106 protein-coding genes and 4 pseudogenes (2 of these 110 only partly in view) are annotated in these 110,161 nt (G+C 73.0%); 54 read left to right on the top strand and 56 right to left on the bottom strand.

What is annotated here, in order from left to right; translation table 11 throughout:
• The 3 genes from BCL76_RS26505 to BCL76_RS26495 all read right to left on the bottom strand — a co-directional run.
• Window positions 1–278, bottom strand: the beginning of a protein-coding gene (locus BCL76_RS26505) for an MFS transporter (RefSeq protein ID WP_109781893.1). The gene continues 1,039 nt to the left of window position 1, outside the view; the window shows 278 of its 1,317 coding nt (coding positions 1–278); its start codon is at window positions 276–278; its stop codon lies beyond the left edge, outside the window.
• Window positions 275–1,558 carry a phenylacetate--CoA ligase family protein gene (locus BCL76_RS26500; protein ID WP_109781892.1) on the bottom strand — a complete coding sequence of 428 codons (1,284 nt, stop codon included), beginning with the start codon at window positions 1,556–1,558 and terminating at the stop codon, window positions 275–277. Before BCL76_RS26500 ends, BCL76_RS26505 begins: the two co-directional genes overlap by 4 nt.
• A 318-nt stretch (window positions 1,559–1,876) precedes the next feature.
• Window positions 1,877–2,302: a DUF3224 domain-containing protein gene (locus BCL76_RS26495; RefSeq protein WP_109781891.1), complete on the bottom strand. Its 426-nt coding sequence runs from the start codon at window positions 2,300–2,302 to the stop codon at window positions 1,877–1,879.
• Between the two features lie 101 nt (window positions 2,303–2,403).
• Here BCL76_RS26495 and BCL76_RS26490 point away from each other — a divergent pair, with 101 nt between their 5' ends.
• The gene (locus tag BCL76_RS26490) at window positions 2,404–3,366 is read left to right on the top strand and encodes a helix-turn-helix transcriptional regulator (protein WP_109781890.1); all 963 of its coding nucleotides are present in this window, start codon (window positions 2,404–2,406) and stop codon (window positions 3,364–3,366) included.
• 82 nt (window positions 3,367–3,448) lie between these two features.
• Here BCL76_RS26490 and BCL76_RS26485 read toward each other — a convergent pair whose 3' ends face one another.
• Complete coding sequence (locus BCL76_RS26485) at window positions 3,449–3,928, bottom strand: hypothetical protein (RefSeq protein WP_109781889.1); 480 nt, start codon at window positions 3,926–3,928, stop codon at window positions 3,449–3,451.
• A gap of 96 nt (window positions 3,929–4,024) precedes the next feature.
• Between BCL76_RS26485 and BCL76_RS26480 the strand changes: the two genes are divergently transcribed.
• Window positions 4,025–4,324, top strand: a complete 300-nt coding sequence (locus BCL76_RS26480) for a hypothetical protein (protein WP_109781888.1) — start codon at window positions 4,025–4,027, stop codon at window positions 4,322–4,324.
• 10 nt (window positions 4,325–4,334) lie between these two features.
• Here BCL76_RS26480 and BCL76_RS26475 read toward each other — a convergent pair whose 3' ends face one another.
• Window positions 4,335–5,177 carry a MerR family transcriptional regulator gene (locus BCL76_RS26475; RefSeq protein WP_109781887.1) on the bottom strand — a complete coding sequence of 281 codons (843 nt, stop codon included), beginning with the start codon at window positions 5,175–5,177 and terminating at the stop codon, window positions 4,335–4,337.
• Window positions 5,178–5,261: 84 nt separating this feature from the next.
• Window positions 5,262–5,705 (bottom strand): hypothetical protein, encoded by a 444-nt coding sequence (locus tag BCL76_RS26470; RefSeq protein WP_109781886.1) that lies wholly within the window; start codon window positions 5,703–5,705, stop codon window positions 5,262–5,264.
• A 526-nt stretch (window positions 5,706–6,231) separates the two neighbouring features.
• Between BCL76_RS26470 and BCL76_RS26465 the strand changes: the two genes are divergently transcribed.
• The 3 genes from BCL76_RS26465 to BCL76_RS39975 all read left to right on the top strand — a co-directional run bounded on the left by BCL76_RS26465 (window position 6,232) and on the right by BCL76_RS39975 (window position 8,823).
• On the top strand, window positions 6,232–7,443 hold the full coding sequence (locus BCL76_RS26465; protein ID WP_109781885.1) for an MFS transporter: 1,212 nt from the start codon (window positions 6,232–6,234) through the stop codon (window positions 7,441–7,443).
• Between the two features lie 281 nt (window positions 7,444–7,724).
• A complete protein-coding gene (locus BCL76_RS40400; RefSeq protein ID WP_109781884.1) occupies window positions 7,725–8,495 on the top strand; it encodes a peptidoglycan-binding domain-containing protein in 771 nt (256 codons plus the stop codon).
• Window positions 8,496–8,694: 199 nt separating this feature from the next.
• The gene (locus tag BCL76_RS39975; RefSeq protein WP_258309914.1) at window positions 8,695–8,823 is read left to right on the top strand and encodes a hypothetical protein; all 129 of its coding nucleotides are present in this window, start codon (window positions 8,695–8,697) and stop codon (window positions 8,821–8,823) included.
• Between the two features lie 27 nt (window positions 8,824–8,850).
• Here BCL76_RS39975 and BCL76_RS26455 read toward each other — a convergent pair whose 3' ends face one another.
• Window positions 8,851–9,594 (bottom strand): SDR family NAD(P)-dependent oxidoreductase, encoded by a 744-nt coding sequence (locus tag BCL76_RS26455; protein ID WP_109781883.1) that lies wholly within the window; start codon window positions 9,592–9,594, stop codon window positions 8,851–8,853.
• Window positions 9,595–9,771: 177 nt separating this feature from the next.
• Here BCL76_RS26455 and BCL76_RS26450 point away from each other — a divergent pair, with 177 nt between their 5' ends.
• Entirely contained in the window at window positions 9,772–10,848 is a 1,077-nt protein-coding gene (locus BCL76_RS26450) for an RNA ligase (ATP) (protein ID WP_109781882.1), read from the top strand.
• 159 nt (window positions 10,849–11,007) lie between these two features.
• Window positions 11,008–11,925 (top strand): NADP-dependent oxidoreductase, encoded by a 918-nt coding sequence (locus BCL76_RS26445; RefSeq protein ID WP_109781881.1) that lies wholly within the window; start codon window positions 11,008–11,010, stop codon window positions 11,923–11,925.
• Window positions 11,926–11,994: 69 nt separating this feature from the next.
• On the opposite strand, the gene BCL76_RS26440 is transcribed toward BCL76_RS26445, so the two are convergent.
• The 6 genes from BCL76_RS26440 to BCL76_RS26415 form a co-directional block, all read right to left on the bottom strand.
• A complete protein-coding gene (locus tag BCL76_RS26440) occupies window positions 11,995–14,889 on the bottom strand; it encodes a poly(A) polymerase (protein WP_109781880.1) in 2,895 nt (964 codons plus the stop codon).
• Entirely contained in the window at window positions 14,889–16,739 is a 1,851-nt protein-coding gene (locus BCL76_RS26435) for an RNA ligase family protein (protein ID WP_109781879.1), read from the bottom strand. Before BCL76_RS26435 ends, BCL76_RS26440 begins: the two co-directional genes overlap by 1 nt.
• A gap of 108 nt (window positions 16,740–16,847) precedes the next feature.
• Window positions 16,848–17,519 carry an NAD(P)-dependent oxidoreductase gene (locus BCL76_RS26430; RefSeq protein ID WP_109781878.1) on the bottom strand — a complete coding sequence of 224 codons (672 nt, stop codon included), beginning with the start codon at window positions 17,517–17,519 and terminating at the stop codon, window positions 16,848–16,850.
• A 156-nt stretch (window positions 17,520–17,675) separates the two neighbouring features.
• A complete protein-coding gene (locus BCL76_RS26425; RefSeq protein WP_109781877.1) occupies window positions 17,676–19,205 on the bottom strand; it encodes a hypothetical protein in 1,530 nt (509 codons plus the stop codon).
• 99 nt (window positions 19,206–19,304) lie between these two features.
• On the bottom strand, window positions 19,305–19,763 hold the full coding sequence (locus BCL76_RS39150; protein ID WP_181382737.1) for a hypothetical protein: 459 nt from the start codon (window positions 19,761–19,763) through the stop codon (window positions 19,305–19,307).
• Window positions 19,764–19,831: 68 nt separating this feature from the next.
• A complete protein-coding gene (locus BCL76_RS26415) occupies window positions 19,832–21,085 on the bottom strand; it encodes a DUF418 domain-containing protein (RefSeq protein ID WP_109781876.1) in 1,254 nt (417 codons plus the stop codon).
• Between the two features lie 238 nt (window positions 21,086–21,323).
• Between BCL76_RS26415 and BCL76_RS26410 the strand changes: the two genes are divergently transcribed.
• The 5 genes and pseudogenes from BCL76_RS26410 to BCL76_RS26390 all read left to right on the top strand — a co-directional run bounded on the left by BCL76_RS26410 (window position 21,324) and on the right by BCL76_RS26390 (window position 26,144).
• Window positions 21,324–22,352, top strand: a complete 1,029-nt coding sequence (locus BCL76_RS26410; RefSeq protein WP_109781875.1) for an NUDIX domain-containing protein — start codon at window positions 21,324–21,326, stop codon at window positions 22,350–22,352.
• 292 nt (window positions 22,353–22,644) lie between these two features.
• Window positions 22,645–23,148, top strand: a complete 504-nt coding sequence (locus BCL76_RS26405) for an SRPBCC domain-containing protein (protein WP_109781874.1) — start codon at window positions 22,645–22,647, stop codon at window positions 23,146–23,148.
• 152 nt (window positions 23,149–23,300) lie between these two features.
• Window positions 23,301–24,034: pseudogene (locus tag BCL76_RS26400) on the top strand (SDR family oxidoreductase).
• Between the two features lie 191 nt (window positions 24,035–24,225).
• Entirely contained in the window at window positions 24,226–24,765 is a 540-nt protein-coding gene (locus tag BCL76_RS26395; RefSeq protein ID WP_258309913.1) for a hypothetical protein, read from the top strand.
• Window positions 24,766–25,208: 443 nt separating this feature from the next.
• A complete protein-coding gene (locus tag BCL76_RS26390; RefSeq protein ID WP_109781873.1) occupies window positions 25,209–26,144 on the top strand; it encodes a class I SAM-dependent methyltransferase in 936 nt (311 codons plus the stop codon).
• 63 nt (window positions 26,145–26,207) lie between these two features.
• Here BCL76_RS26390 and BCL76_RS26385 read toward each other — a convergent pair whose 3' ends face one another.
• Window positions 26,208–27,686 carry a DEAD/DEAH box helicase gene (locus BCL76_RS26385; RefSeq protein WP_109781872.1) on the bottom strand — a complete coding sequence of 493 codons (1,479 nt, stop codon included), beginning with the start codon at window positions 27,684–27,686 and terminating at the stop codon, window positions 26,208–26,210.
• 73 nt (window positions 27,687–27,759) lie between these two features.
• A complete protein-coding gene (locus BCL76_RS26380; protein ID WP_030758504.1) occupies window positions 27,760–28,254 on the bottom strand; it encodes a MarR family winged helix-turn-helix transcriptional regulator in 495 nt (164 codons plus the stop codon).
• Between the two features lie 107 nt (window positions 28,255–28,361).
• On the opposite strand from BCL76_RS26380, the gene BCL76_RS26375 reads away from it, so the two are divergent.
• Together BCL76_RS26375 and BCL76_RS26370 are read left to right on the top strand one after the other, a co-directional pair.
• Window positions 28,362–28,730, top strand: a complete 369-nt coding sequence (locus tag BCL76_RS26375; protein ID WP_109781870.1) for an HGxxPAAW family protein — start codon at window positions 28,362–28,364, stop codon at window positions 28,728–28,730.
• A 205-nt stretch (window positions 28,731–28,935) separates the two neighbouring features.
• Window positions 28,936–29,142, top strand: a complete 207-nt coding sequence (locus tag BCL76_RS26370) for a cold-shock protein (protein ID WP_030758508.1) — start codon at window positions 28,936–28,938, stop codon at window positions 29,140–29,142.
• Window positions 29,143–29,220: 78 nt separating this feature from the next.
• On the opposite strand, the gene BCL76_RS26365 is transcribed toward BCL76_RS26370, so the two are convergent.
• Both BCL76_RS26365 and BCL76_RS26360 read right to left on the bottom strand, forming a co-directional pair.
• Window positions 29,221–29,868 carry a TetR/AcrR family transcriptional regulator gene (locus BCL76_RS26365; protein WP_109781869.1) on the bottom strand — a complete coding sequence of 216 codons (648 nt, stop codon included), beginning with the start codon at window positions 29,866–29,868 and terminating at the stop codon, window positions 29,221–29,223.
• Window positions 29,865–30,218, bottom strand: a complete 354-nt coding sequence (locus BCL76_RS26360) for a DUF1304 domain-containing protein (protein WP_109781868.1) — start codon at window positions 30,216–30,218, stop codon at window positions 29,865–29,867. The genes BCL76_RS26365 and BCL76_RS26360 overlap by 4 nt, the downstream gene beginning before the upstream one ends.
• A gap of 113 nt (window positions 30,219–30,331) precedes the next feature.
• Between BCL76_RS26360 and BCL76_RS26355 the strand changes: the two genes are divergently transcribed.
• The gene (locus BCL76_RS26355) at window positions 30,332–31,351 is read left to right on the top strand and encodes a BtrH N-terminal domain-containing protein (protein ID WP_109781867.1); all 1,020 of its coding nucleotides are present in this window, start codon (window positions 30,332–30,334) and stop codon (window positions 31,349–31,351) included.
• A gap of 18 nt (window positions 31,352–31,369) precedes the next feature.
• On the opposite strand, the gene BCL76_RS26350 is transcribed toward BCL76_RS26355, so the two are convergent.
• Window positions 31,370–31,708, bottom strand: a complete 339-nt coding sequence (locus BCL76_RS26350; protein ID WP_109781866.1) for a thioredoxin family protein — start codon at window positions 31,706–31,708, stop codon at window positions 31,370–31,372.
• A gap of 118 nt (window positions 31,709–31,826) precedes the next feature.
• Between BCL76_RS26350 and BCL76_RS26345 the strand changes: the two genes are divergently transcribed.
• A complete protein-coding gene (locus tag BCL76_RS26345; protein ID WP_109781865.1) occupies window positions 31,827–32,096 on the top strand; it encodes a hypothetical protein in 270 nt (89 codons plus the stop codon).
• Window positions 32,097–32,118: 22 nt separating this feature from the next.
• Here the strand turns inward: BCL76_RS26345 and BCL76_RS26340 are convergent, their stop codons facing one another.
• Window positions 32,119–32,484 carry a DoxX family protein gene (locus BCL76_RS26340; protein ID WP_109781864.1) on the bottom strand — a complete coding sequence of 122 codons (366 nt, stop codon included), beginning with the start codon at window positions 32,482–32,484 and terminating at the stop codon, window positions 32,119–32,121.
• Between the two features lie 290 nt (window positions 32,485–32,774).
• Between BCL76_RS26340 and BCL76_RS26335 the strand changes: the two genes are divergently transcribed.
• Window positions 32,775–33,134, top strand: coding sequence for a YciI family protein (locus BCL76_RS26335; RefSeq protein WP_109781863.1), 360 nt, complete (start codon window positions 32,775–32,777; stop codon window positions 33,132–33,134).
• Window positions 33,135–33,201: 67 nt separating this feature from the next.
• Window positions 33,202–34,422: an RNA polymerase sigma factor gene (locus tag BCL76_RS26330; RefSeq protein WP_109781862.1), complete on the top strand. Its 1,221-nt coding sequence runs from the start codon at window positions 33,202–33,204 to the stop codon at window positions 34,420–34,422.
• A gap of 77 nt (window positions 34,423–34,499) precedes the next feature.
• On the opposite strand, the gene BCL76_RS26325 is transcribed toward BCL76_RS26330, so the two are convergent.
• Window positions 34,500–35,978 (bottom strand): condensation domain-containing protein, encoded by a 1,479-nt coding sequence (locus BCL76_RS26325; protein WP_109781861.1) that lies wholly within the window; start codon window positions 35,976–35,978, stop codon window positions 34,500–34,502.
• A gap of 215 nt (window positions 35,979–36,193) precedes the next feature.
• On the opposite strand from BCL76_RS26325, the pseudogene BCL76_RS39970 reads away from it, so the two are divergent.
• Window positions 36,194–36,355, top strand: a pseudogene (locus BCL76_RS39970) (response regulator transcription factor); the annotation flags it as partial.
• Between the two features lie 65 nt (window positions 36,356–36,420).
• Here BCL76_RS39970 and BCL76_RS26315 read toward each other — a convergent pair.
• Both BCL76_RS26315 and BCL76_RS26310 read right to left on the bottom strand, forming a co-directional pair.
• The gene (locus BCL76_RS26315) at window positions 36,421–37,758 is read right to left on the bottom strand and encodes a hypothetical protein (protein ID WP_109781860.1); all 1,338 of its coding nucleotides are present in this window, start codon (window positions 37,756–37,758) and stop codon (window positions 36,421–36,423) included.
• Window positions 37,755–38,678 carry a LysR family transcriptional regulator gene (locus BCL76_RS26310; RefSeq protein ID WP_109781859.1) on the bottom strand — a complete coding sequence of 308 codons (924 nt, stop codon included), beginning with the start codon at window positions 38,676–38,678 and terminating at the stop codon, window positions 37,755–37,757. Before BCL76_RS26310 ends, BCL76_RS26315 begins: the two co-directional genes overlap by 4 nt.
• A gap of 71 nt (window positions 38,679–38,749) precedes the next feature.
• On the opposite strand from BCL76_RS26310, the gene BCL76_RS26305 reads away from it, so the two are divergent.
• Window positions 38,750–39,748: an NAD-dependent epimerase/dehydratase family protein gene (locus BCL76_RS26305; RefSeq protein ID WP_109781858.1), complete on the top strand. Its 999-nt coding sequence runs from the start codon at window positions 38,750–38,752 to the stop codon at window positions 39,746–39,748.
• A 5-nt stretch (window positions 39,749–39,753) separates the two neighbouring features.
• Here BCL76_RS26305 and BCL76_RS26300 read toward each other — a convergent pair whose 3' ends face one another.
• Window positions 39,754–40,512, bottom strand: coding sequence for a GntR family transcriptional regulator (locus tag BCL76_RS26300; protein ID WP_109782007.1), 759 nt, complete (start codon window positions 40,510–40,512; stop codon window positions 39,754–39,756).
• Window positions 40,513–40,715: 203 nt separating this feature from the next.
• Here BCL76_RS26300 and BCL76_RS26295 point away from each other — a divergent pair, with 203 nt between their 5' ends.
• The 5 genes from BCL76_RS26295 to BCL76_RS26275 are packed head-to-tail and all read left to right on the top strand — an operon-like array spanning window position 40,716 to window position 45,453.
• Window positions 40,716–41,879 (top strand): ABC transporter substrate-binding protein, encoded by a 1,164-nt coding sequence (locus tag BCL76_RS26295; RefSeq protein ID WP_109781857.1) that lies wholly within the window; start codon window positions 40,716–40,718, stop codon window positions 41,877–41,879.
• Window positions 41,879–42,769: an ABC transporter permease gene (locus BCL76_RS26290; protein ID WP_109781856.1), complete on the top strand. Its 891-nt coding sequence runs from the start codon at window positions 41,879–41,881 to the stop codon at window positions 42,767–42,769. Before BCL76_RS26295 ends, BCL76_RS26290 begins: the two co-directional genes overlap by 1 nt.
• Window positions 42,757–43,689 carry an ABC transporter permease gene (locus BCL76_RS26285; protein ID WP_258309912.1) on the top strand — a complete coding sequence of 311 codons (933 nt, stop codon included), beginning with the start codon at window positions 42,757–42,759 and terminating at the stop codon, window positions 43,687–43,689. Before BCL76_RS26290 ends, BCL76_RS26285 begins: the two co-directional genes overlap by 13 nt.
• Before the next feature lie 4 nt (window positions 43,690–43,693).
• Window positions 43,694–44,797, top strand: coding sequence for an ABC transporter ATP-binding protein (locus tag BCL76_RS26280; protein ID WP_258309911.1), 1,104 nt, complete (start codon window positions 43,694–43,696; stop codon window positions 44,795–44,797).
• Window positions 44,794–45,453, top strand: coding sequence for an HAD family hydrolase (locus tag BCL76_RS26275; RefSeq protein WP_258309910.1), 660 nt, complete (start codon window positions 44,794–44,796; stop codon window positions 45,451–45,453). The genes BCL76_RS26280 and BCL76_RS26275 overlap by 4 nt, the downstream gene beginning before the upstream one ends.
• A gap of 36 nt (window positions 45,454–45,489) precedes the next feature.
• On the opposite strand, the gene BCL76_RS26270 is transcribed toward BCL76_RS26275, so the two are convergent.
• On the bottom strand, window positions 45,490–45,999 hold the full coding sequence (locus BCL76_RS26270) for a hypothetical protein (RefSeq protein ID WP_109781855.1): 510 nt from the start codon (window positions 45,997–45,999) through the stop codon (window positions 45,490–45,492).
• Between the two features lie 86 nt (window positions 46,000–46,085).
• Here BCL76_RS26270 and BCL76_RS26265 point away from each other — a divergent pair, with 86 nt between their 5' ends.
• Together BCL76_RS26265 and BCL76_RS26260 are read left to right on the top strand one after the other, a co-directional pair.
• Complete coding sequence (locus BCL76_RS26265) at window positions 46,086–47,189, top strand: DUF2330 domain-containing protein (RefSeq protein ID WP_109781854.1); 1,104 nt, start codon at window positions 46,086–46,088, stop codon at window positions 47,187–47,189.
• 92 nt (window positions 47,190–47,281) lie between these two features.
• Window positions 47,282–48,727, top strand: coding sequence for an amidase (locus tag BCL76_RS26260; protein WP_258309909.1), 1,446 nt, complete (start codon window positions 47,282–47,284; stop codon window positions 48,725–48,727).
• A gap of 89 nt (window positions 48,728–48,816) precedes the next feature.
• On the opposite strand, the gene BCL76_RS26255 is transcribed toward BCL76_RS26260, so the two are convergent.
• Entirely contained in the window at window positions 48,817–49,188 is a 372-nt protein-coding gene (locus tag BCL76_RS26255; protein ID WP_109781852.1) for a VOC family protein, read from the bottom strand.
• Window positions 49,189–49,293: 105 nt separating this feature from the next.
• On the opposite strand from BCL76_RS26255, the gene BCL76_RS26250 reads away from it, so the two are divergent.
• On the top strand, window positions 49,294–49,812 hold the full coding sequence (locus BCL76_RS26250; RefSeq protein ID WP_109781851.1) for a proline dehydrogenase: 519 nt from the start codon (window positions 49,294–49,296) through the stop codon (window positions 49,810–49,812).
• Between the two features lie 37 nt (window positions 49,813–49,849).
• Here the strand turns inward: BCL76_RS26250 and BCL76_RS26245 are convergent, their stop codons facing one another.
• The 3 genes from BCL76_RS26245 to BCL76_RS26235 all read right to left on the bottom strand — a co-directional run bounded on the left by BCL76_RS26245 (window position 49,850) and on the right by BCL76_RS26235 (window position 53,852).
• Window positions 49,850–51,469: a carboxylesterase/lipase family protein gene (locus BCL76_RS26245; protein ID WP_109781850.1), complete on the bottom strand. Its 1,620-nt coding sequence runs from the start codon at window positions 51,467–51,469 to the stop codon at window positions 49,850–49,852.
• A gap of 108 nt (window positions 51,470–51,577) precedes the next feature.
• Entirely contained in the window at window positions 51,578–52,483 is a 906-nt protein-coding gene (gene surE, locus BCL76_RS26240) for a 5'/3'-nucleotidase SurE (protein WP_181382736.1), read from the bottom strand.
• A 115-nt stretch (window positions 52,484–52,598) separates the two neighbouring features.
• Complete coding sequence (locus BCL76_RS26235) at window positions 52,599–53,852, bottom strand: MFS transporter (protein ID WP_109781848.1); 1,254 nt, start codon at window positions 53,850–53,852, stop codon at window positions 52,599–52,601.
• A gap of 691 nt (window positions 53,853–54,543) precedes the next feature.
• Here BCL76_RS26235 and BCL76_RS39145 point away from each other — a divergent pair.
• The 3 genes from BCL76_RS39145 to BCL76_RS26220 all read left to right on the top strand — a co-directional run bounded on the left by BCL76_RS39145 (window position 54,544) and on the right by BCL76_RS26220 (window position 58,042).
• Window positions 54,544–55,296 (top strand): phosphatase PAP2 family protein, encoded by a 753-nt coding sequence (locus tag BCL76_RS39145; protein WP_181382735.1) that lies wholly within the window; start codon window positions 54,544–54,546, stop codon window positions 55,294–55,296.
• A 118-nt stretch (window positions 55,297–55,414) separates the two neighbouring features.
• Window positions 55,415–56,956 carry a carboxylesterase/lipase family protein gene (locus BCL76_RS26225; protein WP_109781846.1) on the top strand — a complete coding sequence of 514 codons (1,542 nt, stop codon included), beginning with the start codon at window positions 55,415–55,417 and terminating at the stop codon, window positions 56,954–56,956.
• A gap of 78 nt (window positions 56,957–57,034) precedes the next feature.
• Window positions 57,035–58,042, top strand: a complete 1,008-nt coding sequence (locus tag BCL76_RS26220; RefSeq protein WP_109781845.1) for a LacI family DNA-binding transcriptional regulator — start codon at window positions 57,035–57,037, stop codon at window positions 58,040–58,042.
• A gap of 168 nt (window positions 58,043–58,210) precedes the next feature.
• Here the strand turns inward: BCL76_RS26220 and BCL76_RS26215 are convergent, their stop codons facing one another.
• The 3 genes from BCL76_RS26215 to BCL76_RS26205 all read right to left on the bottom strand — a co-directional run bounded on the left by BCL76_RS26215 (window position 58,211) and on the right by BCL76_RS26205 (window position 61,418).
• Window positions 58,211–59,422 (bottom strand): SMI1/KNR4 family protein, encoded by a 1,212-nt coding sequence (locus BCL76_RS26215; RefSeq protein WP_109781844.1) that lies wholly within the window; start codon window positions 59,420–59,422, stop codon window positions 58,211–58,213.
• Window positions 59,423–59,562: 140 nt separating this feature from the next.
• Window positions 59,563–60,348 (bottom strand): phosphatase PAP2 family protein, encoded by a 786-nt coding sequence (locus tag BCL76_RS26210; RefSeq protein WP_109781843.1) that lies wholly within the window; start codon window positions 60,346–60,348, stop codon window positions 59,563–59,565.
• Window positions 60,349–60,467: 119 nt separating this feature from the next.
• On the bottom strand, window positions 60,468–61,418 hold the full coding sequence (locus tag BCL76_RS26205) for an alpha/beta hydrolase (protein ID WP_109781842.1): 951 nt from the start codon (window positions 61,416–61,418) through the stop codon (window positions 60,468–60,470).
• A gap of 283 nt (window positions 61,419–61,701) precedes the next feature.
• On the opposite strand from BCL76_RS26205, the gene BCL76_RS26200 reads away from it, so the two are divergent.
• The 8 genes and pseudogenes from BCL76_RS26200 to BCL76_RS26170 all read left to right on the top strand — a co-directional run bounded on the left by BCL76_RS26200 (window position 61,702) and on the right by BCL76_RS26170 (window position 70,950).
• Window positions 61,702–62,145 carry an ATP-binding protein gene (locus tag BCL76_RS26200; RefSeq protein ID WP_109781841.1) on the top strand — a complete coding sequence of 148 codons (444 nt, stop codon included), beginning with the start codon at window positions 61,702–61,704 and terminating at the stop codon, window positions 62,143–62,145.
• A gap of 325 nt (window positions 62,146–62,470) precedes the next feature.
• Window positions 62,471–64,087: pseudogene (locus BCL76_RS26195) on the top strand (AMP-binding protein); the annotation flags it as partial.
• A gap of 108 nt (window positions 64,088–64,195) precedes the next feature.
• Window positions 64,196–64,636, top strand: coding sequence for an acyl-CoA thioesterase (locus BCL76_RS39965; protein ID WP_258309927.1), 441 nt, complete (start codon window positions 64,196–64,198; stop codon window positions 64,634–64,636).
• On the top strand, window positions 64,618–66,921 hold the full coding sequence (locus BCL76_RS26190) for an oxidoreductase (protein WP_109781839.1): 2,304 nt from the start codon (window positions 64,618–64,620) through the stop codon (window positions 66,919–66,921). Before BCL76_RS39965 ends, BCL76_RS26190 begins: the two co-directional genes overlap by 19 nt.
• A gap of 20 nt (window positions 66,922–66,941) precedes the next feature.
• Complete coding sequence (locus tag BCL76_RS26185) at window positions 66,942–67,970, top strand: carbon-nitrogen hydrolase family protein (RefSeq protein WP_109781838.1); 1,029 nt, start codon at window positions 66,942–66,944, stop codon at window positions 67,968–67,970.
• Window positions 67,967–69,079, top strand: coding sequence for a cupin domain-containing protein (locus BCL76_RS26180; RefSeq protein WP_109781837.1), 1,113 nt, complete (start codon window positions 67,967–67,969; stop codon window positions 69,077–69,079). Before BCL76_RS26185 ends, BCL76_RS26180 begins: the two co-directional genes overlap by 4 nt.
• 176 nt (window positions 69,080–69,255) lie before the next feature.
• On the top strand, window positions 69,256–70,161 hold the full coding sequence (locus BCL76_RS26175; protein WP_109781836.1) for a fumarylacetoacetate hydrolase family protein: 906 nt from the start codon (window positions 69,256–69,258) through the stop codon (window positions 70,159–70,161).
• Between the two features lie 9 nt (window positions 70,162–70,170).
• Window positions 70,171–70,950 (top strand): maleate cis-trans isomerase family protein, encoded by a 780-nt coding sequence (locus BCL76_RS26170; protein ID WP_309136866.1) that lies wholly within the window; start codon window positions 70,171–70,173, stop codon window positions 70,948–70,950.
• 227 nt (window positions 70,951–71,177) lie between these two features.
• On the opposite strand, the gene BCL76_RS26165 is transcribed toward BCL76_RS26170, so the two are convergent.
• Together BCL76_RS26165 and BCL76_RS26160 are read right to left on the bottom strand one after the other, a co-directional pair.
• Window positions 71,178–72,233, bottom strand: a complete 1,056-nt coding sequence (locus BCL76_RS26165; RefSeq protein ID WP_109781835.1) for a zinc-dependent alcohol dehydrogenase family protein — start codon at window positions 72,231–72,233, stop codon at window positions 71,178–71,180.
• A 54-nt stretch (window positions 72,234–72,287) separates the two neighbouring features.
• The gene (locus tag BCL76_RS26160) at window positions 72,288–73,142 is read right to left on the bottom strand and encodes a DMT family transporter (RefSeq protein WP_109781834.1); all 855 of its coding nucleotides are present in this window, start codon (window positions 73,140–73,142) and stop codon (window positions 72,288–72,290) included.
• A 140-nt stretch (window positions 73,143–73,282) separates the two neighbouring features.
• Between BCL76_RS26160 and BCL76_RS26155 the strand changes: the two are divergent.
• A pseudogene (locus BCL76_RS26155) lies at window positions 73,283–73,378 on the top strand (transposase); the annotation flags it as partial.
• Between the two features lie 62 nt (window positions 73,379–73,440).
• Here the strand turns inward: BCL76_RS26155 and BCL76_RS39140 are convergent.
• From BCL76_RS39140 to BCL76_RS26140, 4 genes are all read right to left on the bottom strand, one after another.
• Entirely contained in the window at window positions 73,441–73,956 is a 516-nt protein-coding gene (locus tag BCL76_RS39140; RefSeq protein ID WP_181382753.1) for a hypothetical protein, read from the bottom strand.
• A gap of 223 nt (window positions 73,957–74,179) precedes the next feature.
• Window positions 74,180–74,698, bottom strand: a complete 519-nt coding sequence (locus BCL76_RS26150) for a hypothetical protein (protein WP_146228428.1) — start codon at window positions 74,696–74,698, stop codon at window positions 74,180–74,182.
• Window positions 74,699–74,908: 210 nt separating this feature from the next.
• Entirely contained in the window at window positions 74,909–75,733 is an 825-nt protein-coding gene (locus BCL76_RS26145; RefSeq protein WP_109781832.1) for an ATP-grasp domain-containing protein, read from the bottom strand.
• The gene (locus BCL76_RS26140; RefSeq protein ID WP_109781831.1) at window positions 75,730–76,638 is read right to left on the bottom strand and encodes an ATP-grasp domain-containing protein; all 909 of its coding nucleotides are present in this window, start codon (window positions 76,636–76,638) and stop codon (window positions 75,730–75,732) included. Before BCL76_RS26140 ends, BCL76_RS26145 begins: the two co-directional genes overlap by 4 nt.
• Window positions 76,639–76,791: 153 nt before the next feature.
• Between BCL76_RS26140 and BCL76_RS26135 the strand changes: the two genes are divergently transcribed.
• Together BCL76_RS26135 and BCL76_RS26130 are read left to right on the top strand one after the other, a co-directional pair.
• Complete coding sequence (locus tag BCL76_RS26135) at window positions 76,792–78,210, top strand: hypothetical protein (RefSeq protein WP_109781830.1); 1,419 nt, start codon at window positions 76,792–76,794, stop codon at window positions 78,208–78,210.
• Window positions 78,211–78,219: 9 nt separating this feature from the next.
• The gene (locus BCL76_RS26130) at window positions 78,220–78,951 is read left to right on the top strand and encodes a DUF7873 family protein (protein WP_109781829.1); all 732 of its coding nucleotides are present in this window, start codon (window positions 78,220–78,222) and stop codon (window positions 78,949–78,951) included.
• A gap of 417 nt (window positions 78,952–79,368) precedes the next feature.
• Here BCL76_RS26130 and BCL76_RS26125 read toward each other — a convergent pair whose 3' ends face one another.
• From BCL76_RS26125 to BCL76_RS26115, 3 genes are all read right to left on the bottom strand, one after another.
• Window positions 79,369–80,094 (bottom strand): zf-HC2 domain-containing protein, encoded by a 726-nt coding sequence (locus BCL76_RS26125; protein ID WP_109781828.1) that lies wholly within the window; start codon window positions 80,092–80,094, stop codon window positions 79,369–79,371.
• Window positions 80,091–80,702 (bottom strand): sigma-70 family RNA polymerase sigma factor, encoded by a 612-nt coding sequence (locus BCL76_RS26120; protein ID WP_030725819.1) that lies wholly within the window; start codon window positions 80,700–80,702, stop codon window positions 80,091–80,093. Before BCL76_RS26120 ends, BCL76_RS26125 begins: the two co-directional genes overlap by 4 nt.
• A 149-nt stretch (window positions 80,703–80,851) precedes the next feature.
• A complete protein-coding gene (locus BCL76_RS26115) occupies window positions 80,852–81,850 on the bottom strand; it encodes a DUF1996 domain-containing protein (RefSeq protein WP_109781827.1) in 999 nt (332 codons plus the stop codon).
• 82 nt (window positions 81,851–81,932) lie between these two features.
• Here BCL76_RS26115 and BCL76_RS26110 point away from each other — a divergent pair, with 82 nt between their 5' ends.
• Window positions 81,933–82,919, top strand: coding sequence for a phosphotransferase family protein (locus BCL76_RS26110; protein WP_109781826.1), 987 nt, complete (start codon window positions 81,933–81,935; stop codon window positions 82,917–82,919).
• A 43-nt stretch (window positions 82,920–82,962) separates the two neighbouring features.
• On the opposite strand, the gene BCL76_RS40395 is transcribed toward BCL76_RS26110, so the two are convergent.
• Window positions 82,963–83,601 carry a hypothetical protein gene (locus BCL76_RS40395; RefSeq protein ID WP_109782002.1) on the bottom strand — a complete coding sequence of 213 codons (639 nt, stop codon included), beginning with the start codon at window positions 83,599–83,601 and terminating at the stop codon, window positions 82,963–82,965.
• Here BCL76_RS40395 and BCL76_RS26100 point away from each other — a divergent pair.
• The 4 genes from BCL76_RS26100 to BCL76_RS26085 all read left to right on the top strand — a co-directional run bounded on the left by BCL76_RS26100 (window position 83,519) and on the right by BCL76_RS26085 (window position 90,086).
• Complete coding sequence (locus BCL76_RS26100) at window positions 83,519–84,064, top strand: GNAT family N-acetyltransferase (protein WP_109781825.1); 546 nt, start codon at window positions 83,519–83,521, stop codon at window positions 84,062–84,064. The two genes, BCL76_RS40395 and BCL76_RS26100, sit on opposite strands and share 83 nt — an antisense overlap.
• Before the next feature lie 75 nt (window positions 84,065–84,139).
• On the top strand, window positions 84,140–84,889 hold the full coding sequence (locus BCL76_RS26095; RefSeq protein ID WP_109781824.1) for a DUF1838 family protein: 750 nt from the start codon (window positions 84,140–84,142) through the stop codon (window positions 84,887–84,889).
• Between the two features lie 448 nt (window positions 84,890–85,337).
• Window positions 85,338–87,104, top strand: a complete 1,767-nt coding sequence (locus BCL76_RS26090; protein WP_109782001.1) for a S8 family peptidase — start codon at window positions 85,338–85,340, stop codon at window positions 87,102–87,104.
• A gap of 213 nt (window positions 87,105–87,317) precedes the next feature.
• Window positions 87,318–90,086, top strand: a complete 2,769-nt coding sequence (locus tag BCL76_RS26085) for a LuxR family transcriptional regulator (protein ID WP_309136865.1) — start codon at window positions 87,318–87,320, stop codon at window positions 90,084–90,086.
• Between the two features lie 19 nt (window positions 90,087–90,105).
• Here the strand turns inward: BCL76_RS26085 and BCL76_RS26080 are convergent, their stop codons facing one another.
• The 3 genes from BCL76_RS26080 to BCL76_RS26070 form a co-directional block, all read right to left on the bottom strand.
• Window positions 90,106–91,020, bottom strand: a complete 915-nt coding sequence (locus BCL76_RS26080) for a glycoside hydrolase family 19 protein (RefSeq protein WP_109781823.1) — start codon at window positions 91,018–91,020, stop codon at window positions 90,106–90,108.
• Between the two features lie 145 nt (window positions 91,021–91,165).
• Window positions 91,166–91,579, bottom strand: coding sequence for a rodlin (locus BCL76_RS26075; RefSeq protein ID WP_109781822.1), 414 nt, complete (start codon window positions 91,577–91,579; stop codon window positions 91,166–91,168).
• 168 nt (window positions 91,580–91,747) lie between these two features.
• Window positions 91,748–91,939, bottom strand: coding sequence for a DUF5302 domain-containing protein (locus BCL76_RS26070; RefSeq protein WP_109781821.1), 192 nt, complete (start codon window positions 91,937–91,939; stop codon window positions 91,748–91,750).
• Window positions 91,940–92,146: 207 nt separating this feature from the next.
• On the opposite strand from BCL76_RS26070, the gene BCL76_RS26065 reads away from it, so the two are divergent.
• Window positions 92,147–93,508, top strand: a complete 1,362-nt coding sequence (locus BCL76_RS26065; protein WP_109781820.1) for an FAD-dependent oxidoreductase — start codon at window positions 92,147–92,149, stop codon at window positions 93,506–93,508.
• 64 nt (window positions 93,509–93,572) lie between these two features.
• Here BCL76_RS26065 and BCL76_RS26060 read toward each other — a convergent pair whose 3' ends face one another.
• On the bottom strand, window positions 93,573–94,091 hold the full coding sequence (locus BCL76_RS26060) for a mycothiol transferase (RefSeq protein WP_109781819.1): 519 nt from the start codon (window positions 94,089–94,091) through the stop codon (window positions 93,573–93,575).
• Window positions 94,092–94,186: 95 nt separating this feature from the next.
• Window positions 94,187–95,728, bottom strand: coding sequence for an MFS transporter (locus BCL76_RS26055; protein ID WP_109781818.1), 1,542 nt, complete (start codon window positions 95,726–95,728; stop codon window positions 94,187–94,189).
• A gap of 154 nt (window positions 95,729–95,882) precedes the next feature.
• Here BCL76_RS26055 and BCL76_RS26050 point away from each other — a divergent pair, with 154 nt between their 5' ends.
• Both BCL76_RS26050 and BCL76_RS26045 read left to right on the top strand, forming a co-directional pair.
• Window positions 95,883–96,320 (top strand): MarR family winged helix-turn-helix transcriptional regulator, encoded by a 438-nt coding sequence (locus tag BCL76_RS26050; RefSeq protein ID WP_109781817.1) that lies wholly within the window; start codon window positions 95,883–95,885, stop codon window positions 96,318–96,320.
• A gap of 5 nt (window positions 96,321–96,325) precedes the next feature.
• Window positions 96,326–96,943, top strand: a complete 618-nt coding sequence (locus tag BCL76_RS26045; RefSeq protein WP_109781816.1) for a HutD/Ves family protein — start codon at window positions 96,326–96,328, stop codon at window positions 96,941–96,943.
• 63 nt (window positions 96,944–97,006) lie between these two features.
• On the opposite strand, the gene BCL76_RS26040 is transcribed toward BCL76_RS26045, so the two are convergent.
• Together BCL76_RS26040 and BCL76_RS26035 are read right to left on the bottom strand one after the other, a co-directional pair.
• Window positions 97,007–97,348, bottom strand: coding sequence for a hypothetical protein (locus tag BCL76_RS26040; protein WP_109781815.1), 342 nt, complete (start codon window positions 97,346–97,348; stop codon window positions 97,007–97,009).
• On the bottom strand, window positions 97,345–99,264 hold the full coding sequence (locus BCL76_RS26035; RefSeq protein WP_109781814.1) for a glyoxal oxidase: 1,920 nt from the start codon (window positions 99,262–99,264) through the stop codon (window positions 97,345–97,347). Before BCL76_RS26035 ends, BCL76_RS26040 begins: the two co-directional genes overlap by 4 nt.
• Window positions 99,265–99,545: 281 nt before the next feature.
• Between BCL76_RS26035 and BCL76_RS26030 the strand changes: the two genes are divergently transcribed.
• Window positions 99,546–100,208 carry a DUF4360 domain-containing protein gene (locus BCL76_RS26030; RefSeq protein ID WP_258309907.1) on the top strand — a complete coding sequence of 221 codons (663 nt, stop codon included), beginning with the start codon at window positions 99,546–99,548 and terminating at the stop codon, window positions 100,206–100,208.
• A gap of 69 nt (window positions 100,209–100,277) precedes the next feature.
• On the opposite strand, the gene BCL76_RS26025 is transcribed toward BCL76_RS26030, so the two are convergent.
• Window positions 100,278–101,333 (bottom strand): LacI family DNA-binding transcriptional regulator, encoded by a 1,056-nt coding sequence (locus tag BCL76_RS26025; protein ID WP_109781813.1) that lies wholly within the window; start codon window positions 101,331–101,333, stop codon window positions 100,278–100,280.
• A gap of 89 nt (window positions 101,334–101,422) precedes the next feature.
• Window positions 101,423–101,851: a MarR family winged helix-turn-helix transcriptional regulator gene (locus BCL76_RS26020; RefSeq protein ID WP_109781812.1), complete on the bottom strand. Its 429-nt coding sequence runs from the start codon at window positions 101,849–101,851 to the stop codon at window positions 101,423–101,425.
• A 128-nt stretch (window positions 101,852–101,979) separates the two neighbouring features.
• Here BCL76_RS26020 and BCL76_RS26015 point away from each other — a divergent pair, with 128 nt between their 5' ends.
• Window positions 101,980–102,864, top strand: coding sequence for an MBL fold metallo-hydrolase (locus BCL76_RS26015; RefSeq protein WP_109781811.1), 885 nt, complete (start codon window positions 101,980–101,982; stop codon window positions 102,862–102,864).
• A gap of 55 nt (window positions 102,865–102,919) precedes the next feature.
• On the opposite strand, the gene BCL76_RS26010 is transcribed toward BCL76_RS26015, so the two are convergent.
• From BCL76_RS26010 to BCL76_RS25990, 5 genes are all read right to left on the bottom strand, one after another.
• Window positions 102,920–103,930 carry a glutathione S-transferase family protein gene (locus BCL76_RS26010; RefSeq protein WP_181382734.1) on the bottom strand — a complete coding sequence of 337 codons (1,011 nt, stop codon included), beginning with the start codon at window positions 103,928–103,930 and terminating at the stop codon, window positions 102,920–102,922.
• Between the two features lie 133 nt (window positions 103,931–104,063).
• Window positions 104,064–104,900, bottom strand: a complete 837-nt coding sequence (locus tag BCL76_RS26005; protein ID WP_109781997.1) for a class II glutamine amidotransferase — start codon at window positions 104,898–104,900, stop codon at window positions 104,064–104,066.
• Window positions 104,901–105,015: 115 nt separating this feature from the next.
• The gene (locus BCL76_RS26000) at window positions 105,016–105,528 is read right to left on the bottom strand and encodes a pyridoxamine 5'-phosphate oxidase family protein (protein WP_109781810.1); all 513 of its coding nucleotides are present in this window, start codon (window positions 105,526–105,528) and stop codon (window positions 105,016–105,018) included.
• Between the two features lie 205 nt (window positions 105,529–105,733).
• Entirely contained in the window at window positions 105,734–107,176 is a 1,443-nt protein-coding gene (locus BCL76_RS25995) for a glycoside hydrolase family 16 protein (protein ID WP_109781809.1), read from the bottom strand.
• Window positions 107,177–107,459: 283 nt separating this feature from the next.
• On the bottom strand, window positions 107,460–107,681 hold the full coding sequence (locus BCL76_RS25990) for a hypothetical protein (protein ID WP_030758647.1): 222 nt from the start codon (window positions 107,679–107,681) through the stop codon (window positions 107,460–107,462).
• A gap of 218 nt (window positions 107,682–107,899) precedes the next feature.
• Between BCL76_RS25990 and BCL76_RS25985 the strand changes: the two genes are divergently transcribed.
• Window positions 107,900–108,106, top strand: coding sequence for an acyl-CoA carboxylase epsilon subunit (locus BCL76_RS25985; protein WP_146228427.1), 207 nt, complete (start codon window positions 107,900–107,902; stop codon window positions 108,104–108,106).
• Window positions 108,107–108,156: 50 nt separating this feature from the next.
• Here the strand turns inward: BCL76_RS25985 and BCL76_RS25980 are convergent, their stop codons facing one another.
• The gene (locus BCL76_RS25980) at window positions 108,157–109,788 is read right to left on the bottom strand and encodes an FAD-dependent oxidoreductase (protein ID WP_109781806.1); all 1,632 of its coding nucleotides are present in this window, start codon (window positions 109,786–109,788) and stop codon (window positions 108,157–108,159) included.
• Between the two features lie 275 nt (window positions 109,789–110,063).
• Between BCL76_RS25980 and BCL76_RS25975 the strand changes: the two genes are divergently transcribed.
• Window positions 110,064–110,161, top strand: the beginning of a protein-coding gene (locus BCL76_RS25975; protein ID WP_109781805.1) for a SchA/CurD-like domain-containing protein. It continues 1,000 nt past the right edge of the window; only the first 98 of its 1,098 coding nucleotides appear in the window; it begins with the start codon at window positions 110,064–110,066; its stop codon lies off the right edge, out of view.

The raw sequence follows: 110,161 nt of genomic DNA, 5'->3' as shown, positions 1-110,161 counted from the left end.
ACGGGCGCCAGCGCCACGGCGGGCAGCGTGCAGACGGCCATGAACAGCCCTGAGGCCAGCCCGCGGGCTTCGGGCACCGCGTAGGCGACGATCCACCAGGACACGCCGACCTGGAACATGCGCACGGCGGCCTGGGTGAGGACCTGGCCGAGCCACACGGCGCCGAAGGCGCGGTTGCGCAGCACCAGCGGAGCGCGCCGGCGGTCGGTCCCCTTCGGCGCGTCCGGCTGCGACTCGGCAGCTCCGGCCACAGGAGCGGGTGCGGGTGCGGTGCTCATGCGGTCGGCCTCTCGTCGAGGACGCGCACGAGCTTGCCCGTGCGCGGGTTGACGGCGAGGTCGCGGTGGCGCGCCCACTCCACGGACAGCGGGTGCACGAACCCGGCGCGCACACTGTCCGGATACAGCGGCCGTACGCTCTCCAGCTCCGTGACGACGGCCTCGGCCAGCGCCGTACGGTCGCCCGCGAGCCGGTCGCCGGCCTCGTCACCGGGGGTCGTCGCCAGTCGCAGGACGAGCCCGTCACGGCCCTCCCAGCGGCGGACGACGAGCTGCATGCCGACCACGTGGCCCGCGGTGTCCGCGGCTGCCACGGCGTCCTGGGCGTCCTGCGTGTAGAGGGAGACGGGACCCACCCGCACGCCCTCCTCGGCGCGCCCCAGGATCCTGAAGTGGCCCGGCCCGGTGCCGGTCCACTCGGCCCGGTCGCCCGCGGGGTAGCGGATGATCGGCATCAGGCGGCGGAAGAGGCTGGTGACGACGACCCGGCCGGGCCGCCCCGGTTCGGTGACGGGCTCGTCGGTGGCGTCGTCGAGGATCTCGACGACCGCGTACGGTGAGAAGGCCCGGTGCACCCGGGCGTCGGAGCCGGACACCGGGCGGCCGAGCAGACCCGCGTCGACGCTTGCGTAGCCGACGGAACGGACCTCGGCGCCGGGGAACGCGGCCGCCAACAGACGTCGTTGGTCGTCGAAGAGGGCCTCCCCGCCGAACAGGAGCAACTCCACCGCGTCGAGCCGGACACCGCTGGAGAGGACCTGCTCGGCGAGCCGGCACAGGGTGGTGGGCGTGCCGGTCAGCACCTGGGCGGCGAGATCGCGCAGCGTGGGGATCGTCGAATCCAGTGGCGCGCCGCCGCCGATGGGCAGACGGACGTTGTCCACGGGCGCGTGGGCGAGCGAGTCGAGCACGAAGAGGAAGCTGGCGTACAGCTCCCCGGCGTAGAAGAGGTCGGCGACGCGATGCCCCGGGCGCAGGCCGGTGTCCACGAGCCCCTGGCCGAAGGCGGTGACGAACGTGCGCCACTCGTCGCGGGTGTAGACCGAGAACTTGGGGGACCCGGTGGTGCCACCGGTCTTGTAGACCGTGGCCTCGCTGAGCGGTCCGGTCAACACACGACTGTCGTGCAGGGTGTTGGCCGCCCAGAACTCCCGCTGGTCGACCACCGGAAGGTCGGTGAGGCGGTCGACGTGCGGTGGCAGGGACGCGTAGAGGTCCCGGTAGTAGGGCGAGTTGTGGCGGGCGAAACGTATGAGGTCCGTGAGCTGCTGGGCGGACATGAGCCTTTGCCTGGGTGACGGGAACGGGGAGACGGGAGCCACGGCGGCCGCGGCGAGAGCTGTCGCTCGCCTGCGGCATCGATCCGGTGTGAACGGGGGACCCCCCGGCGCCCCCGCCTCCCGCTGACGCACGCCAAGAGCTGACGTGCAGTCATGATGATGAAACATCAGTCCGCTCATCGCCAAATTGGCCGAGTATTTCCGGACAGTGGGACCGTATTCAACAATTTCTTCGGTAGCTCAGGTTCCGCTACTGCCCTCCGGCGGGACCCGCGACCCGCCGGAACGGCCGCCCGGTCGACGGATCGTCCTCGCCCCTCAACGGGACGGGCGCTCGCCCAGGTCGTAGCTGAAGGCGTACGCGACGGAGGTGTCGCCGTGGCGGTAGGTGAAGCCTCCCGAGCCCGTCAGTCCCACGAGACCCCCGGTGCCGGAGCCGGGGACCACCTCGAAACGGCAGACCGTGCCGCCGGCGTCGAAGGTGCCGCGCTCCTCCAGCACGAAGCTGCCCTCGCGGCCGTCGAGACTGCCGGAGACCAGCTCCATCCCGCTGTAGGAACCGAGGTTCTCCCCGGTGTAGGCGATCGTGTAGTCGCAGGCCGTCCCGGCGGCCGCGATCCCGCCGGTGAAGGCGTTGGTGACATGGGCGTGGGCGAGCCGCGGGACGGCGTCCGCGGCGCCGACGGGGCTCTCCTGCCAGTCGGCGAAGGTGAAGCGGCCACCGGTCTCTACGGGCGTGGGCATGAGGGTCCTCTCGACCTGCCGGACGGTCCCTCCGCCCGGCGTGCACCCAGGCTGGCAGCCGTACCTGACACCTTCTGTCAGGTACGGGGGACAATGACGCCATGCGCGCCGACCGGCTCCTCTCCCTCCTCCTGCTGCTGCAGAACCGTGGCCGGATGACCGCCCCCGAACTCGCCGCCGAGCTGGAGGTGTCGGTGCGCACCATCCACCGCGACATCGACGCCCTCGGCGCCTCGGGCGTCCCCGTCCTCGCCGAACGCGGCCCGGCCGGGGGCTACCGGCTGGCCGACGGCTACCGCACCCGCCTCACCGGCCTCACCGACACCCAGGCCGGCTCCCTCTTCCTGGCCGGCGCCCCCGGACCCGCACAGGAGCTCGGCCTCGGCGCCGACCTGACCGCCGCCCAGCTCAAACTCCAGGCGGCGCTGCCGGCCGCCCTCGCCGAACGCGCCCGCCGGATCCAGGACCGCTTCCACCTCGACGCACCCGCCTGGTTCCGGGAGGCCGACCCCGTCCCGCACCTCGCGCAGATCGCCCAGGCCGTCTGGGACCAGCACGTCCTACGCACCCACTACCGCCGTTGGCGCGGCGAGGTACGGCGCGACCTGCGTCCGCTCGGCCTCGTACTCAAGGGCGGCATCTGGTACCTCGTCGCCGAAGTCGACAGCGCCGTACGGACCTACCGGGTCTCCCGCTTCCTGACCGTGGACACCGCGCCGGAGCGCTTCGAACGGCCCGCCGGATTCGCACTGGCCGCGTACTGGCAGGAGTCCACCGGCCGCCTGGACGCCGTACTCCGCCAACAGACCGCCGAGCTACGCCTGTCCCCGCGCGGGCAGCTGCTGCTGCCGATGCAGTTCGGGGCGGCGGGCACCCGGGCGCTCGCCGAAGCCGATCCGGCCGACGCGGACGGCTGGGTCCGGCTGCGCATCGCCGTGGAGTCCGAGGCCGTCGCCGTCGGCGACCTGCTGCGGCTGGGCACCGAGGCGGAGGTGCTCGGCCCGCCCGAACTGCGCCGCGCCCTCGCCGAGACGGTGACCGCACTGGCCGGACGCTACGCCTGACCCGGGCCGGGGCCGACCCGTACGCGCTCGATCCGGGTGCCGGAGCGCGGCGGGTCCACCGTCACCGGCCGCGCCCGCCGGGTCATCCGGCCCCGCCGGAAGGCCCCGGCCCGCCCGGGGGCTCCACCTCCAGGAAACGGCGCCGCCGCGGGCCCCGGTACAGCAGGCACACCCAGCCCAGCCCTTCCAGCACGGCGGCGCAGGCCGTCAGTCGCTCCTGCTCCGCGTCCGCGGCGCCGCCGCCCGGCGGGCCCAGCCAGGTCACCTGCGCCCGCCCCGGCTCCGCTCCGGCCGCCACCCGGTAGCCCGTCCGCGTACGGCGCCCCTCCCCGTCCACCGCCGACGGAGCGATCCCCGCCGCCTCCAGGGCGAGGGCCACCGCGCGCGGCAGCTGCCGTACCTCCCACGGCGCGGGAACGGCCGCGCCCGCCGGGCCGTTCACCAGCCGGCGGATCTGCAGCAGCCCCTCGTACGCGGTGCGCAGCTCCGCCTGACGCCCGCCGACCGGAGCCGCCGGGCCGTCACCGGTCGCGGGCTCGAAACCCTGCCCGGGTACCACCATCACCCACCCCCGTCCCGCCCGTCTGAGTACTTCGCGCCCAACGGCCTGAGTATCCACCCCGATTCCCCGGCGCCGCTCAGCCGCTGGAATGGGGACATGACTTCCAAGGCCCCGAGCGGCGCGACGACCGAGCGCCCGCGCATGCAGCACGTGACCACCGCCGGCTCGGCCCTGGCCGTGGCCCTGGTCCCGCTCGTGGTCGGCGTCCTGTTCGCCAAGGCGATGGCCACCGACCCGATGACCCCGGTCAACGCCCTGATCGCGGGCGGCGGCCAGCGGGCCGCGCTGCCCCGGGGCGAGTGGAAGCGGCGCGGCCACACCACCGTGCGCCGGCTGCGCACGGTGCGGCGCGACACGGCCCGGCGGTGCGCCCGCGCCTGCGGTCGCCGCCCCTGAGCGGTCGGGGTCAGACGGTGGTGGCCAGCGGCTCCTGGAGCTCGGTGACCCACTGATCCGGGTCGTCCGGGCAGGCCAGGGTCAGCTCGCGGGCGTAACCGGCCGAGCGATGCCCGTGCGCGTCGATCCAGCGTGCCAGGGCCTGCGACGTCGGCAGGACCCCGTCCATGGAGCCGCGGTGCACCACGGTCGCGGCCCGCTCGACCGCCGGCAGCGTGACGATCCGGACCTCGCCCCCGAGGTCCTCGGCGCGGACCGAGGCCGCCACCGGCAGCCCGGCGTGCACGAGGACGGCCGACGCGGATCCCGGGCCGGGCACGTCCTCGTAGTAGGCGGTCCCCGGCCCGGTCGGGACGACCCCGGCGGCCTCGATCCGGCGGCACAGCTCGTCGTAGAGCGGCCCGATGACCGGGCCGATGTCCTGCGGCTCGTAACTCCCGGCCGTACCGGTCAGCTCGGCGAGCCGGACGGGCGGAAGGCTCTTCACGACGATGTCGTCGGCAGGCATGGATCCCTCTTTCTCGATGGTCCGGAGCCTCGCCTCGACCTGGACCAGCCGGGCCGCCGCGGCGGCCATGGCGGTCTCCAGCTCGGCCTGCCGCAGTCGCAGCATGCCGCGCAGCTCCTCCGCGCCCACCCGCTCGCCGAGGATCGACCCCACCTGGTCCAGGGAGAAGCCGAGTTCCTTGAGCGCGATGATCCGGTTGAGGCGGGCGAGCTGCCCGGCCTCGTAGAAGCGGTAGCCGGTGAAGGGGTCGACACGCGCCGGGCGCAGCAGTCCGAGGGCGTCGTAGTGACGCAGCATCCGGACCGACACCCGGCCGTGCTTGGCGAAGTCTCCGATGGTGAACATGACGCTCTCCACTACAAGGTCTGACACAGGGGGAGGGTCAAGCCTCGCATCGGCGAAAGAACCGGTGGCCGGCGGTCGTACCCGTCAGCGGCCGTACTGCCGCAGGCACAGGTCGACGATGGACGGCGGTACCGTGCCGTCCGCCGCCGCGCACAGCTGGTCCATCCGCGGCGGCGGGGCCGGTCGCCGCCGCGGATGGGTCGGCGCCGCTCCGGGCACCCGCTTGCGCCGGGGTGGTGGAGCCGCCTTCGCGGGGGCCCGCTCGCGCGGGGGCTCGGGCTCCGGGGTCGCCTTCGGGGCCGGCCCGCGGTCCGCGTCCGGGCCCCGGGCAGCGTCCGGCGCCTGCGCGGCGGTCTCGGGCAGCGCCCCCAGCGGCAGCGCCAGGGGAGCAGGGACCTCGGGTGCCTCGGCGGGCGGTACGGATCCCCGTACGGGAGCCGGGGCCGCGTCCCGAGGTCCGACGGAGACACAGCCGGTGCTCGCGAGGAGCACGACGAGGGAGAGGGGCACGGCCCGGCGTAACTGCATCCGACCACCTTGCCGTACGGCCGGGCCGGACCGGTTCCCCTCTCACGCGTGCGGGTGACACCGGCCCGGTGGGAATGGCCGGGGCGTGTGGGAAATTGGAACGGCAGTGCGGGTGAAGGGGGAGGCGCGACCCCCGGCTCCCCGTGCCGTGTCCTGCCCGCCGATCGTCCCTACGGAGCACCGATCCATGACCTCAGCCGCCGCGCCCGGCAACCATCCCACCCCACCCCCCGAGCCCGCGCCTGCGTCGCCCCCCGAGTCCGCGCCTGCGTCGCCCCCCGAGTCCGCGCCTGCGCCCAGCCCCGACCCCGCGCCTGGGTCCAGCCCTGGGGTCGGTCCTGGGTCCAGCCCCGGGGTCGCTCCGGCGCCGGCCCCCGAGTCCGCTGCCGGGCCGCGCCCTGCGTCCGCTCCTGGGTCCAGCCCCCCGTCCGCTGCCGCGCCGGCCCCCGCGTCCGCTCCTGGGTCCAGCCCCGGGGGCGGTCCCGACTCAGGTCCCGACACCGGTCCCGAGTCCGGCTTCCCGCCGGTGGCCCGGCCCGCGCCGGGGAGCGGTGCCGCTCCGTGGCGGGGCTGGGCGGCCGTCTGCGCCGTCTCGCTCGGCATCTTCTGCCTGATCACCTCCGAGCTGCTGCCCGTCGGGCTGCTCACCCCCGTCGGGGCCGCCCTCGGCGTCTCCGACGGGACCGCCGGCCTGATGGTCACCGCGCCCGGGCTGGTGGCCGGATTCTGCGCGCCGCTGGTCACCGTCGGCGCCGGCCGGCTCGACCGGCGCCTCGTGCTGTGCGTGCTCATCGCCCTGATGGTCGCCGCCAACCTCGCCGCCGCCCTGGCCCCGAACTTCGCCGTCGTACTGGCCGCCCGCCTGCTCGTCGGCGTCAGCGTCGGCGGATTCTGGGCGATCGCCGGCGGACTCGCCGTACGCCTGGTCCCCGAGCGTCACGTGGGCCGCGCCACCGCGCTCGTCTTCGGCGGTGTCCCCACCGCCTCCGTGCTCGGCGTCCCCGCCGGAACCCTGCTCGGCGAACTCGGCGGCTGGCGTACCGCCTTCGCGGCGGTCGGCGGCCTCGGCCTCGTCACCCTGACCGCGCTGCTCGTGCTGCTGCCCCCGCTGCCGGCGACCCGGCACATCACCTTCCCCGAACTGCCCGCCCTGCTCCGGGAGAACCGCGCCGTGCGGGCCGGGGTCATCGTGACCTTCCTCGTCGTGACCGGGCAGTTCGCCGCCTACACCTTCGTGCGCCCGATCCTGCAGGAGGTCTCCGGAGTCGACGCCGACCACATCAGCACCCTGCTGCTCGGCTACGGAGTCGCCGGCGTCGCCGGGAACTTCCTGGCCGGGCCGCGCGACGCGTACCGGACCCTGCTCGTGGTCAGCTCCTGCCTCACCGTCGTCCTCACGCTGATCGCGACCCTGCCGGGACCGGCCGTCGGCACCGTGCTGCTGCTGGCGTGGGGCCTCGCGTACGGAGGGGTCTCGGTGAGCGTGCAGGGCTGGATGATCAAGGCGGCGCCGGAGGCGCCCGAAGCCGCGTCCTCGCTGATGGTGGCCATGTTCAACTTCGCCATAGCCGCCGGCGCACTGTGCGGCGGGCTCGCCGTGGACCACCTCTCCGAGCCCGCCGCCCCGCTCGGCGGGGCCGCCCTGATGCTCGCGGCCGCCACCACCGTGTGGGTCACCGCGATCCGCCGTACGCCCGACAGATCGGATGGACGGGGGCGGATCGGACACAGGGCTTGACCCGGGCCCCGCACGAGGGTGAGAGTGCGCCGATCAAGAATCACCGCGTGAGCCGCACCTCGGAGATACCTCAGATGTCCCTATCCGTTCGCCCGTCGATCGACCCGGCCGAGATCGGCGGTTCTCCGACACGCGGCACGCACGGCGCCCTCGGTCTGCCCGGGGCCCCCGTCGTCGGTGCGGCCCCGGCTCCCGCCGCCCGGCGGGGCGGAGTCTGACCGACCGGGTGGGGGCCGGCACCGCACCGCCGCGCCGGCCCCCGTCCCCGCCGGGAGACCACCATGCGCCAAGACCCTGATGACAGCGGGATCGCCCCCGACGACCACCTCCTCGTACGCCCCTACGTGGCCCCCTCCGGCGCACCACCCCGGTCGACCGGGCCCACCTGGCCGCAGGCCGGCCCCCTCGCCTTCCCGGGCCCGGCACGCGTTCGGGAGGCCGAGGACCCGCCGGCCGTTCCCCCGGCCGTCCCCGTCCCCGGGACCGCCCCCGCCCCCGGTACCGCCCCCCGCCCGGCTGCCCTCCACCGGCGGCGCGGCCGGCTTCCGTTCGCCGTCCTCACCCTGTCGGCGCTCGCCGCGGTGGCCGCCCTGGTGTTCCTGCTGAGCGGTCCCGACGCGCAACCGCCCCGGGCCGGCGCTCCGGCCGAGCTGTCCGTACCGATGCTGCGGGGACGCAGCTCCGACTCCGGCGCAGCGGCCGACGTGCCCGGTCCGACCGCGTCCGCATCGCCCCCCGCCGCCTCCGCCTCTCCCACGCCCTCCCGAGCGCCGGGTGCGTCCGCGAGTCCGAGCCCGAAAGCGCCGTCCTTGCCCAGCGCTTCGGCGTCGAGTTCGCAGAGTTCCTCCGGAACGCTGCGGATGGGGGACACCGGCCCCGAGGTGCGCGCCCTGCAGGAGCTGCTCCACGGGCAGGGGTTCACGTACGTCTCCGTCACCGGTGTCTACGACAGCCAGACCAAGCGCGGCGTCGGCCAGCTGCAGCGCGACCGCTCCATCAAGGGCGACGCCCCGGGCGTCTACGGCCCGGCCACCCAGGCGGCGCTGCGCTGACCGCCCGCGGGAACCGGCGATCCTGTGAGGGTTGAACGTGTTCAATTCTTCTGTCAGGCTACCGATGAAGCCGGAGCGGGCCCTGTCGCGCGGCTCGCTCCTGTGGAATTCAGGGGATTCGTGCTCATTGCCTTCGGGGGTTGCCTTGTCCGTCCCGGTTCCACCGCCCGGCCCGCCGCTGCCCCCGAACCCCCGACCGGTGCCTCCACCCCCGCCCCCGCCGGACGGGCACGGCGTCGCGAAGGCCTTCGCATGCTCCTGCCTCACCGCCGTCGCCGTCGCGGTGTTGTTCGTCATGTACGTGTTCAGCCAGGGGCAGTGGATCTGAGCCCTGGACCGGACGGCCCCGGCGGGGTCAGCGGCCGCCGGAGACCCGCAGTACCGTGCCCGTCGTGTACGAGGCGTCCGGGGAGAGCAGCCAGGCGATCGCCCCGGCGATCTCGGCGGGCCGGCCGGGCCGGCCGAGCGGGATTCCGGCCGCCGCCTTCGCCGGACGGTCGGGATCGCCCATCGCCGCGTGCATGTCGGTCTCGATGATGCCCGGTGCCACGGCGTTGACCCGGATCCCGTCCGGACCGAGCTCCTTGGCGAGCCCCACCGTGAGCGCGTCGGTGGCCGCCTTGGTCGCCGCGTAGTGCACGTACTCCCCGGGGCTGCCGAGGGTGGCGGCCGTGGAGGAGACGTTCACGATCGCCCCGCCGTCGGCCTCGGCCATGTCCCGGGCGGCCCGACGGCAGCACAGCAGGTAGCCGAGGAGGTTCACCTCCAGCACCCGCCGCAGGTCCTCGGTGCGGGCGTCGGTTAGCCGACCCAGCGGGCCGGTCACCCCGGCGTTGTTCACCAGCCCGGTCACCCTGCCGAGTTCGGCGCCGGCGATGTCGAAGAGCCGCTCGACGGCGCACTCCTCGGAGATGTCACCGCGCACGGTCACACAGCGGGCCCCGGCGGCCCGGACGCGCTCGGCGACGGCCTCGGCCGCCGCCGCGTCCTGGGTGTAACCGAGCGCCACATCATGCCCGTTCGCGGCCAGCCGCAGACAGGTCGCCGCACCGATACCTCTGCTGCCGCCGGTGACGACGGTGATCGGACGAGCTGACATGGGAGCCTCCTGCGGGACAGCGAACGTGGGACCTGGACACGGGGCGGGCGGGGGCGGGCAGGCTAACACCGTGATATTCGCTGGACCAGCGGAAATGGCGAGAACCAGAGTGGTCGTCACCGACGCGCCGCACCACCGGGCGTCGTCCGTGTCCCTGACCACCGTTGGAGCCGCACCATGTCGACCTTGCGCGTGACCGCCGAAGAACTGACCGTCCATGAGCACCCGAACGCCGACGCGCTGGAACTGGCCCAGGTGGGCCTCTACCGCGCCGTGATCGCCAAGGGTGCCTACCGCACGGGTGAGTTCGCGATCTACATCCCCGAACAGGCCGTGCTGCCGGCGGATCTGATCGAGGAGCTTGGCCTCACCGGACGGCTCGCCGGCGGCTCCGCCGACCGGGTCAAGGCGGTCCGGCTCCGCGGCGAACTCTCGCAAGGGCTGGTGTGCAGGCCGCGCGCCCTCGCCGATGTCGACCTGGCCCGGGCCGCCAAGGAGGAGACGGACTTCGCGGAGCTGCTCGGCATCACCAAATGGGCCCCGCCCATACCCACGACCATGAACGGCGACGTCGAGGCCGCCGCCGACCTGATGCCGTGGGTCGACATCGAGAACCTCCAGCGCTACCCGCACATCTTCGAGCCCGGCGAGCCCGTCGTCCTCACCGAGAAACTGCACGGCACCGCCTGCCTGTTCACGTACGTGGTCGAGGGCGAGCGGTCCTACGTCTCCTCCAAAGGGTTCGGCTCCAAGGGGCTGGCGCTCAAGGAGGACGAGCGCAACCTCTACTGGCGGGCCGTCCGCGGCCACGAGGTACCGGCCGTCGCGGCCGCCCTGGCCGACCGTCTCGGCGCGACCCGGATCGGGATCTTCGGCGAGGTGTACGGCAAGGGCGTCCAGGACCTCTCCTACGGGACCGACGTACGCACCGCCGACGCGCCGCCCGGATACGCCGTCTTCGACGTCTCCGCCGAGATCGACGGGCGGACCCGCTGGCTGGACCCGGTCGCCGTCCTGACGGACAGTGAGCTTCCGCTGGTGCCACGGCTGTACGAGGGCCCGTACGACCTCGACAAGGTGCTGGAGCTGGCGAGCGGCCGCGAGACCGTCTCCGGCAAGGCCGTGCACCTGCGCGAGGGCGTCGTCATCCGGCCGGCGGCGGAACGGTACAGCCCGGTCGTCGGGGGCCGGGCCATCGCCAAGGCCGTCAGCCCGGCGTACCTGACCCGCAAGGGCGGCACCGAGTACGAGTGACCCTGCCGCGACGTGCCCTACGACGCCGCGCCGCGCCGCGCCCGCTCCACCTCGTGGGGCGGGCGCTTCGTGCATGGTGGGATGGATCGGGGGCGGATTCCACCAGCACACGGAGAGGTCGGGAACATGTCCCAGTCGGGCCGGAGCAGCCAGGAAACCATGCGGGCGATGGCGTACGAGACGTACGGCGGGACGGAGGTGCTCTCCGAGACCCGGCTGCCGATGCCCAAGGTCGGACCCGGCGAGGTCCTCGTCCGGGTCAAGTGTGCCGGCGTCAACCCCGTGGACTGGAAGATCATGTCGGGCGGGCTGGACCCGCTGATGGACGTCGTCTACCCGGTGGTGCCCGGTTGGGACGTGTCCGGCACCGTCGAGCGGGTCGGCATCGACACCCCCGAATACGCCGAGGGCGACGAGGTCATCGCGTACGCCCGCAAGGACTACGTGCACGGCGGGACCTTCGCCGAGTTCGTCACCGTGCCCGTACGCGCCCTCGCGCACAAGCCCACCTCGCTCGACTGGGCCGAGGCCGCGGGGCTCCCGCTCGCCGGGCTCACCGCCTACCAGCTGCTGACCCGCCTCGGCACCGGAAAGGACGACACCGTCCTCATCCACGGCGCCGCGGGCGGTGTCGGCTCCTTCGGCGTGCAGATCGCCCGCGCCTTGGGCGCGCGGGTCATCGGCACCGCCTCTCCGCGCAACCACGACCGGGTACGGGAGCTCGGAGCCGAACCAGTCGAGTACGGAGAGGGACTCGCCGCGCGCGTACGGGCCCTCGTGCCCGACGGCCCCACGGTCGTCGCCGACTTCGTCGGTGGCGTCGGTGGCGTCACCCGGGAGGTCCTGCACGACGACGGACGACACGCCTCCATCGCCGACCCCAGTGTGCTCGGGTCCGGCGGCGAGTGGATGTGGGTCCGCCCGGTCGGCAGCGATCTGGCCGCACTGGGCCGGCTCGCCGACGGCGGGCAGCTGAAGGTGCCCGTCGCCAAGACCTTCCCGCTGGGCGAGCTGGCGGCCGCCTTCGAGCTGAGCCAGGGCGGGCACACCCCAGGGAAGATCATCATCGAGATCTGACCCACCTGCCGGTCGCCGGTCGCCGGTCGCCGCCCGCCGCCCGTCGCCCGGGGCCCGCGACCTGACGTCTCACGCCAGGTCCGGCACCTCGCCGCCGGCCGCCCAGGTGACCTCGACCCCCGGCAGTCCGCTCCGCCAGGGGCCGGCCAGGGCGGCCAGGCGCGCCGCGTCCGGGGGAGTGGCGCCGAGGCCGATCGCGTAGCGGGCCAGGGCCGGGCCCGACGCGAAGGGACGGGGCCAGGCGTGCGCGTCCGTGACACCGGCCTCCTCCAGCGCACCGAGGAGGGAGCGCAGCCGTCCGCGCACCCGGCCCAGGGTCGCCTCGAACTGCTCCTCGGAGGGCGTCCGTACGGTCACCACCGCCCAGGCGGCGTGCCGACGGTGCAGCGGCGGCGGCCCCGGGACCCACTCGCCGTCCACGGGGCCGGACTCCAGCGACTCCCAGGCCGTGTACAACTCCTGGACCAGCAGGTCGCGCAGGCCGGGCCCGACCTGGGTCGTACAACTGCGCACCGGCTCCGAGGGGGTGAGGACCGTGACCGCGGCAGGCCCACCCGCAGCCGCGTCCGGACCACCCGCCTGCGCGCCCGGGCCCGCCGCCGACAGGGATACGGGCTCGCGCCAGTCCCAGGCGGCCCACCTGCCGAAGAACTCCCGCAGCAGGGCTTCGGGCGGCAGCGCCTCGACCTCCTCGACCTCCGCCACCGTGCGCGCCGCGAGAACCGCCCAGGCCAGCCCGGGCAGCCCACCGAACGGAGCGGAGTCCAGTCCCCGGGCCCGGGCCCACGCCTTCACCCGCCGCGCCAGCCCGGCGAACGCGGCGTGCCGCTGCGCGCCCACCAGGTCCCGTACCGCGTCGGCGTCGCTGACCGCGCTCAGGGCGAGCGCGGCCGCCTCGCCCAGCTCCGCCCGCCGGGCCACCGCGTGCGCCGGATCCAGCCCACCGGTGGACACCGTCACCAGATCCACCGACAGCCCGCCGGCGCGGAACCGCAGGCCCGGCACCCGCGCCCCCGTCACCTCGCGCAGCGGCCCCGCCCCGGGCAGCGCCGCCGCCACCCGGTCCCGTACGCGCGCCACATCGGCCGGTCCCGGCAGCGCCGCCACCAGGTCCAGATCGGCCTCCGGCAGCGCGCAGCCCATCCGACGCGACCCGGCCAGATGGACCCGCGCGTCGCCGAGGGCGGCCCGGACGCGTGCGGTGAGCGATTCGGCGGTCCCGTCCCGGGGTGCGGGCGCGGGCGACTTCACGATCTCCGACTCCCCACGCACCTCGCCCGTGCCCAGCGTCACCGTCGCCCGGACCAGCATCGGCCCGTCCCCCCGGCGTGCGAGCACGGCCAACTCCCCGACCCTCGCGGCCACCGGGCCGCCCAGCCGCGCCGTGAAGGCCGCGACCGCCCGCTGCGGGTCCTGGCTACGCCCCAGCGTCAGATGCGGGGTCCAGCCGCCCAGTTCGCCCGTACGCCCTCGGCAGCCCGGGAACCGCTCCGCCAGCGCGCGCCGCAGCTCCTGCCAGGGAGCCTCATCGGCCGCCGCAGGGTCCAGCCAGACGGTGGCGTCCTCACGGTGCCCGAAACTGTGCACTCCCTCCAGCCGGGCGGGGAACGGCTCGGTCGCGGCGGCCACCTCCGCCAGCAGGGGGAGGGCCTCGGTGAAGGAGGACTCCGGCACGAAGCCGAAGAGCAGGTTGACGTGCTCGGGCCAGCGCCCGGCCCCCGGGTCGAGCGTGCGGCGTAGCTCGCGTACCGCGTCCGGCAGGGCCGGCGGCAGCCATGCCACGGCCGTCCGCGCCGTCGCCGGCACGTCGAGGCGCGCGAGCGCGCCGCCCCGCTCACCGAACTCCACGGTCGCCTCCACACCGAAGTGGTCGGAGATGAACAGCCCTTCCGGGGCGGGCGAGTCGCCGCGCAGCGCGGCCCGCGCCACCCGGGCCGTCGTGGACCGCAGCAGGATCCGGTCCAGCCGGCCCGACCGGCCCGTCAGCGAGCCCACCGCGGCCAGCGGATTGGCCCCCGGGTCGAAGGTCGGCGTATCGTCCGCCGCCCCGTGCACGTCGTTCCAGGCGTCCCGCATGCCGAGCGCGGCCGCGGGCCCCTCGGCGCCGTGCCGGCCGTCGTTGAAGTCGCCCAGCAGTGCCACGCCGGCCTCGATGCCGCCGAGCCCCTCGGCGAGCCGGGCGAGTTCGGCCTCCCGTCGCACGTTCCCGTTCTCGGTGTGGTCGCTGGTCAGGTGGGTGTTCGCGACGACCAGGGGGCCGGCCGCGGTGTCCACCCTGACGGCGGTGACGGCCTTGTGCGGGCGCAGCAGGTGCATCCCCGCCTCCCGCACCGGCAGCCGGCTGAGCACCAACAGTCCGCACTCGGCGACGTCCCGGCCGCCCGGATCCGTACCGACGGTGTACGCGGCCCGCACCCATGGCGCGGCCAACAGCATCCTGAGCAGCTCGGGTTCGACCTCCTGCAGCGCGATGACATCGGCATCGGCGGCCGCGAGGTCGGCCGACAACAGCGGCCGGCGCCGGGCGGTGGCGATGTGCGCGGCGTCGTACCGGTCCCAGAGCGTGTTCCAGGTCAGCAGCCGCACCGAGGAGGGTCCGGTGACCGCCCCGTCCCGGGCCCCGGGAGCCGGCTCGGCGGGCCGCCAGGCGCCACCGCCCGCCGGGTCCCACGCGTGCGGGGTCCGCGCGGTGAAGAACGGGGCCCGCAGCAGTCGCGGATCGCGGACCCGGCCCGCCGCGGTGACGTCGATCCGGTCGACGCCCGTGGCCCGGTCCCACACCAGCTCACCGTCCGCCTCGACGAACAGCACCCGGTGCCAGGGAATGTCGCCGCCGGGCACGAAGGAGGGCAGCGGGACCCGTTTCGGCGCGGCCCCGCGCTGGAGCAGTCCGAGCACGAACCGCGCCGGATCGAACCGGGAGTCCCAACGGACCTGGTGGTAGAGCTCCTCGCTGGTACGCATCAGTACGCCCCCCGGCCCTGTTCCCGTCCCTGTCGCTGCCCCTGTTCGTGTACCTGTCCTCGCGGCCGTCCGGTGCCGGCGCGCCCGGTCGCGAGGCCGCCGGCCGTGTCCTCGACGACCCCGGCCGCGCCGATGTACCACGTACGGTGGGCCTGACCGGCGTAGGGCGGGCTGAACCGGCGCAGCTGCGAGGCCAGTACCTGCGGCGGCACCGGATGCGGGCGCACGCCGTTACGCCGCACCAGCTCCACCTCCTCCACCAGCACCACGGCGTGGGTGACCAGCGCGTCACGGCGCCGGGCGACCGAGCCGGCCAGGCCGCGCTGCTGGTCGGTGAGCGAGGTGGCGTCCCACACCGCCGTGCCGCCACGGGCGAGCGCCGTGTCGAGCCGGTCCAGCCCTTCCCGCAACACCTCGGCGTTGGCCCCCTGGTCCGTGCGGGAACCCCTGGCCGAGCGCAGATCGTCGAGACCGATGTACGTGTCCACGCCGGGCAGTTCGCGGCCGAAGGTGCTCTTCCCGCTGCCCGAGGGCCCGCACAGCTGAACCAGCCGGGGAAACGTTCCCTCGCGCCACTGCCAGGTCGCCGCCACGGCCTCCTCCACCGCGGATCCCGAGATCCTGCCCTGCCCGAACGCCCGCCGTGCCTCCGCCCAGCAGCGGTCCGCGGCCCCGGAGTCCAGCCCGGCGAGCGCCTCGCCGAGGCCGCCACGCAGCGCCTCCAGCGGATCCGGGCCGAGCAGCCCCGCCTCCTCGGCGCACAGCGCCGACCACTCCACGCACTCCCGCGCGGCCGGCCCGTCCGCCAGCGCCCCGGCGAGCGCGTGCAGCACGCCGAGATCGGCCGCCGCGGCCATCTTGACCAGGCCGGCCCGCCGGTCCTCGTCCGGGAACGGTCGCTGCAGATACGGGTACAGCCCCACCAGGTCGCCGACCCGCCGCGCGAGCCCCATCCCGACCGGGCCGGCCGCGAGCCGCGCCGCGATCCGGGCCCGCGGCTCGCGGTGGAGCACGGCGGCGAGGACACCGGCCAGCCGGTCCGCCCCGGTCCGCCCCGCCCCGTCGATCCGCGCCACGGCCTCGGCGACCTCCTCCGCGTCGGCGGTGTTGGTGGCACCGGTGGGACCGGTGGCGCCGCTGGGGTCGGGGTCGTCGGTGCCGCTCAGCCCTAGGGCGGCGGACAGACCCGGCACATCGGCCTCGGCCCCCGAGCGCACGGCCCACAACGGGGACGCCGGACCGAGCCCGTTCGGCACGACCTGCGCGAACATCCAGTGCGTACTGGTCTGCACATGGCCGACCCGCACCCACTTGGCCATGCACCGCCCGAAGTCCTCGCGTGTGAAACCGGCCACCGTCCGTACGACGTAGCCCTCCTGGCGTGCCGTGTCGAGCTTCAGCCGGCGCAGCGCGCGCTCGTCGAAGGTGCCCCGCCACAGCACGCGCGGGGTGGGCACGCCCAGGCCGCCGAGGAACCGCACGGTCCGGTCCCAGTCGAGGCAGTGCTCCCCGTCCCACACCGAGAACCCGTAGAACCAGCTGTCCAGATCCTCGTACGGGATCGAGTGCCGGGCGTACAGGTTCTCCCCGCACACCCGCCACCCGGCCGGGATCCCGGGGCCGATCCGACCCTGGAGGCCCTTGACCCAGGCCCGCGAGGGGTGGTGCGCCGAGTCGAGCGAGCGTGCGTGCAGGCCGTCCGCGTACAGGGTGGTGTTCTCCCCGTCGAGCTTCTCCGTGACCACGACCTCGCACCCGGCCAGCGCGCCCGGCCCGACGGCCCGGACGTCGTCCGACGTCGCCCCGGGGGACCAGGGCAGGTGCGGCGTACGGGGATAGTGGATGCGCATGATCCGCTCCTGCTCGACATCGGGTGCCCGGTCACTGTAGGTAACCCGACCGGCCCACTCCACCCAATAAGCCTTCCCTCCACGTCTCCCGCACGCCGTTGTGGCCACTCAGTGGGCGACGGTGAATCGCCGGCCCGCGTGCGCGTCGCGCTCGATCTCGTCGACCAGGGCGACGGCGAAATCCTCCGTGGAGATCCGGCTCCGGCCCTCCTCGTCGACCACCAGGTCGTCGAGCCCCAGCCGGTACGTGCCCGTCCGCTCGCCCGGCTCGATCTGCGCGGCCGGGCTCAGACAGGTCCAGCGCACCTGCTCCACGGGCACGGTCCGCAGGAAGTCCAAGGCGTCCCCGTGGGCGTGCATCAGGGCCAGGACGGGCGCCGGAACACCGGCTTCGTCCCAGACCGCCGGACCTCCCGGGGTACGGAGCGACCCCGCCCCGCCGACCACCACCACCCGCGGCGCGGGCGCCTCGCCACCGAGCGACCGCACCCCGCCGATCAGCGCCTTCGCGGCGGTCACGAGGGCGGCCGGGTCACCGCGGCCGGGTCCGAAGGCGCTGACCACCACATCGTGCCCGGCGACCACCGAGGCCACCGACCCCGGATCGAGGACGTCGCCACGCACCACCACGAGCGCCCCGGCCCCGGTCCCGCTCCCCGCGTCCGGCAGCCGCGCCGGATCCCGGACGACGGCCGTGACCTCGTGGCCGCGCCGGAGCGCTTCGCGCAGCACCCGGTTCCCGATGGTGCCGGTCGCGCCGAAGAGGGCGATCTTCATCATGGCGACTCCCTGGAGGTGGAGGGCTGTACGGGTTCCGGTCGGGCCCCGTCCGGCCCATCCAACCGAACCCGCCCCTCACCCCCGGGCAGCCGGGCCGGGGCCGCTCGGATGAACCGGTCCCGGCCGCTCGGACGCACCGGTCCCGAGGCGCGGTCCTCAGCCGACGACGGGCGCGTGAGCCGGCATCGGTACCGCGGCGGCCAGCCGCCCGGCGGCCGCGAAGTGCAGTCGCTCCAGCCGGGCCGCGTACGGCCAGCCGGCCGCCCGGTAGAAGCACAGGTCGCTCGGGATCGGCACGGCCCGCAGGTCGGCCGCGTGCGTCCCGGCCGGCAGCTCGGTGGCCGCCGCCAGCAGCGGGTCCGCCGAACCGGCCCACTCGCCGACCGGGGCGGGCCGTGGCCACGGCTCCCCGGTGTCGGGGAACAGCCATCGGGTGTCCCGGGCCATCCGCGCGGCGAAGTCCGGGCCCGCGGCGGCCCGCCGGGCCAGCCGCGCGAGGGTCAGCAGCAGGTCCGGCAAAGACTCGGCCAGCAGGGTCAACTGCGGGTACCGGCGCAGGCTCTCGCCGTCGCCGGGCACGGAGACGACGTACCCCCACCGGCCGGTCGCCGCGTCGATACGGATCTGCGCGAGCGCGTGGCCGTGCCGGTGGGCGATCCGGGCGAGCGGCCAGTACGAACCGTCGCCGCCCAGCATGCGATGCAGCTCGGGGTCCACCGCGTGCTCAGGAGCCCCGGGCAGCAGGCGCAGCGCCGGAAGCCCCGCGATCGCCACCCCGCCGATCTCCCGGAGCACGGTCCGGACCTCCTCGGGGACCGGGACCGACCAGCCGTCGACGACGGAGTCGGCGCAGCCCGCGTCGAGCACGACGAAGCCGGGGCAGCTGTCGGCCAGTTCCCGCAGCTCGGCCACCGCACGCCGGGCGGCATCGGCCGGCACGCGGTGCCGGCGCACGGCCCGACCGAGGAAGTCCCCGCTGACCACGCTGCGCAGCAGGAGGGCCCGACCCTCGCCGACGATCTCGAACTGGACCTCGCTGCTCCCGGTGTCGGCGGTGTTGTGGAGGGTGGAGAAGTACGGTTCCCAGTCCACGGCGCACGGGTAGCCCGGCAGGCCGTGCAGGTCGACGAGATCGGTGAGCGGGTCGCCGCGGCCGACGAGGGCGGCGAGTTCGTGATCGGCCCCATCGCCTCCTTCGCCGCCCTCACCTCCCTCGGCGAGTGCGACGGTGGAGGTGGCCGGTACGCAGAACGTGCCCCTCGGCCGGTCCACCACCCCGTCCGCCAGCCGTTCGGCGAACCCGGCCAGCCATGCGGTGAAGTCCCGGGCCTCGACGGTGACATCCGGCTCGGCCCCCCACGGGTTGACGGCCACGACCGGCCCCCAGCCGGTGGCCCCGACCCCCACGATCAGCGAGCCCTCACCGAAGTCCGTCTCGCCCAGCGTCCAGCAGCCGTCCGTGAACACCTCACGGCCGCGCGGCCCGAAGCGGTACTCGTGGTCCTCCGTCTCCAGGCCGCCGATCTCCCGCAGTACGCCCCGCACCTCCTCGGGCACCGCGACGGCCCAGCCGTCCAACTCCGCGTCGGTGAAACCCTCGAACAGCTCCAGCTCGTCCGGCCGCTCCCGCGCCAGCTCCTTCAGCGCCCGCACGGCATCCACCGCCGACGGCCCCGCCTCGTACATGCTCCTGGCTCCCCGTGTCGCCCGATCTGCGGCTCCGAGGGTATCTGCGGGGCTGCCCGGACGTGACCCGAACCCCCTACGCCGGACCATGACGACGCCTCAGTGGCAGAGGGCCACGATGGACGGATGCACGGTGCCCTCGGCCGCCTTGCACAGGGCGGACATGTCGTACGAACGCTGCGGCGCGGGCCGGGGCTTCGCCGGCGCCGCGGTCTTCACCCGCCCGGCGGGCCGCCGGGGGCGCGGGGGCTTCGCCTCGGCGCGGCGCGGGCGACGCGGCCGCTCGGCCGCCGCCCGTACGGGTGCCGGCTCGGCTTCCGGGACCGTGGACGGTGCGGGTCGGACCTCGGTGGAGGGTGTGGCGGGCGACGCGGCTTCGGCCGATGTCGGGAGCGGGCCCAACGGCAGGGCGAGGGGCGCCGGTTGCCGAGCCTGCGTACGGGCGGCCGCGGGCGCCGCGCGCGGCGCGTCCTGCGGAGCGACAGGAGACACCGTCACACACCCGGTGGTCAACACGAGCGCGGCAACGGTCAGGGGCAGGGCGCGGCGCAGCTGCATCCGCCCACCCTGCCGTACCGGCGCCGCGCGGGCCGAACCCCGTCACACGGACGGGTGATGGCGCGTCTTCAGGCCGGATCGCGCCCGCGCGTCGCCAGCCGCAGCACGTGTTCCACCGGGCCGCGGCGCAGTGGGCTGTCGGCCCAGATCCGCTGCCAGGCCCAGGTCAGGCCCAGGGCCGCGGCGCTGAACGCCAGCCAGGCGGACCAGGACGCCGCCCCGTGCGCGGGCCCGGCCAGCACCAGCGCGTGGACGACGTACGCGCTCAGCGCCATCGCCCCGAGCAGGGTGAGCGGCCGCAGCAGGCGCGCGCCCGTCCCGTGCCGCGCGGCGAGCGCGCACAGGCCGACGAGGGCGCAGCCCACGCCCGCGTTGCCCAGGGTCTCCAGCGGGGTCTGGCTGTAGGGATCGGCCACCAGCAGCCAGTCCCAGGAGGTGCTGGGCACAGCCCCGTACTGTCCGCCCAGGACCTCCCGTACGGGGTCGGCCGCGGACAGGGCCTGCGGATGGTGGACGGCGATCGTCTCCAGCAGCCGCTGCCGGGCGCCGAACACATGGCTCGCGAGCCAGGCCGAGCCGTACCCGGCGACGGCGGTCACGGTGCCCCACACCGCCATCCGCCGGGCCACCGACCGCACCCGCACGTCGCACAGCCGGGCCAGGGCCATCCCGACCAGCACGTACGGGAAGTAGGTGGCCAGCGGATACGCACCGGTGAGCAGCAGTTCCAACAGCACGCGGCCCGGTCCGGACCAACTGGCGAGGTCGCCTGCCTCCGGGACCAGGCCGCGCCCGGAGACCTCGTAACCGAACACCGGGCCCAGCAGGAACGACAGCAGCGGGCCCACCACCACCGACGCGCCCGCCACGGCGGTGAGCGCCGGCGTGGACAGCCGGGTGAAGGGCTCGGCAGCCAGGAAGTACACGGCGAAGAAGGCCAGGATGACCAGGATCCCGGGCCACAACGAGGCCAGCAACAGGCCGAGTACGGCCAGCAGCGCGCAACGGATCAGCAGAGGACGCCAGCGGCGCGCCCAGCCCGCCGGGCGCCGGGCCGGGTCCGACCCGCGCTGGGCGAGGACCAGGGAGAAGCCGGCGAGCAGGGTGAAGAGGGCCGGGGCGCGCCCGTCGGCCGCGACGAGGAGGTATCCGGCACCTCGCGGCTCCGGGCCGGGGCCGACGTGCACGGCGAACATGCCGAGGACGGCCAGGCCGCGCACGGCGTCGACCCCGGCCAGCCGGCCGGAGCCCCCGGCCGGGGCCGCGACCCCGATGCCGGTGCCGGTGTCGTTTCCCGTTCCGGCGGAGGGGACGCGTCGCATGAAGGGGTCTCTCCTGGATCCGTCCGTGCCGTCCGCACGTGAAAAGTGGTCGGACCGACGGTTTTCACACCGCCAGTCCGCATCCGGAAGGTACCAGCACGTACATAACCAAGTAATAAGGAGGTATAGGGGTGGCAAAGGAGCGGCGGGTCGACGAGGGCGGGTCGGCCGCCGTAACCCGGGAGCCGTGACCGCTGTTGCACAGTCCGGCGGGTCCACCCACGGTGAACGGAGTCCGATGCCGCAGCTGACCGACCAGGGCGCGATCGACGAGGGCGAGCGGGAGCGGGCGGGGACCTGGATGACCCCGGCGGAGTACGGGGCCTCGCGGGCCGCCGTCTGGACCGCGGCCGTCGTCCTCGTCACCGACACCCGCGGCCGGATCCTCGTCCAGAGCGTCGACTACCGCGCCGACCGGCTGCTCCCCGGCGGGGCCGTGGACGCCGGCGAGGCACCGTCCGCGGCGGCCGCCCGCGAGCTGCGCGAGGAGCTCGGTGTCGACGGCCGCTACCCGCGCGGCCTCGCCGTGGACTGGATCCCGGCCGACACCCCCGGCTTTCCGCCCGAGATGTGCTTCCCGGGCGAGATCCTGCACGTCTACGACGGCGGCACCTGGACCCCCGACCGGATCGAGGCCGTTCGCCTCCCCGCCCAGGAAATCACCGCGATCCAGTTCGCCGAACCGGCCGACCTGCCCGCCCTGATGGACCCCGGCGACGCCCGCCGCGCCCTGTCGGCCCTGCGCGCCCGCGTCAACGGCTCCGGCGCCGCCCTGCTGGAGGACGGCCGTCCCACCGCGCCGACCGCCCTCGACCGGCTCGGGGTCCTGCGCACCCGCCGGATCCCGCAGCACGGTGCCTGGCACCCGGGCCCGGTCCCGGAGCGGCTGCCCGTACAGGACCTGTCGGCATGGCTGTTCGCCCCCGACGGCCGGGTCCTGCTGCTGATCTCCCGGGCCACCGGCGCCGCCCACCTCCCGCCCCCGACGGCCGGCTCCACGCGGGACGCCCTCCCGCTCGGCTACCGGCACGCCGAGCAGGGCGTCCACGCCCGCGTCGTGGCCCGCCTCACCGACCTGGCGTCGGGCGCGGACCCGCAGTACGCACGTCTGCTGGCCACCCCCGAACAGGTCCGCGAACTGAGCGATTGGGGACCGGCGGGCGACGACGAGCTCGCGGCGGTGCACGCCGCCCGCACCCGCCTGGGCCTCCCCGTCGCCACCCGCACCCCACCCACCGAACTCCCCGAGGAGGGCGCTCGGCGGTGAGGTGTCGGTGGCCCCGCCGACCGTCGAGCGCATGGGATTCACCAGCGCCTGGTCGATCAGCTGCCACGAGGACTCCGTCATCGCCGACCTCGCGGCGCGACGGCCCGCTCCGGACCTGGTGGGCCGCGACCCGGGCCGGCCTCGGGCTGTGCGGGCTCGCCTTCCACGTGCGCCGACGGCCGTCGCGGCGGGTTGCCGACCGGGGTGCGGGCGGCGTTCGGTCCCGCCCCGCGACCACCGCCATGATCGGGAAATCCGCCGTCCGCGGTCCGCGGTCCCGCAGCATGGGGCCATGAGCGACAGCGCGATCACCTACACCCTGTACATCCAGGCCGATCCCGCCAGGGTCTGGCAGGCCCTCACCGAGCCGGCCTTCACCCGCCGGTACTGGGGCCTGAGCTTCGAGACCGACTGGGCGGTGGGTTCGCCGATGGACTGGGTCGAGCGGGGGGCCCGTACCAGCGACCCCGAACAGGTGGTCCTCGACTGCATCCCGGACCGCCTGCTCTCCTACACCTGGCACACCTTCACCCCGCAGTGGGCGGCCTCGGCCGGGATCGGCGAGGAGCTGCGGGCCGAACTGGCCGAGGAGCGTCGTACGAAGGTGACGTACGAGATCGAGCCCGTCGGCGACAGCCTCGCCCGGCTGACCATCCTGCACGAGGACTTCGAGCCCGGTGGCACCCTGATCGGCATGTGCGGGCGGGCCTGGCCGATGCTCGCGTCCAGCCTCAAGACGCTGCTGGAGACCGGGGCCCCGCTGCCGGAGGCGGAGGAGGAGGCGGGCGAGCTCTGAGGCGTGGCGTGGAGAGCCGGTGCGCGTCCGCGCCCCCGGTCGCCCCGAACGGCCCGGCTCTCCGCGATCCCGCCCCCTGCGGCCCGACCGCCCTGCCATGCCCCGCACCTGAGATCATGTGCACAGACCACGAATCAGGAGTGAGCGCAGACATGGCACCGGAACACCGTCGCGTCGTCATCACCGCCGCCGGCCGCGACTTCGGCCGTACCCTCGCCCTCCGTTTCGCGAGCGGGGGCGCCGAGGTCCACCTCTCCGCCCGGACCCTCGAAGCCGCCGAACGCGTCCGCGAGGAGATCCTCGCCCAGGGTCACGACGCGGACCGCGTCCACGCCCATGCCTGCGACCTGACCGACCCCGCCTCCGTACGGCAGTTCGCCGGCGAGGTCGCCGCCCGTACCGAGCACATAGACGTGCTGGTCAACAACGGCGCCCGCTACCAGCACGGCGCGGACCTCAAGTCCGCCTCCGACGAGGACGTGATCGACACCCTCGCCTCCGGCGCCACCGGTACCGTCCTGGCCACCAAGGCCTTCCTCCCGCTGCTCCTGAAGTCGGCCGAGCCGGACATCGTCACCATGATCTCCGGCTGTGGGGAGACCGGCCACCACCGGTCCGACGCCCACGCGGCCTTCTACGCGGCCAAGAGCGCCCAGGCCGGTTTCACCGAGATCCTCTCCCGCAGGCTGCGCGACCAAGGTGTCCGCTCATCTCCCTCTACCCGCCGGACTTCGACAACCACGACCCGCTCTCGGAATCCTGGGAGGGGGCGCCGCGCACGGCGAAGGACCCGCTCACGGCGCAGTCGTTGGTGGACTGCATCTTCTTCGCGATCGGTCAGCCCCGCGACTGTTTCATCAAGTCCTTCCACTTCGAGCAGGTCTGACGGACATGGGCGGTGGCCGCCGACAAGATCCTGGACGCGTCCGAGCCTTCCCGGTCACGGCCCACCGGCCAACGGCCACCGGCTACCGACCGGTCGGTCCGGAAGCCCTGATGTCGGCCCCGCACCGCTGAACCGCCCCTGACGGCACCCTGACCGCCGGCCGCGGACGGAGATCGTGTGGAATGGGTGCCATGGGGAGAGGAAACGACGAGCAGCGACCCACCGCCGACATACCGGCGGGGGACCCGATGAACGGCCCCGACGCCGACGAGCCGCCCGAGCACTGGCGCTACGCCCGCCATCTGGAGTCCTTGGCCGCGGCGCCGGGCCCGGGCGCGGGCCCGCAGGCCGAGGCGGAGGTCGTGGCCGCCGTGCTGCGCGATCCCGACGGGGTGATGGCCGAGAGCGCGGTGGTCACCCATCTCGACCGACGAGCCGTACAACTGCTGGACGAGGAGGAGTTCCCCGCCTGGTCCCGGGCCATGGCCGCCGCCCTCGCCGGCCGGGCCTTCCCCGAGCGCCGGCTGCGGGAGTGGAGCCTGCTCAAGGCCGTCACCCGCGGCGAGGCCTGGTCCCCCGAGGAACTCACCGCGGCCTCCGACTGGTGCCAGCGCACCGCTGCCCGCCTGCTGACCTCGTACGAGGCCCTCGCCCTGCTGGCCACCGACGCCCGCACCCGCCGCGTCCGCAACGCGGCCGCCGAACGCCTGCGGCGCGGCACCGCGGTCTGACTCCGGATCACGCGGCGTAGGCCGCATCGGCCGGCGGCGGCCGTACGGCCGAGGAGGAGAGCGATCCCGCGCGCCGTGCGTGCCCGCGGGAATGCCCCCCGAAGGCCTCGGGCCGGTCGAGGCACCGGTCCGACCCGAGCGGCGTGCCGGTAACCACGTGTGCGCCCCGGCGTTCGCGGACGTGGCCTCAAGACGTGGGCCAACTCGTCGTCGCCGGCACCGCGTTCACCGTGGCCGTCGCCGTGTGAGCGGTCATCCGCCTCAGGTGGTGGCCTCGGGCCGGCCCCGCTCGCGACCGCAGCACCGCGCCGGACAGGTGGGGCGGGAATCACAGGATGATCGCGTTTACATCTCGTCACACGTCCATCCAGGGCATAAGGTTCCGGTACCCGGCCGGGTATCCGCGTGAAGATCGATGCCACTTCGCTGGAGGATGACTCTCCGTGTCGCACGTTTCTCAAGCTTCCGTCACGACCCCCGACGGTGAGCCCGCCCCGCCCGTACCCACGACGTACGCCGAGGTCAAAGGCTGGTTCGCGGCGTACGACCAGGCGCTCTTCGACTGGTTCCTGACGCGTCAGAACAGCGACGAGGGGAAGCCGGGCGACCTGCTGGAACTCGGCGCCTTCATGGGGAAGAGTGCGATATTTCTCGGCCGGTACCTGCGGCCCGGCGAGCAATTCACCGTGTGTGACCTCTTCGACTCGCCCGCGACGGACGACTCCAACATCGCCGAGAACGGCGCGTCCTACCCCACGCTCACGCGGCGCGGCTTCGAGACGAACTACCTGGCCTTCCACGAGACGCTGCCGACTCTGATCCAGGCCCCGACCTCGGTCGTCGCCGACGAGGTCAAGCCGGCGAGCTGCCGATTCGTGCACATCGACGCCTCGCACCTCTACGAGCACGTCGTCACGGACATCGCGTCCTCGCGGATCGTCACGACCCCGGACGCCGTGGTGGCTTTCGACGACTACCGCTCCGAGCACACCCCCGGCGTCTCGGCCGCAGTCTGGGGCGCGGTGGCCACGGGCGATCTGCACCCCATCTGCGTCTCGAGCTCGAAGCTCTACGCGACCTGGGGCGACCCGGCGCCCCACCAGGCGGCGCTGCTCGCGTGGCTGGAGGAGCGCACCGACCTCTGGCACGGCGTGGAGATGATCGACGACCGCCCGCTGGTACGCATCGGCGACCAAGGCGTGGTCGCGCCGGAGTCCCCGCAGCCGCTGCACCCCGCGCCGCCCGCGGAACCGGCGCCGGTCCCCGCTCCCGCCGCCGTGCGCAAGCCCGGGGTCCGCTGGCGCAAGCTGGCCAAGGACCTGCTTCCGCCCGTGGTCACCCGCGCGATCGTGGCTCGTAACCGCCGCCGCAGGGGCTGACGCCGAAGGCCGACGGCGCACCCCGGACCGGGTCCGGTCCGGGGTCGGCGCGGCGTACGCGGGTCAGACGCCCCGGCGTACCCGGGCCGCGCGGCGGGCCTCGGCCTGCTGACGGGCCTCGATCGTCTTGCGGGACTCCTTGCCCCGGCCCGGGCGGGTACCCATGCCGCGGAAGGCCAGGTCCGAGCCCGAGGGCTTGCCCTTGGCGTCGGTCGGAGCGGAACCCGCCAGCGGGACCCCGGAAGGGGCCTTGGCGCCGGTGATGCGGGTCAGTGCCTCCTCGCCGGACCGCACCTGCGTGATCGTCGGCCGGATCCGGGCGTCGGCGAGCAGCCGGACCATGTCCCGACGCTGGTTCGGGGTGACGAGGGTGACGACCCGGCCGGACTCGCCGGCCCGGGCGGTGCGGCCGCCCCGGTGCAGATAGTCCTTGTGGTCGGCGGGCGGGTCCACGTTGACCACGAGGTCGAGGTCGTCGATGTGGATGCCGCGCGCCGCGACGTTCGTCGCGACCAGGACGCTGACGGCCCCGGTCTTGAACTGGGCCAGGGTCCGGGTGCGCTGCGGCTGGGACTTGCCGCTGTGCAGGCCCTCCGCCCGTACGCCCATGGCCCGCAGGTGCTTCACGAACTGGTCGACCCCGTGCTTGGTGTCGAGGAACATCAGCACCCGGTTGTCCCGGGCCGCGATCTCGGTCGCCGCCGAGACCTTGTCGGCCGCGTGGATGTGCAGCACGTGGTGGTCCATCGTGGACACCGCGCCCGCCTGCGGGTCCACGGAGTGCGAGACCGGGTCCTTGAGGTACTTGCGGACGAGCTGGTCGACATTGCGGTCCAGGGTCGCCGAGAACAGCATCCGCTGTCCCGCGTGGTGCACCTGGTCCAGGATCTCGGTGACCTGCGGCATGAAGCCCATGTCGCACATCTGGTCGGCCTCGTCGAGCACGGTGATCTTCACGCGCTCCAGGTGCACGTCCCGCCGCCCCACCAGGTCGCTGAGCCGCCCGGGGGTGGCCACCACGACCTCGGCGCCGGTGCGCAGGGAACTCACCTGGCGGCCGATGGACAGCCCGCCGACCACGGTGGCCATCCGCAGCTTCAGGGCCGCGGCGTACGGTTCCAGCGCCTCGGTCACCTGCTGCGCCAGCTCGCGCGTCGGTACGAGGACCAACGCCAGCGGGCGCTTCGGGTCCGCCTGCTGCCCCGCTGTACGGGCCAGCAGCGCCAGGCCGAAGGCGAGGGTCTTGCCCGAGCCGGTACGGCCGCGGCCGAGGACGTCCCGCCCGGCCAGCGCGTTCGGGAGCGTCGCGGCCTGGATCGGGAACGGCTCCGTCACGGCCAGCGAGGCCATGGTCTCCACCAGCTCAAGGGGCAGGTCGAGCTCGGCGAAGGACTGCACCGGCGCGAGCGCCGGTTCCTTCGGCGCGTGCATCGTGAACTCACCCTGCGGGCCGAGGGTCCGGGCGGCCTTGGCGGGAGTGCGGGCACCGGCCTTGGCACCGCCCTTCACACCGAAGCGCCCATGAGCTGACGGGTTCCTCATGCAGGACCTTTCGAAGCAGAGAGAAGGAGGGGGGAGAGAACAGATGGTCAACCGCCCATGGTACCAGCGGGCGCTAAACCTCCTCGGCTGTCAGTTCCCCCGACCGCAGCTGCGCGCAGTGCGCGCGGATCTCGACCGCGGCGCGGCCGAACCAGTCGGCGATCACGGCGATCTCGTCGGGGGTGTAGTCGGCGAAGAGAGTGGCCAGCCGGTCGTACATCGGCTGGTAGACGGCGATGACCCGCGCGGCGGCCGCAGGGTCGGCCACCACCCGGACCCGGCGCCGGTCGGCCGGGTCGGGGACGCGTCGCGCGTATCCGGCACGTTCGAGGCGGTTGAGCACCCCGGTGACGGCTCCGGTGGTCAGGTCGAGGAGTCCGGCGAGGTCACCGGCGGCGAGCGGGGTCTCGCCGGCTCCCAGGATGTGGCCCAGGCAGGTCAGGTCGGTGACGTTCAGCCCGAGCAGCTGCGCCACCTCCTGCTGGCCGACGATGCCCAGGGCGACGTACTGGTCCATGCGTGAAATCGCCTCGCCGGCCGTGGCCGGGGGGCGGGTCTTGCCCTGCACCCACATTCTCCTTAGTGTCTAAGTTACTTAGTTAGTGAGATGCTTACCTTGCGAAATAAGCTTCCCGACTTTCGAGCGTACTGCTGTCGGTCCGACCAGGGAGAACCATGAGCGCGCACGGCCACGTAGACCTCGGCCACACGGTGGCCGGCTGGACCGGGACGGCCCTGGCCCTGCTGGGCTTCGCGGGGGCGGGCGGCGCCGTGTGCGCGGCCTGGATCCCCGGGATCTGGCTCGGGCTCGGCGTCGTCGCCGTGGCCGGGATCGTCACCTGGCTGCTGCACCTCGCCGGGTGGGGCAAGCCGAGCGGACCCCGGCCGGAGGCGGACTGGGACTGGCGCGTCCGGGACACCGGCGCCCACGCGGGGCATGCCGACTGCCTGGGCTGCCGCGTCGGCGGGCCGCGGCGGGCACGCGCGGCGGCCCCTCGGCCCCGACCCGCCGCGTCGCTGCCCGTCGCGGACGGCGGTGCGTGAGCGCGAGGGCGTAAGCCCCCCGAAAGGCCTTCCGAAGGGCTTCGGATCGGGTCGCTCCCCCTTTTCGCGGACAAGGCGGTCGGAAGTTCGAATCCGCGCCTTGCTCCGGTTGGCCGCGTTCAGCGTGTGCTCCGGGGGACCGTTGGGCAGGATCGAGACGGCCGCGTGTGCGGCCCGCAGTGGAACGTTGTGAAGGATCAGCCAGATGGCAACAGGCATCGTGAAGTGGTTCAACTCGGAGAAGGGGTTCGGCTTCATCCAGCAGGACGACGGCGGCCCCGACGTGTTCGTGCACTTCTCCGCGATCGAGACCACCGGGTTCAAGTCGCTGGAGGAGAACGCCCGCGTCGAGTACGACGTCTCCCAGGGCCCCAAGGGTCCGCAGGCTGAGCGGGTGGTTCCCCTCAGGTAGTCCACTTCACGAGCCGAGCCCGTGACGCGAAGCCCCGCCGGTCCGCCCGGCGGGGCTTCGTGCGTTGCGGGCGGCCCGCTACCGGGGCCGGGTCGGATCCGGTCCGCCGACGGGGCCGATCGCGCGGTGCAGGGCCATCAGCAGCCGCCACAGGTGGTCCGCCAAGGCCTCCGGATCCGCCCGGATGTCCTCGTGCAGCCAGTCCGCGAGGACACCGGTGAACGCGGCCGCGACCGCCGACCCGACCAGCTCGGGGTGCGGGGCGCCCACCGCCGCCCGCTCCGCCACGGCCCGGGCGCGCAGTTCCCGGTGCAGGCGCCTGCCGAGCGGGCCGTCGCCCCCCGGGAGGAGCAGGGTCCGGTACAGCGGCGCCCGGTCGGCCGCCTCCGCCAGGAAGGCGGCCAGCGCGGCGGGGGGACGGGCCGGGGGGAGCGGGGACGGGCCGGTCTGCCAGGCGTGCAGGGCGTCGACCGCCGCGTGCACCACGTCCGCGCACGCGTCCACGGCGAGCGCGGTGAGGTCCTCGTAGTGCAGGTAGAAGGTGGCGCGGCCGACGCCGGCCCGGCGGACCACGGCCGAGACGCTGACCTCGGCGAGCGGCCGGTCGGCGCACTCGGCCAGCAGGCTCGTCCGCAGCCGCCCCTTCGTCCGGGCCGTACGAGGGTCCTGCGCGCGCGGGTCCTTCGTACGCGGATCCTCCGGCGTACGCGGATCCTCCGGGCTCACGCGGCCAGCAGCGCCGCGCCGAGGGCGAGGGCGCCGGGCAGGGCCTGGGCCACCAGGATCCGGCGGTTGGCGGTGGCCGCCCCGTAGACACCGGCGACGATCACGCAGACGAGGAAGAAGATCTGGGTGGCGAGCGAGTCGATGACGAGCGACCAGACCAGGCCGGCGGCGAGGAAGCCGTTGTAGAGGCCCTGGTTCGCGGCGAGCGGTGCGGTGAGGCGGGCGGTGTCCGCGTCGAAGCCGGACAGCGCCCGCCCCGGGGGCCGCTGCCACAGGAACATCTCCAGAACCATGAAGTACACGTGTAGCGCGGCCACGAGGCCGATCAGGATCTGAGCGACCGTGTGCATGGCCGCCTCCACTTCTCGGGGTCGGTGAACGGGGTGGTGTGCAGGGGTGTCGGTATTTCCTGGACAACCGTACAGGAAGTCCGGCTGTCGGACCTCGCGGCTACGCCGGCCCGATGACCGAGCAGGCACCCCTGCCGCAGCCCACCGGGCTCCTCTACGAGAACTTCGGCACCGGGCGGCACCGTGAGAGCTCCCTCGTCCGGCACGCGCTCGGCAGCGTGCATGCGGAAGAACTGGTCGCGGGCCTCGCGGGCGGGATCGGGTTCATGTACTTCGTCTTCGAGTACGCCGGGCACCCGCCCCTGCTGACGATCGTGGCGCAGGCCCACCCCGACCCCTGGGTGGAAGCCGCCCTCGACCGGCTCGGCGTCCCCTACGAGGTCACCCACAGCTCCCGGCCCCGCTGGGACCGTGTGCGATTCGCCCTCGACGCCGGCCGGCCGGTGTTCTGCGCCGTCGACCGGTCCCGGCTGCCGTGGCACGGCGGGATCCCGGACGAGATGGTCGGAGCCGAGCCGTACACCGTGGTCCTCGCCGGGTACGAGGGCGATGTCCTGTACGTCGAGGACGGGGCATCCGCCCCGCACCGGATCGCGGAGCGGGAGTTCGGCGAGGCCTGGACCGGCCACCGCAAGGGCCGTCACCGGATGCTCGTACCCACCGGCCCCGCCGTCGGCGCCCCCGACATCGACGGGGCCGTGGCCGCCACCGCCGCCCGTCTCACCGGGCCCGTGCTGGGCAACAGGTTCGACGTCAACTTCGGCTTCTCGGGCATGGAGAAGCTCGCGGCCCAGCTGCGCGACGTCCGTACCAGGACCGGCTGGGAGCGCCGCTTCGGCTCCCCGGAGGCCTTCTTCGCCGGGACCCGGCGGCTTCATACCTGCCTGGAGGTGGAATGGACCGCGCCCGGCGCCACCCGCCCGCTCTACGCGGACTTCCTCGACCTGGCGGGACGGCCGGAGGCGGCCGCCCTGTTCCGCGACTCGGCCGGCAACTGGAGCAGGCTCGCGGAACTGGCGCGCGCGGCCGCCCCGGACACGGACGCCCCCGGCCGGCGCGCCCTCTTCGACGAGCTCGCCGCCCTGGTGGACGGCTCCCTCGCCCTGGAGCGCAGGGCCGTCGCCCTGCTCTGAACCCGAGCCCCAGGGCTCTCAGAGGTGGGCGTCCAGGAACACGCGGAACTCCTCGCGCGTCATCGGCCCCGCCTGACTCGCGACCGCCTCGCCGTCCTTGATGAGTACGGCGGTCGGTGCGCCCGTCACCCCGTAACGCCTGGTCGGCTCGGGGCAGCGGGTCATGTCGGTGCGGACGGCGGTGAACCGTGTGCCGTACTCCTCGGTCAGCTCCCCGACGACGGCGTCCATCGCGCGGCACGCCTCGACGGCCTTGGGCCAGGTGCCGCAGAAGTACGCGAGAACGGGTCCGGTCGTCATCGAGAGGATGAAGTCGAACTCCTGGTTCTCCAGTGGCTGGTGCACCCGACGTGCCATACGTGTCGCTCCTCGCTCGTGCGCCTCCCCGGATCGGGAGGGCGGCCCCCATCATCGCCGCCGCACCGGCCCGCGGCCGCCGGGTCCGTTGTCAGTGGTGACTGTGAAGCTGAGCGGTATGGACGACAGGATGCTTCGGCGCCGGGTCTACGGCGCCGACCACGAGGACCCCGACCCCGGGCCGCGACCCGGACACACCTACGGCGAGCTGGTCGGCGGGCCGCTGGACGGGCTCCTCCTGGACATCACCGGCTGGAGCGCGCCCCAGCTCGCGGACGAGGCCAGGCTCCCGACGGAGATAGGGCGCTACGGAGCGGGCGGCCGCGCCCACTACCGCCGCCGCGCGGGGGACCCGGACCACTGGGACTGGACGGGAGACAGCCGCTGACGCCAGGACCCGCCCCGGCGGCTCAGGCGTCCCGGCCCACCTTGCGGGCCCAGAGCACCAGCGGCACCTGCAAGGGCAGTCGGCCGAGCGTCACGGCCCGGGTACGGGGGGAGCCGTGGCGCGCGTCGACGGCCATCTTCACGTTCGCCGGGAACACGCCGACGAAGAAGGCCGCCGTGGCCAGCGCGGCCACCCGGCGGGTGCGCGGATGGGCGACCCCGACGGCGAGGGCCAGTTCGGCCGCCCCGCTGGCGTACGTCCAGCCGCGCGGGCTGCCCGGCAGCGAACGGGGCACGGTCGCGTCGAACTTCCTCGGAGCGGCCGCGTGGGCGACCGCCGCCGTGGCCAGCAGGCCGGCCAGCAGGAGGGGGGAGGAGACGCGTGGCATCGGGGGTCCTCTCGAAGGGGTCCGGAGCCGTGATCCTACTCGTGAGTAGTCGAGCGTCGTCGACGGACCGAACCCGGCGCGGGCCCGCCGCGGAATGCCGGTCCGGCCGCCCGGACGCCCTGGTCCGGGCCCTCGGGCGGCGCCGGACCTACGGCCGGACGGGGGCCCGCGGTGGCCGCTCCGGAAAAAACTTCGAAGAATTTCCCGGAGGCTGTCGATCCGGGCGTCTCCCGTTCGACGCAGGGGTGAGAGGCGGGGAGAGACCCCGCCCTCCCGACCGAGGAGTCACCATGCCGCGCTTCCTGACGATGATCCGCATCAACGAGCAGGACCTGCCCGCCGACACCGCCTTCCCGCCCGAGTTCGAGCAGCGCATGGGCGCCCTCCTGGAGGAGATCACCAAGGCCGGCGTCATGCTCGACACCGCCGGACTGCTCCCCACCTCCGAGGCCACCCGCCTCAGCTGGTCCGGCGGGAAGATCAGCTACACCGACGGCCCCTTCACCGAGACCAAGGAGGTCGTCGGCGGCTACTCCCTCAGCCAGTGCAAGGACAAGGCCGAGGCCATCGAGTGGACCCGCCGCTTCCTCGAGATCCACCCGGTGGAGTGGCAGATCAGCGCCGAGGTCCGGGAGATCCAGGAGATGTGATCCCGCACGCCCGCGCCGCATTTGCCCTGCCTCGTCACGGCTGCTCTGATGGGTGGCCGTGACGGCAGTGAGTGCGGCCCAAGCGGTCGAAGCGGTGTTCAGGATCGAGTCCGCGCGGATCATCGCCTCGGTCGCCCGCGTCGTGCGGGACGTGGGCATCGCCGAGGAGATCGCCCAGGACGCCCTCGTCGCGGCCCTGGAGCAGTGGCCGAAGGCGGGGGTCCCGGACCGGCCCGGCGCCTGGCTCATGACCACCGCCAAACACCGCGCGATCGACCTCGTCCGCCGCAAGGAGACCTACGCGCGCAAGCTCGCCGAGGTCGGCCGGAGCCTGGAGGACGTGCCGGCGCCCGCCGAGCCGGCCGACCCCGAGGACATCGACGACGACCTGCTGCGCCTGATCTTCACCTCCTGTCACCCCGTCCTCGCCACCGAGGCCCGGATCGCGCTCACCCTGCGCCTGATGGGTGGCCTCACCACCCAGGAGATCGCCCGCGCCTTCCTCGCCTCCGAGGCCACGGTCGCGCAGCGCATCGTCCGGGCGAAGCGGGCCCTGGCCAAGGCGGGGGTGCCCTTCGAGGTTCCGTACGGCGCCGACCGCGACGCACGGCTCTCCTCGGTCCTGGAGGTCATCTACCTCGTCTTCAACGAGGGCTACTCGGCCACCGCCGGCGACGACCTCGTCCGGCCCGCCCTGTGCGAGGACGCGCTGCGACTGGCCCGCGTGCTGGCCGCCCTGATGCCCGAGGAGCCGGAGGTGCACGGCCTGGCCGCGCTGCTGGAGTTCCAGGCCTCCCGGATCGCCACCCGCACCGGCCCCGACGGGGAGCCGGTGCTGCTCGCCGACCAGAACCGGTCCCGATGGAACCGCATGCTCATCCACCGGGGCGCCCGGGCCCTGGGCCGGGCCGGCAGCGGCCCGTACTCCGTCCAGGCCGCGATCGCCGGCTGCCACGCGGCGGCGGTCCGCTACGAGGACACGGACTGGCCGCGGATCGCCGTACTGTACGGACGGCTCGCCCAGCTGGTCCCCTCCCCGGTGGTGGAACTCAACCGGGCGGTGGCCGTCTCGATGGCCGACGGCCCGGCGGCGGCCCTGCCGCTGGTCGACGCCCTGGCCGGGGAACCGGCCCTGCGCGCCTACCACTTGCTGCCGAGCGTACGGGGAGACCTGCTGGCACGGCTGGGCCGCACCGAGGAGGCCCGAGCGGAGTTCGAGCGGGCCGCCTCCCTCACGCAGAACGCGCGGGAACGCACCCTGCTCCTGGGCCGCGCGGCCCGCCTCTGAGCGTCGCCGCGGCCGGAGGGCCGCCGGTTCGTCCCCGCGAGAGGCGGCCCGACCGGTGTGAACCCCGGGGCCGCGGCTCAGCCGCGGCGGGCGAACGCGGCCACGTCCAGCGGGGTCCGTACGGGGCGCCGAGGTGCGGTCAGCGCGATGGGCCTGCGGAATCCGCCGGACCGGGAGATCTCCTGCACGGTGAGGCGCAGCGCCTCCTGGAAGTCGCCCATGGTCCGGCGGGCCGCCGGGGTGTCGACGTAGAGGGAGTTCATGTGCAGCCCCTCCGTGTCCCGCTGGAACCACGAACAGGCCCCGTTGGCGCGCGCCGACCACACATGGGTGGTCGGCCGCCAGTCGTCGTGGCGCTCTGCCCCGGGGCACTTGCGCATGTCGATGTACGAGAAGAAGTTCACCGGGTGCGGCCAGGAGCGGGCGGCGAACTCCTCGGGCGCCAGCAACTCCCAGGCCCGCACGAACGGCACGTCGAGATGGCGCATCATCTCGCCGAAGCCGGCCCGGACCGAGGCCATGACCTGGGCGAAGTCCCGGCCCGGAGAGGCGTCGAACTCGATGGGCAGGGTGTTGACGAACCAGCCCACCGAGTGCGCCCAGGTGTCCCGGCCGCGCTCACTGACCGGCATGAGGCCGCGGTAGACGCCCGGGCCGCCGGCCTCGCGCAGACAGACGGCGACCGACGCGAGCACTCCCATGAACGGCTTGCCGTCGACCGCCAGACACGTCTTCTCGAACACCTCGGCCTCCGCGGCGTCCAGGAGGGTGGAGGCCTCGTTGACGATCGGGTACATCCGGCCCGGCTCGACACCCAGGTCGAGGGGGAACCGCGGGAAGAACTCGCCGGCTTCCCCCATGAACGCCTTCCAGTAGTCCAGACGTTCGTCGCCGGCGTCGATGGACAGGTAGCGCCGGCGCTGCTCCTCGGCGAAGTCGAGATAGCTGGGGGCGGGCGGCAGTTCCACGCTCTCGCCGCGGCACAGGGCCTCGTAGCCGGTCGACACCTCGCGGGCCACGATCGGCATCGACATGCCGTCGCAGACGATGTGGTCGAAGGCGAGGTAGACCGTCGCGGAGTCCTCGCGCTCCACCGCGCCCATGATGAACAGCGGCCAGGAGAGCGTGTCGATGCTCCGCTTGAACCGCTCGACGAGGAACTCGCGCAGCAGGTCGGAGGTTTCGAAGGCGCCCACCTGCTGGGGTTCGAGGGTCAGTGCGGCCGGGTCGAAGGGCTCGCAGGCCACCTCGCCCGCCAGCCGGCGGAACGCACACCGTAGGACCTCGTGCCGCTGCACGAAGGAGAGCAGGGACTGCGCCAGCGCCTGCTCGTCCAGCGGGCCGGCCACTTCGAAGGTCACCGCGACCCAGGACGCGACCGGGTCGTCGGCGGCCCTGCTCTCCTCGGCGACGGTGAAGTGCTTGTCCTGGTTGAAGGACGCCTTCCTGCCCACCGGGTCACCCGTGTCGGCGGCCTCCGCCGCCGTGGACCTGAGCCGCCACTCGACCACCCGACCGGGTGCCATGTGGTGCATCTCCAGAGGAAACTGCCGCATTCCGTCATCCCTTCGCCCCCGAGTCAACCCCCAGGCCCTAACGACCCCCGGCCCGGGGAAGTGACGAATTCACTCGGGCCGGTCCGGGCGCGGGGCGTCGGCGGGAGTTCACCGGGGATTCAGGCGGGCGGCTTCCGGCGCACGCGGCCCTACCCGGCGTGCAGGGCCGACGCGATCGTCATGCGGGCCGCCCGCGCAGGCGGCGAGGGCGGCACGGGCTCTCCGACGCCGAACCGGAGCGGGAGCTGACCCTGAGCTAGGCCACGGTGAAGACCCATGTGGCCCGCATCTTCGCGAAGTTGTCGCTGCGCGACCGGGCCCAGGCCGTGGTCCTCGCCGACGAGACGGGCCTGGTGACGCCCGGCTCCGGCTCCGGCCCCGTCACCGCTTCGCGTGCGGAACTCCCCCCCGGCGCCTGCGGGGTGACGCGGTCGGCGGACCGTCAGGGCACCAGCTCGACCATCACGGCGCGGGGCAGCGAGGGGTTGCCCGCCGCTTCCTCCGCCACCCGTCGATTCTCGTCGGTGAGCAGACCGGTGATGACCTCGGGCGGCAGCGCCGGGTGGGCGGCGGCCAGCGGTCGGGCCGTCCGGTCCGGCAGGCAGGCGAGCAGGGCTGGGCCCGTCGCGTGGGGGTGCTTGGCGACTTCCTTGAGCGCCCTGCGCACGCCCGGCCGATGCAGCGCCACGAACTCCAGCAGGGCACCGGAGGCATCCGGGTTGGCGGCCACCCGGGAGAGGACCTGCACGCCGTGCCGCGCGACCATGGCGCGCAGCAGCTCCTCGGACAGCCCGGGGTGCGGGGCGACGGCCCGGACCACCGAGGCGTCCGGATCGACCGCCAGCGCGTCACGCAGCTCCGCGGGCAGATCGCGCCGCTGCGCAACGAGCATCCGTACGGCCGCGTGGCGGGAGCCGGCGAGCTCGGCGAGTTCGGCGGGCGTGGCGGCGGAGATCCGTGGCAGCGGATTCCACGCCGCCCGGTCGTCGACGACGAGTTCCGCCAGCAGGTCGAGCGGTGCGTGCGGATGTTCCGCGACGGCGCGCCGTACCTGGATCTCCGGATCGGCGGCCAGTACGCGGATCAGCTCCTGGCCGATCCCGGGGTTGCGGGCGTACGCGGCCCGGACCCCGTCGTTCGGGTCGACGGCCAGTCGGGCGTAGAGCGCCTGTGACAGATCGGTGCGCTCGGACAGTGCCCATTGCAGCGGCAGTTCGGGGTCCTCGGCCAGAGCGAGGACGGCTTCGAGCGGGGTGGTGGGATTGAACGCCACCGCGATGCGGACCTCGGGGTCCGGGTGGCGAGCGAGGCGGGCGGTCACGGGCGATTCCGTCCAGAGGGCCACTTCCTTCACGACCTCCACATCCGGATCGGCGGCGAGCAGGTCCACGACGTCCTGCGGGAGGCCGGGGCAGGAGGCCAGCTTCCAGCGGATCTCGGAGTCCGGGTGCGTCGCGAGGAAGCGGGCCCATTCGGGGCGCCCGCGGCGCTCGTCGAGGAGGGCGACGGCGGCGTTCGGAGCGGACCTGGGATCCACATCGGCGGCGTCGAGTATGCCGCCGTAGGCAAGATACCGGGCCATGGTGTCGGAATGCGCGGTGAGTTCGAGCATCTGGTCGTGGCGCAGATCGGCACGGTCGCCCAGGTTGTGGAGCAGGTCGTCGGCGAACCTCGACTCGGGATCGGCCTCCACCTCCTTCAGGGCGAGCGCCAGCAGTCGGTCGACGAGCTCGGGCGGCAGTGCCGGATTCGCGGCGAGTCCGCACAGGAGGTGGTTCAAGGGCGCTCTCCGGTCGGTGTGTGTGCCGTGGTGGCGGCAGCGGTCAGGGCGGCGGTCAACGCCTGCGCGTAGGGCTGCGGGCGCCGCCGCCGGGGGCGGATGATCCCGAAGTGCCGTGCGGGACACGGTGATTCGATGCGGATCACGGACAACTCGGCGGTCGGAGCGAGCGAGACGTGCGGGATCAGCGAGACCCCGACGCCTGCCGCGACCAGGGTCTGCGCGAAGAAGTAGTCGGTGGTGGAGGCCGCCACCCGGAGGTCGATGCCGGCGAGCTCCGCGTATCGGCGCAGGAAGGCCTCGGTCCTGAGGCAGCCCAGCACCCAGCGCTCGGTGCCCAGTTCGGCCAGGCCCACCGAGGTCCGGTCCGCGAGGCGGTGGTCGCGTGGCAGCACCAGCCACAGCGGATCGTCCATCAGCGGAACCCAGTCGAGCCCCGGACGCTCACCCGGGCGTACGGGCGGCGGCCCGTCGAAGTGGTAGGCCAGCGCGAGATCGGCCGCGCCGCCGCGCACCATCGCCGCCGCGTCCTCGGGCTCGCTCTCCCGCACGGTGAGCTCCACCTCGGGATGCTCCGCCACGAACCGGGACAGCGCCGCGGGCAGCAGGTGCCGGCCTCCGCTGGTGAAGGTGGCGACGGTGAGGCGCGGCCGCTCGGCCGTGAGCCGGTCGATCGCGTGGCGGACCTGGTCGAGCTCGGCGGCGATCGATTCGGCGGCTTCCACGAGCAGTCGGCCGGGTTCGGTGAGGGTGACCCCGCGCGTGCTGCGCACCGCCACCGGGTGGCCGACCGTACGCTCCAGCGCCGCGATGTGCTGCGAGACGGCCGACGGGGTCAACAGCAGGGCTCCGGCGGCTCGGTTGAAGCTTCCGTGCTCGGCCACGGCCCGAAGGACGCGCAGCCGCTGAACGTCGATCATCAGTTTTCCTTACGATGCGTTCAGCAGCTGGTCCGTTCCGCTGGGGACGATACAACGGCAGAGTCGAACCCATGAAGCGAATTCTCGTCGTCGGCGGCAGCCGGTACTTCGGAAAGTCCCTGGTCACGCGGGCACGCGACGCGGGCCACGAGGTCACCGTCCTCAACCGGGGCTCCGGGGCGCCACCGCCCGGTGTCGGCCGTCTCGTCGCCGACCGCGACGACGAGGAAGCGCTGCGGGCGGCGCTCGGCCCGCGCGACTTCGACGTGGTCGTGGACCAGGTCTGCTACACACCGCTCCAGGCGGCCGTCGCCCGAAGGGTGTTCGCCGGGCGGACCGGGCGCTACGTCATGACCTCGACGATGGAGGTCTACGACCCGGCCACGCTCCCCGCCGGTCCCGTGGACCGCGCACCCGTCGCCGCCCCCGCACCCGTACCCGCACCCGTACCCGCACCCGCACCCGTCACCGCACCCGTACCCGTCACCGAGGCTTCGCTCGACCCCGCCCGGCTGCCGCTCGCGGGCGCGGCGGGCCGTCCGCCCGGGGATCGGTCCGCCTACGTCTACGCCGAGGGGAAGCGGCAGGCCGAGGCCGTCTTCCTGCGCGACCCGGCCTTCCCCTACGTGAGCGTGCGCGCCGCGCACGTGCTCGGCGGCGGTGCGGCGGAGTTCACCGGGCGGCTCGCGCACTACGTTCGGCGGATCGCCGCCGGGACCCCCGTCGACGTCCACGAAGCCCCGTACGCCACCTCGTTCATCCATCACCAGGAGATGGCCGCATTTCTGCACTGGGCTGCGGAACAGTCCTTCACCGGGCCCGTCAACGCGGCCTCGCACGGCGCGCTCGACGTGACCGCGCTCTGCGAGGCGGTCGCGGCGCAGGTCGGGCACGGCCCGCTGTACCGGGTGGTGGGGGAGGGCGCCGAGGCCTCGCCCTTCTCCTTCGACCGCGCCTACGCGATGGACAACGGCCGTGCCTCGGCCCTGGGCTTCGGCTTCGGCCACGTCGCCGACTGGCTGCCCGGCGCGATCGCCGAGACCTCGCGCACGGCCGGACCGAGGGGCTGACCTGCTCACTGGTCTCCGACGCGCCGCTCCAAAGGAGTTGCTACCGACGAGTTGCTCACACTGAAGGTCACACTGCCGGCCCGGTAGCGATCGTCGGACCACTCGATCGGGCGGCCGGTGGCCGACCGGGAGACGTGCCGTTGGCGCAGCAGCGGGCTGCCGCGCCGGATCCGGAGCAGCCGGGCGTCCTCACTGCCGGCCGGAAGCGCGTCGATGAGGTGCTCGCCGTAGTGGGCGGTGGCCCCCGAATCCTCGGCCAGGCTGTCCATGACGGAGCGGCAGTCCACCGGCAGCGCCTCGACGGCCGCCGCGACCCAGTCGGCGTAGGCGGTCCGCTCGACCATGGTGGGTTCCCCGTCGAGCAGTCGCAGTCGTAGCACGGCCAGGATCTCGGTACCCGGGGCCAGCGCGAGCCGGTCCGACTCCTCGGCCGTGGCGGGCCTGCGGGTGCGGGACAGGAAGCGGCCGGCGGCCTTGTGCCCGAGCCCCTCGGCCCACTGCGCGAAGCTGTTCAGCTCACCGAAGCTGTGCCGGCGCTCGCGGCGCAGGACGATGCGCCGCGCCCCTTGGCGGGAGCCGATCAGCCCCTCCGCGGCGAGGGTGGCCACCGCCTGGCGGACCGTCCCGCGCGACGCGGACCAGCGCGTGGCCAGGTCGCTCTCCGACGGCAGGTGCGCCCCCACCGCGAGCTCGCCCGAGAGGATCGCCCGCCGCAGTGCCTCGGCGATCTCCAGGTACCTGGCCGTGCCCGCGTCCTTACTCATGCCCTTCGCCCCCTGATCGCCGTGCACCGGTCTCCCATGATCATTCCAACAGGTTCTGTCACGGCTTCTTCCGGTCATTCTTCTCTCTTCCTCGACTCGTGCTCCCGGGGACAGGCGCCGTTCACCGTCCGTACAGCGGGCCCGGGCGAACTGGAGCCAACTTGTTCAGACAAGTGAACCCACCCTCGTCTCCGGGAGAGACCGTGCTCAGTTCCTCCGCCCGTCGCGGTGCGGCCGTTCTGCTCAGCGCCGCCGTACTCACCACGCTCAGCGCGTGTGGTGCCGCCCCCGACCCGAAGTCCGGCGGCGCCGACGGCGCCAAGAACGGCGTGCAGCCGGGCGCCGCGACCTCGGTCGCCGACTTCGGCTCCTTGGAGGCCCTCGCCGCCGCCGCGCAGAAGGAGGGCGAGCTCAATGTGATCGCGCTGCCGCCGGACTGGGCGAACTACGGCGAGATCATCAAGGCCTTCGAGGCCAAGTACAAGATCAAGGTCAACAGCGAGAACCCGGACGCCTCCAGCTCAGACGAGATCGCCGCCGTCAAGTCCCGCAAGGGCCAGAAGCGCGCCCCCGACGTCCTCGACCTCGGGATCGCCTTCGCCCGCAGCGGCGCGGCCGAGAACCTCTTCGCCCCGTACAAGGTCACCGCCTGGGACAAGATCCCCGCCGCCCAGAAGGACGCCGACGGCCGCTGGACCAACGACTACGGCGGCTACGTCTCCATCGGCTGCGACGCCGCCCGCATCCCCACCTGCCCGCAGACCTTCGCCGACCTCCTCAAGCCCGAGTACAAGGGCAAGGTCGCCCTCAACGGCAACCCCACCAAGTCCGGCTCGGCCTTCGGCGGCGTCTACGCGGCCGCCCTCGCCAACAAGGGCTCCTTCGCCGACATCCAGCCCGGCATCGACTTCTTCGGACAGCTGAAGAAGAGCGGCAACTTCATCCCCGTCGAGTCCACCCCGGCCACCGTCGAGAAGGGCGAGACGCCCATCTCGATCGACTGGGACTACCTGAACGCCGGCTACGCCGACCAGTTCAAGGGCAAGGGCGTCGACTGGAAGGTCGCCGTCCCCACCGACGGCGTCTACGCCCAGTACTACTCGCAGGCCATCAACAAGGAGGCCCCGAACCCGGCCGCCGCCCGCCTGTGGCTGGAGTTCCTCTACAGCGCCGAGGGCCAGAACCTGTGGCTCAAGGGGTACGCCCGCCCGGTCCTGCTCCCCGGCATGACCCAGGACGGCACCGCCGAGGCGGCCGCCGTCGCCAAGCTCCCGCAGGTGCAGGGCACCCCCGCCTTCCCCGCCTCCGAGGAACTCGACAAGGCCAAGGCCACCCTCGCCGAGAAGTGGGACAAGGCCCTCTCCTGATGTCCTCCACCACCACCCCCCGCGCCGCCGACGGCACCCGCCGCCGGCGGCGCGGCCCGCGCACCTGGCTCGCGACCCTCCCACTGCTCACCTTCACCGGGCTGTGCTTCGGCATCCCGCTCGGCGCCATGGCCCACGGCGCGGTCACCCGCACCGACCCGGCGAACGGCGCCACCCGGGTGACCGGTGAGCACCTCGCCCGCTCCCTCCAGGGCCCCTACCTCGGCTCCCTCATCGGCAGCGTCCAGCTCTCCGCCCTCACCGCACTCGTCGGCGGCGTCCTGGGCGTGGTGATCGCCCAGGCCGTGGTCACCTCCCGCTCGGCGGGCCTGCGCAGCGCCGCGCTGACCGCCTCCGGGGTGCTCGCCAACTTCGGCGGCGTACCGCTGGCCTTCGCCTTCATCGCCACCGTCGGGATCTCCGGCGTCGTCACCCAGCTCGCCGACCTCACCGACCTCGGCTGGAACCTGTACTCCTTCACCGGTCTCACCGTGGTCTACCTGTACTTCCTGATCCCCCTGATGGTGCTGGTGATCGCCCCGGCGCTGGACGGACTGCGCCCGCAATGGCGCGAGGCCGCCCAGAACAGCGGAGCCACCGGCCGGCAGTTCTGGCGCCACGTCGGGCTGCCCGTGCTCGCGCCCTCCCTGCTCGGCGGGTTCGTGCTGCTCTTCGGGACCGCCTTCGCCGCCCACGCCACGGCCGCGGCCCTCGTCGGAGGTTCCGTCCCGCTGGTCACGCTCAAGATCGCGGACGCGCTGTCCGGGAACGTGCTCACCGGCCAGGAGAACGTGGCGCTCGCCCTCGGCCTCGACATGATCCTGATCGCCGGCCTGGTCATGGCCGTCTACCTGCCCCTCCAGCGACGGAGCGCCCGATGGCTGCGATGACCCCGACCACCCGGTACCCCGACAGCGCCCCGGACACCCGGGCATCGGAGACCGGAGCCCCCACGCGGACACCGGCCCGCCGGCCCCGCCCCAGGATCTGGCGCGGAGCCGTCCTCGCCCTCGCCGGCGCCTACTTCCTGATCCCGCTCATCGCCTCCTTCGTCTTCACCGTGCACGTGCCCGGCCAGGGCATCACCTTCGAGGCGTACACCGAACTGCTCTCCGCCGACGGCTTCACCGAGAGCCTGCTGCTCTCCCTCGGCCTCGCCGCCGCGACCATCGCCCTGTCGCTGCTGCTCGCCGTGCCCGCGCTGGTCGCCGTACGCATCGGCTCCCCGCGACTGCGCCCGATCGTCGAGGTCGTGTGCATGCTGCCGCTGGTCGTGCCGCCGATCGCGTTGGTCACCGGCATCACCACCGTGCTGCGCTGGGGACCCGAACACCTGTCGCGGACCCCGCTCTACCAGACCTTCATCGCCGTCCAGAACGAGAAGTTCCCCGTCGTCCTGGTCCTCGCCTACACGGTCCTGGCACTGCCCTTCGTCCACCGCTCGCTCGACGCGGGCCTGCGCGCCGTCGACGTACCCACCCTCGTCGAGGCCGCCCGTAGCTGCGGCGCGAGCTGGCCCTACGTCGTCCTGCGCGTGCTGCTGCCGAACCTGCGGGCCTCCCTCGCCGGCGCCGCCTTCCTCACCCTGGCCCTGGTGCTCGGCGAGTTCACCATCGCCTCCCTCCTCGGGTTCCAGCCCTTCGCGGTGTGGATCGTCTCGATCTCCGGAGCCCAGGCCCGGATGTCGGTGGCCGTGTCCATCCTCAGCCTCCTGATCACCTGGCTGCTGCTGATCGCCCTCTCCCGGGCCGGGACCACCCCCTCCACCACCGCGGCCGCACCCGCCACCCCCTCCCGCAAGGAGTCCTGAGCGCATGTCCACCACGCCCACCACCCTGCCCGCGGCCAGGAAGCCGGCGGACCCCGCCCGGCCCGCGGGCGCGCGCGTCGAATTCCGAGGCCTGCGCAGGGCGTTCGGGTCCACCGTCGCCCTCGACGGACTCGACCTCACCGTCGAACCGGGTGAACTCCTCGCCCTGCTCGGCCCGTCCGGCTGCGGGAAGACCACCGCCCTGCGCGTCGTCGCCGGCTTCGAACAGCCCGACTCCGGCGAGGTCCTCGTCGACGGGGCGGACATCACCCGGGTCCCGGCCAACCGCCGCGACGCCGGCATGGTCTTCCAGTCGTACAGCCTCTTCCCGAACCTGAGCGCCCGCGACAACGTGGCCTTCGGCCTGCGCGTACGCAAGGTCGGCGCGGCCGAACGCCGTGAGCGCGCGGCCGAACTCCTCGACCTGGTGGGCCTGCCCGACCACGGCGATCGCTACCCGCACCAGATGTCCGGTGGCCAGCAGCAGCGCGTCGCCCTCGCCCGCGCCCTCGCCCTGCGCCCGCGCGTACTCCTCCTCGACGAGCCGCTCTCCGCGCTCGACGCCAAGGTACGGGCGAACCTGCGCGAAGAGATCCGTCGCCTGCAGCTCTCCCTCGGCATCACCACCGTCTTCGTCACCCACGACCAGGAGGAAGCCCTGTCGATGGCCGACCGGGTCGCCGTCCTGAACGCCGGCAAGCTGGAACAGTGCGCCGCCCCGGCCGAGCTGTACGACCGCCCGGCCACCCCCTTCGTCGCCGAGTTCGTCGGCACCATGAACCGGCTGCCGGGACGGCTCGCCGGATCCGGCCTCGTCGAGGTGGCGGGCGCGCGCCTGCCCGTCGACGGCCCGGTCCCCACGACGCCGGACGTACAGGTCCTCGTACGCCCCGAGAACGTCACCGTCACCGCCGACACCGAAGGCACGGCCACCGTGGTCTCCGCCGCCTTCTTCGGCTCCGTGACCCGACTCCACCTGGAACTGCCGGACGGCGTGGGTGTCAAGGCGGACCTGCCCTCGCGGGACGCCGGAGCCCTGGCGCCGGGCGCGCGCGCCACCGTCGGACTGACCGAGCGCCCCGTGCTCGTCGTGGCCGGGCCCGCGTGAGCACCCTCGCCGCGGTCCTCTTCGACATGGACGGCACCCTCGTCGACACCGAAGTGCTGTGGTGGCGCACCACCGAGGAGATAGCCGGCGGCCTCGGCCACCGGCTCACCGACGCGGACGCGCCGGAGGTCGTCGGCCGGGCGGTGGAGGACACCGCCGCCCACCTCGTACGGATCTCGGGAGGGGGAGACCCGTCCGAGGTCGCGGCCGCGCTCACCGAGAGCTTCTTCCGCCGGGTGGAGGCCGGAGCGCCGATGCGGCCCGGCGCCCAGCGGCTGCTGACCGCACTGGAGGCGGAGGGCGTGCCCTTCGCCCTGGTCAGCGCGTCACCGCGGGTCGTCGTCGACTCGGTGGTCGGGGGCTCCCTGGCTCATGTCCCCTTCGCCTTCACCCTGTCCGCCGACGACACCGCCCGCACCAAGCCGCACCCGGACCCCTACCGGGCGGCCGCCGGGCGCCTCGGCCTCGCCCCACGGTCCTGCGTCGCGGTGGAGGACTCGCCGGACGGCGCCGCCTCCGCGGAGGCGGCGGGCTGCGCGGTCCTGGTGGTCCCGTCCCTGCTGGCGGTACCGGCGTCGCCGCCGCGGACCTTCGCCGACTCCCTGGAGGACGTCACCGTGGCGGGGCTGCGGAGCTGCCTGCCGGCCGCGGGCTGACCCCCGAATCCGGGGTCGGGCCGTACCGGGCCGGATCTACGCGGGCAGGCCGAGGATGTCCAGGATGCCCTCGGCGTAGGCGGCGGTCTCGGAACCCGGGGCGGTGGCGACCTCACGTCGGAAGCCGTCCACACCCGTACGGATGAAGGCGGCGCACTGCCCGTACAGTCCGGCTTCGTGGGTGCCGCCGTCGTCCACCGAGCACAGCAGGGCGAGCAGGGTCCACAGCAGGGCCTCGCGGGTCGCCTGTCGGGGCGGGTGCGCGGCCCACACGGCCATCAGGACACCGCACACCGCCGGGGCGGGCGGCTTCAGGTTCTCCGCGAAGAAGACATGCCCCTCCAGCGCGCGGAACGCGGACGGATGCCCCTCGGCGGCATCCCGTACGCCGTCCATCAGATGGCCCGCCGAGCGGCCGCAGCCGCACTCGATGGACTCCCAGTCGTGCCGCGCGATCTCCACCGCCACGACGTCCGGAACCAGCGGGCTGCACAGCACCGCGGACCGGCGCAGCAGAGCCTGCTGCCGCTTCTCGCTCCCCGTCATGGGGCACAGTATGAGGCCAGGTCGAAGTGGTCGGTGAGGGGGGTCGGAACCGTACGGCGGGGGCCGCCGTCTGAGACCCCGTGTGGATGAAACGAAGAATTGTGGCACTGCTGTTCGCCCTGCTCGCGACCCAGCTGGGGGCCTTGGTCAACCCCGCCTACGCGTGCGGGTGCGGGGCCATGATCCCCGACGGGCAGTCCCGGATCGGAGTCGACCGGGAGACCTCCGTCGTCCGCTGGGACGGCCGTACGGAGCAGATCGTCATGCGCTTCTCCGTCGGCGGGGACGCCCACCGGGCCGCCTGGATCATGCCGGTACCGAGCCGGGCCACCGTGGAACTGGGCGACGGCACGATGTTCGACGAACTGGGCCGGCTCACCCGGCCCGAGCACAAGACCCGCGGCTACTTCTGGCCGCGGGAGCGCGACTGGCCCTTCTCCTCGAACACGGGGGACAGCGCCGGAGCCCCGATGCCCGGCGCCGCGGCCCCGCCGGTCGGCGTCGTGGGCCGCGAACAGCTCGGCGACTTCGACGTCGCCCGGCTCACCGCCACCGACCCGGACGCCCTGAAGAACTGGCTGGAGAGCAACGGCTTCAAGCTCCCCGACCGCCTCGCCACCGAGGTCAAGCCGTACGTGGACCAGAGCTGGGAGTACGTCGCCGTCCGGCTCGCCCCCCGCGACCAGGGCAAACCGCTGCGCGGCGACCTGGACCCGCTGCGGATCCGCTTCGACAGCGACCGACTGGTCTACCCGATGCGGCTCTCCCGGATGGCGAAGACCCCGCAGTCCCTCGGCCTGTACGTCCTCGCAGACCACCGGATGGAGCTCGCCTCCCCGATCGGCGGGTCCGCACCCGAGGTGACCTTCGCGGGGACCATCCACCCCGAGCGCGGCCCGCTCGCCGAACTGGCGGGTCCCGAGCCCGTCTTCCTCACCGCCATCGACCAGCGCTTCCCGGTACCGGGACGGATCGACGCCGACCACGAGCTGCGCGCCACCGCCGAGGACACCCCCTACCGTCGGGCGATCTACCACGACGAGCTGCTCACGGTGGGCGGGGTCCCGGTCTGGCTGCTGACGCTGGGGGCCGCCGTCGTGGCCCTGACCGCTTCGGCAGTCGCGGTGCTCCGTGTCCGCGGCCGTCGCCCGCGCGCGGCCGGCGCGGCAGGGCTGGAAGCTCATCGGTGACCAGGTCGATGTGAACCGGTACGGGGTTGACGCGCGGGCGCCTGGACACCAGCCTTGCACCGGAGTTACCGACAGGTAAGGGGATGAGGGTGGTGTCCGTGGAAGAAGACGGCGTACGGCGGCACGAACAGGACCGGGAAGACGCCGAGTTGATGTTCCAGGGGGTCGCGCGTCAGGCCGAGCTGGTCCGCACCGGCAAAACCACCTCACGCGCCCTCGTGGAGGCCGCGCTGCGCCGCATCGCGCGGACCGACGCCGTCCTCGGAGCCTTCCGCGTCGTCCTCGCCGAGCAGGCCCTCGCCGAGGCCGACGCCCGTGACGGGGCCGAGTCGACCGGTCCGCTCCACGGCGTCCCCGTCGCCGTCAAGGACGAGCTGGACGTCGCGGGTCAGGTCACCACCTTCGGCGGCTCCGCCAACCGGACCCCCGTAGCCGCCGATTCCGAAGCGGTACGCCGGCTGCGCGCCGCCGGAGCCGTCGTCATCGGCAAGACGACCATGCCCGAGTTCGGCCAGTGGCCCTTCACCGAATCCGCCGCCCACGGCCACACCCGCAACCCCTGGGACACCACCCGCACTCCCGGCGGCTCCAGCGGCGGCAGCGCCGCCGCCGTCGCGGCCGGGACGGTCGGAGCGGCCCTGGGCGGCGACGGCGGCGGCTCCATCCGGATCCCGGCAGCCTGCTGCGGCCTGTTCGGCCTCAAGCCCCAGCGCGGCCGGGTCTCCACCGCCCCCAACGCGCACCTCTGGTACGCGCTGGGCACCGTGGGGCCGCTGACCCGCAGCGTGGGCGATGCCGCACTGCTCTACGACGTTCTCGCCGGCACCACCCCCACCGACCGCTGGAGCGCCTCCCCCGCGACCACCGGTTGGGTGCGGGCCCTGGAGACCCCGCCCGGCCGACTGCGCATCGGCTACTCGGTCAAGCCCGCCGTGCCCGGGGTGCGCCCGCACCCGGAACACGTCGGGGCCGTACTGGAGTCAGTGCGGGCCCTGCGCGAACTGGGCCACGACGTACGGGAGGTCGACCCCCGCTACCCCGACGCGACGGCCCCGTTCGCCGCGCAGTTCTGCGGTGGAGTCCGCGCGGAGGCCGACGCCGTCGAGCGTCCTGACCTGCTGGAACGGCGCACCCGGCGCACCCTCGCGCTCGCCCGGCTGGTCCCCGAATCCGCCGTGGAGCGCGGGATCCGGGCGGGGGAGCGGCTGGCGGAGCGCGCCGACCGCATGTTCACCACCATGGACGTGTTGCTGACTCCGGTCGTCGCCGAGCGCCCCCGCCCGGTGGGCGCGCTGGACGGGGCCGGGCTGCTGACGGCGCTGGCGCGCTCGCGCCCGATGGTCGCCTACACCGCACTGTGGAACGTCACGGGGCACCCGGCCGCCTCGGTCCCGGCGGGCCTCGGCGAGGACGGTCTGCCGCTCGCCGTGCAGCTGGTGGGCCGCCGGGACGACGAGGTGACCCTGCTGCGGGTCGCGGCGCAGCTGGAGGAGGTCCGGCCCTGGGCGCAGCGACGCCCCCGGCCGCCGGCCGCCTGACCGACCGGAGGTCCCTGCCCGGATCCCGACCGGGCAGGGACACGGCATACGCGGCACGGGCGCGGGGGAACCGTTCACGCGTGACCGCGTCAGGCTCCCACGGGCGTGATCAGGCAGAAGGGATGACCGACGGGGTCCTCGTAGACGCGGTAACCGATCGGCTTGTCCGAACCGTCCAACAGCGTCGCACCGAGGGCGAGCACCTGAGCCTCGGCCGTATCGAGGTTCTCGACCATCACGTCGAGGTGCATCTGCTGAGGGCGGGTGGAATCCGTCCACCGCGGCGCGCGAAACTCGTCCACCCGCTGGAAGGCGACCACCGGGGTGCCCGCCGCGTTCTCGAGCACGAGGAATTCGCCGGTGTCCGCCCGCCGTGAGAGCGACAGCAGCTTCTCGTAGAAGCCGGCGAGCGCATCGGGGTCGGGGCAGTCGATGACGACGGTGCACAGGTGTCCGATCATCGGGCTCACTATGCCACTGGCCCACGAGCGGGCCGAACCGCAGTACCCAGCGCAAGGTTGCGAAGGCCGCGGTCATGAGGACGACGAGAACGGCAGACTGGGACCATGGACTCAGGACTTGCCGCGCTGCTGGGCGCCGCCGTCGGCTCTGCCACCACCCTCGGGGCCGCGATCGTGAACGGCCGTGCGCAAGCGCGGTCCCAGCACGCCCAATGGAGCCGCCAGAACCGCCGCGACGCATACGCCGGCTACCTCGACGCACTCCATGAACGCGACATAGCCATGGACGCCGTCCTCGACGCGCTGCGTCCGGACCGACCCGATCTGCCCGGCGTCGACGAGAGGATCGGCCGCTTCATCGCCCTGGCCCGCGAGGTCCACCGCGCCGGCGAAATCGTCATCCTCGAAGGGCCGGCATCCGTCGCGGAGGTCGCCGAGCGGGTCGCCCACGCCTCCAGCGATCTCTCACAGGTCATGCGACGGATGGCCGAGCACGCCCATGCGGGAGACACCACCCACAAGGCCGAGGACACCGCCCTCGCCGCCGAGCGGGAGCGAATCCTCTACCGAGCGGTGCAGGACTTCCGCCTCGCCGCCCGCAGTACGCTCGGCACTACCGACTGACCAGGCGCTTCGGCCATCCTCCGCTCTCGCACACGCCTCAGAGCGACCGGGGCGGCTGCGTGCGCCAGAACGCGCACTGGTGCTCCGACTCGAAGGAGGCCGTCGTCCGTGTCCCCGCCGGGTCGAGGGTGAGCACCGCACCGGCACCGGCTCCGACACCCGTCGGCGGCCACGCGGTCTGCCCCGGCACCACCGGGGCACCGAAGCGGGCGAACGCCGCCCAGTAGCGCTTCATCCGATTCCCGAGCGCGACCTGCGCCGGGTCCAGAGGACGCTCGCCCATCGTGAAGTCGTGCAGGTAGGCCAGCTCCGCACTGTGCGCGTTCGACTCGTCCAGGCCGGGCACCTGCGCCCCCGCGAGCGTCGGCGACCTCGGGTCGTCGAACTCGTAGACGTACGTCGGCACCTGGGACGCGAACGACTGCGCCGTCCACGCCGTATGGCACGCGAAGGTCGAGTCGGTCATGACCGCCGACAGCGCCAGGTACGGCGAACCGTACGTCGCCACCGGATAGCGCGCGAGCACCTCCGGCCCCGCCGCCCCGTGACCCGCCAGGATCTGCGCCGTGTACTGCTCGGCGGTCAGGTACGGCTGCGTCAGGGCGACGAAGAAGCGGGCCTCGGAGCGGGTGCTCCCGATCAGCACCGGCACCTTGTTCCACGCACCGCTCCCGATGGCCCGCGCGGGAGCGACCGGCAGCAGCCCGTCACCGGCGGCCGGACCCCGTGTGGGCAGCGTACGGGCCGCCGCGACCAACGCCGCTCCGGAGGCGGCACGTAGGCAGGTGGCCACCTCGGCGGACGAGGTGCAGCCCGCCGCCGTGGCGAAGGCCCGCGCCTGCCCCTCGGCGTCCGCACGGTCCGGCGTACCCAACAACGAGCACGGACCGCTCTGCAGTACGGCCCGGTGGAACAGGCCGGCGGCCGAGGGGGCGGCCAGCAACGCGCAGACGGAACCGCTGCCCGCCGACTGCCCGGAGATCGTGACGCTGCCCGGATTCCCGCCGAACGCGGCGATGTTCGCCCGGGTCCAGCGCAGCGCCTCGACCTGGTCCATCAGGCCGAAGGAGCCGGAGCGCAGGGAGTTCTCCCGGCCGAGCTTGGGCAACTGGAGATAACCGAGCTGTCCCAGGCGGTAGTTGATGCTGACCACCACGCTCTGGGTGAGGTCCGCCATGGTCCGCCCACCGAACTGGGTGCCCGTTCCCTGGCTGTACGCACCCCCGTGCATCCAGACGATCACCGGGAGCCGGGCTCCGGGGCGGGCGGTCCGGGGCCGGTAGACGTCGAGGTACAGGCAGTCCTCGCTCACGGCCGCCGGATCGCTCAGGCCGAAGGGGGAGAACTGCAGGCACGCGGGGGACTGCCGGGTGGCCTCCCGTACGCCGGTCCACCGGGGCGGTGGCGCGGGGGCCCGTAGCCGTGCGTCCCCGATCGGGGGAGCGGCGTAGGGGACGCCGAGGAACTCCTGAGCGCCGTCGCGGGACTGGCCGCGCAGGGCGCCCTGCGCGACGGCGACCACCGGGCGCGGTGATCCGCCGGACGGCGACGCCGACGACGCAGCCGCGGGTGGTACGGAGGCGAGCAGTGCCACCAGGGCGAGTGCCGTACCGAGCAGGGACCTTGCCGAGGGCAGCCGTTTTCCGGGCCTCTTCATCCGTCCTCCTGGAGTGTTGCCGGTGCGTGCCGATGTCGTGCGGGGGCGTGGGCAGGTAGGTCCGGCCGGGGCGGAGCGGGGTGCGGGCTCCGCCCCGGCCGGGATCGGTCAGGGGCGGAGCCCGGCGATGAGCGCGGAGGTCACGGCCTGGTCGACCGGTCCCGTGTTCCAGTTCGGGCTCATGGGACTCACGGCGATCCGGTCGGCGGTGACGGCCTCGACGTCACCGCCCTTGGCCGCGGGCCGCAGGTCCACCTTCACGGTCACCTTCCACGTACCGTCGCCCGCGTCGGTGAAGTCCGGTTCGAGCAGGGTCTGCGGATCCTGGAAGGTCGCGGCCACACCGGAGGCCGTTCCCTTGCCGTCCGCGCCGACCACCGGGTGGTTGACGTTCAGGCCGACGCCCTTGGGCAGCAGCGACCCGGACCGGGCCCGCGTCCGCAGCCGGTCGATCAGCTTGACCGCGAAGTCGAGCGTCGGCCCCATCGCGTTGACCGTGGTGACCGGGTCGGGCGCGGTGACGCCGCCGGTGCTCAGCGCGATGGCCGGTACGCCGTGCTCCAGCGCGGCGACGGCGCCGCCGACCGTACCGGAGTGGGTGGCGAGACCGGCGACGTTCGGGCCGAAGTTGGTACCGGAGACGACCAGGTCGGGGGCGTCGCCCGCGAACACCTCGGCCAGCCCGAAGGCGACGGAGTCGCCCGGGGTGCCGTCGACGGCCCATACCTTCGGCTCGGGGTGCTTCACCGTGATCGACGGGCCGCTCAGCATCTTCGTACCGGTGCCGCTCTGGTTGGTGAGCGGGGCGACGATCGTGACGTCGTGCCCGGCGGCGGTCAGCCGCTCGAAGGCCTTGCGGATGCCCGGGGCGTTGTAGCCGTCGTCGTTCGTGAGCAGGATCCGCAACGGGCCGGCGGGCGCGGTCCGCGGCGCGGCGACCGCCGGCGCCGTGCCGGCCAGTGCCGGCGTGCACAGCAGCAGCGCGGCCAGCGGCAGAACTCGCTTGCGTCTCACAGGGTGCTCCTTGGAAGGGGAGGTGATCGAGGGTGAGCAGGGGTGGGAACCGGCGGGCGCACGACCCTCGGCGTGCGCCCGCCGGAGCTGCGGGCGGGCGGGCCCGGGGGGAGGGTCAGCGCACGCTGCGGATCGGGAGGATGGCGAGCGCGCCGACCAGCGAGAGGGCCCCGCCGACGAGGAAGAGCGGGGTGTAGCCGCCCAGGCCGGTGACGACGGCCGAGGCGACGAACGGGGCGATGATCTGCGGACCGGCGTTGGCGATGTTCAGGACGCCCATGTCGCGGGCGGCGTCCTCGGCCCGCGGGAGGACCAGGGTGACGAGCGCGGTGTCGACGGCCATGAAGCAGCCGAAGGCGAGTCCGTTCAGCGCGCTGAAGACGAGCATGCCGGTCCAGGTCGGGCTGATGACCGGGACCACCATGACGAGCCCGGCGAGGGCCGCCGACACACCGACGAACACCTTGCGCCGGTTCCAGCGGTCGGACAGCAGACCGCCCACCACGGTGGACAACGCCATCGCGACCATCGACACCGGGGTGAGGACGGCCATCGCGGCGGGCGGGGTCAGTCCGTCGGGCAGCGCGATGTGGTCGCCGAGGATGTACAGCTGGTACCCGACGACCGAGAAGTAGCCGAGGACCATCAGGGCACGGCCGATGAAGGCCCAGCGGAAGTCGTGGTTGGCCAGGGCCGAGAGGAACGCGGCCAGTTGGGCACCCTTGGGTCCGGCGGGCGCCTCGGCGACGGGCTCGGTGCGCGCGACGTCCCGGCAGAACGCGCTGAGCAGCAGGGCGGATCCGGCGACGATCGCGCCCAGGATCAGGTAGCCGGTGCGCAGTTGGTCCGCGGTCTGGGAGGCGATGAGTACGCCCGCGGTCCCGCCGATGGGCAGGCCGAGACCGACGAGTGCGGACGCGGTGCCCCGGCGGGCCGCGGGGATCCGGTCCGGCACGATCGCTGTGACTGCCGCCTGGAAGACATTCATGGTCGCCTGGATCAGGCACCACACGATGCCGACGAGCAGCGCCGTGCTCACGCTGCCGAGGAGGGCGAGCAGGGCGAGCGAGGCCAGACCGCCGCCCACGATCCACGGGTTGCGACGCCCGCTGCGGTCGGAGAGCGCGCCGGCGATGGGGTTGAAGGCGGTGGCGAATACCGCGCTGACCCCGCCGATCAGGCCGAGGGCGGCGACCTTGTCGTCGGGGGCGATCGCGGCGACCTGGGTGGGCAGGAGGACGGAGCCGACGCCCATGTAGAGCGCCATCATCGCCGAGTTGGCGACCAGCAGGAGGGACAGGAGACCACGCCGGGGGGCGGGTTCCCCGGTCGGGGGTACGGAGGGTTCTACGACTTCGGGCGTGGCCATGACGACTCCTCGGGGGACGGAGCGGGGAGGTGGCGTGCGAGGGAGAGAAGGGGCGGCCCATGAGCGGGCGCCGGACGGCGTCGTCGCCGGGAAGTGCGGTGGCGGACGTCGTTCGTCACGTGATGTTGTTACACGTGTCACCAGGTGCGGTGGACACTGTGTAGCACCCATTTCCGGGCTCCGCCAGGCCCTGCGGCGCGTCGTTGTGCAGATCGTGACCGTCGGGGGAGTGGGTGAGTGCACACGTGTAACCATCGTTCGACGGCCGGCGGGCATGGCAGATGTGACGAGAAATCCACTTGCCCTTGTGGTGGTCGTGACGCATCGGCAATACTCCGTGCCGCACCGCGACGATCCTGTCGCCGGCGGGCCGCCACCGACCCGCCCCCGGCGTCGCCGGGTGCCGGTGGTCGGGTGCCGGCGGCCGAGTGTGGGGTGCCGAGCGCAGGCCGCCGCGCCGCTGTGCTGCCGCGCCGCTGTGTTGGCCGTGTCGCCGCGCCGCTGTGCTGCCGGCGTCACCGTGGCCGCCGGTCGCGCCCCGATTCCGTATCCCGATGACGCTCGCTGCCGTATCCCGATGGCGTCCCGTTCTCCGAAGGCGTCACCCGGCGTTCTTCCTCGCGTTCCACCGTCCCGTGCCTGCTCTCCGCGTGCCCCCACCGCTTGGGGAGACGGCCGTGAAAGGCCCGCCATGTTCCCCTCGCGCCCCTCGCCCTCCTACGTCCCGCCGTCCCGGCCGCCCCTGCCGGACCCGCCGACCCGGCATCACCTTCCGGCGGCCCCGCCGCGTCACGCGCTCGGCCTCGGTATCGCCCTCCTGGTGCCGGCGCTGTTGGTCGGGCTCCTGCTCCGGCTGGATCGGCGACCCTTCTTCCAGGGGCTCGACGACCGCTGGGCGGCCGCGGTGAACGACTCCGCCGGCGCGGCGTCCCCCGACGGCGACGGCCTCGGCGGCTTCACCACCGTCCTCGACCGGCTCGGCGGCCCGCTCGGCACGGTCCTGCCGCTGTTGGTCATCGGCTGCTTGTGCGTCTACGGGCGCTGGCGCTCCGGGCTGTTCGTCCTCGCCGTCACCGTCGTCGCCAACCTCGTCGTGCTCCTGCCCCTCAAGCAGCTGGCCGACCGGCCGCGTCCACCGCACCCGTCGGTGCTGGTCAGCGACGGCTCCTACCCGTCGGGGCAGGTGTTCGGTGCGGTGACCCTGGTGGTCTGTGTCGCGGTGGTGGTGTTCCCGCCGCGTGCGCGACGCTGGTGGTGGGCGTTCGGAGCCTCGTACGTCCTCGCCATGATGGTCAGCCGGACCTGGCTCCACGCCCAGTGGTTGAGCGACACCGTCGCCGGCGCCCTCGTCGGCGTCGGTACCTGCCTTGTCCTGTGGCGGGTCTTCGCCCCGCTGCTGGACACGGAGTCGGAGCGGATGGCCTCGAACAGCCTGTGGTTGTGAGGTGGGCGGGTGCCATGGAACATGAATCATCGCGCAACATTGACGTTCGACAAATTTACGCAATACTCTCGATCGGGCGGCGTGCATCCGGCGCGCGGCAGTGAGGAAGGAACGGCTCATGCCCAACCCCCCGGCCCAGGACCGCACGGTGGTGGACCTGCCCGCAGGCCGCCTGCGCGGCGCGACCGACGGCGGGGTCACGGTCTTCCGCGCCGTCCCCTACGCCGCCCCGCCGGTCGGTGACCTGCGCTGGCGCCCCGCCCGACCGCACGCCGGCTGGAGCGGCACGCGGGACGCCACCGTGGACGGCCCGAGCGCGCCGCAGATGTACGTGGAGGGCGGTGACCCCGTGCTCGGCGGGCACGGGTCGCCCCCGTTCGACGAGGACTGTCTGACCCTCAACGTGTGGACGCCCGCCGTCGACGACGCCCGCCGCCCGGTACTGGTCTGGATCCACGGCGGCGGCTTCGTCTCCGGTTCCGGCTCGCTGCCCGGCTACTCCGGCGAAACCTTCGCGCGCGACGGCGATCTCGTCGTCGTGAGCGTCAACTACCGCATCGGGCCGCTGGGTTATCTCTATCCCGGCGAGGGTGACTCCGGTGACGAGGGGGGCAACTTCTGGCTCACCGACCAACTCGCCGCCCTGCGCTGGGTGAAGGAGAACATCGCCTCCTTCGGCGGTGACCCGGACTGCGTCACCGTCGCCGGACAGTCCGGCGGCGCGGTGTCCACCGCCGCCCTCGCCGGCCACCCGCAGGCCGAGGGCCTGATCCGACGGGTGATCCTGCAGAGCCCGCCCTTCGGCCTGGACCTCCCCGGCCCGGCCGCGTACCTGGAACGGACCGCCGCCTACCTGGAGCTGGCCGGCGCCAAGGACCTGGCGGAGCTGCGTACGCTGCCCTGGCCGGAGCTGATCGCAGCGGGTGGCGGACTCTTCGCGCAGACCGTGCGGTGGGGGTACTGGCCGACGCCGTTCCTGCCCGTGATCGACGAGGTGACCCTCGCCGGGCATCCCGCGCAGGCCCTGCTCGGCGGCGCCGCGGCCGATATCGACGTGATGATCGGCTGGACCCGGGAGGAGGCCAATTTCGGTTTCGCCCTGGACGAGGGATACGCCGCCGTCACGCGCGAGCAGGTGATCGACCGGATCGCGGAGACCTTCGGGAGCGGGACCGCGCAGGGCGTGTACGCCGCGTACGAGCGGGCCCGGCCCGGAGCCCGCCCCGTCGACGTCCTGTTGGACCTCATCACGGACGAGCTCTTCCGGGTGCCCGCGCTACGGCTGGCCGAGGCGCGGGCCGAGACGGGCAGCCCCGTGTGGGCCTACCAGTTCGACCTCCCCACCCCCGCGTACGAGGGCCGTCTCGGCGCCGCACACTGCCTCGAACTGCCCTTCGTCTTCGACAACTTCGACCGGTGGTCGCACGCGCCCTTCCTGGCCGGCCTCGCCCCCGCCGTCCGTGACGGCCTCGCGTACGCCATGCACCGGGCCTGGATCGCCTTCGTCCGCACGGGCGACCCCAACCACCCCGACCTGCCGCACTGGCGGCCGTACGACACACGCACCCGCACCACGATGCGCTTCGACTCGGTCGTGACCGCCCTCGACGACCTCGCGGGCGCCTCCAGGCTCCTGCACACCCCCGCCCCCTTGATTTGACTCGTGTAACCTGAGAAGGAAGGAGTCGCCCGAGCAGAACGGTGGCCGACCCGAGCACGAGGAGCGTCGAGGGACGTCATGACCAGAGACACTCACGTCCCCGCATCCATCACCAGCGCCGACGTGGCCCGCCTCGCCGGGGTGTCGCGTGCCACGGTCTCCTTCGTCCTCAACGACACCCAGGGCCACCGGGTGAGCGCCGGCACCCGTGAGCGGGTGCTCGACGCGGCGAAGCAGCTCGGCTACGTACCGCACGCGGCCGCCCGGTCCCTGCGCGCCGGCCGCAGCAACCTGGTCCTGATGCCCTCGTCGATCTCCGCGATCGGCCGCCTCGTCAGTGACTGGGTCGACGATCTGCACAGCGAGCTCGACCGCCTCGGCTACACGGCCGTCCTGCACGCGGGCCGCTTCGCCGACCCCCTTGACGCCGCCCGGGCCTGGGCCGAACTGCGCCCCGCGGCCGTCGTCGCCCTGGACGGCGACCGCTTCACCCCGCAGGCGGCCGAGGTCCTGGCCCGCGCCGGAGTGCGCGGCATGCTGGCCTTCGCCTCCCATCCCGTCGAGGGGGTGCACACCATCGGCTTCGACCACACCCGGATCGGCGCCACCGCCGCCGAGCACCTCATCGCGCGCGGCCGGTCCCGGATCGGCGTGGTCATGCCCCAGGAGCGCGGCCTCGGCACACTGGCCGAGCCGCGCCTGGCGGGAGCCGAGTCGGTCGCGGCCCGCCACATGGCCACGGTCACCCCGGTGGAACTGTCCTACACCCGGGAGTCCGCGAGCGCCCTGGCCCGGCGCTGGCGCAGCCTCGACCTGGACGCCGCCTTCACCTACAACGACGAGTACGCCGCCCTGCTGCTGCACGCCCTCCAGGCCGAGGGCATCAGCGTGCCCGACGAGGTCGCCCTGGTCGGCTGCGACGACCTCGTCCTCGCCACGCTCCAGCAGCCCGCGCTCACCACGGTCCGACTGGACATGCCGTCGGCCGCGCAGATCGCGGAGGCCGTGCACGAGCTGATCGAGACCGGGACGGCCTCGCCGGTGCCGGCGGTGACACCGGTCCTGGTCCACCGCCTGACCTCCTGAGCCGAGCCCATCCTGCTGCCGTGCTGCCGTGCTGCCGTGCTGCCGTGCTGCCGTGCTGCCGTGCTGCCGTGCTGCTGAGATGCGTCGCCGAGGTGGCGGACGAGCCCTTGGTGCTCCTATCGGCCGACCCCGCGGTGTCCGGAGGTGACTCGGCCCCGAAGGTCGGTCTCACCAGTACGCGCCGGTGTCCCACGGGGCGAACCCGGCGCATTCCACGGGGTCGTCGCTCCGGTCGAGGCCCGGCAGGCCCGGGGCTGTGAGGGTGCCGCGTTGCCAGGCGAGCAGGGTGTCGATCAGACCGCTCTCCAGCGGCGGCCCCTGGTCGGCGTGGCGGGGCCACACCACCAGCGGCCAGGCTTCGGGGTCGGTGCCTTCGGTGAGCCAGCCGAGCTGGTCCCCGTCGATGGAGTTGGCGAAAGGGAGGAAGCCTCCCGGCTCGGGCCACACCGCCAGTGGCTGCGCGTCCGGATACGAGGTCCTGAGCTGCCGGTAACCGTCGAGGACCTCCTCGACGGCGACGACGAAACGCCGCTCGTGGTCGCGGGTGCGCAGGGGGGTGAAGAAGCGCAGCCACCGGCCCCAACTGCCCGCCCCGTACCGCTGCATGAGCGTGACGTACTCCCGCGGCAGGACGGTTCCGAGCTCCGCGAACAGCCCGTCCCAGCTGTCACCGCCCAGATAGGGCTCGGCCGGCGGAGGGGACAGCAACTCCAGAGCCTCCAGGCCGGTACCGGTCCGCAGGGCGACGCGCCGCTGCGCCTCGGTCAGGCGTGGGACCACGGGCGCGGGGGGTGACCAGGGCCGGGCGTCCGGCAGGAACGCGGTGCGGGCGAGCGATCCGGGCAACGGGCCCATCAACGGGCCCGGCGGCGAGGGGAGTTCCCAGCCGTCACGGACCGTGTGTCTCAGATACTCGGTCAGGGTGAGGTCGTAGGCGTGCCAGACGCGCAGCCCGCTGCCCGGGACGGCGCCCCGGTGGTGCACCACCACGCCCCACGCGTCGGGGTCGGCGGAGCGGGAGGTGTCCCAGAACAGTGTGTCCCCACCGCGGCTCACGCCCCAGGCGAGCAGCCCTCCGGGCTCGGGATGAACGGCGTACCGCTCCTCTTCGGGCAGATGGTGCAGCTGGATGCGCGCGGTGCGGTGGGTTTCGTGCAGCCAGGTGCCGTAGTCGAACCGGTCGGCCTCGACACAGGGTGTGTGGATCCAGATGTACGCACCGAAATCCACGGGCCCGTGCGCATCCGCGAGCTGCTTGAAGTCCGACGGCAGACCGGCGGCGAGACCGAGCCATGCCTCGATCGCCCGCCAGTCGGCGGCGACCGGCGAGGGCGGACGCTCGGGGTCCGCGGTGGCGAAGTCTGCTGTACCCAGGTTCATGATCCCCGATGCTAGCCGGCGGCCGTGTGGATGACGTCCCCGAGGGATGTCCCCGAGGCATGTCCCCGAGGGGTCGGTCCGTACCGGGCGCGGGCCCCGGCCTGGCCGATCCGCGGGCTCACCCGCCGTGCGCCAGGGGGTCAGGCCGTGCCCGTGCCTGCGGCCGCCCCCCGGCGGTCGTGGGCACGGGCACGTTCCCGGGCGAGTGCCGGGCCGAACAGCCACCACGCGACCAGGCCCACCCCCGCGCCCGCCGCGGCCCCGGCCACCGTGTCGCTGAGCCAGTGCGCGTGCAGCCAGGTACGGCTCCACATCATGGCCAGGGTGAAGACCGCGCCCCCGATCCACCACGCCCGCCGCCGGGCGGCCGGGACCAGCAGCACCCCGAGGAGCACGACCAGGAGCGCCGCCGTGGCCGCGTGGCCCGACGGGAAGGAGCCGTGGTCGACGCGGACCAGCGGATCGGCCGGGCGCGGCCGGTCCACCAGGTGCTTGAGGCCCTGGACGACGAGCATGTTGCCGCCGAGGAAGGCGGCCGGCAGGAAGCCTGCCGAGACCCAGCGCCTGCGGACGAGCAGCAGGACCAGTACGGACAGCGGTATCAGGGAGCCGACCGGACCGCCGATCAGGTCCAGGACCCCGGCGGCGGCCCGGTAGATCCCCTCGTGCGGGCCGCCCATCCAGCGCAGCCAGCGCTCGTCCAGCGACTGGAAGGGCGGGTCCGCGACGTCGGAGCGGACGACGAGAGCCGGCAGCACGGCGCCGGCGAGGAGCAGGAGACCCGCGACGAGGACGCCGCGGCGGCGCGGCACCGCGGTCTCGGTCCCGGCGCGCCGGCCGGTCCCGCCGCGGCGGCCGGTCCCGGCCGATCGGTGAGGTACGTCGGGTCTGCCGTGCGGGGTGGTGGTGGTCGGGTTGCCGGACATGGCTGCCTCTCGTGACCGCGGCGGGGGCCCGCGGCCGGGTGTGCTGTGAAGGGGAACGCGGGGGCGCGGCCGGCGGGGCCGCGCCCCCGTGGTGGAACCGAGGCGAGGGATCGGCGCGGTCAGGCCGCCGGGCCGAGGTGCAGGGCCAGGAAGGCCACGCCCCCCGCGACGATGGCGGGGATGTCACCGGAGCCGAGGAAGATGTGGTCGGCGCCCTCCACGGGCTGCAGGGTGACCTCGCCCCCGGCGCTCCGCAGAGCCGCGGCGAGGTCCTCGCTCTGGCTGTACGGGACCAAACCGTCGTGGGTGCCGTGGACCAGCAGGAACGGCGGGGGGTTCGATCCCGCCGCGTAGGCCACGGGGCTCGCGGCCCGCGCCAGGTCGGGCCGCTCGACGACGGTGGCGCCGAGCAGAGCCTCGTACGGGTCGGGGAAGTCCGTACCGGGCATGGCCGGCATGGGGTGCTCGGCCAGGGTGACGAGGTCGGAGACCCCGTACCAGTCCACGACCGCGCGGACCCCGGTCTCCCCGGAGCCGACGCCCTGCGTGCCCTCCAGGGCCGCTCCCCGCGGGCTGTCCGGGCCGACGAGACCGGCGAGCGCGGCCAGGTGACCGCCCGCGGACTCGCCCCAGACGCCGATCCGGTCCGGGTCGACGCCGAGGTCGCCGGCGAAGGCGCGGACGTAGCGGATCGCGGCCTTCACGTCGTGCAGCTGGGCCGGAAAGGGCGCTTCGAGGCTGTGCCGGTAGTCGATGGAGACGAGGGCGAGGCCGGCCGCCAGGACCGCACCGTGCAGCAGCTCGGCGGGGACGGTCGGCGGCGGGTAGCGGCGGTCGCCGTCCAGCCAGCCGCCGCCGTGGATCCAGACGACCGCCGGGAACGGGCCTTCGCCGGCGGGCACCTGGACGTCGAGCAGCCGGGGGCGGTAGCCGGGCGTGGTCGCGTAGGTGATCCCGTCGAAGCGGCGGACGCCGTCCGCACCCGTCACGGGCGGTACGGGGGACCGGTACGGCGGGGGCGGCCAGGTCATGTCGGCGATGTCGATCTCGGCGGGAGGAGATTGGGTCATTGCGGCCCTTCCGATTCGGCGCTGTCCCGGTGGAGCGGTGGTGGTGCGGCTGCGTGGCCGTGCGGCTGTGCGGCTGTGTGCCGGAGGGGCGGACGCAGGCTTCGCGTCGTTTGTCCGGAATGCTTGCGCGAGTCACCGGGGGAGGCGTAGCGTGTTACACGTGTAATCAAGGACTCTAGCGACGCATTTCCGCTGACCACAAGCCCACGGACGATCCGGATTCCGGATCAGTTACACGAGCTACCGCAGTGGCGGCGCCGCCTTCCCCCTCCGGGAGCACGTCATGCTCACCATCGCCGACACCTCCGCGGTTCCCGCGGTCCGCAGTTATGTCCGCTGGGTCGCCGACCCCGTCGCCGCGAGTGTTCCGCAGGTCAGGTCCCGTGTGCGCACCACCCTCGACGGTTGGCGGGTGTCCGGCGAGGTGGTGGACGCCCTGCTGCTGGCCGTCAGTGAACTCGTCGGCAACGTCGTCCGGCACGCGGGCGGCGCCGGCCGCATGCGGGTCGCCGTCGCGGCGGGCGGCGGTTGGCTCCGGCTGGAGGTCGCCGACCGGGGCGCCGGGCTGCCGCGACTGCCCGCTCCCCGGTCGGAGATCGACCCGGAGTCCGAAGGTGGGCGCGGGCTGCTGATGGTGCAGCTCATGACGGCCGAACTGGGCGGCGAACTCTCCGTCGTGGCCAATGAGTTCGGAAAGTCGGTCCGGGTGCGCGTCCCTGCCGCCTGAGTCGTGTCACGGGTAGGGGGAATCGCCCGTCGGGCGCCTCGACCTGCCCGAACCCGAAGGCGGGAGGTGGCCCGAGGGTGCCGGTCAAGGCCTTCGGGGGCGCCCCGGGGTGCCCGCAGGCATCCGGACGGGCACCCCGGACGCCTTCCGGGCAGGCGTTCGGGAAGGCATTCGGGAGGGCATTCGGGAGGGCGCCCGGGCGGGCTTCCGGGAAGCGCCCCAGGCCTCCTCGCCGCCCTCGATATCGAGAGATGTTGACGGACGCCAAATATTCGACATACGGTGCAGCCATCTCCCCGCTGCTCCCTGATCGAGGTGCCGCCCCATGGAGCTCTCCCCTTCCGCGTACGCCGATTCCTTCTGTCGTGATCGGCTTCCGCCCTTCCCCCTCTGGCCCGAACTCAACTTCGAACTACCCGAGTTGGAGTACCCGGACCGCCTCAACTGCGCCCAGCGCCTGCTCGACGACGCCGTCGAGCGGCACGGCCCCGACCGTCCCTGTCTGCTCACCCCGACCGAGCGCTGGACCTACGGCGAACTGCAGCACCGCGCCAACCGGATCGCCCAGGTCCTCACCGAGGACTTCGGCCTCCGGTCCGGCAACCGCGTCCTGCTGCGCGGCCCCAACAACCCCTGGCTCGTCGCCGCCTGGTTCGGCGTCCTGAAGGCCGGCGGGGTCGCCGTCACCACCATGCCGCTGCTGCGCGCGGGCGAACTCGCCGAGCTCACCGACATCAGCCGGCCGTCCCTCGCCCTGTGCGACCACCGCTACGCCGACGAGCTCGACCCGGGCCACCGCCCCGGCGCGCCCGACCTGCCCGTCCTCACCTACGGGGGTCCCGGGCCGGACGACCTGGCCGCGCGCTGCGCCACCAAGGACGGCCGGTTCGCCACCGTGGTCACGGCCGCGGACGACGTGGCGCTGATCGCCTTCACCTCCGGTACCACCGGCCGCCCGAAGGCGACCCTGCACTTCCACCGCGACGTCCTGGCGAACGCCGACACCTTCTCCCGACACGTCCTCAAGCCCCACGCGGACGACGTCTTCACCGGCACGCCACCGCTCGCCTTCACCTTCGGGCTCGGCGGACTCGTGGTCTTCCCGCTCCACGTGGGGGCCGCGACCCTGCTGATCGAGCAGGCGACGCCGCTGCAACTGGCCGACCTGGTCGCGGAGCACGGGGTGACCGTGCTGTTCACCGCCCCCACGGCCTACCGGGCGATCATGGAGGCCGGGGCGGTGGACCGGCTGGCCGGGCTGCGCCGCTGCGTGTCCGCCGGGGAGCCGCTCCCGGCCGCGGTGTGGCACGAGTTCCACGCCGCCACCGGGCTGCGCATCATCGACGGCATCGGCGCCACCGAGATGCTGCACGTCTTCATCTCCGCCGCCGACGAGGACATCCGGCCCGGTTCCACGGGCCGGCCCGTTCCGGGCTACCGGGCCGCCGTGGTCGACGAGAACGGCGACCCCGTCCCCGACGGGCAGCCCGGCCTGCTCGCGGTCACCGGTCCCACCGGGTGTCGCTACCTGGAGGACCCGCGCCAGGCCTCGTACGTCAGGAACGGCTGGAACATCACCGGCGACACCTACATCCGCGACGCGGAGGGGTATTTCTGGTACGTGGCCCGCAGTGACGACATGATCGTCTCCTCCGGCTACAACATCGCGGGCCCCGAGGTCGAGAAGGCCCTGGTCACCCACCCGTACGTCGAGGAGTGCGCGGTGGTCGGGGCCCCGGACGCCCGGCGCGGCATGCTCGTGAAGGCGTACGTGGTCCTGAGCGCGGGTGTTCCGGCCGACGGCGCGACCGTCCGCGAGCTCCAGACCCACGTCAAACAAACCATCGCCCCGTACAAGTACCCGCGTGCCGTCGAGTTCGTCGGCGCGCTCCCACGCACCGGAACCGGCAAGCTTCGGCGCGGTGAACTGCGCGAACGGGCCCGAACCGAAGCCGCCCCCACCCCGATCCCGCCCACCCCGATCCCGCCCGCCCCGGAACCCACCCCGCCGTCCGCCGCCCCGCCACCCGCCGAGCCGGCCCGTGTCGTCGTGGAACGTCGCGTGGAGTGGACCGACACCGACGCCGCCGGCCACTACCACCACTCCACCGTCGTGCGCTGGGTCGAGGCGGCCGAGGCCGTCCTGCTCCACCGCCTGGGCCTCTCGCACCTGTTCGGCAGCACACCCCGGGTCCACTTCGAGGCCGACTACCGGGCCCGCCTCTGGTTCGGGGAGGCCGTACGCACCGAGCTCGAGGTCACCAAGGTCGGCACGGCCTCCCTGCACTACGCCTTCACCGTACGGGGCGCACAGGGCGGCGAGGCGGCCACCGGCCGCATGGTCATCGCCCACTCGGCCGCCCACGCCACCGGGTCGACGCCCTGGCCCGCCGAGGTACGCGACCTGCTCGGCACCGCCGGACCGCAGCAACCGGAACTACTCACCACCGCACCATCAGCAGGAGGCACGCCGTGCGCGTCGCAGTCATAGGAGGAGGGCCCGGCGGACTGTACTTCGCGGCCCTCGCCAAGCAGCTCTCCCCGCACTGGGAGGTCACCGTCTGGGAACGCAACGCCCCCGACGACACCTTCGGCTTCGGGGTCGTCTTCTCCGACGAGACGCTCGACGGCATCGCCCAGGCCGACCGCGAGATCTACGAGGCCATGTCGGCCGAGTTCGCCCGTTGGGCCGACATCGACGTCCGCCACCGGGGGAGCACCCTCACCTCGGGGGGCCACGGCTTCGCCGCCCTCGGCCGGCAGCACCTCCTGCGGATCCTCCAGCAGCGCTGCGCCGACCTGGCCGTGGACGTCCGCTACCGCACCCAGGCTCCGCCCGCGGCCGAACTCACCGCCGGCTACGACCTGGTGGTGGCGTGCGACGGCGTACGGTCGGCCACCCGCGCCGCCTACGCCGACACCTTCGCCCCCGACCTCGACGAGCGTTCCGGCCGCTACATGTGGCTCGGCACGGACAAGGTCTTCGAAGCCTTCACCTTCATCGTCGACGAGCAGGACTTCGGCACCCTCCAGGTGCACGCGTACCCCTACGACGCCACCCGCTCCACCTTCATCGTGGAGATGACGGAGGACGCCTGGCGGCGTGCCGGCTTCGCGGAGTTCGCCGACCGCGACCACCCGCCCGGCACCAGCGACGAGGACAGCATCCGGCGCTGCGAGGAACTCCTCGCGGAGCACCTCGACGGCCACCGCCTGATCCCCAACAACTCCAAGTGGCTGCGCTTCACCACGGTCCGCAACAAGACCTGGCGGCACGAGAACGTCGTCCTGCTCGGCGACGCCGCCCACACCGCGCACTTCTCCATCGGCTCCGGCACCAAGCTCGCCATGGAGGACGCCCTGGTCCTCGCGGCCGCCCTGCACGAGCACCCGGACGTGCCGACCGCTCTCGCAGCGTACGAGCAGGAACGCAGGCCCGTGGTGGAGTCCACCCAGCGCGCGGCCCAGGCCAGCTTGGAGTGGTTCGAGCACATCGACCGCTACACCGGCCAGGACGCGCACCAGTTCGCCTTCAACCTCCTCACCCGCAGCCGCCGCGTCACCTACGACAACCTGCGCGTGCGCGACGAGGGCTTCACCACCGCGGTCAACCGCTCCTCGACCGTGCCGCCGATGTTCCGCCCCTACCCGCTCGGCGGCCTGCTGCTGCGCAACCGGGTCGTCGTACCGCCCACGGCCCTGCACACCGCGCGCGACGGGGTCCCCGGCGACTTCGACCTCGTCCACCTCAGCACCCAGGCCATCGGCGGCGCCGGGCTGGTCCTCGCCGGGATGACCGCCGTCAGCGCCGACGGACGCGCCACCCCCGGCTGCCCCGGCCTGTGGAACGAGGAACAGGAGGCGGCCTGGCGGCGCCTCACCGACTTCGTCCACGGCCAGAGCGACACCTGCCTCGGCATCCAGCTCACCCACGCCGGACGCCGCGCGGCCACCCACGGCGGCGGGCAGTCGGTCGCCGCCTCGGCGCTGCCCTGGGACGAGCGCGGCCCGCTGCCGCGCGAGGCCGACCGGGCCGACATGGACGCGCTCGTAGGGGACTTCGTGGCCGCGGCCGGGCGCGCCGACCGGGCCGGCTTCGACGCGCTGGAACTCCAGTACGGGCACGGGCACCTGCTCTCGGGCTTCCTGTCCCCGCTGACCAACCTGCGCACGGACGAGTACGGCGGCGATCTGGACGGCAGACTGCGGTTCCCGCTCGAAGTGCTGCGCGCCGTACGGGAGGTGTGGCCGGCTGGCAAGGCGCTCCTCGTGCGGATCTCCGCCGCCGACTGGGCCGAGGGCGGCACCACCGAGGCCGACGCAGTCCGGATCGCGGGCGCGCTCGCCGCGGCGGGGGCCGATGCCATCGACGTCTCCACCGGCGAGGTCGTCGCCCACGAGAAGCCCCGCTACGGGCGCAGCTACCAGACCCCCTACGCGGACCTCATCCGCAACGCCACCGGGGTGCCCACCATCGCCGTCGGCGCGATCTCCACGTACGACGACGTCAACTCGATCATCCTGGCCGGCCGGGCCGACCTGTGCGGCGTCGGCCGCGCCCAGCTCCACGACCCCCTGTGGACCCTGCACGCCGCGGCCGCCCAGGGCTACCAGGGCCCGGCCGCGCCCTGGACGCGCGCCTGGCGGGCGGGCAGCGGGCGGCCGCCGTCGGCGCGGACCGACCGGATCCCGCCGCGCCTGGAACTCCTGCGCCGGCCCGTCGAATCCGTCCACCGCCGCTGGCTGCCCCGCGCGGCCGTACCCGCCCACCGATAGTGCCGGAGGTACCCACGCACATGGACAGGGACCACCTGCCCCGCTTCACGGCGGCGGCCGTCCAGGCCGCGCCCGTCTACCTCGATCCCGCCGCCACCGTGGACAAGGCCGTCGCCCTGATCGCCGAGGCCGCGGCGAACGGCGCCGAACTCGTCGTCTTCCCGGAGGTGTTCGTCCCCGGCTACCCGTACTGGAACTGGACGATGAACCCGGTCCAGGGATCCCCCTGGTTCGAGCGGCTCCAGCGCGCCTCCGTGGACATCCCCGGCCCGCACGTCGACCGCCTGCGCGCCGCGGCCCGACGGCACGGCGTCGTCCTCGTCATCGGGGTCAACGAGCGCGCCGCGCACAGCCTCGGCGTCCTCTACAACACCCTGCTCACCATCGGCCCCGACGGCGAACTTCTCGGCGTGCACCGCAAACTGGTGCCGACCTGGGCCGAGAAGCTGACCTGGACCGGCGGCGACGGCAGTTCGCTGCGGGTCCACGACACCCCGGTCGGCCCGCTCGGCGCCCTCGCCTGCGGGGAGAACACCAACACCCTGGCCCGCTTCGCCCTCCTCGCGCAGGGCGAACTCGTGCACGCCTCCTGCTACATCGCCCTACCGGTCGCTCCCTCCGACTACGACATGGCCGACGCGATCGCCGTCCGTACGGCCGCCCACAGCTTCGAGGGCAAGGTCTTCTCCGTCGTCGCCTGCTCCACCGTCTCCCCGGAGATCGTCGACGCCGTCGCGGGGGACGACGAGGAGCTGCGGCGGCAGTTCACCCGCCCCCGCAGCGCCCTGTCCGGGATCTTCGGCCCCGACGGCCGCCCGGTCACCGAACCCCTCGTCGACGAGGAGGGCATCGTCTACGGGGAGATCGACCTGGCCCGCTGCATCCAGCCCAAGCAGATGCACGACATCGTCGGCCACTACAACCGCTTCGACATCTTCCATCTCGAAGTGGACAACCGTCCCAGGCCGCCCGTCACCTTCGCCGTGCCGCCCCTGGTTCCGGCGCCCGCCACCCCTCTCAGCCCCGCCCCTTCCGAGGAGGACGAATGACCACAGAGCAGGACGACACCATGCTCGGCCGTGCCCGGGTGTCCGACACCCCGGAACTCACCCGCTACTACGAGGAGCTCGGCACCCTCGACGCGGGCGCCCTGTGGACCGTCGCCAACGACATCGAGCCCTGGTACCCGCAGCCCAGGTCCGTACCCGTGCTGTGGCGTTACCGCGAACTCCGCCCACTGGTCCACAAGGCCCTCGGCCTCGTCAAGGGCGACGACGCCGGCCGCCGCGTCGTCATGCTGGTCAACCCGGGCCGTAAGGAGGTCAGCGCCGCCGCCGGACTCCTCTACACCGGACTGCAGATCATGGGCCCCGGCGAGGCCATGACCGCCCACCGCCACCAGGCCGCCGCGCTGCGCTTCGTCCACGAGGGCACCGGTGCCTGGACGATCGTCGACGGCCAGAAGCTGAAGGTCGGCCCCCGGGACTTCGCCATCACCCCGGGCGGCACTTGGCACGAGCACGGCAACGACGCCGACGACGCCCCCGTCATCTGGCAGGACGGACTCGACATCCCCCTGGTCAACGCCCTGGACGCCGGGTTCTACGAGGTCCACCCCGAGCTCTACCAGGCCCCCGGCAAGGTCATCAACTCCTCGGTCCTGACCTACGCGGCGAACCTGCTGCCGTACGGCGTCGAGAAGTGGACCCGGCCCTACTCGCCGCTCCTCGCCTACCCCTGGGAGGCGACGTACGAGGCCCTGCACGGCCTCGCGAAGGCCACCGAGGGCTCCCCGTACGACGGGATCATCGCCGAGTACACGAATCCGGTCACCGGCGGCTCCGTCATGCCGACCATGGGCGCCCACATGCAGCTGCTGCGCCCCGGCCAGGCCACCCTCGCCCACCGCCACACCGGCTCGGTGATCTACACGGCGGCCAAGGGGCGCGGCGTCTCGGTGATCGCCGGACAACGCTTCGAGTGGCAGCAGGGCGACATCTTCTGCGTCCCGTCCTGGGCCTGGCACGAGCACCACAACCTCGACGCGTCCGAGGACGCCTGCCTGTTCTCCTTCAACGACTTCCCCGTCATGCGCTCGCTCGGCTTCCACCGCGAAGAGGCGTACACCGACAACGGCGGCCACCAGCCCACCTCCTGAACCGCTCCGCCGTACCGGACGCCGCCGGCCCTGACACCGGCCCCGGTACGGCGGAGCCCCGAGCCGGGCGCGATGCACCGCCCCGCACCGCCCGGACCGGCCGGGCGGCGGCACCACCCGAGTGCCGCCGCCGGGCCACCCCTCGGCGCCCTCCCTCTCACACGCAAGGAGCCCCCATGCGGCTGCTCAGCTACACCCTCGACGACGCTTCCGTGCGTCTCGGCGCGCAGGTCGACGACCTCGTCGTGGACCTCACCACCCTGGCCCGGCGGGCCTCGGTCCAACTGCCGCCGGACCTGCTGTCGTTCATCCGGGCCGGCGCGGCCGCCCAGGAGACCGCGCGCGGACTCCTGGCCGCCGGACCCGCGGCCTGGCCCGCCGAGGCCGTGCACCGCCTCCACGACGTGTCCCTGCGCGCACCGCTACGCCCCGGGAAGATCATCGGCGTGGGCCTCAACTACATCGAGCACGTCGAGGAGTCCAGCCGCAGCCTCGACACCGACAAGGACCTGCCGCCGCGCCCCGTCCTCTTCGGCAAGCCCGCCACCGCCGTCACCGGCCCCGGCCAGCCGATCCTGCACAACGCCGACCTGACCACCCAGCTCGACTGGGAGTGCGAACTCGCCGTCGTCATCGGCCGCCCCGCCTTCAAGGTGAGCGAGGCCGAGGCGTACGACCACATCTTCGGCTTCAGCATCGTCAACGACATCAGCGCCCGCGACCAGCGTCGCTCCGGCCAGTGGTTCTTCTCCAAAGGGCAGGACTCCTACGCCCCCTTCGGCCCGGTGGTCGTCACCCGTGACGAGATCCGGGACCCGATGGCCCTCGACCTCTCGCTGCGCGTCAACGGCGTCACCAAGCAGAAGTCGAACACCCGGCACATGCTCTTCCCCATCGCCCGCCTCATCGCCGACATCAGCTCCGGCATGACCCTGGAACCCGGCGACGTCATCGCGACGGGCTCGCCGTCCGGCGTCGGCGCCGGCATGGTCCCGCCCGAGTTCCTGCGCCCCGGCGACACCGTCGAAGCCACGGTCGAAGGCATCGGCACCCTGACCAACCCTGTCGTCGACGCCCGCTGAGGAGCGCACATGTCCCCCCGTACCTACCGCATCGGCCAGATCGTGCCGAGCTCCAACGTCACCATGGAGACGGAGGTCCCGGCCATCCTCCGGGCCCGCCAGGCCGTCGCACCCGACGAGCGCTTCACCTTCCACTCCAGCAGGATGCGCATGACCCATGTCACCCCGGAACAGCTCAAGGCCATGGACGCCGACTCCGACCGCTGCGCCGTGGAACTCTCCGACGCCCGGGTCGACGTACTGGGCTACGCCTGCCTGGTCGCCATCATGAGCATGGGCCTCGGCTACCACCGCACCTCCGAGCAGCGCCTGCACACCCGGACCGCCGAGAACGGCGCTCCCGCCCCGGTCGTCACCAGCGCCGGCGCCCTGGTCCACGGGCTGCACACCATCGGCGCCGAGAAGATCGTGCTGCTGGCCCCCTACATGCGCCCGCTCACCCGGACCGTCGTGGACTACCTGACGCACGAGGGCATCGAGGTCCTCGACCACCAGGCCCTCGAGATCCCGGACAACCTCGACGTCGCCGCCCACGACCCGGCCCGGCTGCCGGGCCTCGCGCGGGCCCTGGAATACGCGGACGCCGACGCGGTCGTGCTCTCGGCCTGCGTGCAGATGCCCTCCCTCGGCGCCATCGAGGAGGCCGAGCAGCTCCTGGGCAAGCCGGTGGTTTCGGCGGCGGTGTGCACGGCTCACCAGATGCTCCGATCCCTGGATCTCGACGCGGTGGCCCCAGGAGCGGGCCACCTGCTGGCGGGCGGATACGCGCGCACCCCGCTGCCCGGGTAGCCGGTACGTCCGAGGGAGCCCCGGCACCGGGTGGTCCGGGTCGGAGGGCCCTCGGCCGAAGCCCTCCGTGCGGCGAGTCCCCGGGCGCCCCGGCGGTGGGCAGGGGAGCGACAGCCCCCGGGTCGATGCGCTCGGGCGACTGCGCCGCGCCCCGCGCCCCGCGCCCCGGGGGCCGGGGGCCGATCGGCGTCTCCTCGGTGTCGGCCGGACGCGCGGGCGATCGTGGCTCAGCTCCCGGCGGCCGATCCGGGAAGGATGATCGTCACGCCGCGGCCGGGCGCCGTGTCCATCGCGGCCAGTGCCGCCGGGGCCGCGTCCAGCGGGATCGTCGAGGTGATCAGCAGGTCCGGCCGCAACGCTCCGCCCCGGACCAGCTCCATCATCGGCGGGTAGGCGTGCGCCGCCATGCCGTGGCTGCCCAGGATCTCCAACTCCCAGCCGATCACCCGCTCCATCGGCAGAGCCGTCACGCCGGCCGCCGCCGGGAGCAGACCCACCTGCACGTGCCGCCCGCGCCGGCGCAGCCCGGCCACCGAGGCCGCCGCCGTCGCCGGTGATCCCAGCGCGTCGAGGGACAGGTGCGCGCCGCCGCCGGTCGCCTCCTGGACGGCCTGCGCGGTGTCGGCGGTGTCCCGGGCGTCCACGCAGTGCACGGCGCCGAACTTCCGCGCCAGATCCAGCGCCCCCGGCGCCATGTCCACCGCGACCACCCGGGCCCCGGCCGCCGCCGCGATCATCACGGCGGAGAGTCCCACCCCACCGCAGCCGTACACGGACACCCACTCGCCCGCCGCCACCCGGCCCTGCGCCACCACCGCCCGGAACGCCGTCGCGAAGCGGCAGCCGAGACCGGCCGCCGTCGCGTACGACAGCTCCTCGGGCACCGCCACCAGATTCACATCGGCGTGGTCCAGGGCCACGTACTCGGCGAAGGACCCCCAGTGCGTGAATCCGGGCTGCGTCTGTCGCGCGCACACCTGGTGGTTCCCGGCCGCGCAGTCGACGCAGGTGCCGCAGGCGCACACGAACGGCGCCGTGACCCGGTCACCGACCCTCCAGTTCACGACACCGGCCCCCACGGCCTCCACCACACCGGCGAGTTCGTGTCCGGGCACGTGCGGCAGCACGATGTCCGGGTCGTGCCCCATCCAGCCGTGCCAGTCGCTGCGGCACAGCCCGGTGGCCTCCACCCGCACCACCACCCCACCCGCCGGCGGACTCGGCTCCGGTACCTCCCGTACCTCGGCCTGCTCGCCGTACCGCTCGAAGACCACCGCTCGCATGGATCCCGCCCTCCGCTCGACTGCCCGCACGGTACCCGTCGCCGACGGGTCCGCTCACGGTGCGCCCTCCCCGGCCCGGGCCAGGGCCAGCACACCACCGCAGATCAACGCGATGCCCAGCAGCTGGGGGAGCAGCCACCAGCCCGACCGCAGGTGTTCCTCGTACAGGATCACCCCCAGCGCGATGCTGATGCTCGCGTCGCCGAGGGTCAGCGCGGGCTGCGAGGCGACCAGCGGGCCGCCCTGCATGGCGTGTTCCAGCAGGAGCAGGGCGCAGATGCCGCTCGCCCCGAAGGCGTAGGTCTCCCAGGTCGTCACGAAGGCGAGGAAGCCGCTGTCGTCCAGGACGTGCACCGAGGACTTCATCAGTGCGGCGGTGAGCGCGTAACACACGGCGGTGGCGGCGCCGAGGCAGCCGGCCCGGGCGCGGCCGGGTGACAGGCGCAGCCCGACCACGGCCAGGGCGGCCACGACGAGGGCGCATGCCGGCAGGGCCACCACCCAGCGTTCGAACGGTACGTCCGTACGGTTGCCCACGGGTGAGGCGGCCACCAGCGCGATCCCGAGCCCCGCCACCACCCCCGCCACGGCCAGCCACAGCGCTCCCGGCAGCCGCTGTCGCGTCATCAGCGAGGCGATCAGCAGCGCGAGCGGCAGCTCCAGCACGAACAACGGCTGTACGAGGGCCAGCGCGCCCGTGGCCAACGCCGCGGCCTGCCCCGCCCCGGCCGCGATCACGGCCAGGATGCCGCCGATCCACAGCGGTCGCCGCAGCAGATCGAGGACCAGGCCGAAGCGGAAGCCGTCGCTCTGTGGCACGGTCAGCGCGGCCCGCCGCTGGAGCACGGTGGCGAGTGCGTTGCTGAACGCCGCGAACAGCGCGAAGAGGACCGGCAGGACGACGCCCATGCCCCGATCCTCATGGCGCCCGCCGCCCCTCCCCGGCACGACACCGTGCGACGGCGCTCAAGCCCCCCGCATTCCCCCGTCCGGACCTGGCCGCCAGGCCGTCTCTTCCGGATCATCCGATCGTTGGTTGATGTGCGTCATTGACTGACGCGCAGTGGGCGCGGATCGAGCCGTTGTTGCCGGAGCGGACGCCGAAGCGGGGTGGTCGGTGGCGTGATCACCGGCAGGTGATCGACACGATGACAGGACCGCCACCATTTACCTCGCCGGACTCCACCTCGCAGCCATCTTCATCTGGTCAGCGAGATGATCCGGAGGCCTGCCCTGCCGCGATTCGCGCTGTCGGCTGTTCGCCCGCCAACACCGAGCGGATCCGTTGCTCCATCACCTTCGCCCACGCTTCCGCAGATGGGCTCTGGCCTTCCTTCGGTGCGTGGATCCGCGATTCTATGCCGCCGACGCGCAGCATGACATGGGTGAACCGCTCGGTGGTGAAGACCAGGCTCTCGTCTCCGATTCCGGCGTTCCTGGGTTGCCGGCAGTTCAACAGCTTGCGGGTGAGGGCGAGGTTCTGTCTGGCCTGCTGCTCGTTGTTCTGGCCCAGGGTGAAGCCTGCGCCGTCACCGCCACCTTCGTTGCCCGCACTCAGGACCAGCTGGTACGGACCGCTTCGGCGCTCGGCGGCCTCCAAGGGCTGGGCGCCGCACGTCAGGAGCCCTCCCTCGTCGATGGCCGGGGCGGCGTCTCGCCAGCCTGATGACTTCGCGCCACCGAGCTTCCAGCCCGTGGGTAGTTCATCAGCCGTGGGCATCATCTGATCGAGGGACGGCCGTGTGCTCGGCTTCGCGGCCGTTTCCTGAGCAGGGCTCTCGGCCCGTCCGCCCTCCCCGTCGGAACAACCGGCCAATACGGCAGCCAACCCGATTGCCGCGGCTGTTCCCCGCCACCTGCGTGTCGTACGCCGTTGCACCCCAGCCCCCTGTGTGTCATCGGATACCGCATAGCACTGCGAACCGTAGCGCGCCGATACCTCAGGGTCAGGGCGCTTCTGCCTGGCGGGTGAGGGTGAAGATCAGGGACTCGATATGGTCGGGGGAGCTCGCCAGCCCGTCGGAGAAATCCGCGAACTCCAGGACCACGGAATCCTTGTCTCTGCGGGCCTTCATCTTCTCGCCGACGCTGAGAGACCAGCCGCCGAGCAGTTGGTAGTCCCCGGAGAGGGCGTCCTCGGCGTGCTCGGGAACGGACGGGACGATGTACGGCTCCGCGCCCTCGCTGTCGGTGCCGTCCATGGTGATCCTGATGCGGGAGGGGTCGTACTCCCAGCGCCCTGAAAGCCCCAATCGGGTCTCCGACCATCTCCCGTCGTCGGTGATGGTCAGGATCCCGTCGAAGCCCGCGTTGGTCGTGAAAATCCAGGAGCCCTTGGCATACGCGGTGATCGCCTTCTCTACCGGACTCCCGCATCCCGACACGGCGGTGGCGACGATGCCGGCCAGCAGGTACCGCAGAGCTGTTCGACGGCCTACCAAGGCCACGAGACCACGCCTGTTCACATGTCCCTCCCCCGGCGGAGCCCCCGCGTCGCAGACGCTCCGCTCATGCGGTGTCCGGAGCGGCAAGGGTGCGCCATCCTGTCACCGGTGACAAGGACGCAACGGGCCAACAAGTGGGGGCCGGATACGAACTCACTCCTGACACCAGCCCCCACCTGCCGACAGACCGCCCCATGGCAGCCTTTCGACACCACCCGACAGAGAGACGCCCTAGCCCCCGGCAGCCCGCGGGGCCGGTCGGCCCCGCCCCGCGGCCCGGCCCAGGGCCAGCGCCGCGAGCGCCTCCGGGGCGCCGGCCTGGCCCCGGATACCGGGGAAGGCGTTGATGTCCACGATGAGCGGTGCCCCGCCGCCCGTGTCGATGATGTCCACGCCGTAGACGTCGAGCGCGAACACCGCGCCCACCTCGCGCACCAGATCGGCCCAACCGGACGGCAGTTCCGCGAGCGGCAGGGGGCGGGTGGGGCCACGGCCCCCGGGGGAGAGCTCGGACCGGCGCAGCGCCGAGAAGACCTGGCCGCCGATGGCCCACAGCTTGTGGTCCCAGCCGCTGTTGGGCGCGTACTCCTGCACCACGACCGGCTCGTGCGGCCACTCCCGGGCCAACTCCCGCAGGCGCGGGCCGTCGTTCACCCGGGCGACGAGGTCGCCGCGGCGGCTGCGCCGGCTCTTGACGACCACGGGGGCGTCGAGCCGGGCCCCGGCGGCCCACGCCCCGAGGGAGTCGTGGGTATCGGTCGGGGCGAAGGGCAGCCCGGCCCGCAGGGCGAGCCGGGCCATCTCCGTACGGTCCTGGCACAGCTCGGTGGCCGCCGCGGAGTTCACCACGGCCGCTCCCCGCCGCTCCAGGTGCCGCGCGAGCCCCAGCGCCTGCGGTGTCCGCGACTTCAGCAGGTACACCTCGGCGAGCGGCAGCGGCACCTTCCCGACCGTGAGCGGATCGAGGGCCTCGACCGTATGCTCCGGGGCCAACAGCGCGGTGGTGTCCGCCAGCAGCGGATGCCCGGGCTCCGGGGTGATCAGGCCGATCCTCACGCGCCGTCACCTCCCACGGCGGAGACCTGCGCAGGGATCGACAGCGGCAGCGCGTACGGCAGCGCCACGGGTGCCGGCGGGGGTGCGCAGCCGCCGCCCGCCCGCGCGAGGTCGAGGACCGCCCGGGCCACCCGCGCCGCCGCGTCAGGCACCTGACGGAAGCTCGGGAAGTCGTTCACGTCGACGACCACCGGGCCGTCCGGGCCGAGCAGCACGTCCACGCCGTACAGGTCCAGCCCGTAGACCGACCCCACCTGGGCGGCGATCGCCGCCACCTCCGCCGACAGCGGCACCCGGCGTTCCCGGACCGAGGGGTCGGGGTGCAGCGGGGAGCACCGCTCGGTCGCGAACAGCTCGCCGCCGACCGCGTACACCTTGATGTCCGTGCCCGAGTTGGGTACGTACGGCTGGGCGATGAGCAGGCCCTCACCCGCGAGCGCGGGCAGCAGCGACTCCAACCGCTCGGGCGAGGACACCAGGTGCACGGCCCGCCCGGAGCTGCCGTCGGCGGGTTTGACCACGAGCGGGTACTCCGCCTCCGGGATCTCCCTGAGCAACTCGGGGCGGGCCACCGCGTAGGTGGGTGGCAGCGGGAGCCCCCGGCCGCGACCGAGGGCGGCGGCCAGCGCCTTGTCCCGAACGCCCCGGATCGACCGGGCGTCGTTGACGGTGGTGGTCCCGGCCGCCGCGGCGGCTTCGAGCAACGTCAGACCCGGACCTCCGGACACCGTCTTGAGCACCCAGGCGTCGTGCGCACCCGCGTCTACCACCTCGGTCATGCGCAGGAGCGAGCCGCCCGGCCGCACGACATCCACCTGGTGCCCCCACGCGGTCAGCTGCCGGATCACCTCGTTCGGCATGCCGTCGTGGCGGTAGTGCTCCTCCACCAGGAAGCAGAGCCTCATGGACCTTCCCCATATCCCCGGACGTCCGCCGATACCGTCCGGCGAGTTGTGACGTCACAGGATGTCATGGACCGCAATGTGATGATCGGTCCGCGTGTGGGCTTCCTTGTTACGCTGCGAGATCGGGATCACCGGGGGAGGGATCGGGGCGGCATGGGCGATCGACGGACGGAGCCGTTGCACGGGCTCGTACGGAACGAGGCCGCACCGGCGGACGTGCTGCTGCGGCTGCTCGGGCACGAAGACGAGTGGCTGCGTCGAGCGGTTGCGCGGCGCGCGGTGCTGCCGCAGGAGGTGATCGAGGCCGTTCTCGTCCACCCGGACCGCGGCGTCCGCCTCACCTTCGCCGAGAACGGCGGCGCCGACCCCGACCAGCGGGCCCGGCTCGTCGACGACCCTTCCCCGGCGGTCCACTTCGCCCTGGCGCACGGCCCCGTCGCCTACCGGCAGCCGGTGCGCCCGCTCCCGGACCGGGCCTACCAGCGGCTGCTCGACCACCCCAGGAGCATGGTGGGCAGCGAACTTGTCACCTGGGGCGCCCCGCCCGCGCACATCCTGGCGGGCCTCGCGGACCACGAGGAGCCGATGTTCCGGAAGGCGGCCTGCCGGGTCTGGGATCAGCTCGCGGACGAGGTCCGTGAGCGGCTCCTGCACGACGCGGACCCCGACGTACGGCAGGCCGCAGCCCTGCGCGTCTGCCACGAGGACGAGGAACGGACCACCTGGCTCATCGACCGGCCGGAAGCCGGGCTGCACCTGAGGGAGGTCCTGGCGCGGGGTCGGCTCACCCGGGAACTCGCCGAACGCCTCGTCGCGCGCGGCGAAGGCATCGCGGCGATCGCCTCCAACCCCTCGCTCCCGCCCGACCTGGTGGCCCGGCTGGCCCGCGACCCCGACCCGCGGGTACGGCTGGAGGTGTCGGCACGCCCCGAACTGACCGAGTCCGAGCGTGCCGCCGTCGACCACACCGTGGACGCCGAGGATCGGCTGCCCACCCTCGGATGGGTGTGGGAGCGCCGTGCGGACGCCGCGTTCCTGCGGCGGTGCGCCCGGTCCGCGCACACCTGGCTGCGGCGCAGCGCCGCGGTCTGCCCCGGCCTACCGGCCGACGCCGTCGAACTGCTCTCACGGGACACGGACTTCGCCGTGCGGCTGCTGCTCGCCGAGTTCCACCCGGAGCCGCCGCCCGAGCTGCTCCTCGACCTCTACCTGAACGGCACCCACCGCGCCGTACTCATGCTGATCACCCGACCTGGCTTCCCCACCGCAGGCCTCGCCGCGCGCTTCGGCGACTCCCCGGACCCGGAGGCCCGGCGCCTGGCCCTGCGCGACCCCGCTCTGGAACCGGGCCTGCTCGACCGGCTCGGCCGGGACCCGGAAACGCGCGCGGCCGCCGCCCGGGACCCCCGGCTCCCGGTGGCCCGGATCCGTGAGTTGCTCGCCGGTCCCGACTCCGCGGCGGCGGCCGCCGCCGCGGCCAATCCCGCGCTTCCCGCCGCGGACATGCGCCTGCTCCTGGACCGGGCGCAGGTGCCGGAAATCCAGGTGAATGATCGGACAATCGACTGCTAGGTTGAGCGCGTGCCGAAGCTGAATCAGATCATCGCAGTGGAAAAGGGCGTCAAGTCCAAGTCCCTCCAAGAGCTCACGCAGGCTCACCACGACGTCCAAAAGCCCGCCCTGTTGGCCGGCATCTCCCGGACCTACCAGCCCAAGGACGAGGAGGGCGAGCAGCTGCCGCCCGAGTCCACCCGGGTGCAGATCAAGGCCGAGGACGTGCTGCGGGCGACGGCGGGCACCCTGACGCGGCTGTTCGACGTGACGGCGACCAAGGACTGGGCCAACCGCACCGCGGCCGCAGACGTCGTCGTGGACGGGACGGTCCTGCTGGCGCAGGTGCCCGTGCCGTACCTGCTCTTCCTGGAGAAGCAGCTCACCGACATGCACACCTTCGTGCGGAAGCTGCCGGTACTGGACGCCTCCGAATCCTGGAACCTGGACCCGTCCACGGACTCCTGGAAGACGGACCCGGTGCGCACCATCCGTACCAAGAAGGTGCCGCGCAACCACGTGAAGGCCGAGGCCACCGAGAAGCACCCGGCGCAGGTCGAGGTGTACTACGAGGACGTTCCGGTCGGGTACTGGACGACCGTGAAGTTCTCCGGCGCGCTGCCGGCCCGCCGGGTCAACGAGCTGCTCGACCGCGTGGAGAAGCTCCAGCAGGCCGTCAAGTTCGCCCGCGAGGAGGCCAACAGCGCCGAGGTCACCGACCACCGGGTCGGCGCCGCGGTGTTCGGCTACTTGTTCAAGTAGCCCCGAAGACTCCCTCTGTATGTCTGCAGGGGGTGCGCGAGAGCGCAAGCTGAAACTGATGTTGAAGCTGAAATATGGGGTGTCAGTTGGGGGTTCGAATCCCTCCCCCGGCATTACGTGCCGGGGTGGCCCAAGCTGGTAGAGGCGGCCCCGTCAATCTCAGATTATCGCTCCAGTCTCAGTATTCGCCGCCGAACACCGGATCGACCGAGCGTGGACGATCATCGATGGATGGGGGTTCAAGTCCCCTCTGCGCCTCTCCTCGTGGCGCGGTAGTTCAAAGGCAGAACACGTCGATCTAAGAATGATCCGCGACTCTTAAACGTGCCGGTGTGCGCAATTGGGTGGCACACAGGAGCCCGGGAGCTGGATATGCTCCCGGGCTCCGTCACGTTCCCGCCCGCGGCGGTGCGCCGGTCAGACCGGTACGGACACGTACGTCCGGCCCGACTCGTTCTCGACCAGGATCGCCTTGACGTCCGCCGGGTCCACGGCCGCCGAACCGTCCAGCCCCGCGCCCTTGCCCTCGCCGTTCTCCTGGCTACCCACGACCCAGCTGCCGGCAGTCGTGCGCGTACCGTTCTTGGAGACCACGATCAGCCGGCACCGCTCACCCGGCGGAACTCCCGTGACCGCGGCGCGCACCCGCACCCACTTCGTCGCGGGCGTCATCTGTACGGTCATCCGCGCCCCCGAGGACTGATCCGTCCCGGAGAGCGTCTTGGTGCCGGCGGGCGGCGGCGAAGGGTTCGCAGTGGCCGTCGGGGACGGCGGTGCGGGCAGTGCGACCGCATCCGGATCGCCCGCGCCCAGTTGGGTGCCGGCCCAGAACACGGCGGCCAGCGAAGCCGCCACCGCCAGTCCCGCGAGGCCCGCCCGCCGTCGAGAGTCACCGGCCCGCTCGCCGCGCATCTGCCGCAGGGTGCGCTGGAGCAGCAGGTCACCGCCCTGCGGCGGTCCGTCGAGGAACGCCTCGTCAGGCACCTCGCCCAGAGCCGCCTCCATCTCGCGCAACGCGGCCACCTCCTCCCGGCACTGCACGCATCCGCTCGTGTGTTCCTCGACCCGGCGGATCTCCTCGGTGTCCAGGACGCCGAGCACATAGGGGCCGAGCAGTTCCTCCTCGTGCCGCTGCCGGTTCATGCCACCACCTCACGCAGTCCGGCGGGCTGCTGGGGCGGCCTGCCCGATCGCTTTCCTTCTCTGGAACCGATGTCCCTGAATCCGTCGCTCTTGAAGACGTCGCGCAGCGCCTTGAGGGCGTAGTGCGAGCGAGATTTGACCGTACCCGCCGGGATACCGAGGCTGTCGGCCGCCTCCGCCACGCTGAGCTGTCGGTAGTACAACTCCTTCAGTACGTCCCGGTGTTCCGGCGACAGCTGATCGAGGGCCCCCAGGACCGTCATGCTGTCCACCACGGAATCGGCGTGGTCCGCCTCGACCGGGGGAGCGGACGAGGCCCCGGAGACCTCGGGCGGCCGGGCGGCCTTGGCCCGGTAGCGGTCGGTGATGATGTTGCGGGCCACGGTGAGCAGCCAGCCGCGCACCGAGCCCTTTCCGTTGACCAGCACCTCGGAGTGGCGCCAGGCCCGGATCAGCGTCTCCTGTACGACATCCTCGGCGGCGGCCCGATCTCCGGTGAGCCGGGTGGCGTACGCGAGCAGGGCGTGGCCGTGCTCCTCGTACACCGACTTGATCAGTGCCTCATCGGTCGAGCCCCGCCGAGTGCGGGGCCACAGTGGTCCGGCCATCTCACCCTCTCCGTCTTCCTCGCATATGTGGTGCGGTCGGAACACGCCACCGGGACGGATTCGGTTCATGTGACCTGTGTCACTCGGGTCGTTCCGCGCGGATTCCCGTGCACTCGGGTCCGGTCCGGTCGGGTCGGGTCGGTGGTCGCTCAGGTCCGGCAGGTACGGCCCTTGTTGAGGCAGTCGACGACCGTGGCCATCTGTCGGTCGGTCATCGCGTTCACGAACATCGCGTGATCCGTCTTAGGGCTGTGCCGCTGCTCGGGGAAGGAGTCGAGGGCCACGTTCAGCCCCGGGGGGATCTCGTAGGCCAGGGAGACGCGCAGTTCGGGCACCGGGAAGGTGTCCTTGGGGCAGACGCCGTTCGCGGCGGTGAACAGCAGGTGCGAGCGGTGCGTGACGCCGACGGTGTCGAGGCCGTTCCAGCAGCTGGGGAAGACGAGGGTACGGGTGACGTGCTCGCCCGCCGGGCAGCGCGGGTAGCGGGTGGTGGCCCGGTCGGGGGAGCCCGAACACCCCCAGCGGGCCCGGACGTCGGCCTCACTGCCCGCCGTGTACGCGACGGCGTCGCCGGTCATCGCGCGCAGGAAGCGCGGCATCGGCACCACCTTGCTCACGGGATTACCGCGGAACTCCACCCGGACCGAGGCCTCCGGCACGATCTCGCCGACGTTCCCGTGCCCCGCCGAATCCTCGTGCGGGTGCGCGCCCGGGCGGTCGGGGCGACGCAGGACGGGCCAGTAGTACGTGGACCGGTCGCCGCCCGCACAGCTCGTGGCGGCCGCGGCCAACGAGGCCTCCGTCGACAGCGCGTCGGTGGAGAGGTTCCCCACGTAGGCGTGCGTGTGATGGGCGCCGCCCGACAGGCCGGGCGAGACGACGAGGTTGTCCTCGTTGTAGTGACGCTCCTCGTTGCGGCCGCAATCCACCACCATCGAACCGGTCGATCCCTCGGACCCGGAGGCGGGAGCGGCCGCCGGGACGCGCGGGACGTCACGGATGTCCACGTAGTCGGACGCCACGGGCCGTCCGTCCGCCGTCCCGGCGCGCGGACCGATCGCCCGCCACGACCCCAGTACCGCTGCGATCAGCACGCCGCCCAGGACCAGGCAGAGGGCGGGAGTGAGCAGCCGGCGTTCGTTCACCATGCCGGTCACCGTCGCCGGTGACGTCCCCGTCGTCAACCTGACCCCCGAACGGCGGTCGCGGGGAGATCGATAGGCTGCCTCCATGACCGAGGGCGAGGGGGCCGAGGACATGGGTGTCGATCCTGACGGCGAGGGCTGGGGCGCCACGCGCTCCTGGGTGGAGAAGGAGTTACCCGAGGCCGAACGCATCGAGGAGGTCGTACGGCTGCGCGGCGGCTGGACCTCACGGATGCGCCGCCTGGACCTGGGTGGCCCGGACGGTCGGCGCCGCTCGCTCGTGCTGCGCTCCTTCGTCAAGCCCTTCTATCTCCGGCACGCCGAGGGCCTGCTGACCCGCGAGGCGGCGATCCTACGGCTGCTCGCGGACACGGACGTGCCGGCGGCCGAGCTGGTGGCGGTGGACGCGACGGCGCGGCACTGCGACCACCCCTCCTTGCTGATGTCCCTGCTGCCGGGAACGGTGCGTCTGGACGATCGGCAGGCCGACCGGCGCGCCGACCTGCTGGCCCGCCAACTGGTACGTATCCACCAGCTCCCGGTGGCGGCGCGGCAGCGGCCGCGCACCTATCAGGCCTGGACCTCCGCCGAGCAGGTGCGGCCACCCGTGGACACCGAGCGGCCCGAGCTCTGGCGGCGGGCGGTCGACGTCATCCGCCTCGATCCCCCGGACCATGAGGGTCGCTTCCTGCACCGGGACTTCCATCCCGGCAACGTCCTCTTCACGGGTACGGGCGAGGACCTTCGGATCAGTGGTGTCGTCGACTGGGTGGAGACCTCCTGGGGGCCCGCCGACCTGGACGTGGCGCACTGCTCGACGGCCCTCGCCCTGCTGCACGGCGTGCCGGCGGGGATGCGCTTCGCCGACCGCTACGTCGCCGCGGGGGGAACCCTGGCCGAGGACGGCGCCGCGCATCTGTACTGGCGGCTGCTGGACGCGCTGGGCTTCGCGCCGGAGGCGGAGAAGGTCGCCGTGCCCTGGCGCGAGCTGGGTCGCGTCGACCTGACGTCCCGTGTCCTGAGCCGAAGGCTGGAGGAGTACCTCCACGCACTCTTCGAGAGGTATGCCTGAATCGCCGAGGTCCCGGCCGTCCGCCGGCGCCGTTCGCAGGCGCTCAGTCGAGGGCCTCGGCCCGCAGGATGCGGCCGACGACGGCCGCGGCCTGCTCCGGGTTCTCCTCCGACCAGGTGCCGAGGTGTTCCCGGACGGCCTCGGCGACGCAAGCGCGCACCGGGGCGTTGCCCAGTTCTCCGCGTGTGGCGCCGACGAACTCGGGGCGCTCCAGCTTGACCGACACGACCGCCGTGAGGCCTTCGGCGATCCGGTCGGCGTCGAGGTCGGGCCCTTCCGCCGACAGCAGCCCTCGCCGGCGCGCGTACGCGTCGAGCGCGGCCGCCACCCCCTCGCGCAGGCCCACCTCGTGCGTGCCGCCGTAGGGCGTGGCCATGCTGTTGGCGAAGCCGCGGATCCGCTTCTCGGCGGAGCCGCACCACCTCGCGAGCCGCGACCGAATCACGGTCGCGGGCCCGCCGAGAGCGCGTACGGGTCCGTTCTCGGCGGCTCCCGGGTGTCTGATTCCGCGGGTTGCCTCAGCCCGGTGTGAGGCCCCGCGTCGGCGCGGCCCGCTGCCGCTCCGGCAGGGGGCCGGACGCGCTGCGTACGATTCGCTGATGATCACTTCCGTCACGCTCCGGGCCGCAGCGACACCGACCGCTCCCGCTCTCGCCCTCCGGCCCTGGTGCGTGGACGACATCGGCGCGTTGGTCGGGGCCGCCCCGGATCCCGGACTGCGGTCCGAGCAGGGCGCGCTGAGGTGGGTGCGGGCCCAGGAGCGTGGCTGGGCGGACGGGGTCCGGTTCGCCTTCGCCGTCCTGGAACCGGGCCCGGGCGCGTCCTCGCCGGCGCGGCCGGTGGGCAACGTCGTCCTCAAGGAGGTCGCGCCCGGCAAGGCCGCCGCCGAGGTCGGCTACTGGACGGCGGCCGGGGCTCGGGGCCGGGGTGTGGCACCCCGAGCTCTGGAAGCCCTCACCACCTGGTCCCTGGACGTCTTCCGGGCCGACGGCCTCGAACGCCTCGAACTGCTCCACCAGGTCGACAACCTCGCGTCCTGCCGCGTCGCGGCCAAGTGCGGCTACGCATACGACAGGACCCTGGCCGCCACGCCCCCCGCCTTCCCGCTCGACGGCCACCTGCACGTACGCCGCACCGCCGCCTGACCGGTCACCGGCGGGGCCGAGGTTGTCCGCGGGGCCGCTTGTCCGGCCGTGCGGCGACCGCGCACAGTGGGCCGTATGACATCAGAGCTGACACCCGCCGAGCTCCTGCACGCATTCGCCCGCACCCGCGCCTCGCTCGACGGCGCCGAGGTCACCTACTGGTGGACCGGCGACGTCCACGCCTGGGCCCCGGGCGAGCCCTACCGGCGCCTCTTCGGCTTCGAAGGACTCAACGTCGCGCGCCTGGTGGTGGACGAGGAGCTCGGCGGCTACCAGCTCCTGTCCAGGGAGGCCGCGTTCTACCTCGACCCCGTGACGCGGGAGATCCTGGAGACCTGGCAGGACAAGCCCGTGGTCCACGTCTGGAACGATCCGGCCGACCAGAAGTGGCGCCCCTTCCCGATCCCCCTGACGCAACTGGGCGACCAGGTCTGCTTCAGCCTGGAGATCCCGCTGGCCTACCCCTCGCCCCTGCCGGTCGAGGAGTACCCGGCGCAGTCCGCCGACGACACCTACCGCGCCCTGGAGCTGTTCCAGTTCTTCGCGCCCGCGGCCGCCCTGACCACCGACGCCGTGAGCGTCCCCGCCACGATGTCCTGGACCCGGATGTCTCCGTGGCTGCCCTGGATGGAACAGGGGCAGCGCCCCGGCGGCCTGACCTTCCACTGCCGGGGCCGCAAGCTGGACTCGTACACGCAGGTTCCGGAGCGCACCCGCGCCTATATCGCCGAAAAACAGCCTGAATTCGCCCACGCGCCGGAGAAGTGGAGCGAGCCGAACGAGACCAGCTGGACGTACTTCCGCAAGCTGTTCCCGCCGCGGTAGAGCCGCTCCCCGCCTCGGCCCGCCGTACCGCGCGGCCTGCGCCCCTTCGCCGAACATACCTGGTCAGAGCCTTGCCGAGGGGCCCCTGGGGGGAGCTGCGGGGGGTGGACAAGGGTTTTCCCCGTATCGAGTTCATCCCCGTGTTGCCTACTGTCTGCCCACCGGCGATCTTCTCCTGGCCCTGCGGCACACACGCCAACCCCACATGGCGTGAAGGCGGCATCGGCCAGGGGAAGAGCCGGGACCGCCGTTGCCCGGCCCCGCCGTTGCGGCTCGGGCGACGTGGCGCGCGGCGGAGGCCGGGGCGAGCTCGACCAACTCGCTCCCGGTCCCGCGGCCGCCGGAACCTCCCACACTGCACTGACCGGCCGCTCCGGCATGCCCGGAAACGGCCCTCGAAGGGGAACACGTGCACGCTTCCAGACGTAGGCTCATATCTGTGGTGGCCATGTCCGTCACCCTGCTCGCCGGCTCCGCGACCGCCTCCGTGGCCCTGGCCACGGAGACCCCCGCCGCGGCCCCCGCCGCAACGGTCGCCCCCACCGCGCCGGTCGAGAACCTCATCGTCGGATACAAGACCTCGGCCACCGAGGCCAGCTCGAACACCGCGGCGGCGGACGACGCCACCGCCAAGGGCAAGAAGGCCGGCAAGGAGACGAAGTTCGACCGTCGTCTCGGCACCGGCGCCGCTCTCGTCAACCTGGGTGGTGCGACCGCCCCGGCCGACGCGGCGAACGTGATGGCCCAGTTCCGCGCCGACCCGGACGTCGCCTACGTCGAGCCGGACACCCGCGCGTACGCCATGGCCGTCACCCCGAACGACACCGAGTACGCCAAGCAGTGGGACCTCTTCGAGTCCACCGCCGGCATGAACGTCCCCGGTGCCTGGGACACGACCACGGGCTCCGGCGTCACCGTCGCCGTGATCGACACCGGCTACGTCGCCCACTCGGACGTCGCGCCGAACATCGTCGCCGGCTACGACTTCATCTCGACCTCCTCCGAGGCCCGCGACGGCAACGGCCGCGACAGCAACCCGGCCGACGAGGGCGACTGGAACGCCACCGACGGCGAGTGCGGTGTCGGCTCCAAGGCCAGCACCTCCTCCTGGCACGGCACCCACGTCGCGGGCACCATCGCCGCGGCCACCAACAACTCCAAGGGTGTCGCCGGCATCGCCTACGGCGCCAAGATCCAGCCCGTGCGCGTGCTCGGCAAGTGCGGCGGCGCCACCTCGGACATCGTCGACGCGATCACCTGGGCCTCCGGCGGCTCCGTCGCGGGCGTCCCGGCCAACGCCACCCCCGCCAAGGTCATCAACATGAGCCTCGGCGGCTCGGGCACCTGCGGCACCAGCTACCAGAACGCCATCAACGCCGCCGTCGCCCGCGGTACGACCGTCGTCGTCGCCGCCGGCAACAGCAACGCCAACGCGTCCGGCTTCTCGCCCGCCAGCTGCAACAACGTGATCAACGTGGCGTCGACGAACCGCGCCGGCGAGCGCTCGTACTACTCCAACTTCGGCACGATCATCGACGTCGCCGCCCCGGGCGGTGAGACCCGCCGCGCCACGGACACGCCCGGCACCGTCACCACCCCCGAGAACGCGATCCTCTCCACCCTGAACGCCGGCACCACCACCCCCGGTGCCGAGACCTACAAGCCCTACCAGGGCACCAGCATGGCCGCCCCGCACGTCGCGGGTCTGGCCGCCCTGCTGAAGTCGGCGAAGTCCTCGCTGACCCCGGCCCAGATCGAAGCGGCGATCAAGGCCAACGCCCGCCCGCTGCCCGGCACCTGCACCGGCGGCTGCGGCTCCGGCATCGCCGACGCGGCGGCGACCGTCGCCGCGGTGACCTCGACGACCCCGCCCACCGGCGGCTTCGAGAACACCACGGACGTCGCCATCGGCGACAACACCACGGTGGAGAGCCCGATCACCGTCAGCGGTGTCACCGGCAACGCCCCGGCCACCCTCAAGGTCGGCGTGAACATCGTGCACAGCTACATCGGTGACCTCAAGGTCGACCTCGTCGCCCCCGACGGCACCGTCTACACCGTGCACAACCGCGCGGGTGGCAGCACCGACAACATCAACCAGGTCTACACCGTGAACGCCTCCTCCGAGGTCGCGAACGGCACCTGGAAGCTGCGCGTCAACGACAACGCCGGCGGCGACACCGGCAAGATCGACTCCTGGAACCTGACCTTCTGATCAGGAGCCAACTCGGCCTGACGGCCAGATAGTACGGACCAAAGCGAACCCGCGGACCTGCTGATACACCTCGTATCGGCAGGTCCGACGGGTTTTCCCGGGACGTGACTGATTTCTGCGTCACAATCCGTGGTCGCCCGCCACTCGACCTCGTATTGTCGCCTCTCACAGGAAGGGCACAGGAGCTGGGGATCGAGAGGCTGGTGGCTGTGCGTGGTGGCGGCGACGGGGCACGCTGACACAAGTGTCGGACACGGAGAACTGATCAAGGCGGTCGATCGCGCGTTGACCGCGCACGGTCGGGCGCTGCTGATCGGGCCCGCCGGCGCGGGCAAGACCGAGGTCGTGCGCGCCGTCGCGGCCGCGGCCGAATCGCGCCGGGAGACCGTGCTGTGTCTCGCCCCCGAGGCCGCCGACCAATGGATACCCGAGGCGTCCGCCGCCGCCCTGCTCGCCTCCGTACCCGGCGGCGCCCTGGAACAGCTCTCCGGCCCCCAGCGCACCGCCATCGCCCTCCTGCGCCGCGAGGCCGACGCCCCCCGGGCCGGCCGCGACCACATCGCGCTGCGCCTCGCGGTGGTCGAGGTGCTGCGGGCGCTCGCCGACCGCCACCCCGTCCTCCTCGTCCTCGACAACGCCCAGTGGCTCGACGCCGAGAGCACCGACCTGCTCCGCTTCGCCCTGCGCCTCACCCCGCCCGGCGTACGCGTCCTGGTCGCCGAATGCGTCCAGGGCGGCGTCCCGGTCGGCGAACCCCTCTGCGGCCCCGGCGTCCCCGCCATCCGCGTCCCGCCGCTGGGCGCCGACGAGGTCGCCGAACTCCTCGTCCGCCACGGACTCCCGGCCCGCCTCGCCGGCCGCATCCACCAGGCCAGCGGTGGCAACCCGCGCCTGGCCCTCGCCCTCGGCCACTCCCTCGCCGAAGCCGCCGAGGCCCGCGACTGCAGCGCCCACCACGCCGACGCCCTGCCCGTCTCCGGCCAGGCCCGCGAGGTGGCCCGCCGGCTCCTGGCCGGGGCCCCCGCCCAGGCCCGCCGCACCTTGCTGCTCGCCGCCCTCGCCGCCCGCCCCACCATCTCCCTGCTGCGCCGGGCGGGCCGCCCCGACGCCGAGGCCGAGCTGGCCGAGGCGGAACGCGCCGCGCTGGTCAGGGTGGGGGAGGACGGCTCCGTGGAGTTCACCGCCGGCGCCCTGCCGACCGCCCTCGCCGCCGACGCGGGCTGGCCCGAACGCGCCGCCGGGCACGCCGCCCTGGCCGAGGCCGTCGACGATCCCGTCCAGGCCGTACGGCACCGCGCGCTGGCCGTGGACACCCCGGACCAGTGGCTGGCCGAGGAGATCACCGAGGCCGCCGCGGCCTGCCGCCGCCGGGGCCAGCGCGCCCTCGCCGCCGAACTGGGCCTGCTCGCCGCCGAACGGACGCCGTCCTGGCTGGCCGGCGAGGAACTGACCCGCCTCGTCGCGGCCGCCGAGGACGCCGGCTGGTCCGGCCGCGCCGACCTCGCCCGCCGCGCCACCGGGGCCGTTCTGGCCCGCGACGCCTCGCCCGCCGACCGGGTACGGGCCCGGCTCGCCGTGATCGACGCCGCCGGGCAGGCTCTCGGCGCCCTCGACGAGACCATCGCGTACGCCATGGACGAGGCCGCGGGCGATCCCTCGCTGCAGGCCGCCGTCCAACTACGGATCGCCTGGAAGCACAACCTCAGCGACGGCGACCCGGTCCGCTCCCGCGACGCCGCGGCCCGCGCCGGGGCGCTCGCCGCACTCGGTGGTGATCAGGTCGCCGAGGCCATGGCCCTGACCGTACGGGCCCGGATGGGCCGCATCCTGGGCGACCCCGGCGCCGAGGCGATCCTGGCCGAGGCCCTCGCCCTGCCGGCCCCCGAGGTGCCGCTCGGCATGCGCAACGCGCCCCAGTACCTCGCCGTCCGGCACGCCCTCTTCGACGACGGCCTCGACGACGCCCGTCGCCAGCTCATGGTCCTGCTGCCCGCCGTCCAGCGCACCGGTTCCGCCGAGGACGTCTTCGAGGTCCTGCGCAGCCTCACCGAGGTCGAGCTGCGCGGCGGCCGGTGCGAGGCCGCCTCCGCCCACGCCCGGCGGGCCCTGGAGCTCACGATAGACGCGGGCCTCTCGCCCGGTCCCGCCTGGTACGTCGCCGCGATGGCGGAGGCCATGGGCGGCAGCTTCGCCCGGGCCGCCGGCTACGCCCGGCGCGGCATCCAGGCCTCCCAGGAGGAGCAGGACCAGGTCTTCCTCTCCCGCAGCCTGCACGCGCTCGGCCTCGTCGAACTCGCCACGGGGGAGGCGGCAAAGGCCGTCGCCACCCTGCGCCGGGTCGCCGAACTGGAGGCCGCCCAGCAGGTGGTGGACCCCTCGATCCTGCGCTGGCACGGGGAGCTCGCCGAGGCCCTGATCGCCGCCGACGCCCCCGAGGAGGCCGCCCGGCTGCTGGCCTCCGTCCGTACGATCGCCGTCGGCCTCGGCCGTACCGGGGTCGTCGCGGCCCTCGACCGGGCCCGCGGACTGTGCCTGTCCGCGCAGGGCGACGCTGACGCGGCCGTGCACCTGCTGGAGACCACCGCCCAGCGCTTCGACGTGCTGCGCCTGCCGCTGGAACGCGGTCGCACGCTGCTCGCCCTCGCCCGGGTGGAGCGTCGGCGGCGCCGACGGGCCCCGGCCCGCGCGGCGTTGCGGGCCGCGGCCGAGGTGTTCGACCGGGCCGGGGCCGCCCCCTGGACGGAGCTCGCCAGGGAACCGGCCCCCGGCGACGGCGCCGGTGCGCGGGTGCCGGCGGCCGCCACCTTGACCGAGGCCGAGACCCGGCTCGCGCTGCTGGTCAGCCAGGGCGCCAGCAACCAGGAGGCCGCGGCGAAGCTGTTCCTCAGCGTCAAGACCGTGGAGGCCCGGCTGACCCGCATCTACCAGAAGCTCGACGTCCGCTCACGGGCCCAACTGGCCACCGCGCTGCGCACGCGGTGACCGCCGCGGCCGACACGGCCTAGCAGCCGAGGTTGTTCCCGGGGGTCACCCCGAGCAGCTGCGTGAAGCTCTGGTACTTCGAGATGCGGCTCTGGACCTGGGCGGGGTTGCCGCCGTTGCACTCCAGGGAACCGTTGATCGAGCGGATGGTCTCCCCGAAGCCCGCGCCGTTCACCATGGCGGCGTGGGGGGTCATCGTGCCCGGGCCGTTCTGGGTGTTCCAGTACCAGAGCGCCGTCTTCATGGCGACGGCCGGATCCTGCTCCACGAGGTAGGGGTTGGCGAGCAGGTTGATGCCGAGGGCGTCACCGGCCGCCTTGTAGTTGAAGTTCCAACTGAGCTGGATGGGTCCGCGGCCGTAGTAGGCGGCCTGCCCGGCGGGACAGCCGTAGGGCTGGCTCGCGTCGCAGTAGTGGGGGTAGTTGGCGGTGTTCTGCTCCACGATGTACACGAGTCCGCCCGTCTCGTGGGAGACGTTCGCGAGGAAGGCCGCGGCCTCGCGCCGCTTGGTGGTGTCGTCGCCGGTCTTGGCGAACCCGGGGTAGGCGGACAGCGCCGCGACCAGGCCGTTGTAGGTGTAGAAGGGGTTCCGGTTCGGGAACATCTGGTTGAACTGGGCCTCGGAGACCACGAATCCGGAGGGGTTGCCCGGGTCCGGGTCGGTGCCACCGCCGCCGCAGGTGCCCTGGTCCGCCCAGACGCCCCACTGGCCGGTGGTGCCGGGCGTCTCGCCCTGGGTCCACCACTTCGCCTGCCAGTTGTGACCGCCGTACGAGGCGCTCATGCCGCCCGTGTAGATGGCGGAGGAGGCCCAGGCGCCGGCGCAGGGGGCCGCGGCGACGGCGGGGGAGGAGGGGAGGGTGAGGGCGAGGCCGGCCGTGACGGCCGCGGCGGCGGTGAGTGCGAGGGCGCGGAGGCGAAGCGCACGTATCACGTAACTGCTCCTTCAGTGGGGGACTTGCCGTGGGGGCAACGGTGCCCACTGAAGCGAAAATGGTCTGAACCTGTCAAGGTCTAGACCAAATGAAACCGCGCTGGTGTCACGCGTGACGCGTGACACCGGCGCGGAATCGAGCCGATCAGCTGCCCTGGGAGAGGTTTCCGGAGAGGATCGGGATGTTGCTGGCGATGTGCGAGGCCGACTCGTCACCCTTGGCCTGGGTGGAGTTCTCGGCGCACTGCTGGTTCTGCGGGTTGGCGAGGACGTTGACGTCCTGGACGCCGACGTTGGCGATGAGCGCGAGGACGGACTGGGCGTTGACCTTGGCCGGCAGGCCGACGCAGAGCTTGTTGAGCGAGCCCTGGATGGCGCCGAGCTGCGGGCTCATCTTGCCGGACGTCTCCTGGTTGCCGTAGATCTGGGCGGCGTTGTTGCCGTTCACGGTGTTGACGCCGTTGTCATTGCCGATCGCCATCGCCGGGGAGGCGACTGCGGCACCCGCGCCGAGCACTGCGGCGGTGGCGGCTGCGGTGGCCATGAACTTCTTGAACATGTGGAGATCCTTCTGTCGCACTGTCGCATGTGATGGCTGCCCTCGGCGGGACGTGCTGATCAACTGTCGACAGTGCTCGGGGTTATCCCCACTCACCCGTGTGGCCCAATCCCGGATCGAAGCCACCCCCGGCCGTGGCGGCGGGGGCGAGCTCCTCGGGTCCGAGGGTCAGCCGCTCTTGCGGCGGACCTTCTTGTTCTTGCCGCTCGCGGCGCTGCTGGAGCCCTGGACCTTGGCCCGGCTCTGGTGGGCCTGCTGGGACTGGGCGTTCGCGGCGTTGCGCTCCAGGGCCTCCCGGAACTTGCGCTTGGCCGCGTCGGCCGGGGACTCGTCCTGCGGGGTGTCGGTTTCGTCAGCCATCTGTCCTCCTGGGGTGATCAAGCGGTTTCAGTCTGTCAGGTGGCGTCGGTGCTGACCAGCGAGTTCCCCTATGCTCCAAGCGTTGCTTGGAGAGGTCATAAGTTTTGATTATGGGGTCATAAAGAGACACCGGGTGCTGAGTTAGGTTTACCTTCGTTTAGGGTTCCCTTTGATCCACCTTGCCGTCGCTCGAAGGGAACCTCTGCCATGCCTCGCCCTCTGCGGGTAGCAATCGTCGGTGCCGGCCCCGCCGGTATCTACGCCGCCGACGCGCTGCTGAAGTCCGAGGCAGCCGTCGAGCCCGGTGTGTCCATCGACCTCTTCGAGCGGATGCCCGCGCCCTTCGGCCTGATCCGGTACGGCGTCGCCCCCGACCACCCCCGGATCAAGGGCATCATCACCGCCCTTCACCAGGTGCTCGACAAGCCGCAGGTCCGCCTCTTCGGCAACGTCGACTACCCGAACGACATCAGCCTCGACGAGCTGCAGTCCTTCTACGACGCCGTGATCTTCTCCACCGGTGCCACGGCCGACCGCGCGCTGACCATCCCGGGCGTCGAGCTCGACGGCTCCTACGGCGCCGCCGACTTCGTCTCCTGGTACGACGGCCACCCGGACGTCCCGCGCACCTGGCCGCTGGAGGCCGAGAAGGTCGCCGTGCTCGGCGTCGGCAACGTCGCCCTCGACGTCGCGCGCATCCTCGCGAAGACGGCCGACGAGCTGCTGCCGACCGAGATCCCGGCGAACGTCTACGAAGGCCTCAAGGCGAACAAGGCCCTGGAGGTCCACGTCTTCGGCCGCCGCGGTCCGGCGCAGGCCAAGTTCAGCCCCATGGAGCTCCGGGAGCTGGACCACTCGCCCAACATCGAGGTCATCGTCAACCCCGAGGACATCGACTACGACGAGGGCTCGATAGCCACCCGCCGCGCGAACAAGCAGGCCGACATGGTCGCCAAGACCCTGGAGAACTGGGCGATCCGCGACATCGGCGAGCGCCCGCACAAGCTGTTCCTGCACTTCTTCGAGTCGCCCGCCGAGATCCTCGGCGAGGACGGCAAGGTCGTCGGACTGCGCACCGAGCGCACCGAGCTCGACGGCACGGGCAACGTCAAGGGCACCGGCAACTTCACCGACTGGGACATCCGGTCGGTCTACCGGGCCGTGGGCTACCTCTCCGACGAGCTGCCCAAGCTCCCCTGGGACGTCGAGTCGGGCACGGTCCCGGACGAGGGCGGCCGGGTGATCGACGCCGGTGGCCACCTGCAGTCGACCTACGTGACCGGATGGATCCGGCGCGGTCCGGTCGGCCTGATCGGCCACACCAAGGGTGACGCGAACGAGACCGTCGCGAACCTGCTCGCCGACCACGCGGAGGGCCGCCTGAGCGAGCCGGCCGCCCCGGCGCCGGAGGCCGTCGAGGCCTTCCTCGCCGAGCGCAGCGTCCGGTACACCACGTGGGAGGGCTGGCACCGGCTGGACGCGGCCGAGAAGGCCCTCGGTGAGCCCCAGGGCCGCGAGCGGGTGAAGATCGTCGAGCGTGAGGGCATGCTCGAAGCGAGCGGAGCGTAGCAAGGGAGGGCCGGGACCCGTACCGGGGTCCCGGCCCTTCGTGGTCCATGGGGCGAGGGCGCCCTCAGACGCCCCGGTCCCGCTCCAGTACGCCCCGTACGAAGGCCGCCTGCCCGGCGTGCTGCAGGTCGTCGCCGAGCACGCTGACCAGGCGTACCCCGAGGGTGACCGGCGGATCCCAGCGTTCGTCGACCACCCGGTCCAGATCGGCGGCGGCGAGCCCGCGGACGAACCGCGCGGTCCGCTCGTGCACCGCGTCGAAGTACCCCAGCAGCAGCTCGCCCGAGTCGACCCGGACGGTGTAGACGTCCCGCGGCGAGTGACCGTATCCGGTCGACCGGGCGGGCAGCGGGAGGGCGAACCGGTCCGACCAACCCTCGGAGTCCCACACCTGCTCGGTGCCGGCCGCGTCCGCGATGTGGTCGTCCTGTACCCGGGTCAGGTGCCAGACGAGCCAGGTGACCGAGTTCGCCGCCGGGTCCACGCGAGCGTTGAGCAGCTCCGGCGGGACCCCTTCCACGACCTCGTGCACGATCTCCCGGATGCGTCCGAAACCGTCGGCGATGACGTCCGTAGCCTTCATGGATCCACCATGCAAGGCCCGGGGGCCCGACCGCCGCGAGCGACACGCGGAGGTCGGGCCGCCGGGCCGGCGGGTCGGGTGGGCGGGACGGTCGGTCAGCGGGTGGCGTCGGCCTTCTCGGCCTTCGTGGCCGTGTCCGCCTGCTCGGTCGTCGCGGCGGGCTCGGCCACCGTGGGCGCTCCGGCGGCGCCGGCCGCGGCCACGGTGCCGTGCCCGCTCCGCAGGCCGATCCAGCTGATCACCGCGACCAGCGCGAAGGCCACCGCCCCGATGCCGAAGGTGAGGGTGAACCCGGACTCGGCCGGCAGCGGGGGAACGCCCGCCGGCAGGTGCTCGATGGTCTTGGAGGCCAGGATCGTGGTGACGACGGCGCTGCCGATCGCGCTGCCCGTGGACCGGGAGATCGAGTTGATGCCGTTGGCGATGCCGCTCTGGTGGTGCGGGACGCTGGACATGATCACGGCGGGCATGGCGGCGTAGCCGAAGCTCACGGCCGCGCCGACGACGAGCCCGGCGCCGATCACCGAGAGGCTGTGCTGGTGGTCCAGGCCGAGCCAGGCGAAGCCGGCCGCGCCGAGGGCCGCGGCCAGGGCCAGTGCGGTACGCGGACCGCGGTGGCGGACGATCTGGCCGCCCACGGGCGAGGCGAGCAGCGAGACGATGGCGCCGGGCAGCAGGAACTGCACGGAGGCGCGCAGGATGGACGCGTCGAAACCGTAGCCGGTGAGGGCCTCGGGCATCTGGACGAGGTACGAGACGCCGAGGAAGTTCGCGAACATGCCGAAGCCGACGAGGACGCCGGCCAGGTTGGCCATCAGCACGGGGCGGTGGACGAACATCTTCATGTCGACGAGCGGCTCGCGCACCTTGCGCTCGACCAGCACCCAGACGGCGGCCATGACGGCGGCGCCGGCGAAGCTGCCCAGCGTACGGGCGGAGCCCCAGCCCCACTCGTGGCCCTGGGAGATCGGCAGCAGGAGCAGCAGCAGCGCGATGCCGAGGGTCAGCGCGCCGAGGAAGTCGGTACGGCCGCCGGTCTTGTGGCGGGTCGCCGGGACCAGGAGGACGACCGCGAGCAGGGCGAGGAGCGCGAAGCCCGTCGCCATCCAGAAGGCGTTGCGGTAGTCCGCGCCGGAACCGGAGGTGAGCAGCCCGGTCGCGACGAGCGCGAGCCCGCTGCCGAACGCGAGCGTGCCGCTGACCAGGGCCATCGCGCCCGGCAGCTTTTGCGGCCGGACCTCTTCGCGCAGGACCGACAGGGCCAGCGGGAAGATCGCGGTGGCGGCTCCCTGGAGCACCCGGCCCAGGATCAGCAGCGGCAGCGAGGACGCCAGGGCGGCGATGACGGATCCGACGACCATGACGCCGAGCACGGCGACCAGGGTGGGCTTCTTGCCGTGCTGGTCGCCGAACCGGCCGAGCAGCGGGGTGAAGACGGCGGCCGACAGCAAGGTGGCGGTGGTCACCCAGCTCACGTTGGCCGTGGTCGTGCCGAGGTCTTCGCGGATGAGGCCGAGGATCGGGACCGGCAGGGTCTGCATCATCGACACGACCATGGCGGCCAGGCTCAGGGCGAAGACGATGACCGTCTCGTTCCGGTGCCCGGCGGCCGGGGTGGCGGGGGAGTGGGTGCTCATGGCTGGGGTGAACCTTCTTCGTGTTTCGGAGCTGAAGAGCTTCGGAACGCAGATGTTTGACCTTCTCAAGTAACTGGACCGACGGTAGACGTCGATAGTTAAGGTGGTCAAGTAAACAATTGATAATGTGAAGCATCCTGAGTACGCTCCAGGTATGAGCGACACCGCCACGCAGACCCCCACCAAGCTCCAGCTGCTGGAGCTGCTCGCCGCGATCGGCACCGCCCAATGGCGCGAGTTCGCGGCAGCCGCGGCCCAGCACGGCCTGACGTCCACCCAGGCCAGGGTCCTCGCCCAGCTCGACGGTCCCGTCCCCATGCGGGGCCTCGCCACCCTGCTCGTGTGCGACGCCTCCAACGTGACCGGCATCGTCGACCGACTGGAGGCCCGCGAGCTGGTGCGCCGGGAGCCGAACCCGGCCGACCGCCGCGTCAAGAACGTCGTCGCGACGGACGCGGGCCGCGACGTCATCCGCCGGGTGCGCGAGGAGATGCAGGCCATGCACGGCGCGCTGGACACCCTCGACGAGGCCGAGAGCGCGACCCTCTACGCCCTGCTCGGCCGCCTGCGCCCCTCGATGGAAAAGGCCTGATCGCCGTGGGGGCGGCGAGCGGCGCCGGGATCCGGATCCTGCGGGCGGCCGACCGGACCGCCACCGTCTGGAAGAACGGCGGGGGAGTCACCCGGGAGATCGCGGCCTGGCCCGAGGGCGCCGGCATGGACGACTTCGGTTGGCGCGTGAGCCTGGCCGAGGTCGGGGCCGACGGGCCCTTCTCGGCCTTCCCCGGCATCGCGCGCACCCTGACCCTCGCCGAGGGCGCGGGGATGGACCTCACGGTGGCGGGCGTACGCCGGATCGTGGACGAGCGGTTCGCTCCGCAGGACTTCCCCGGGGACGAGCCGACCGACTGCCTGCTCCTCGCCGGCCCCGTCGTGAACTTCAACGTGATGTACCGCAGGGGCGCGGTCGAGGCACGGACCGCCGTCGTACGGGGCGAGCTCGCCCTCACGGTCCCGCCGGGCGACACGCTGCTGGTGGCCGCCCTGGAGGGACCGGCGGTACTCGAACGCCCCGGTGACCGCACGGAACTGCTCCCGTACGACGCGGCCCTGCTGACGGGCCCGCTCGACTGCAGCGTCCGCACGGCCGGCCGTGCGGCCGTCGTGCGCTTCGCCGTGCCCTTGCCGCCCCCCGTTCGCGCCGTAGCGCGGTGAAGTCCTCGAAGGTGTCGGGGCGGAAGCTGGATCACCGTGTCAGGACAGCACGGTGATGGCGGGTCACCCCACGCCGGCAGGGCGGTCTGGGTCGAGTGCCGAGGCGGGTCCCAGGTCGAACTCGCAGATCTCCATGCCCGCGAACGAATCATGGCCTTGGGCGAGTTGAAGCCATACGCGGGGCGCCTCCTCGTCATCGAGATGAATCCAGAGGTTGTCGGCCTGAGCGGCAGGAGCGGTCCGCAGGTAGGTGCAGGTCATGCGGCACCCGCACCAGCCGTGGAAGCGCAGACGCACCAGAGCCTGGGCCAGTGCGGGCTCACCCTCGGCGACCAGCGCCGCGTCGAGAAAGGACACGAGCGCGGGGTAGACATCCGCGAGCAGCGGCGGTTCGGTCTCGCTCACTCGATCAGGCTAGCCGTCCCGGCGCCCTCCAAGAAGGTCGGCGCCGGTGATCCGGAAGAGACGGCCTGGCGGGCGCCGGCACGGGTGCCCAGTTTGATCCATTTCGCGGTGCTGGGCACGCCCTTGGCGTCGAGCAGGAAGAGCATGTAGTAGCCGGGCGGGGCGTCGGCCGCGCTCGGCGGCGTACGGAGCCCGATCGTGGAGCCGTGGACGCCGGTGATCCGCAGGTCCAGGTGGCGCTGGCTGGTGTTCACCGAGTGGGTGACGGTCGTCGGCGCCAGCAGCACGGCGCGTCTGACGTCCTTCGCCGTCGAGCTCGTGACCTGGAAGGTCGTGTCGTGGGCGAGGTCGCCCCGCGGGGCCCGGTCGAGCGCCGGGCGGGCGCCCCGGTGCAGGTAGGCGGGCTCGTAGAGCTCGATGCTGCCGTCCATCCCGTCCTTGATGTCGGGATCGTTGGCGATCTGCTGGAGTTCGTCACCGGTGACCATCATCCGGCCGTCCGGCAGGACCAGGGCGTTGGAATGGTAGCCGCGGGGCAGCCGCTGGGCCGGGCCCAGCTTCCAGTGGCCGTGCGCGTCGCGCAGTTCGATCTGCCGGTACTTCGGATCGGCCTTCGGGTTGAACGGCCCGTTGCCGTAGTTCCGGGTGTCCAGGGCGCCGTTCACCGTGATCAGGGTCCCGTCGGGCAGGATCAGGGTGCCGTCCTGGGTGCGGCCGAAGGCCCGTGGCTCCTCGATGCTCCAACGGCCGCCGGACAACCGGTACGTGAGCGGGTCGCGCGGGTCTCCGCCGAGCACCAGGACGGAGTCCGGGCCCCGGAACCCGGCCGGCAGCGGGACGGCCGAGCCGTAGCCCCGGAAGTCGGCCGGCCGCCGGGGCAGGTCCGTGCGGGTGTCCGTCACCGGGTCGAACAGCCACTGCTGGTCGGCGTCGCGGCCGAGTCCGTAGATCTTCCCGTCCCGCAGCGAGAAGAGGTGCGGATAGTCGTTGCGGAAGGGGGCCTGGGACCGGAGCCGTTCCGCGGGGACGTTCGCCGGGATGTCGTACGAACGCCAGGGCACGCGCCGCCCGAGCGCGGGGAAGCGCTCCACCACCGGGGTGGGGGTGCCCGTACCGCGCTCGGACTGGCCGGACATGATGATCTGGCGGCCGTCCGGCCCGGTCACCACCGAGGGGTACCAACGGCCCACCGCCATGTCGCGGTTGCGGAACCACTTCTCGGTCCACGGGTCGAACACGAAGGACAGCTTCGCGCCGCTGCCGCCCTTCCCGCCGACGTTGCCGCCGAACACCCCCACCATTCCGTTGGGGAGATAGGAATGACCGGCGCAGAAGAACGGCGCCGGGCGCGGGGCGTAGGCGCCGTCGGGCATCAACACCACCGGTGGCGGCACGTTCTTGAAGGCCTTGGCCCCGGTCCCTCGGGCGGGGTCCCAGAGGTAGGCGCGGCCCGCGTTGGTGCGGCCGACCGTGTCGGTGGGCCCGGTCTCCTTGGTGGGGTCGGCCTCCACGCGCTCGAAGGAGAAGAGCAACACCTTGCCGGTCGGCAGCTGGGCCACGTGGACGCCGAAGTCGGGGGAGGGGAAGAACTCGGTGAACCGGCCGAACCGGGCCGCGTCGAACTTCGCGTTGCCCTTGTACTGGGACTCCCGCAGCGCGGCCAGGCTCGACGTGCGCTTCGCCTGCGGGTAGCTCTGATTGCCCTGGGCCGCCTCGCGCAGCCGCGCGTGCGCGCGGGCGTGGTCCTCGCCGAGCACCCCCGCCTCGTCACCGGTGTGGTGGGCCGCGGCGAAGGCCGGGGCGGATCCTGCCACGGCGACGGCCAGCGCGCCGGCGAGCGCGCCGGCGAGCGCCAGTGCCGACAGGGCGGTGGAGCGTGGTCGAGGTGCGCGGGACGGGCGTGGTGCGCGGGACATGGGACTCCTCACCGCAGGAGGGCCCCGGTGGCGCCCGGTGCCCTGGTGGCCGGCGCACCGGTCGGCTCCAGAACCCGCTGATTGCCTGAAGGACCTCGCCGATATTAGGAAAAATCGGAAGGGGTGCCCGGTGCGACGCGTTGCTCCCGGCCACCTGGGGCCATTCAGCGGAGAGGTTTGGGTAGATTTATCGTTTCTGCGGTGATGGGCTGCGGCCATAGAGGTGAGACCGCGTGCCCGTCGGCCGATCCGGGCGGGTGCGGACCGCTATCCATGGCGGTGTGATCAAGTCCTTCCGCACCGGATTCACCGCAGCCGCCGTGACCGCGGCCCTCGTCGCGCTCACCCCCGCCGCCGGGGCCTCGTCCTCGGCGCCCGCGGCCCCCACCGACCAGGTGACCGTGGACGTCGACTCCGTGAACGGATCGGGCTGCCGTCCCGGCAGTGCCGCCGTCGCCGTGTCGCCGGACAACTCGGCCTTCACCGTCACCTACAGCGAGTACCTGGCCCAGGCCGGCGGCGGTGTCTCCGCCGTCGAGGGCCGCAAGAACTGCCTCCTCTCCCTCGACGTCCACGTCCCCCAGGGCTACACCTACGCCGTGGCCAAGGTGGACTACCGCGGCTTCGGCAGCCTCGCGCCGGGCGCGGTCGGCACGCAGAAGGCGAGCTACTACTTCCAGGGCATGAGCCAGACCGCGCAGCGCACCCACAAGTTCAACGGCGAACTCGTCGACAACTGGCAGGCGACCGACACCACGGGCATCGAGGCCCTGGTCTTCGCGCCCTGCGGCGAGCAGCGCAACTTCAACATCAACACCGAGCTGCGCGCGGAAGTGGGTACCTCGGACCCGTCGCACACCAGCTTCATGGCGCTCGACTCGACGGACGGCAGCATCAACAGCGTGTACCACTTCTCCTGGAAGCAGTGCCCGGTCCGGCGCTGATCCGGGGGCCCGTTCCCCCGTCGCGGGGGCCCACCGCCGGTGGGCCCCCGCGACGTGTCCGGTGCCGGGTCAGGCCGACGCGCGGCGCACCAGAGCCGTCGCGGTGATCACCGGATCGGGCGTGGTCCGCCCGTGCGGAGCGCCGTCCGGTCCGCCGTTAAGGCGGCCCATCAACAGCCGCGCCATCAGCCGGCCCATGCCCTCGATGTCCTGGCGTACGGTCGTCAGCGGCGGATCGGCGCTCTCCGCCACCGGTTCGGCGTCGTCGAAGCCGACCAGCGCCACGTCCCCGGGCACCGTCCGGCCGCTCTCCCGCAGTACGCGCAGCGCGCCGGTCGCCATCAGGTCGTTCCCGGCGAAGACGGCGTCGATCCCGGCGTCCCGGTCCAGCAGTTCCGCCATCGCGCGGGCCCCGCCCGCCGGGGTGAAGTCCCCCTCGGCGAACAGCTCCGGGCCCGCCGCCGCCAGTGCGTCGCGGTAGCCGCTCAGCCGGTCGGCCGCCGAGGTCTGGTCGAGCGGGCCGGCGATGTGCGCGATCCGCCTGCGCCCCTGCGCCAGCAGGTAGCGCACCGCCTCCCGCGCACCCCCGCGGTTGTCTGCGTCGACGTAGGCCACGCCCTCGCCCTCTCCGGTCCCGGTGGTCCAGCCGGGCCGGCCCCCGAAGACGGTGGGCATGCCGATGCGGCGGGTGATGGCGGGCAGCGGGTCGTCGGTGTGCAGGGAGAAGGCGAGGGCGCCGTCGACGTGGCCGCCCGCCAGGTACCGCTCGATCCGGTCGTAGTCACCTCGGTCCTCGACCAGCAGCAGGACGAGCTGGGTGTCGTGCGCGGTCAACTCCTTGGCGATGCCGCGGACCTGGCGCGAGAAGAACGGGTCCGAGAAGATCCGGATCTCCGGCTCGGCGATGATCACCGCGACGGCCCCGGTGCGCCGGGTGACGAGGGTACGGGCCGCGTGGTTGGGGACGTACCCCAGCTCGCGGATCGCCGTACGCACCCGGTCCACCAGATGCGCCCGGACTCCGTCGCCGCCGTTGACCACGCGGGACGCGGTCGCCCGGGACACCCCGGCATGCTCGGCGACGGCCTCCAGGGTGGGGCGGCTGCCGGGACTCGGCTCGGTCACGGATGCTCCTCCACGGTGTCCACGGGCGATGGCCTCGACGGGCAGCAGGGTAACCGGTGATCGCCCCCGGTCGCTGCCTCGTAGGCGGGTTACGGCCGGGTCGCGGCCCGCTCCAGCAGGTCCCGGAGTACGCGCTGCTCCTCCGGGGCGAGGCCGGCCAGTGGGGAGTCCACCGCGAGGAGCGCGAGCAGGCGTTCGCGCAGTGCGGTGCCCCCGTCGGTGAGGACGAGCTGCTTCGCGCGGCGATCGGTGGGGTGCGGGTGACGCTCGATCAGGCTCTGCTTCTCCAGCTTGTCGACGACGAACGTGGTGTTGGAGGGCTCGCAGCTCATGCGTTCGGCGAGCTCCCGCATGGTCATCGGCCCGCTCATCTCCCGCAGCGCGGTCGCCTGGGACGCGGTCAGGCCCAGGGTGGCGGCTCGCTCCCGTACGTGCTCCGCGATGCGCTGGGCCAGCCCGTTCACCAGACCGCACAGCTGTCGCTCGGCGATGGCCTGCAGCTCCGGGGGCGTCGTCATACCACCACCCTAGCAAGTCCGTGAAGCCAGAATAATTACAACTTGAATGATTCAAACTTGATGCTTATGGTGGCGTCGTCGCCGCAGCCAACCGTGGCGACCTGATGGCACATCACAGGAGAGCACCCATGGCCGACTTGACGGCGATCCAGCACGAACGACTGCGCCGACCGGCGGGAATCCGCTCGATACGGCTGGGCGACACCACGGTGTCGTACGTGCCGGACGGTGACGTCCGACTCCGCCCGCTGCCGTTGCTCCCGGACAGCACCGACGAGGTGTGGGCCGCGCATCCGGAGTACCTGGACCCCGAAGGCCACCTGGTGGGGAGTGTCGGCGGCCTGCTCGTCGAGCACGGGGGCCGCGCCCTGCTGATCGACGCGGGCTTCGGCCCGCAGGAGCACGCCGCCCCGGACGGCCCGCTCGCCACGATCCGGGGCGGCTCGCTGGTACGCAGCCTGGCCGAACTCGGTCGCCGGCCCGAGGACATCGAAGCGGTGGCCTTCACCCACCTCCACGCCGACCACCTCGGCTGGGCCTGCCACCGCGAGCCCGGCGACGTGCGGCCGGTGTTCGCCCACGCCGAGTACCTGATCTCCCAGCTCGAATGGGAGGGGCGCGACCTGCTCGTGGCCCAGGGCATGTCCGAGCAGGTCGCGGCCCTGGCGCCGCACGTGCGCACGATCACGGACGGTCAGGAGATCTTCCCCGGCGTCCGGGTACGGATCACCCCCGGCCACACCGTCGGGCACGCCGAGTACGTGATCACCGGCGGCGGGCGCCGTCTGATCGCCTTCGGGGACGCCGTGCACTCGCCGCTCCAGATCGACCACCCGGCATGGTCCTCGGGCTTCGACCACGACGGCGCCCTGACCGCCGACCACCGCCACCGCCTCCTCGCCGAGCTGGCGGAGCCCGACACCATCGGCTTCGGCGTCCACTTCGCCGACGTGGTGTTCGGGCGCGTCCACGGGGACGGGGACGGCCCGGCCTGGCGCCCCCTGGACGGGTGAACCGGAGGTCGGGCGGCGCCCGGGACACGGGACGTCGACGGCCCCCCGGGCAGGTTCACGGCGAGAGCGGGTTCGACCCCGCAGGGACGGCCTCCTCGGGAGCGACCGGCCCGGGAGCGGTGCCCTCGCCGAAGGGACGGCCGCCCAGCGCCGCCCGGTCGTGCGGTGCGAGCCAGCCCGACAGGTCCGGTCCGGCGGGCACGATGCCGGTCGGGTTGATGTCCTCGTGGACCAGGTAGTAGTGACGCTTGATGTGGTCGAAGTCCACGGTGTCGCCGAAGCCGGGGGTCTGGAACAGGTCGCGGGCGTAGGCCCAGAGCACCGGCATCTCCGACAACTTCTGCCGGTTGCACTTGAAGTGGCCGTGGTAGACGGCGTCGAAGCGTACGAGGGTGGTGAACAGTCGCACGTCCGCCTCGGTGATGGTGTCGCCGACCAGGTAACGGAATGCCCCGAGCCGCTCCGTGAGCCGGTCGAGGCGGGCGAAGAGCTGTTCGTACGCCGAGGTGTAGGACTCCTGGGACCCGGCGAAACCCGCGCGGTAGACGCCGTTGTTCACCTCCTTGTAGACGACCTCGTTCACGGCGTCGATCTCCGCCCGCAGCTCGGGCGGGTAGAGCGCCGGGGCCCCCTCGCGGTGGTAGGCCGCCCACTCCAGCGACATGTCGATCGTGAGCCGCGCGAAGTCGTTGGTCACCACCTTGCCGGTCGTCACGTCGACGACGGCCGGAACCGTGATGCCCCGGTCGTAGTCGGGGTCGAGGGCGAGGTAGGCCTCCTGAAGCCGCTCGATGCCGAGGACCGGGTCGCGACCCCCGGGATCGAGGTCGAACCGCCAGCTCCGCTCGTCGTGCGTCGGACCCGCCACCGCCATCGGGAGCGCCTCCTCCAACCCGAGGAGCCGGCGTACGACCACGGCACGGCTCGCCCAGGGGCACGCCCGGCTGACCACCAGCCGGTAGCGGCCCGGCTCGACGGCGAAGCCCTCGCGTCCGTCGGCGGTGATCCGGGTGGTGATGTACCGGCTGTCGCGCGCGTAGGCGTCGCCCCGGTGCACATAGCTCACGTCAGGCCTGCCTTCCCTGTGCCTCACGGAGGCGGTGGTCCTCCACCGTGCCGATCAGGACACGGACGGTGACATCGGCATGTCCTTCGCAGGAGCGCCTACCCGGCACGTCGCCCGGCACGCCCCTGCGGGGTCAGAGTTCGGGCAGGAACGGGAGGTAGTCCGAATGGGGGCCGGAGGGGATCACCGCGTAGCTGCTCTCGGGGAGCTCGTTCCACACGCCGGGCAGGTCACCGAGCGGCTCGGAGACCACGAGCCGGGTCTCGTCCGAGACCTCCCGGAGGTAGGGGAGCTCCGGATGGAGGTGGCGGACGGTCTCGGCCCGGCTGCTGTAGTACAGGGACCGGGACTTCCCCTGGCTGGAGTAGCGGAAGGCCCAGACGCGCTCGCCGTCACTGACCGCCACCGTCATCTGGAGCGGCTCGGGCACGCCGTGCTCCTTGCCCAGGCGCTCCACCAGCCCCGCCATCCTGGCCACCGCACCCGGGGGGTCCTGGTCGAGGCCGAACGTGACCGCCAGGTAGAACATCACCTCGGAGTCCGTGGACCCCTCGATGCACGGGAAGAGCGCCGGATCGACGGCCATGCAGAGGTCACGCTGCAGCCGGTGGAAGTCCGCGATCGCGCCGTTGTGCATCCACAGCCAGCGGCCGTGGCGGAACGGGTGGCAGTTGGACTGCTGGATCGCGGAGCCCGTCGAGGCGCGGACGTGTGCGAAGAACAGCGGCGAGCGGACGTGCGCGGCGAGTTCCTGCAGGTTGCGGCTGTTCCAGGCGGGGCCGACGTCCCGGAAGACCGCCGGTGTGCCGTCGCCGTCGGCGCTGTACCAGCCGATGCCGAAACCGTCGCCGTTGGTCGGTTCCGCGCCCATCCGGGAGCGGAGGCTCTGGTTGATCAGCGAGTGCTCCGCGCGGTAGAGCACGGTGTCGAGAAGCATGGGCGAACCCGAGTAGGCGAGCCACCGACACATGCGCACCATCCCCTTCGCGACCTGCTCCGAGCCTAACCCCACCGACGTCACGGTTCCCGCGGGACAGGCCGGCCGGGGAGGGGGTCGAGGCAGGCAGGGGGGCGGCAGGGCCGGATCAGGAGAAGAGCCAGCGCGTCTGGCTGTACCCACCCTTGCCGAAGCCGAAGGCCGTGCTCGGGCGCACCGCGAAGACCACCGCCTCGCCCGCGTCGGGATTCACGAAGACGCCGTCGCCGATGTCGAAGTGCCACTCGGTGCCGTATTTCGCCTCCCAGGCGGCGGCGAGCCGGCGCAGTCGCTCGGGATCCGTGACCCGGGCCGCCACACCCTCGACGACCAGGTCGAATCCCTCGTGCAGGGTGTTGGTCCCGGTGGTGAGGACGACGTGCGCGTTCCCGCAGAGGTTCTTGGCCTTGCGTTCCTCGGGTCCGGTGCAGAAGTGCAGTGCGCCGTCCGCCCACACGCCGATCAGCGGGGTGACGTGCGGCCGCGCGTCGGGGCGTACGGTCGTCAGCCAGTACAGCTCCGCCGCGGCCAGCCGGGTGACGGCCTCCCGCCAGGGCACGGCCTTCGCCCGCTCGTCGCTGTAGCGCGCGTCCAGCTCGGCGCGGGGTTCCTCGTCGGCCATGGGCTGTCCTCCTGCTGCGGCTCCTGCTGCGGCTCCCGCCGGGGCCTCCTGCGGCGGCCTCGTGCGCGGTCGGTCACCAGCCTGTCGCGCGCCGCGCCGGCCGTCCACCGGGCCGTCCGGCCGTCCACCGGGCCGGGGCCCGGCGTCGTCCCCGCGGAGCCCCGCGGAGCCCCGCGGAGCCCCGCGGGGACGATGCCACCGGCCGTCAGTGACCGAAGTCGAACCAGTTGACGTTCACGAAGTCGGCCGGCTGGCCGCTGGCGAAGGTCAGGTACACGTCGTGGGTGCCCGTGACGGCCGCGATGTTCGCCGGCACCGTGCGCCAGCTCTGCCAGCCGCCGGTGGAAGCGACCGAGAAGCTGCCGATCGGAGCCGAGGTCGGGTTGTCGAGCCGGACCTCGACCAGGCCGCTGACCCCTCCGGCCGCCCCGCTCGCCACGCGTCCGTAGAACTGCCGGGCCGGCGTGGAACCGAAGTCGACGCCCCGGAAGAGAGCCCGGTCGCCGTTGCCGATGGACGCGAGGTTCTGACCGCCGCCGCTGTCGCCGGTGCTCTCCACGGACAGGCCCGACTGGCCGTCGTAGGACTCGGCCTGGATCGCCGTGTACGCGTCGCGCTGACCGGGCGGGGTGGTCGGAGGCGTGGTCGGCGGTGTCGTCGGAGGCGTGGTCGGCGGGGTGGTGGGCGGTGTGGTGCCTCCGGTCGACCGGAGGACGGACACGTAGTCGACGACCATCGCGTGCCCGGGCTGGGTGCCCGCGTCCGGGCCGCCGCCGAAGGCGTCCGGGAATCCGCCGCCCATGGCGACGTTCAGGATGATGAAGTAGCCGTGGTTCGTGGCATCGGTCCAGGTCGCCGCGTCGACCTGATCGGCGCGCACCGTATGGAAGTTGAACTCGTCGACGTAGAAGCGCATCTCCTCGACCGCGGTCGAGCGGTCCCACTCGACGGCGTACGTGTGGAAGCCGGCCTGGCACGTGGCACCGGGGCAGGCCCGCTGCCCGCCGATCCCGGAGGTCTCGTTGCAGGGCCCGCCGGGGCTCGTGCCGCAATGCAGGGTGGCCCAGACGTTGTCGAGGCCTTGGACGTTCTCCAGGATGTCGATCTCGCCGATGCCCGGCCAGTTCCACCAGTTGCCGCGGTAGGGGGCGCCGAGCATCCAGAAGGCCGGCCAGTAGCCCTTGGCGGCCGGGCCCGTCACGTTCGGCATCTGGATGCGGGCCTCCGACCGGAGCTTGCCGCCCGCCGGGGGCTCGAAGTCGGCCCGCCGGGTCTCGATCCGACCGGACGTCCAGTTGCCGGCGGCGTCCCGGCGCGGGGTGATGCGCAGGTTGCCCGCGCCGTCGAGGGAGACGTTGGAGGGGTCGGCGGTCATCGTCTCGATCTCGCCGGTACCGAAGTGGGCGGGGCCGCCGGGGTAGGAGGTGCCGGTGGTGTACTGCCAGTCGGCGGTGTTCACCCCGGAGCCGGCGGCTCCGTCGAAGTCGTCCAGGAACACCCGGGACCAGCCGGTCGGGGTGGGGGGAGCCGCGGCGCTCGCGGGCAGGATCACGGCCGCGGCGGCCGCCGCGGCCACGGTGATCGTGCTGAGCGCGACTACCACGGCCCGCCGGACCGTCGGACGCTTCCTGCCGGATATCTCGTGCATGGATGCCCTCTCTCAAGCGCGCCGAGGCGCGGTGCGAGGGGAAGGGTCAATGGATCGGCACTTCTGAGAGCGCTCTCAGAACGGCGCCGCTGGACACTGTCCTCCGCGCCCTCGCGGGCCGTCAAGAGATTGAACCGGCAAAGCCCTTATGGGCAAGGGGAGTTCAAACAGTGAACGCGGGAGCCCCGATCGACACCAAGGCCACCGGCCGTGGCCCGTACCGCCGCCGTCCGAGGACGGCCGGCGGTCGGGCACTCACCCGTACGGACCAACTCGCCGTACGTCACACCGGCGGACCGAGTACCTCCTCGGCGCCCGGCAGGTCATGGACGGAGGCAGCCGTACCGGTCAGCGGCAGCAGACCGGCCAACGGGCACGGCACGGGCATCTCGTGGTCGACCTCCCACTGCCCGACCGTGTTCCCGCCCGCGTGGTCCATGGTGCAGACGGCGTACAGGTTGCCGGCGCAGCCTCGGCACAGCAGCGCCCGGTGGCCGGTCACCACGGTCGGTCCGGAGTGCCGCGCGGGACACGCTCTTGTAGCGTCGGTCGCGACAGGACTCCCGGTGTTCCCACCGGAGTCCGCCGGCCGGTTCGCTCACGCGGAACACGTCCCGTCAGCGCGCCGAGCCACCCGTGTGCCGCCCGCGCCGGAGCCGAGCCGGTCCGCCCCTCGCGAAGCGACCGGGCGCACGCGCAGCCCCCGTGAGAGAGGCCGTGCCGATGTCGAAGGATGCCCCGATAGCGAGCCTGCTGCGTGTGGAGCGGGGAATCGCCGCCCCTGAGGAACTGGCCGCGATCGCGGTCGTCGTCGCGTGTTACGCCGGGCGGACCTCCGGCGGCGAGAAGGCCGGCGCCGCCGAGCCCGGCCGCCGACGTACCGCCGTGGCGGCCGCCGGCTGCTGGGCAGGGTGCTGGGCCTGCCGCTGAACCCCTTCCGCCGGCCGCACGCACGGCCGGCGGAAGCGGGGGCGAGGTTCTCACGCCCGGCGCAACACCGTCGAGAGGACCTCGCGCAGCGTCGCCGCGGCATCGGCCACGGCTCCCTCCGAGCGCCAGGCCACGAATCCGTCCGGCCGTACGAGCACGGCGCCTTCGGGGCTCATCGCGTGGACCTCGGTCCAGTCGGAGCGGCCCTCCTGGACCAGGTCCACGTCCGACCCGGAGCCGATGGTGTAGGCGTCCATCCGCAGCGGCAGTTGCTCGGCCACCCGCTTCGCGGCCGCCTGCCACGGCGTCCCCGCACCGCTCAGCAGCACGAACGAGCGCTCGTAGAGGTCCAGGGTTGAGATCCGCTCACCCGCCCGGGTCACCCACATGTGCGGGGCCCGGGTCCCGGTCTCGCCGACCAGGCGCAGGTTCTCCGGGATGACGGGCCGTCCGGGCTCGCCGCCGATGAGCGCGCCCGCCGGGTAGCAGTAGCCCATGGCGGTGGTCAGGACCCCGCTGCCCGGCCCGCCGCCCATGGTGGGCGGCGGCGCGTACCCCGGGTGGCTGTGTTCGGCCGAACGGGCCGACGCCCGCTCACTGGTGGCCCTGGCCACGGGCAGCCGCTCGGCCTCGTAGCTGTCGAGCAGCTCGATGCCGGCCGAGCCGTCCAGTACCGCGGCGATCTTCCACGCCAGGTTGTGCGCGTCCTGGATGCCCGTGTTCGAGCCGAACGCCCCGGTGGGGGACATCTCGTGGGCCGCGTCCCCGGCCAGGAACACCCGACCGGACGAATACCGCTGTGCCACCCGTTCGGCCGCGTGCCACGGCGCCTTTCCGCCGATCTGCACGTCCAGGTCGGGTACGCCGATCGCGTCGCGGATCTGATCCACGCACCGCTCGTCGGTGAAGTCCTCCAGGGTCTCGCCCTGCTCCGGGTGCCACGGGGCGTGGAAGACCCACTGGGTCTTGTTGTCCACGGGCAGCAGTGCCCCGTCCGCTCCCGGGCGCACCAGGTAGCAGACGATGAAGCGCAGGTCGCCCAGCACCTCGACGAGCTTCTCCGAGCGGAAGGTGACGCTCACGTTGTGGAACAGCTCGCCGTTACCCGTCTGGGGGATCCGCAGCTGTTCCCTGACGGGACTGCGCGGCCCGTCCGCGGCGATCAGGAAGTCGGCGCGCACCGTGATGTGCTCGCCCGTCTCCCGGTCCTTCACCACGGCGTTCACCCCGGTGGCGTCCTGGTCGAAGCTCATCAGCTCGGTGGCGAACCGGACGTCGGCGCCCAGGTCACGGCTCTGTTCGGCCAGCACGGGCTCGATGTTGTTCTGGCTGCACAGGCACCAGCCCGTCGGGCTGAAGCGGGCCAGTGCCCCGGCCGGGTCGATCGACTTGACCAGCCAGTTGTGGTCGCCGTCGGTCAGTGACCGGGCCTGCAGAATGCCCTGATTTCCCTCCAGTACGGACGCCGCCCGGCGGATCGCGCGCTCCGCCCCTGCCGTGCGGAACAGCTCCATCGTCCGGGCGTTGATGCCACGGCCCCGCGGGTGTGCGGAGGTGCCGGAGTGCTTCTCGACCAGCAGGTGCCTCACTCCGTGGCGGCTCAGGAAAAGCGAGGTGGACAGGCCCACGAGGGAGCCGCCCACGACGAGAACCGGTACGCGAACATCGGCGTTGTCTTCCATCAGCTGCGGGCTCCTGTTTTCTGTGTGGGGGAGTGGAGTCTTTATGCCCCCGATCCTGGATGAGGCCCAGTTGATTCGCCGGTTGTCACCCGCTTGATCCGGACATGTAGCGGTACGTCCCCACCCGGATGACGATGAGCGACAGCGGCTCCCCCTGAGACGCGCCGGCCTGCCGTTCCCCACCGAGGCGGCCGCCGGCCCGGGCGGACGCCACCGGTGACGGACGAGGGGTCCGTACGCGATGGATCTCCACCCCCTCATGAAGGAGTGAGTAGATGACAACCACCCTGTCCGAACGGGTGTCGCAGTCAGCCTTCGACGGCTCCATGCTCCGGGTCGTCCTGCTGATGGATCTCCACGAGGGGACCCAGCA

This window comes from Streptomyces sp. CG 926 (assembly GCF_003148825.1).
Classification (GTDB): domain Bacteria; phylum Actinomycetota; class Actinomycetes; order Streptomycetales; family Streptomycetaceae; genus Streptomyces.
The sequence above is the reverse complement of the archived record's forward strand: the minus strand, read 5'-3'. Positions and strand labels throughout refer to the sequence as shown.

What these genes read in the sequence shown, in the direction of transcription:
- BCL76_RS26500 (WP_109781892.1), bottom strand. Translation starts at nt 1,558, where the DNA reads ATGTCCGCCCAGCAGCTCACGGACCTCATACGTTTCGCCCGCCACAAC.
- BCL76_RS26495 (WP_109781891.1), bottom strand. Translation starts at nt 2,302, where the DNA reads ATGCCCACGCCCGTAGAGACCGGTGGCCGCTTCACCTTCGCCGACTGG.
- BCL76_RS26490 (WP_109781890.1), top strand. Translation starts at nt 2,404, where the DNA reads ATGCGCGCCGACCGGCTCCTCTCCCTCCTCCTGCTGCTGCAGAACCGT.
- BCL76_RS26485 (WP_109781889.1), bottom strand. Translation starts at nt 3,928, where the DNA reads ATGGTGGTACCCGGGCAGGGTTTCGAGCCCGCGACCGGTGACGGCCCG.
- BCL76_RS26480 (WP_109781888.1), top strand. Translation starts at nt 4,025, where the DNA reads ATGACTTCCAAGGCCCCGAGCGGCGCGACGACCGAGCGCCCGCGCATG.
- BCL76_RS26475 (WP_109781887.1), bottom strand. Translation starts at nt 5,177, where the DNA reads ATGTTCACCATCGGAGACTTCGCCAAGCACGGCCGGGTGTCGGTCCGG.
- BCL76_RS26470 (WP_109781886.1), bottom strand. Translation starts at nt 5,705, where the DNA reads ATGCAGTTACGCCGGGCCGTGCCCCTCTCCCTCGTCGTGCTCCTCGCG.
- BCL76_RS40400 (WP_109781884.1), top strand. Translation starts at nt 7,725, where the DNA reads ATGCGCCAAGACCCTGATGACAGCGGGATCGCCCCCGACGACCACCTC.
- BCL76_RS26455 (WP_109781883.1), bottom strand. Translation starts at nt 9,594, where the DNA reads ATGTCAGCTCGTCCGATCACCGTCGTCACCGGCGGCAGCAGAGGTATC.
- BCL76_RS26450 (WP_109781882.1), top strand. Translation starts at nt 9,772, where the DNA reads ATGTCGACCTTGCGCGTGACCGCCGAAGAACTGACCGTCCATGAGCAC.
- BCL76_RS26445 (WP_109781881.1), top strand. Translation starts at nt 11,008, where the DNA reads ATGCGGGCGATGGCGTACGAGACGTACGGCGGGACGGAGGTGCTCTCC.
- BCL76_RS26440 (WP_109781880.1), bottom strand. Translation starts at nt 14,889, where the DNA reads ATGCGTACCAGCGAGGAGCTCTACCACCAGGTCCGTTGGGACTCCCGG.
- BCL76_RS26435 (WP_109781879.1), bottom strand. Translation starts at nt 16,739, where the DNA reads ATGCGCATCCACTATCCCCGTACGCCGCACCTGCCCTGGTCCCCCGGG.
- BCL76_RS26430 (WP_109781878.1), bottom strand. Translation starts at nt 17,519, where the DNA reads ATGATGAAGATCGCCCTCTTCGGCGCGACCGGCACCATCGGGAACCGG.
- BCL76_RS26425 (WP_109781877.1), bottom strand. Translation starts at nt 19,205, where the DNA reads ATGTACGAGGCGGGGCCGTCGGCGGTGGATGCCGTGCGGGCGCTGAAG.
- BCL76_RS39150 (WP_181382737.1), bottom strand. Translation starts at nt 19,763, where the DNA reads ATGCAGCTGCGCCGCGCCCTGCCCCTGACCGTTGCCGCGCTCGTGTTG.
- BCL76_RS26415 (WP_109781876.1), bottom strand. Translation starts at nt 21,085, where the DNA reads ATGCGACGCGTCCCCTCCGCCGGAACGGGAAACGACACCGGCACCGGC.
- BCL76_RS26410 (WP_109781875.1), top strand. Translation starts at nt 21,324, where the DNA reads ATGCCGCAGCTGACCGACCAGGGCGCGATCGACGAGGGCGAGCGGGAG.
- BCL76_RS26405 (WP_109781874.1), top strand. Translation starts at nt 22,645, where the DNA reads ATGAGCGACAGCGCGATCACCTACACCCTGTACATCCAGGCCGATCCC.
- BCL76_RS26395 (WP_258309913.1), top strand. Translation starts at nt 24,226, where the DNA reads ATGGGGAGAGGAAACGACGAGCAGCGACCCACCGCCGACATACCGGCG.
- BCL76_RS26385 (WP_109781872.1), bottom strand. Translation starts at nt 27,686, where the DNA reads ATGAGGAACCCGTCAGCTCATGGGCGCTTCGGTGTGAAGGGCGGTGCC.
- BCL76_RS26375 (WP_109781870.1), top strand. Translation starts at nt 28,362, where the DNA reads ATGAGCGCGCACGGCCACGTAGACCTCGGCCACACGGTGGCCGGCTGG.
- BCL76_RS26370 (WP_030758508.1), top strand. Translation starts at nt 28,936, where the DNA reads ATGGCAACAGGCATCGTGAAGTGGTTCAACTCGGAGAAGGGGTTCGGC.
- BCL76_RS26360 (WP_109781868.1), bottom strand. Translation starts at nt 30,218, where the DNA reads ATGCACACGGTCGCTCAGATCCTGATCGGCCTCGTGGCCGCGCTACAC.
- BCL76_RS26355 (WP_109781867.1), top strand. Translation starts at nt 30,332, where the DNA reads ATGACCGAGCAGGCACCCCTGCCGCAGCCCACCGGGCTCCTCTACGAG.
- BCL76_RS26350 (WP_109781866.1), bottom strand. Translation starts at nt 31,708, where the DNA reads ATGGCACGTCGGGTGCACCAGCCACTGGAGAACCAGGAGTTCGACTTC.
- BCL76_RS26345 (WP_109781865.1), top strand. Translation starts at nt 31,827, where the DNA reads ATGGACGACAGGATGCTTCGGCGCCGGGTCTACGGCGCCGACCACGAG.
- BCL76_RS26340 (WP_109781864.1), bottom strand. Translation starts at nt 32,484, where the DNA reads ATGCCACGCGTCTCCTCCCCCCTCCTGCTGGCCGGCCTGCTGGCCACG.
- BCL76_RS26335 (WP_109781863.1), top strand. Translation starts at nt 32,775, where the DNA reads ATGCCGCGCTTCCTGACGATGATCCGCATCAACGAGCAGGACCTGCCC.
- BCL76_RS26325 (WP_109781861.1), bottom strand. Translation starts at nt 35,978, where the DNA reads ATGCGGCAGTTTCCTCTGGAGATGCACCACATGGCACCCGGTCGGGTG.
- BCL76_RS26310 (WP_109781859.1), bottom strand. Translation starts at nt 38,678, where the DNA reads ATGATCGACGTTCAGCGGCTGCGCGTCCTTCGGGCCGTGGCCGAGCAC.
- BCL76_RS26305 (WP_109781858.1), top strand. Translation starts at nt 38,750, where the DNA reads ATGAAGCGAATTCTCGTCGTCGGCGGCAGCCGGTACTTCGGAAAGTCC.
- BCL76_RS26300 (WP_109782007.1), bottom strand. Translation starts at nt 40,512, where the DNA reads ATGAGTAAGGACGCGGGCACGGCCAGGTACCTGGAGATCGCCGAGGCA.
- BCL76_RS26290 (WP_109781856.1), top strand. Translation starts at nt 41,879, where the DNA reads ATGTCCTCCACCACCACCCCCCGCGCCGCCGACGGCACCCGCCGCCGG.
- BCL76_RS26285 (WP_258309912.1), top strand. Translation starts at nt 42,757, where the DNA reads ATGGCTGCGATGACCCCGACCACCCGGTACCCCGACAGCGCCCCGGAC.
- BCL76_RS26280 (WP_258309911.1), top strand. Translation starts at nt 43,694, where the DNA reads ATGTCCACCACGCCCACCACCCTGCCCGCGGCCAGGAAGCCGGCGGAC.
- BCL76_RS26270 (WP_109781855.1), bottom strand. Translation starts at nt 45,999, where the DNA reads ATGACGGGGAGCGAGAAGCGGCAGCAGGCTCTGCTGCGCCGGTCCGCG.
- BCL76_RS26265 (WP_109781854.1), top strand. Translation starts at nt 46,086, where the DNA reads ATGAAACGAAGAATTGTGGCACTGCTGTTCGCCCTGCTCGCGACCCAG.
- BCL76_RS26255 (WP_109781852.1), bottom strand. Translation starts at nt 49,188, where the DNA reads ATGATCGGACACCTGTGCACCGTCGTCATCGACTGCCCCGACCCCGAT.
- BCL76_RS26250 (WP_109781851.1), top strand. Translation starts at nt 49,294, where the DNA reads ATGGACTCAGGACTTGCCGCGCTGCTGGGCGCCGCCGTCGGCTCTGCC.
- BCL76_RS26245 (WP_109781850.1), bottom strand. Translation starts at nt 51,469, where the DNA reads ATGAAGAGGCCCGGAAAACGGCTGCCCTCGGCAAGGTCCCTGCTCGGT.
- BCL76_RS26235 (WP_109781848.1), bottom strand. Translation starts at nt 53,852, where the DNA reads ATGGCCACGCCCGAAGTCGTAGAACCCTCCGTACCCCCGACCGGGGAA.
- BCL76_RS39145 (WP_181382735.1), top strand. Translation starts at nt 54,544, where the DNA reads ATGTTCCCCTCGCGCCCCTCGCCCTCCTACGTCCCGCCGTCCCGGCCG.
- BCL76_RS26225 (WP_109781846.1), top strand. Translation starts at nt 55,415, where the DNA reads ATGCCCAACCCCCCGGCCCAGGACCGCACGGTGGTGGACCTGCCCGCA.
- BCL76_RS26220 (WP_109781845.1), top strand. Translation starts at nt 57,035, where the DNA reads ATGACCAGAGACACTCACGTCCCCGCATCCATCACCAGCGCCGACGTG.
- BCL76_RS26215 (WP_109781844.1), bottom strand. Translation starts at nt 59,422, where the DNA reads ATGAACCTGGGTACAGCAGACTTCGCCACCGCGGACCCCGAGCGTCCG.
- BCL76_RS26210 (WP_109781843.1), bottom strand. Translation starts at nt 60,348, where the DNA reads ATGTCCGGCAACCCGACCACCACCACCCCGCACGGCAGACCCGACGTA.
- BCL76_RS26205 (WP_109781842.1), bottom strand. Translation starts at nt 61,418, where the DNA reads ATGACCCAATCTCCTCCCGCCGAGATCGACATCGCCGACATGACCTGG.
- BCL76_RS26200 (WP_109781841.1), top strand. Translation starts at nt 61,702, where the DNA reads ATGCTCACCATCGCCGACACCTCCGCGGTTCCCGCGGTCCGCAGTTAT.
- BCL76_RS26185 (WP_109781838.1), top strand. Translation starts at nt 66,942, where the DNA reads ATGGACAGGGACCACCTGCCCCGCTTCACGGCGGCGGCCGTCCAGGCC.
- BCL76_RS26180 (WP_109781837.1), top strand. Translation starts at nt 67,967, where the DNA reads ATGACCACAGAGCAGGACGACACCATGCTCGGCCGTGCCCGGGTGTCC.
- BCL76_RS26175 (WP_109781836.1), top strand. Translation starts at nt 69,256, where the DNA reads ATGCGGCTGCTCAGCTACACCCTCGACGACGCTTCCGTGCGTCTCGGC.
- BCL76_RS26170 (WP_309136866.1), top strand. Translation starts at nt 70,171, where the DNA reads ATGTCCCCCCGTACCTACCGCATCGGCCAGATCGTGCCGAGCTCCAAC.
- BCL76_RS26165 (WP_109781835.1), bottom strand. Translation starts at nt 72,233, where the DNA reads ATGCGAGCGGTGGTCTTCGAGCGGTACGGCGAGCAGGCCGAGGTACGG.
- BCL76_RS26160 (WP_109781834.1), bottom strand. Translation starts at nt 73,142, where the DNA reads ATGGGCGTCGTCCTGCCGGTCCTCTTCGCGCTGTTCGCGGCGTTCAGC.
- BCL76_RS39140 (WP_181382753.1), bottom strand. Translation starts at nt 73,956, where the DNA reads ATGATGCCCACGGCTGATGAACTACCCACGGGCTGGAAGCTCGGTGGC.
- BCL76_RS26140 (WP_109781831.1), bottom strand. Translation starts at nt 76,638, where the DNA reads ATGAGGCTCTGCTTCCTGGTGGAGGAGCACTACCGCCACGACGGCATG.
- BCL76_RS26135 (WP_109781830.1), top strand. Translation starts at nt 76,792, where the DNA reads ATGGGCGATCGACGGACGGAGCCGTTGCACGGGCTCGTACGGAACGAG.
- BCL76_RS26125 (WP_109781828.1), bottom strand. Translation starts at nt 80,094, where the DNA reads ATGAACCGGCAGCGGCACGAGGAGGAACTGCTCGGCCCCTATGTGCTC.
- BCL76_RS26120 (WP_030725819.1), bottom strand. Translation starts at nt 80,702, where the DNA reads ATGGCCGGACCACTGTGGCCCCGCACTCGGCGGGGCTCGACCGATGAG.
- BCL76_RS26115 (WP_109781827.1), bottom strand. Translation starts at nt 81,850, where the DNA reads ATGGTGAACGAACGCCGGCTGCTCACTCCCGCCCTCTGCCTGGTCCTG.
- BCL76_RS26110 (WP_109781826.1), top strand. Translation starts at nt 81,933, where the DNA reads ATGACCGAGGGCGAGGGGGCCGAGGACATGGGTGTCGATCCTGACGGC.
- BCL76_RS26100 (WP_109781825.1), top strand. Translation starts at nt 83,519, where the DNA reads ATGATCACTTCCGTCACGCTCCGGGCCGCAGCGACACCGACCGCTCCC.
- BCL76_RS40395 (WP_109782002.1), bottom strand. Translation starts at nt 83,601, where the DNA reads ATGTCGTCCACGCACCAGGGCCGGAGGGCGAGAGCGGGAGCGGTCGGT.
- BCL76_RS26095 (WP_109781824.1), top strand. Translation starts at nt 84,140, where the DNA reads ATGACATCAGAGCTGACACCCGCCGAGCTCCTGCACGCATTCGCCCGC.
- BCL76_RS26090 (WP_109782001.1), top strand. Translation starts at nt 85,338, where the DNA reads ATGTCCGTCACCCTGCTCGCCGGCTCCGCGACCGCCTCCGTGGCCCTG.
- BCL76_RS26075 (WP_109781822.1), bottom strand. Translation starts at nt 91,579, where the DNA reads ATGTTCAAGAAGTTCATGGCCACCGCAGCCGCCACCGCCGCAGTGCTC.
- BCL76_RS26070 (WP_109781821.1), bottom strand. Translation starts at nt 91,939, where the DNA reads ATGGCTGACGAAACCGACACCCCGCAGGACGAGTCCCCGGCCGACGCG.
- BCL76_RS26065 (WP_109781820.1), top strand. Translation starts at nt 92,147, where the DNA reads ATGCCTCGCCCTCTGCGGGTAGCAATCGTCGGTGCCGGCCCCGCCGGT.
- BCL76_RS26060 (WP_109781819.1), bottom strand. Translation starts at nt 94,091, where the DNA reads ATGAAGGCTACGGACGTCATCGCCGACGGTTTCGGACGCATCCGGGAG.
- BCL76_RS26055 (WP_109781818.1), bottom strand. Translation starts at nt 95,728, where the DNA reads ATGAGCACCCACTCCCCCGCCACCCCGGCCGCCGGGCACCGGAACGAG.
- BCL76_RS26050 (WP_109781817.1), top strand. Translation starts at nt 95,883, where the DNA reads ATGAGCGACACCGCCACGCAGACCCCCACCAAGCTCCAGCTGCTGGAG.
- BCL76_RS26035 (WP_109781814.1), bottom strand. Translation starts at nt 99,264, where the DNA reads ATGTCCCGCGCACCACGCCCGTCCCGCGCACCTCGACCACGCTCCACC.
- BCL76_RS26020 (WP_109781812.1), bottom strand. Translation starts at nt 101,851, where the DNA reads ATGACGACGCCCCCGGAGCTGCAGGCCATCGCCGAGCGACAGCTGTGC.
- BCL76_RS26015 (WP_109781811.1), top strand. Translation starts at nt 101,980, where the DNA reads ATGGCCGACTTGACGGCGATCCAGCACGAACGACTGCGCCGACCGGCG.
- BCL76_RS26005 (WP_109781997.1), bottom strand. Translation starts at nt 104,900, where the DNA reads ATGTGTCGGTGGCTCGCCTACTCGGGTTCGCCCATGCTTCTCGACACC.
- BCL76_RS26000 (WP_109781810.1), bottom strand. Translation starts at nt 105,528, where the DNA reads ATGGCCGACGAGGAACCCCGCGCCGAGCTGGACGCGCGCTACAGCGAC.
- BCL76_RS25995 (WP_109781809.1), bottom strand. Translation starts at nt 107,176, where the DNA reads ATGCACGAGATATCCGGCAGGAAGCGTCCGACGGTCCGGCGGGCCGTG.
- BCL76_RS25985 (WP_146228427.1), top strand. Translation starts at nt 107,900, where the DNA reads ATGTCGAAGGATGCCCCGATAGCGAGCCTGCTGCGTGTGGAGCGGGGA.
- BCL76_RS25980 (WP_109781806.1), bottom strand. Translation starts at nt 109,788, where the DNA reads ATGGAAGACAACGCCGATGTTCGCGTACCGGTTCTCGTCGTGGGCGGC.